The sequence below is a fragment of the Streptomyces sp. NPDC007929 genome, assembly GCF_042959065.1.
In the GTDB taxonomy this organism is placed as follows: domain Bacteria; phylum Actinomycetota; class Actinomycetes; order Streptomycetales; family Streptomycetaceae; genus Streptomyces.
This window is the reverse complement of sequence record NZ_JBIBKD010000001.1, coordinates 468,292-563,071: the sequence shown is the minus strand read 5'-3', so window position 1 is coordinate 563,071 and position 94,780 is coordinate 468,292. Positions and strand designations below refer to the sequence as shown.

Below are 94,780 nucleotides of genomic sequence, written 5' to 3'. Positions count from 1 at the left end.
GCCTCGCGCCAGCACGAGGGCAGGGCACGAGCAGGGCGGCTTTCAGACGCGGCCTGGCAGGTGCCTCGCGCCAGCGCGCCCAGCCCGGCTTGGCGGCCCGCCGCGCGGCGGGCCGCGACGAGCGCCTCGGCGCGGCCCGGCAAATGCCACGAGCCCGGTCGGGCCGCCGGGCCTGGCCCTCGCCGCGCGGCGGGCTCGCGGCGAGCACGCGACACGGTGCCCGGCATGGGCCTTGACCTGCATTCGGGCGCGGCACGGCAAGCGTCACCCGTCCAGCAGGGCGACGGGGTCGGCAGGCGCCGCGCGGCGGGCTCGCGGTGAGGGCAGTGGCACGGTGGCCGGATTGGGCCACGAGCCGGATCACGTGGCACCCCACCCCGGGGCCGCCCCAAGGGCGCGCGGGGCGGCCTGCCGGGCGCAGTCGGCCGGTGCCATGGGACCGGCCGCAAGCCCCGGCCTTGGCGCGCCGCGCTCTGGTGGCCTGCGAGCGCCGCGGCACGGACCGACGTGAGTCATGAGACTGGTCGGTCGCGGTGGGGCCTCAGGCCGCGCCCGCGCGTGGTGGTGCCGTCGAGGCTCGGAGGATGAGGGTGATCGGGGGGTCGGGGGGTGGGGGGAGGGGCTTGTCCGGGGTTTCGATCGCCTGGATCAGGAGGCGGAGTCCGTCGCGGGCCACGGCGTCGAAGGGCTGTCGGACGGTGGTCAGGGGTGGCGTGACGTACGCGGCGACGGGGATGTCGTCGAAGCCGACCACGCTGACGTCGTCCGGCACGCTCAGCCCGGCCTCCGTCAGGGCGCGGACGACGCCGATGGCCATGTCGTCGTTGGCGGCGAACACGGCGGTGCAGTCGCGGCGGGCGGCGAGTTCGCGGCCCGCCGCGTATCCGGACGCGGCCGACCAGTCGCCCTGCAGCACGGCCGGCTCCTCGATGCCGCGTTCGGCCAGGGCCCCGCGCCAGCCCGCCAGCCGGTCCCGGGCGGCGAACCACCGCTGCGGGCCCGCGAGATGGTGGACCGTCGGATGGCCGAGATCCAGCAGATGCCCGGTGGCGGCCCGGGCGAGGAGCTCGGCGCCGACGCCCGCGGCGATGGTGCGGGCGCCGCCGAACGCCGCCGGCGCGCCCAGCACGAGGACCGGAACGTCGACGCTGAGGGAGACCGGCCCCTCGTCGATCGGCTCGGAGACGACGATGCCGTCCACGCCCTGTTCCAGCAGCGACTCCACGGCACCGGCCAGCCCTCCCGGGTCGCCCTCCAGGGTGTTGACGACGCGGAGCGCGTAACCGGCGTCGCGCGCGGCCCGCTCGACGCCGATCAGCAGCGACGCGGGGCCGTAGAGGGCGGTCCCCAGGGTGACGACGCCGATGGAGCGGGTCCGCCCGGAGGCGAGGGCCCGGGCCGCGCTGTTCAGCCGGTAGCCCAGTTCCCCGGCCGCCGCGAGGACCCGTCGGCGTACGTCGTCGGAGACGTACCGCTCCCCGTTGAGGACGCGCGAGACCGTCTTCTGCGAGACGCCGGCCAGCCGGGCCACGTCCACACCGCGCGGCGCGCCGCCTGATCGCCCTCCCGTTCGCGTCATTGCTCTCCCCCGTGTCCGGCGGCCCGTCGTGGCCGATCACGCCCAGCGTTCCACACCCCCCAACGCACCGGACCCGCGCTCAGTGCCCGCTCCGGTACGTCACCTCGTCGAAGTCCGCGTGGTGCCCGCCCCCGGTGAGGTCCCAGGCCCACAGGCCGGCGAACGCCCCCGTGAAGCCGAGCGAGCGGATCCGGCCGTCCTCGATGTGCTCGGCGTGCTCGTCGGACAGGACCGTGGCGTCCAGGACGGGCCCGAAGGGCTCCCAGCCGCCGCCGGTGTCGTGGCGGAAACGCAGCTCGGCGCCGTCGACGTCCAGGCCAAGGCGCAGCCGCGTCGCGCCCCCGAGCCGTGCCTGACCCGCCTCGTCGACGCCCAGCCGGCCACGGTCGCAGCTCGCGATGCGCAGCACGGGCTCCCCCGCGTCGTCCGCGGTGACGTACAGGAAGTACCAGTTGCCGGTGTTGTAGTACGCGGTGATCCCGGCGAGATGCTGGAACGTCCCCGGCCGGTACTCCATCGTCGCCTCGAACGCGCAGCGCGCCACCGTCAGCCGGCGGGCCACGAGGCTGGGCCCGATCAGGCTCTGTGGGGACCGGCCGCCGTGCAGCCGCAGATGGGAGGGGCGTTCGGTGAGGGAGAGCCAGTCGGGGGACGCGGGGCGGCGCAGGGTCGACCAGTGAGGGCCGAGGACGGGGCCGTCGAACCCGTCGGTGCCGTCCGCGAGAACCCCGGGGTCCGCGAAGTCCCCGAGGTCCATGGCACCGGGCCCCGGGGGCAGGCCGGGCGCCGGCACCTCCAGGGCGGGCAGGCCCGTCCCGGTGCGGGGCCAGCCTTCGGCGGTCCAGGTGACGGGCGCCAGGGCCGTCTCCCGGCCCAGGACGCACGGCCCGCGCCGCCCGTGCGGCCGGGCCACGAGGTAGGCCAGGTACCACCGCCCGTCCCCGGTCTCCACCAGGCTGCCGTGCCCGGCCTTCTGCAGGGGCAGGTCGGGGTGGTCCCGGGCGGTGAGGAGCGGGCCGTTCGGGTCGCGTTCGTAGGGGCCCGTCAGGGTGCGGGAGCGGGAGACGGTGACCTGGTGGTCGTAGCCGGTGCCGCCGTCCGCGGTGAGCAGGTAGTACCAGGGGCCGCGGCGGTAGAGGTTCGGGCCCTCGATCCAGCCCGCCTGCGGCGGCAGCGCGATGGGGACCGCGTCACCGGTCAGGTGGCGCCCGGCCCGGTCGTAGCGCCGCGCCTCGAGACCGGCCGAACCTCCGTGGCCCGGACGCCAGTCGTGCACCAGGTTGAGCAGCCAGCTGTCCGCCCCGTCGTGGAACAGCGAGGTGTCGAAGCCGCGGGCGTGCAGCAGGACCGGTTCCGACCAGGGGCCCTCGATGGAAGGGGCGGTGGTCAGGAAGTTGGGGCAGTCGGTGAAGCCGCCGGTGTACGTGGAGACGTTGCTGTGGACGAGGTGGAACAGGCCGTCGGCGTGGCTGAGGCTGGGCGCCCAGACGCCACCGGAGTCCGGGCAGCCGGTCAGGTCGAGCTGCCTGGTGCCGGTCAGGGCGCCGCCGAGGGGGCGCCAGTGCGCCAGGTCCGTGGAGTGGTGCAGGCGTACGCCCGGATACCACTCGAACGTCGACGTCGCGAGGTAGAAGTCCGATCCCACGCGCAGGATCGACGGGTCCGGGTGCGAACCGGGCAGGACCGGGTTGCGGATGAGGCCCGTGGGCCGGTTGTGCATGGAGGGTCCCCTCGTGATGCCCGCTCCGGCGTGCGCCGGGTGATCACCGCAGGACCGTAATGTCGAATACGTTCGCGAGCAACGGCCGATCGGAATCACACGCAGCGTCCGCGTATCCGTTCGGCCGGAAGCGGTCCGGGACCGCGAAACGCCGCCGTGGTCCTTCACCGCCCTCCCCCGACGGGCGACCATGCGATGTCATGGACATCTTGCTCGTCGCCAGCGCGTTCAACAGCCTGTCCCAGCGTGTGTTCGCCGAACTCTCGGACGAGGGGCACCATGTGGAGGTCGTGCTCGCCTCGCACGGTCCCGACGCCGTCCGGGCCGCCGTACGCGAGGTGGGTCCGGAGCTGATCGTCGCCCCGATGCTCAAGTCGGCCGTGCCGGAGGACGTGTGGCGCGAGCACACCTGCCTGATCGTGCATCCGGGGCCGCCCGGGGACCGGGGCCCGTCGTCGCTGGACTGGGCCATCGCCGAGGAGGCGTCCGAGTGGGGCGTGACGGTGCTTCAGGCCGAGGCGGCCATGGACGCGGGCGACGTATGGGCCGACCACACCTTCACGGTGCCCCCGGTGGGCAAGAGCGACATGTACCGCAACGAGGTGGCGGATGCCGCCACGGCCGCCGTACTGCTGGCGGTGCGCCGCTACGCCGAGGGGTCGTACAAGCCGCGCCCGCAGAACGAGCCCGGCACCCACGTGGTGTGGCGGGACCACTTCCGTCAGGAGCAGCGGCGGATCGACTGGGAGCACGACAGCACGGCGACCGTGCTGCGCAAACTGCGGGGGGCCGATTCGCAACCCGGCGTCCGCGACGAGATCTGCGGCCAGGAGGTGTTCCTGCACGGCGGGCACCCCGAGGACCGGCTGCGCGGGGAGCCCGGGGAACTGCTCGCCACCCGGGCCGGCGCGCTCTGCCGGGCCACCCGGGACGGCGCGGTGTGGATCCCGGAGCTGCGTCCGCGCAAGAGTTCCGGTGACCCGGCGCCGTTCCGCCGCCCGGCGGCCTCGGTGCTCGCCGGCTTTCCCGCCCCGCCCGGCAGCGGCCCGGGCATGCCGGGTGCGTACGACCGCCCGTACTGGCTGCCCGAGATCGCCGTCCCGCTCGAACTGCCCCCGGAGCGCACCACCTGGACCGACATCCGCTACCGGCAGAGTGGTCCCGTCGGCTTCCTGGCCTTCTCGTTCCCCGGCGGGGCCATGAGCACCACCCACTGCCGCCGGCTGCTCGCCGCCTGGCGGTACGCCCTGACCCGGCCCACCTCGGTACTGGTGCTCGGCGGCGCCCGCGACTTCTTCTCCAACGGCATCCACCTCAACGTCATCGAAGCGGCGAGCGACCCGGCGGGCGAGTCCTGGTCCAATCTGAACGCCCTGGACGACCTGGTCGAGGCGGTGCTGCGCACCACCGACCGGCTGGTGGTGTCGGCCCTCGGCGGCAACGCGGCGGCCGGCGGTGTCATGCTCGCCCTGGCCGCCGACGAGGTCTGGTGCCGCACCGGCAGCGTCCTCAACCCGCACTACCGGAACATGGGCCTGTACGGATCGGAGTACTGGACGTACTCGCTGCCCCGCCGGGTGGGCGCCGAGACCGCCGAGCGGCTGACGACCGAGGCGTTGCCGGTGAGCTCCGCCACGGCCGGGCGCATCGGGCTGGTGGACCGTCTGGTGCCGGTCGAGGCCCAGGAGTTCGCCCCGGAGATCCAGCGCCTGGCCGCCGAACTGGCCGCCGACCCGGACCTTCCCCGCCGGATCACCGCCAAGGCCACGGCCCGTCACGCCGACGAGCTCGCGCGGCCCCTCGCCGAGTACCGCAGGGCCGAACTCGCCCGGATGCGCGCCACGTTCTTCGACCCGCGGGCTCCCTACCACGCGCTGCGGTCCGCCTTCGTCCGCAAGCTCCCCAGCGGCTCCGCCCGGCCGCTGGTCACCGGGGACGCGTCATGAGCGCGCGGCTCCTGGTGGCGGGGGTCGGCAACATCTTCCTCGCCGACGACGCCTTCGGCCCCGAGGTGATCCGGGCCCTGGACCGGGACCCGCTGCCGCCCGGGGTGCGGGTGCGGGACTTCGGCATCCGCGGCATGGACCTCGCCTACGAGCTGCTCGACGGCTACGACACGGCCGTCCTGGTCGACGCGGCGGTGCGCGGGCACGAGCCGGGCACGCTGTCGCTGATCGAGCCGGAGCCGCCCGACGGCGCCACGGCGGGCGCCCCGCCCGAGGCGCACGGCATGGACCCGGCGAAGGTCCTCGCCCTGGCCGCCCACCTGGGCGACGAGCCGCTCCCCCGCGTCCTGGTGCTGGCCTGCGAGCCCGAGCTGCGGGCCCCGGCCGACGAGGACATCGCCCCGGGCATCAGCGCGACGGTGCGCGAGGCGGTAGGGCGGGCGGTGGCGGCGCTGCACACCCTGGTGCCGGTGCTGCTCGCCGACCCCGCGGCGACGCCCGCGTTGACCCGCCCGGACGAATCCGCCGCCCTGTCCCCGGCCGGGCTGCCGGGCATGGTGCGCGGCGGCACTCAGGATCGGTAGCGGAACGATTTCCCTACCGACCCGCGAGGAGCGGCACCCATGTGCGATTCCGTGGACGAGGTCACCCAGGCCGTCCTGGCCAAGAACGACGGTCTGGCCGCGGGCCTGCGCGAGGAGCTGGCCCGGCGCGGGGTGAGCGTGGTGAACCTGCTGTCCAGCCCGGGCAGCGGCAAGACGGAACTGCTCGGGCGGGTGCTGGCCAGGGCGGTGCGGCGGAGCCTTCCGGTGGCCGCGCTCACCGCCGACCTGGCGACCGAGAACGACGCCGAGCGGCTCGCCCGGTCGGGGGCTCCGGTGAAGCAGCTGCTCACCGACGGGCTGTGCCATCTGGAGGCGAGGCAGCTGCGCGGGCACGTGGAGGGCTGGCTGCCCGCGGGCACGTCGCTGCTGTTCGTGGAGAACGTGGGCAATCTGGTCTGCCCCGCCTCCTACGACCTCGGCGAGAGCCTGCGGATCGTGCTCATGGCGGTCACCGAGGGCGAGGACAAGCCGCTGAAGTACCCCACGGCCTTCGGCTCCGCCCAGCTGGTGGTGCTGACGAAGACCGATCTGGCCGGGCCGGCCGGGTTCGACGAGACGGCGTTCGAGACGAACGTCCAGCGGGTCAACCCCGGGGTGGAGGTGGTGCGCTCCTGTGCCCGCACCGGCACCGGCGTGGACGTTCTCCTGGAGCGTGTGCTGGCCGTCCGGGACGGGGGCCCCGTCCACCGGCCACCCCTGGCACCCCGCCCGCACACCCACACCCACACGCACGAGGGCGCCGAAGCCGGCCTCGTCCCGTGACGGCGCCCGCCACCCGGGCGGTGCGCCGGCGCGTCACCGTGCGCGGCACGGTGCAGGGCGTGGGCTTCCGCCCGTTCGTGCACCGCCTCGCCGGTGACCTGGCGCTCGCCGGCTTCGTGAGCAACACGGCGAGCGGCGTCCTCATCGAGGTGGAGGGGCCGCCGGACGGCGTCGCCGCCTTCTGCGCCCGGCTGGCCGAGGAACCCCCGCCGCTGGCCACCGTCACCGGCGTCGGCTTCGAGGACCTGCCCGCCACCGGTGCCGACGGCACCTTCGGCATCCGCTCCACCGACCGCTCCCCCGGCAGCACCCACCTCCCGCCCGACACGGCGACCTGCCCGGACTGCCTGCGGGAGCTGCGCGACCCGGCCGACCGGCGGCACCGGCACCCGTTCATCACCTGCACGCACTGCGGCCCCCGCTTCACCATCGCCACGGGCATGCCGTACGACCGGGCGGTCACGACCATGGCCGGTTTCCCGCTGTGCGCCGCGTGCGCCCGCGAGTACGGCGATCCCCTCGACCGCCGCTTCCACGCCCAGCCGGTGGCCTGCCCCGACTGCGGCCCCCGGCTGCGTCTGGTGCCGGCGGCCGGGAGCGCGGTCCGTCCGGCCCGGGACGGCGAGGCCCTGGCGTCGGCACGGGCGTTGCTGGCCGCCGGGCGGATCGTCGCCGTCAAGGGCCTCGGGGGCTATCACCTGGCCTGCGACGCCACCGACGCCCGGGCCGTCGACACCCTGCGCGCCCGCAAGGCCCGTGGTGGCAAGCCGTTCGCGGTGATGTGCGCGGACCTCGACGACGTACGGCGGATCGCGGACCTCTCCGCGCCCGAACGGGCCGCCCTCACCGGCGCCCGGTGCCCCATCGTGCTGCTGCGCCGGCGCACGGAGGCGAACGGGCTCGCCCCCGGCGTCTGCCCCGGCAGCCCGCACCTCGGCGTGATGCTGCCCTACACGCCCGTGCACACCCTGCTGTTCGGCCTGCCCGGTGACCCGCCCGGCCCGCGCGTCCTGGTCATGACGAGCGGCAACCGCTCCGGGGAGCCGATCGTCACGGACGACGACGAGGCATTCACCCGCCTCGCCGGGCTGGCCGACGCCTGGCTCGCCCACGACCGGCCCATCGCGTCGCCCTGCGACGACTCCCTGCTGCGGGTGCGGCCCGACGGCACCGAGCAGGTGCTGCGCCGGTCCCGGGGGTATGTGCCCCGGCCGCTGCGGCTGCCGGTCCCGGTGCGACCCGCCCTCGCCGTGGGCGGCGACCTGAAGAACGCCCTGTGCCTCGGTGCGGACGACCAGGCCTGGTTCGGCCCGCACATCGGCGACATGGGCGATCTGACGACGCTGGAGGCGGCCCGGCGGGCGGACCTGCACCTGCGGGGCCTGACCGGGGTGCGCCCGGAGCTGGTCGCCGCCGACCGGCACCCCGGGTACCACTCGACGCGCTGGGCCGCCCGGACGGCCGGGCGCGCCCCGGTGCTGGTCCAGCACCACCACGCGCACATCGCCTCCGCGATGGCCGAACACGGCCTGGACGGCACCACCCCCGTGATCGGCGTCGCTTTCGACGGCACGGGCTACGGCGACGACGGCACCGTCTGGGGCGGCGAGATCCTCCTCGCCGACTACACCGGCTTCCGGCGCTACGCCCGCCTCTCCCCCGCCCCGCTGCCCGGCGGCGACGCGGGCGTGGCCAACCCGTGCCGTCTGGCCCTGGCCCGGCTGTGGGCGGCGGGACTGCCGTGGGACGCGGACCTGCCGTGCGTCACCGCCTGCCTGCCCGAGGAACTCACCATGCTGCGGCGGCAGTTGACCGGCGGCCTGGCCTGTGTACCGACGTCCAGCATGGGCCGGCTCTTCGACGCCGTGTCGTCGCTCGTGGGCGTGTGCCAGCGCGCCGGGTACGAGGCGCAGGCCGCGCTGGAGCTGGAGGCGGCGGCCGTGCCGGCGTGGGGCGCCGACCGGTCCGCGTACGCCTTCGCCGACGGGTTCGACCCGGCGCCCGTGCTGCGTGCGCTGGTCGCCGATCTGCGGCGCGGCACCCCCGCCGCCGTGCTCGCGGCCCGTTTCCACCGTGCCGTCGCGCGGGCGGTGGCGGACATCTGCCGGGGCGCGCGTCAGGACACCGGACTGGCCTGCGTCGCGCTCAGCGGCGGGGTGTTCGCCAACGCGCTGCTGGAGGAGGAGTGCGCTCGGCTGCTGACCGAGGACGGCTTCGCGGTGCTCCGGCACGGCGAAGTCCCGCCGAACGACGGCGGGCTGGCCCTCGGCCAGCTGGTGGTCGCGGCACACCTACGACAAGAGGAGTGACCCATGTGTTTGGCAGTGCCCGGCAAGGTCGTCGCCATCGACGACGGTGCCGAACCGCTCACCGGGCTGATCGACTTCGGCGGTGTGCAGAAGCAGGCGTGTCTGGAGTACGTGTCCGACGTGAAGGTGGGTGAGTACGTCATCGTGCACGTCGGCTTCGCGCTCCAGCGTCTGGACGAGGAGTCGGCCCTGGCGTCCCTGAAGCTGTTCGAGGAACTGGGGCTGCTGGAGGAGGAGTTCGGGGACGCCTGGGAGCAGGCGGCCAAGGAGGCGGGCGACACCCTCGCGACGGAGCGTGCGGCGGCGGAGCGCCTGGACAGCGGGAGTGAGGCCCGGTGAAGTACATCGACGAGTTCAACGACCCCCAGCTCGCGCGGCGGCTGCTGGACGAGATCCGGGCCACCGCCACCCGGCCCTGGGCCCTGATGGAGGTGTGCGGCGGGCAGACCCACTCGATCATCCGGCACGGCATCGACCAACTGCTGCCCGAGCAGGTCGAGTTGATCCATGGACCCGGTTGTCCGGTCTGTGTGACGCCGCTGGAGGTCATCGACAAGGCGCTGGAGATCGCCGCGCGGCCCGGGGTGATCTTCTGCTCCTTCGGCGACATGCTCCGGGTACCGGGCACCGACCGCGACCTGTTCCGGGTCAAGGGCGAGGGCGGCGACGTCCGGGTGGTGTACTCGCCACTCGACGCCCTGGAGCTGGCCCGGAGCAACCCGGACCGGGAGGTGGTGTTCTTCGCGATCGGCTTCGAGACCACCGCCCCGGCCAACGCGATGGCCGTGCACCAGGCGCGCCGGCTGGGCCTGTCCAACTTCAGCCTGCTGGTGTCGCACGTACGGGTCCCCCCGGCGGTCGAGGCGATCATGACGGCGCCCGAGTGCCGGGTGCAGGGGTTCCTGGCCGCGGGGCACGTGTGCAGTGTGATGGGGATGGCCGAGTACCCGGAGCTGGCCGAGCGGTTCAAGGTGCCGATGGTGGTGACCGGCTTCGAGCCGCTGGACATCCTGGAGGGCATCCGCCGGGCGGTGCGCCAGCTGGAGCGTGGTGAGCACCGGGTGGAGAACGCCTACCCGCGTGCCGTGCGCGAGGAGGGCAACCCGGCCGCGGTGCGCATGATCGAGGAGGTCTTCGAGGTCACCGACCGGTCCTGGCGCGGCATCGGGCGGATCCCGGCCAGCGGCTGGCGGCTGACCGACGCCTTCCGCGCGTTCGACGCGGAGCACCGTTTCGACGTGAGCGGGATCCGCACCGAGGAGCCCGCCGCGTGCCGGGCCGGTGAGGTGCTCCAGGGCCTGATCAAGCCGACCGAGTGTGCCGCGTTCGGCACCACCTGCACACCGCGCACCCCGCTGGGCGCCACCATGGTCTCCAGTGAGGGCGCGTGCGCGGCCTACTACCTCTACCGCCGGATGAACGCCCCGGCACCGCAGGCCGCCGGGGCCGCTCCGCAGGAGGAGGTGACTCCCGTTGCCTGAGCACGTCACCGAGGTGGTCGACCCGGCCAACTGGAGCTGTCCCGCCCCGCTGCGCGACCAGGGGGTGGTGGTCATGGGGCACGGCGGCGGGGGCGCGCTGTCGGCGGAGCTGATGGAGCAGATCTTCGCCCCGGCCTACGGCAACGCCACCCTGGCCGCTCTCGCCGACTCCGCCGTCCTCGAACTGGGCGGCGCGCGGCTGGCGTTCTCCACCGACTCCTACGTGGTCCGGCCGCTGTTCTTCCCCGGGGGCTGTCTGGGCGACCTCGCGGTCAACGGCACGGTCAACGACCTCGCGATGAGTGGCGCGCACCCCGCGTATCTGTCGGCCGCCTTCGTCCTGGAGGAGGGCGTGGAGCTGACGGTCGTGGAACGGATCGCCCGCTCGATGGGGTCGGCCGCCGAGGCCGCCGGGGTCACGATCGCCACGGGGGACACCAAGGTGGTGGAGTCCGGGCACGGCGACGGGGTGTACGTCACCACCGCCGGGGTGGGGCTGGTGCCCGCCGGGGTGGACATCCGGCCCCAGCGTGCCCGGCCCGGGGACGCGGTCCTCGTCAGCGGCCCGATCGGACTGCACGGCGTGGCCGTCATGAGTGTGCGGGAGGGGCTGGAGTTCGGGGTGGAGGTCGCCAGTGACACCGCGCCGCTGGCCGGTCTGGTGGCGGCGATGCTGGCGGTCACCGAGGACGTCCATGTGCTGCGCGACCCGACCCGGGGTGGCCTGGGCGCGTCGCTGAACGAGATCGCCCGTGCCTCCGGGACCGGTGTCCGGCTTCAGGAGCGGGCGATTCCGGTGCCGGACCCGGTGGCGAACGCCTGTGGCTTCCTCGGGCTCGATCCGCTGTACGTCGCCAACGAGGGGCGGCTGGTCGCCTTCGTACCGCCGTCGCAGGCGGAGGAGGTGCTGGCGGCGATGCGGGCCCATCCGCAGGGTGCCGGGGCGGCGCTGATCGGCGAGTGCGTCGCCGAGCATCCGGGGATGGTGGTGGTCTCCACCGGGCTCGGCGGGACGCGGGTGGTGGATCTGCCGCTCGGGGAGCAGTTGCCGCGCATCTGCTGACCACCGGACAGGACGAAGGGCCCCGCCGGCGGATCAGCGGGGCCCTTCGTCCGTCTATGCCGGTATCGGCTCGATCCCGGCGATCTCCAGCTCACGCCCGCTGCGCAGGTCGCTGGAGGGCTGGTCGCAGCGCGGGCACCAGAAGAACGGGGGCATGCCCACCGCGAACTCCTCGGCGCACGGGCCGCACCAGGCCTGCGCGGGGATCTGCTCGACGACGAGGTCGGCGCCCGCGAGGGCGGTGCCGTCACGGGCCACCTCGAAGGCGAAACCGAGGGCGTCGGGGACCACGCCCGCCAGCTCGCCGACCCGGACGGTCACCTTCGAGACGGCGTCCGTCCCGTCCGCCCGGGCCAGCTCGTCGGCCCGCTCGATGATCGCGGTCGCGATCGACAGTTCGTGCACGGCCGGCTCACGGATAGCGGCGGCCGGCGCGGAATCCGCCGGACATCCGCCAGATCCGCATCTCCCGCCGCAGGCTGGGCCACTCCCAGGCGAGCAGGGCCAGGACGGCACCGCCCACCAGGACGGCCTCGGCCATCAGCACCCGCTGCCCGCTCGTACCGCCACGCCTGCGCGCGCCGGGTCTGCATGCTCGTTTCATCGCGGTGACTCCCTGCTCGTCCTCTTCACGGTTCATCCCGGCGAAATGTTCGGCATGGTGTCCGCGAGGGTGTCATGCCGCTTCCAGTGGATCCCGGTGGAGCGGCGCGCGTCGGCGGTGCCGTCCTCGTGGTGGCCCTTCTGCCGTTCGCGCGGTCCCTTGTTGCCCTGGTGCAGGCCGGCGACGTGTCCGGGCGTGTCGGGCCTGGCCTGGGGCCGGCCCACTCTGATGTTGCCCATGGGGTGCTCTCCTTCCTCGCCTCCGACCTGCGGAGTGCGTGGCTATGGCCGCTCGGTGAGGTCCTCGAAGAACTGCTGGACGGCCGGCCAGATCCGGCCGCCGCCGGACATGCCGCGCCACTCCCTGCGTACGACGGCGATCATCCGGTAGCAGTCGTCGATCGGCACGATCCAGTGCTCGTCGAGGCCGTGGACGGTGTTGACCAAGAGCGCCTCCACGTCGGGTTCCACGGTTGCGAGCCGCGGACACGTCCCGGCCAGCTGCTGCCAGGCCGCCGTGTCCACCTCCCAGCACATGGCTCCCGCGGGACTCGGGCCCTCGGCTGTGACGGTGCCGTCCGCCCGGGGCACGAAGAAGACCAGGCCGACGGGGACGCCCAGGACGGCTGTGTCGACCTTGGGCAGCCGGATGCGGCGCCGGGGCACCAGCCGGTACTGGCCGTCCCCCGCCGTCGCGTCGGCGAACAGCACCGAGCAGGGGCCGCAGGCGCAGCGCACCTCCTCCTGGCCGGTGTCGTACAGGTGGGCGTGCTCGTCGGCGACCGGTGCGGCGCACAGGTCGCACACCTCCCGCTCGGCCGCCGCCGTGCGGTCGGCCGAGGAGCGGATGAGGCGGGCCAGGGCGCCGTCGGCGGTCGCGGTGCGCTCGGGCCGGTCCAGGGCCCCGTCGGTGGTCACGGCGCGCTCCGGCGCGTCAGCGTGGTCAGCGGGACGAAGGCGGGGGCCGTCTCGGTCAGGGGCTCCACCGCCGACAGCTCGGGCGCCGCGGCGAGCACCGCCGCGCGGACCGCGTCGGTGACCTCGTCGCCTCCGCCGCCGCAGCCCGAACCGCATCCGCCGCCGCCCGTGGTCAGCCGCACCCGGGCGACCTGCCCCTCCACCCCGGCCCACTCCACGTCGCCGCCGCGTTCCCGTACGGCGGGTCGCAGCCGTTCGACCGCGCGGGCCGCCCGGCGTTCGGCCGGCTCGGGGTGGATGTCGTGCAGGACCAGCAGGTGCCCGACGAGCTCGTCCTCGGCCAGGCGCTCGGCCAGCTCCTCGTCCGCCCGGTCCAGGACGCGGGCCAGGGCCTCGCCGTAGACCTCGGTCAGCAGGGCCACCGCCTCGGTCGCGGTGCGGGTCGTGGGGCCGGGCGCGGACTCCAGGGTGTCCAGCGCCCGGTCGAGCCGGACGAGCCGGGCCTCGACGTCCGGGTCCGCCAGCCGTGCCGTGGCGGCCTCAGCCATGGTTCGCCCCGTAGGTCGGCGAGTGCAGGGTGGTCAGCGTCTTGCCCTTGCCGACGTACATGTGCACCCCGCACGGCAGACAGGGGTCGAAGCTGCGGACCGTGCGCATGATGTCGACGCCCTTGAAGTCGTCCGGCCCGTTCTCCTCGAAGATGGGCTGGCCCTGGACGGCGTCCTCGTACGGGCCGGGGGTGCCGAACTTGTCGCGGGGGCTGGCGTTCCACGGGGTGGGCGGGTACGGGTGGTAGTTGGCGATCTTCTTGTCCTTGATCACCAGGTGGTGGGAGAGGACGCCGCGCACCGCTTCGTGGAAGCCGCAGCCGATCGCCTCGTCGGGCACCTCGTAGTTCTCGAACACCTTGGTCTCACCGGCGCGCACCATGCCCATGGCCTCTTCGAGGAACTGCAGGGCCATGGCGGCCGCGTAGGCCACGAAGTACGGGCGGGCGCGGTCGCGTTCGATGGTGTTGCTCCACTGCGGGATGCGCCACTCCAGGGTGGTCTCCGGCAGCGACTCGCCCTTGGGCAGGGAGATGCGCACGCTGTGGCCGGTGGCCTTGATGTACGGGGTGTCGACCAGGCCGCTCAGGGCCGTCGACCACAGGCGGGCGAGGGGGCCGCCGCCGGTGTCGAGGGCGAGGTGGTCGCCGGTGCGCTGGTCGAACCAGCGCGGGCTCATCACCCAGCTGTACTTGTCGTCGAAGTCGCGCTTCTGCGGCACCGGGACGGTGGTCTGGTTCCACGGGTGGCGCATGTCGACGGGGTTGCCGAGCGGGTCGTGGGTGACGAACGGCTGCTCGCCCACCCAGTCCTCGTAGTAGGAGCTGCCGAGCATGATGCGCAGGCCGAGGTTGATGTCGACGAGGTTGTTGGTGACCAGTTCGCCGTCGACGATGATGCCCGGGGTGACGTACATCGCCTTGCCCCAGGTGTTCATCGTCTCGTAGCGGTAGTCGACGACCTTGGGGTCCTGGAAGGCGCCCCAGCAGCCGAGCAGGGTGCGGCGGCGGCCGACCTCCTCGTAGCCGGGCAGGGCCTCGTAGAAGAAGTCGAAGACGTCGTCGTTCATGGCGACGGCCTTCTTCACGAAGTCGATGACCCGCATCAGGCGCGCGAGGTAGTCGGTGAAGACGGTGGGCTGGGGCATCGTGCCGACGCCGCCCGGGTACAGCGTGGAGGGGTGGACGTGCCGGCCCTCCATCAGGCAGAACATCTCGCGGGTGACCCGGCTGACCTTCAGGGCCTCCTTGTAGACCTCGCCCTCGAAGGGGTTGAAGGCCTTCATGATGTCGGCGATGGTCCGGTAGCCGTGGATCTCGCCGCGGGGCGCCTCGGTGCGTTCGGCGCGGGCCAGGACCCCGGGGTTGGTGGCCTTGACCATCGCCTCGCAGAAGTCCACGAAGACCAGGTTGTCCTGGAAGATCGTGTGGTCGAACATGTACTCGGCGGCTTCGCCGAGGTTGACGATGTGCTCGGCCAGGGGGGGCGGCTTGACGCCGTAGGCCATCTGCTGGGCGTAGTCGGAGCAGGTGGTGTGGTTGTCGCCGCAGATGCCGCAGATCCGGGACGTGATGAAGCCCGCGTCGCGCGGGTCCTTGCCCTTCATGAACACCGAGTAGCCGCGGAACAGCGACGAGGTGCTGTGGCATTCGACGACTTCCCGGTTGGCGAAGTCGATCTTCGTGTAGATGCCCAGGTTCCCGATGATCCGGGTGATCGGGTCCCAGGACATGTCCACGAGCTCTGGTGGTTTGCGGTCCGTGGGACGGGCCTCGGTGGTGGTCATCTGCGGTACTGCCCCTCGCTGTCGGTGGTGTGGGGGGTGGGGGGTGTGCCCGGCTTCCGTCAGGCGCGCCAGTGCGGGTCGTAACCGCTGGTCAGCTTGCGCTTGTTGTGGCGCCACCTCGGCTCGTGGTTGACCAGTTCGTTGGTCACGCCGCGCAGCCTGCGGATGACGGCGCCGTACGGCTTGATGGCAAGGGAGGACAGGGTGCCGCCGGGGGGTTCGTCCATGAACGGCATGAACGCGTCGGGGAAGCCGGGCATCGTGCAGCCGATGCAGATGCCGCCGACGTTGGGGCAGCCGCCGATGCCGGCCATCCAGCCGCGCTTGGGCACGTTGCAGTTGACGACCGGGCCCCAGCAGCCCGTCTTGACCAGGCACTTGGGCGAGTTGTAGTCCTTGGCGAAGCTGGCCTGCTCGTAGTACGAGCCGCGGTCGCAGCCCTCGTGGACGGTCTTCCCGAACAGCCACTGCGGGCGCAGCATGTGGTCCAGCGGCGGCGGGGGTGCGGAGCCGGCGGCGTGGTAGAGGACCCAGACCAGGGTCTCCATGAAGTTCTCGGGCTGGATCGGGCAGCCGGGCACGTTGACGATCGGCAGTCCGGCCTGGGAGGTGTAGTCCCAGCCCAGGTAGTCGGCCAGGCCCATGCAGCCCGTGGGGTTGCCGGACATGGCGTGGATGCCGCCGAAGGTGGCGCAGGTGCCGGCGGCGACGACCGCCCAGGCCTTGGGGGCCAGTTGGTCGATCCACCAGTTGAGAGTCTGCGGCTCGCCGGTCTCCGGGTCGTTGCCGAAGGACGTCCAGTAGCCGTCGCCCTCGATGATGTTCTGGTTGGGGATCGAGCCCTCGATGACGAGGATGAACGGGCCCAGTTCGCCGCGTACGGCCGCCCGGTAGGGCGCGAGGAAGTCCTCGCCGCCCAGGCTGGGCGAGAGCACCTTGTTGACCAGGTTCACCTTGGGCAGGCCCGGGATCAGGCCGAGCACCAGGTCCTCGATGGAGGGCTGGTCGGCTGCGGTGAGCGAGACGGTGTCGCCGTCGCAGCTCATGCCCTCGGAGATCCAGAGGATGGTGATCTCGTCTATGCCCTGGCGGTCCTCGGACCGTTCGGGTTCCTTGCTGACTTCGGTGGTGCTGCTGTGGGTGGTCATGTCACTCGGCCTCCGCTGCGGGGGTCTCGGAGTCGGTCGTGTGCCGCGCGGGAGCTGCGGCGGGAGCCGGTGCCGACGGCTCGTCCGGGGATGCGGCGGGCTCGAGGGGTTCGAGCTCGTCGGGCCGGAAGTAGTGGAAGCGGCCGTACCAGTTGTTCAGTTCGGCGGCGGGGTCGTCGTCGAGGGTGACGGCGAGGTGCACGCTGCCGTCCACGTCGTGGAAGACGGCGGCGACCTCGGCGGTCCGCCCGGCCAGGAACATGTCCTGGGCATCGGCGCCCCGTCGTCGGGGCCGCAGCCGCACCCGGCTGCCACCGCCGAGCGGGACGCCGTCGACGAGCACGGTGTCGGTGGTCGGGGACAACCCGTCGTCGCCGCCCTCCTGCCACCAGGCGGGCCGGTCGGCGGACGCCGAGGCGAAGGCGAGCGGGTCCGGGGAGCCGAGAGCGCCGGGCAGGCGGTCGGCGGGCGCCGAGGCGAGGCCGGCCGGTGCGGGCGAGCCGGCAGCGCCCGGCAGCCTGCCGGCTCGCGTCGTCCGTGTGGACGGCGTCAGCGAGCGGACGGCGCCGTGGAGGCGTTCGAAGACCTCCTGGGGCATGGTGTCGACGCGGTCGAGGATCGCCGCCGCACGCGGGTCCGTGGCCCGTGCCTCGCGCTTCTCCTCGTCGGTCAGCAGCATCGTGCGCAGGGTGAGGATCTCGTCGATCTCCCCGGCGTCATGCAGGTCACCCGGGCTCTCGGGGGCGATCCGGGGGTGGTCGGGGAGGATGATCGGCGCGGACAGCAGCACGGGGGCGGTGTCGCCGGACTCGCCGCCGAGCACGGGGAAGGTGAACTCGTTGCGGCAGGCGCGTACGGGTGCTCGCAGATCCTCCGGCGGGTCGATGAGCGAGACGAACTCCACGCCGTCCCCGCCGATCAGGGTGTGGGTGGCGATGAGGGCCCGGCGCAGCGCCTCGTCCCGGGGGGTGTTCGGTTCCGGGGCGGGCGCGGTGTTCGTGGTCGTCACGCGGATCCGGCAGAGGCCGTCGGAGAGCCGCTCGGCGGTGACGGTGGTCTCGGCGCGGATCTCCTCGCGGCTGCGCACCACCCGCCCGATGTCGCCGGGCAGCGGTTCGACGTCCTCGCCTGCCGCGGCGCTCACCGTGACGGTACGACCGCCCCGGAGGAGTTCGCCGAGCGGGGCCTCGGCCTCGCACTCGCGCGGCAGGGCCTCGTCGAAGGTCAGATGCATGGTGCCGTCGTCGCAGCGCAGCGACGCGACGGGCCGGCCCGCTTCCTCCACCTGCTTGCGCTGCATCTGGAGGTAGCGGACCCGTACGCGCACGCGGGCGTTGTCCGGCTGCCGGACCCGCAGCAGGCACTCGGTCCGCTGGTACCAGGAGTCGGCGGAGCCGGAGACACCGGGGCTGACGGGGCCGTCGGCCTCCACCCAGTCCCGGGGGAACAGCACGCCGAACTGCCAGCGGACCCGGTTCTTGGTGGAGGAACGGCGGTAGGGGTAGAGGAGGTAGCCCTCGTAGAGGACGGCGTCGGCGACGGCGCCGAGCTGCTCGAAGACGCCCGGGGACGGATCCGCGCCGCCCCTCGTGGCAGCGCTCTTCGTGCCGCCTTCGGCCAGTGCCTCCGCCATCGCGCCTCCTCGTCACCGTGTGCACGCGCAGTCCTTCCACCACCGTCACACCGGTCATGCACGCTCGCCTCCTCCGGCGCGGCGCGATTGGGCCGTTCGTGTCGGACGGCGACGGGCCCGTCGGCGCCGGAGCGCGACGGGCCCGTGTCGGTGGCGGGGAGGCCGGGAGCCGTTCAGCGCCGCACGTGGGAGAGCCTGCGCGCCAGCAGCGGGACGATGACCGCGGCGGCCACCACATGGGACACGGCGAGGACGATCCGGGTGGAGCCGGCGGTGTGCGGGGCGACGGCCGGCCCGGCGAGGGACAGCGCGGTGAGCACGACGGTCGTCACCGTGAAGGTGCGGGCGGGCTGCTTCGCCCAGCGGGCGAGGACGACCGCGAGGACGATTCCGGCGACCGACCAGAACAGCACCCCGCCGAAGAAGCCGCCGACCGGGATCTCCGCGGCCTCCGTGGCGCCGGGACCCGCCGCCTCCATCGGGACCCCGGCGGCCCGCGCGACGAGCGCGAACCCCTCCGTCACCACCGCTCCGGCGAGGGTGGCCAGAATGCCGACCAGCCACACGGGGCGTGCGGTGAGCAGGCCGGACTCGTTCCGCTGTACCTGGCTCTGAGGTGTCGTCACACTCATGTCTCTGTCTCCTGAACGGCGTTGGGGCGCGGTGGGTCGTACGGAGGGGCAGACCGGGCGGCGGCGCGGAACTCATCGGTGCCCGGGGGACGTACTGTCGTGGGACACGACCGTCGACCCCGGAGGCATCGGTTTCATGGACCAGCAGCGGCCCCTGCCCGACGACGCGCTGAACGCGGCGGCGGACGCCTTCGAGCGGCTGCGTCCGCGGCTGTTCGGCATCGCCTACCGCGTGCTGGGCAGTGTGTCGGAGGCCGAGGACGTGGTGCAGGACGTGTGGCTGCGCTGGCAGGGGGCGGACCGCGGCGGCGTACTGGACGAGGGCGCGTTCCTGGCGCGGATCACCACCCGGCTGGCGATCAACGTGGCGCAGTCGGCGCGCGTCCGGCGCGAGGCCTATGTGGGGCCGTGGCTGCCGGAGCCCGTGGACACCGGCGTGGATCCGCAGGTCGGCGCCGAGCGCGAGGAGGCGCTGGAGCTGGCCGTGCTGCTGGTCCTGGAGCGGCTGAGCCCGGTGGAGCGGGCGGCGTATGTGCTGCGCGAGGCGTTCGGCTACGCGTACGACGAGATCGCGGGGATCCTGGAGCTCAGCCAGGCCAATACGCGGCAGATCGTCAGCCGGGCGCGCAAGCGGCTGTCCGCCGAGCGCCGGGAGCCGGTGGACACGGCTCAGCACCGGCGGCTGCTCGACGCCTTCGTCGCCGCCGCGCGGGAGGGCGACGTCGCCGCGCTGGAGAGCGTCCTGTCGGCCGACGTCGTCGCCTACGCCGACGGCAACGGCATGCGCGGCGTGGCCCGGCTGGAACTCGTCGGGCCCGGCCGCGTGGCCAGGGTCACCGCGTTCACGCACAGGTTCTTCCCCGGCGCCGAGTACCGCGTGGTCGAGGCCAACGGGCAGCCGAGCCTGCTGCTCGTGCGGGACGGTGCGGCCGTGGCGCTGGTGAGCGCCACCGTGGGCCCCGACGGCATCGACGGGCTCTACTGGGTGCTGGCGCCGGAGAAGCTGAGGGCGTACGAGCGGTCGGCCCGCCGGGTGACCGGCCGCCCGTAGCCCGACGGATCAGTCGCGCTTGAGCCACTCCTCGTACCGGGTGGTCGCGAGGTGGGCACTGTCGTCGCCGGTGAGCACGTCGGGCATGCCCGCGAACAGGCCGGCCTTCTCGTCGGTGACGACGGTACGGCCGTCCGGCTTCGCCGCGAGGGTGATCTCACCGAGCCGGTCGAGACCGTGCACCTCGGGGCCCGCGATGTGGCGGACGCCGTTGGACGGCTCGCCCTGCGCGGCCTCCGCGACGGCCGCGGCGACGTCGGCGGAGGCGATCGGGCGCAGCCGCGTGGACGGCAGCCGCACCTCGGTCCCCTCGGTGGACATGTTCATCACGGGCGCCACGAACTCGAAGAACTGGGTGGCGCGCACGATGCTGTACGGCACGCCGCTGCCGCGCACGGCGTTCTCCTGGGCGACCTTGGCCTCGTAGTACCCGTAGCCGGGGACCTGGTCGACGCCGACGATCGACAGCGCCACGTGATGGCGGACGCCTGCCTCCTTCTCGGCGGCGAACAGGTTCCGGGCCGAGCGGGTGAAGAAGTCCAGGGCGGGTTCGGTGTCGAAGGACGGCGAGTTCGACACGTCCACGACCACGTCCGCGCCCTTGAGGGCGGCTGCCAGTCCTTCGCCGGTGAGGGTGTCGACGCCCGTGGAGGGGGCGGCCCGCACGACCTCGTGACCGCCCTCGCGCAGGAGGGCGGACACCTGGGAGCCGATCAGGCCCGTACCGCCGACGACCACGATCTTCATCACTGTCTCCATTCGCTGAGGTGCTGACTCACCAGAGAGACAGGGCGGGGCCCGGATCTGTGACAGCCGGGCCGGGAACTCACTCCGTCGGCACAGCCTCGGGCAGTCCCAGGGCGGTCGACACCTGGCGCCAGATGGCGGTGAGCGCCGCGTCGAGGGTGACCGTCGGGTCGCGCAGCATCAGGCGGATGCCGTAGCCGTCGCTCAGGGACAGCACGAGGGTGCTGAGCTCGTCGACGTCGGTCGGGGTGAACTCGCCGGAGTCGATGCCGCGCCGTACCGCGTCCGCCACCCAGGCGTGCAGTTGCGCGTAGAGGTCGACGGCGAAGACGCGGGTGGTCTCGTCGCGCAGGGCCCGCACCCACAGTTCCTGCCAGAGCCGCCAGTCCTGGTGGAGCTGGGGGTCGGTCGGCAGCAGGTTGCGCACGATGCGGGCCAGGATGACCGCCGCCGGGGCCGTCCCCGCGTCGCGTTCGACGTCCACGGCGGTGTTGGCGAAGGAGTGGGTCATCGCCTCCGTGAACAGCTTCTCGCGGGTGTCGAAGTGGTAGTGCAGCAGCGCCGTCGACACCCCGGCCCGCTCGGCGACCATCCGCATCCGGATCTTCTCGAAGCCGATGTCGGCGATGACCTCGCACGCCGCGGTCAGGATGCGCTCGCGCGTGTCTGCCGTGCGCACCTTGGTGCTCACCCTGCGGCTCCCCTCGTTCGACGGTCGTACGCGAGGACCATCTTCCCTCACGGCCGCGCCGCCGGTGCCGGTGCCCCGGCCCGGGGCTCCTCGTCGTAGGCGTGGAAGCCCCTGCCGGACTTGCGTCCGAGCAGCCCGGCCTCGACCATCCGGGACAGCAGCGGGGGCGGCGAGTACTGCGGTTCGCGGAACTCGGCGTACAGCGACTCGGCGATGGCCCGGGTGGTGTCCAGGCCGATCAGGTCCGTGAGGGCCAGCGGGCCGAGCGGATGGGCGCAGCCGAGGACCATGCCCCGGTCGACGTCCTCGACGGTCGCGCTGCCCGACTCCACCATGCGGACGGCGGCCAGGAGGTACGGCACGAGCAGGGCGTTGACGACGAACCCGGCCTTGTCCCGGGTGCGGACCACCTCCTTGCCGAGGGTGCCGGTGACGAACTCCTCGGCCCGCTGCGCCGTGCCGGGCGAGGTGAGCAGCGACGGCACGAGTTCGACGAGCCGCAGCACCGGCACGGGGTTGAAGAAGTGCACCCCGACGACCCGGTCGGGCCGGGTCGTCGCGGCGGCGAGCCTGATGACGGGGATGGAGGAGGTGTTGGTCGCGAGGATGGTGTGCTCGTCGGTGACGACGCAGTCGAGGCGGGTGAACACGTCGACCTTGAGTGCCTCGTCCTCGGCGACCGCCTCGATGACCAGGTCGTGGTCGTGCAGGGCGTCGAGTTCGTCGACGACGGTGACCAGGCCCGCGGCGCTGTCGCGCCGTTCGGCGTCGATCCTGCCGCTCGCGGCGGCCCGGTCGAGCGAGCGGGTGACGCGGAGGCGGCCCGCGCGGGCCGCCTCCGCGTCGCGCTCCACGACGGTGACCGGCATGTCGGCCCGTGCGCAGACCTCGGCGATGCCGGCGCCCATCAGCCCGCAGCCCACCACCCCCACGCGCTTGATGCCGGTCATCGGCCGACGCCCCCGACGGGCAGGTCCAGAACCCCCGAACCACGCTTGATCAGCTCGTTGGCGATGATCAGCCGCTGGATCTCGGAGGTGCCCTCCCAGATCCGGTCCACGCGCAGCTCGCGGTAGAGCCGCTCGACGGCGTAGGCGCGGTCGTAGCCCCGGCCGCCGTGGATCTGCAGACAGCGGTCGACGACCCGGCCGGAGGCCTCGCTCGCGGCGAGCTTGGCGATGGCCGCCTTGGCGTGCAGCGTCTTGCGCTCCTCGGGGCCGGCGTGGTCGACCTCCCAGGCGACCTGGTGGGTGTAGGCCCGGTTGACGGCGATGTCCACGGCGCAGTCGGCGAGCATGCCCTGGACCAGCTGGTACGAGGAGATCGGCGCGCCGAACTGCTCGCGCTGAACGGCCCAGTCCCGGGACAGCTCCAGTGCGCGCTCGGCGGCGCCGGTGGTACGGGCGGCGATCATCAGGCGTTCCTCGGTGAACCAGGAGCGGGTGATGTCGTATCCCTCGCCGATGCCGCCGAGGACGGCGTCCTCGCCGACCTGGACGTCGGTGAAGGTGAACTCGGGGTGCTCGTAGACGAACGTGTGCATGAAGCGCGGGACCCGGGTCATCTCGATGCCGGGGGTGTCCTTGTCGACGAGGAAGAGGGTGGGGGCGCGCTCCGGGCCCGCCGCCGCGAGGACGATCATGAAGTCGGCGTGGTCGCCGACGGTCACGAACCACTTCTCGCCGTTGAGCACCCAGCCCTGGTCGTTCTTCGTCGCCGTGGTGGAGAGGTTCTGCGGGTCGGAGCCGGCGTTGCGCTCGGTGACGGCGTAGCAGTCGCGCCGCTCGCCGTTGATCACCGGGATCAGGAACCGCTCGCGCTGCTCGGGGGTGCAGAACCGCAGCGCGTTGGCGGGCCGCCACACCATGTCCCACAGGGCGCCGGTGAGGCGTCCCAGCTCTTCCTGGACGGTGGCCTGCTCGGCGATGGTGAGTCCGGCGCCGCCCCACTCGGCCGGCATGTTCACGGCCTGGAGCCCGGCGTCGAGGACGGCGTCGCGGATCTTGGCGTGCGCGTCGGCGGGCAGGCCGTTCTCCTCCTCGCACTGGTCCTCGTACGTGGCGATGAAGTCGGTGAGGGCGCGTGCGTCGGCCTTGAGCCGGACCTGGCGCGGGGTGAGGCGGAAGTCCATGGGAGTCCTCGCTGGTGAAGGGGTGTCAGTGCGTGGGCAGGGCAAGGGCGCGGGTGCCGCGCTTGATGAGCTCGTTGGCGATGATCAGCCGCTGGATCTCGGAGGTGCCCTCCCAGATCCGGTCGACGCGCAGCTCGCGGTACATGCGCTCGACGGGGTAGGTGCGGTCGTAGCCGCGGCCGCCGAAGATCTGCAGACAGCGGTCGGCGACCCGCCCGGCGGCCTCGCTGGCGGCGAGCTTGGCGGTGGAGGCCTTGGCGTGCAGGGTCTTGCGGTCGGTGCCCGGCTGGTCGGCCTCCCAGGCGACCTGGTGGGTGTAGGCGCGGTTGACGGCGATGTCGACGGCGCAGTCGGCGAGCATGCCCTGGATCAGCTGGTAGGAGGCGATGGGCGCCCCGAACTGCTCGCGCTGCACGGCCCAGTCGCGGGCGAGCCGCAGGGCCCGCTCGGCGGCGCCGACCGTGCGGGCGGCGATCATCAGGCGCTCGTCGGTGAACCACTCCTTGGTCAGTTCGTAGCCGTTGCCGACCCCGCCGAGCACGTCCTCGTCGGCGACGAAGACGTCGGTGAAGGTGAACTCGGGGTGCCCGTTGACGGCGGAGTGCATGAAGTGCGGGACGCGGGTCATCTCGACGCCGGGCGCGGCCTTGTCCACGAAGAACAGGGTGGGCTGCCGCTCGGGGCCGGCGTCGGCCTGCACCAGCAGGAAGTCGGCGATGTCGCCGCAGGTGACGAACCACTTCTCGCCGTTGAGCAGCCAGCCGCCGTCGGTGCGGGTGGCCGTGGAGGTGCCGGAGGACGGGTCCGAGCCCGCGCCGGGCTCGGTGACGGCGAACGCGTCGAACTTCTCGGCGCGGATCACCGGCAGCAGGTACTTCTCGCGCTGCCGTTCGTCGCCGTACGCGAGGACGTTGGCGGGCCGCCAGGGGATGTCCCACAGGCAGTTGGTGACCTTGCCGAACTCCTCCTCCACGATGACCTGGTCGAGCAGGCCGAGTCCGGCGCCGCCCCACTCGGCGGGCATGTTGATGGCGTAGACGCCGGCGTCCATGGCGGCCCGGGTCAGCTCGGTGACGAGCTCCTGGGGCAGGGGTCCCCCGGCCTGCTCGGACTGGTCCTCGTACCGCATGAGCAGCCGCGCGTAGTCGGCGGCGCGCCGCTTCAGATCGGCCTGCTCGGGGGTGTAGCGCATGTCCATGGGGACCTCTTCCGGTGGGTCAGGCGAGTACGGCGCGGGAGTCGAGGGCGAGCACCCCGCCGGGGTGCACGAGGAGGGGGTTGACCTCCAGCTCGGCGATCTCGGGGTGGGCGGCGGCGAAGGCGGTGATCGTCTCGACGGCCTTGGCGGCGGCGTCGATGTCGACGGGCGGCTTGCCCCGCACCCCGTCGAGGAGGGTGGCGGTCCGCAGTCCGCGCAGCAGGGCCGCGGCCCGGTCCGCGGTGACGGGCGCGAGGGTGAAGGCGACGTCGCGCAGGGCCTCGGCGAGGATGCCGCCCAGGCCGACCATGGCGACCGGGCCGAAGCGCGGGTCCTGGTTGACGCCGACGATCAGTTCGATGCCGTCGGTCAGGTCGGCCATGGCCTCCACGGAGTAGGAGGGGGCGCCGAGCCGGGCGTGCATCTCCCGGAAGGCGGCGAGCAGTTCGGCCTCTCCGGCCAGGCCCAGGGCCACTCCGCCCGCGTCGGACTTGTGCAGCACATGGAGTGCCTTGAGCACGTACGGGCCGTCGAACTCGGCGGTCGCTGCCAGCAGTTCGGCCTCGTCGCGGATCTCGCGGGCTTGCGGGAAGACGAGTCCGGCCTCTTCGAGGGCGCTGCGGGTCTTCAGGTAACCGGTCTCGGTCAGCGGGGGCGCGGGGCTGGGCAGGGGGGTCACTCCGGTGTCCGGTGCGCCGGGTGCTGTGGCGGCGAGGGCGCGGGCGGCGTCCTCGGTGGCGGCGAAGACCGGGATGCCGGCGGCGGCGAGGGTGCGGCAGCTGGGTGAATCGGGGTACATCGACTGCACCACGAGGGGTTTGGCGGTGGCGCGGTGCCGTTCGGCGATGAGGCGCGCGGCCTCCTGCTCTCCGGTCGCGAGCACCGCGCCGCCACCGCCGAGTCCGCCCTCGGCGGCCGCGTAGCCGCCGAAGTAGCCGGTCATCAGGACGGCGTCGGTCTCCTCGGCGGCCAGCAGCGCGGCGACGGTCCCGGCGTAGGAGCCGGGGTCCTGCTCGCCCATCCCGGCGAGGTCCACCGGGTTGGCGACGGCGGACTGCTCCCACAGCGCCTCCCGGAGCCGCTGCCGCGTCGGCTCGTGGAGTTCGGGGACGCTCAGCCCGGCCGCCTCGACGGCGTCGGCGGCGACGACGCCGTGTCCGCCGCCGTCCGTGAGGACGGCGACCCGGCGTCCGGCCGCACGGCGCCCGCCGATCGCCGCGGCCACCGCGACGGTCAGTTCGCGGGGCGTGGCGACCAGTTCCACGCCGGCGTCCCGGCAGGCCGCGGTCACCACGTCGGCCGAGGTGGTCAGCGCGCCGGTGTGCGACTGCGCGCTGCGCGCGGAGGCGTCCCCGCGTCCGGCGGTGAGCAGCACGACGGGTTTCCCGGCGTCGGCGGCGGCCTCGGCGAAGGCCCGTCCGTCGCCGAAGTCCTCGGCGTAGACGGCGATGGCGCGGGTGCCCTCGTGCCGGGCACAGTCGGCGAGGAGGTCGACGAGGGTGACGTCGGCCTGGTTGCCGAGCGAGACGAACCGGGAGAAGCCGAGGTGGTGCGGGCGGAAGCGGAGCTGGAGTTCCAGGGCGAGATTGCCGCTCTGGCTGAGGAGCGCGATGCCGCCGGGGGTGAAGGTGTCGGAGGCGAGGAAGAGGTCGGTGGTGTTGTCGGCGATCCCCAGGCAGTTGGGCCCGACCATGACGGCACCGGCGGCGCGGACGCGTTCGGCCACGGCCTGCTGCCTCAGACGTCCCGTGTCGCCCGTCTCGGCGAAACCGGCGGTGATGGCGACGATGGCCCGGGCCCCGCAGCGCAGGGCCTCGTCGACGGCGTCCTCGAACCCGGCGGCGGGCACGGAGATCACCGCGAGGTCGACTCGCTCGCCGAGCGCGCTCAGGCTGGGGGCGGCGGTGCGGCCGAGCACGGTGCCGCCGCGCCGGTTGACCAGGTGGACGGGGCGCCGGCCGTCGGCGCGGACGGCCTGGGCGGCTATGGCGTGGCCGTACTTGGCCGGGTCGTCGCTGGCTCCGACGACGGCCACGGAGACGGGGTCGAAGAGGGCCGACAGGTCGCGTCCCATGTCACTTCACCAGCCTCAGCGCGGAGTTGGGGCAGGCGGCGACGGCGGCCTCGGCGGCGGCTTCGGCTCCGTCCGGCACGTCGGAGGGGCGGGGCCGCGCGTATCCCCATTCGTCGAGTTCGATCAGCTCGGGCGCGGGTTCCTGACAGAGGCCGTAGCCGTGGCAGCGGGTGGAGTCCAGCAGGAGTTTCATGGCGGGTCCTTTCGGCGGCATGGCGGAACGGGGGTGGGGAGGGGGCGGGCTGTGGCTCAGGGCACGGGGACGGTGAAGCGGCGCCCGTCCTCGGGCACGTCGCCGTCGCAGTCGGGGCAGTCGGTGCGGCGGTGGGCGTCGAGCAGGTCGGGGAAGTGGGTGAGGAGGGTGCCGACCGTGCGGGCAGCGGCGTCGAGCAGTCCGCAGGCGCCCCGGCCGGGCAGCTGACGCGACCAGCGGTGCAGCTTCTCGACGGCTTCCTGATCCGCTTCGCCGCAGCCGGCGGCTTGCAGGGTTCCGGCCAGTGCGCGGGTGCCGGAGACGCACACCCCGCACTGGCGGGCGCTCTGCGCGGCCAGGTAGCCGACGGCTTCGGTGGCCACGGCGACCGGGCAGTCCCGGGCACTCAGGAAGTGCAGGGCTCCGCAGCCGAGCGCTCCGCCGGCCGCGATCAGCCGGTCGTGGTCCAGCGGCAGGTCCGTCCAGCCCCCGCCGTACAGGCCTCCGAAGAGTCCGCCCAGCAGGACGGCGGTGGCCGTGCCGTGGCCGCACAGGTCCGCCAGGACCTTCAAATGCGTACCGGCGGGTGCCTCGACCAGTGCCGAGGTGCCGTCGGCGCCCCCGGACAGCGTCACCAGACGTGCCCCGGCGACGGCGGCCGCGGCGTCGGGGCGGGTGTGGATCAGGGCGATACGGGCCAGGGTCTCCACGTTGGCGACGAGGGTGGGCGCGCCCCCGACGCCGCGCTCGAAGGGGCGCGGTGGTTTCGCCGTGGGCAGGGCCGGGCCGCCGTCGATGCGCCGGACGACCGCGGTCTCCTCCCCCGCGACGTAGGTGTGCTCGGTGCGCAGGACGTCCACGCGCAGGTCGTGGGGCCACTCGGCGAGTGCGCGGCGGACGGCCTGTTCGGCCGGGCCGTCGGAGAGGTAGACCCAGCCGCGTGCGGCGCCGGTGACGGCGGCGGTGAGCCGCAGTCCGTCCAGGACCGCGTGCGGCCGGTGGCGCAGCAGCCAGCGGTCCTTCACCGAGCCCGGCTCGCCCTCCTCGCCGTTGGCGACGACCACGGGCTCGCCGGGCGCGTCACGCACGGAGCGGAGCTTGACGGCTGCCGGGAATCCGGCGCCGCCCCGGCCGCGCAGCCCCGCGGCGTCGATCAGGCCGAGCAGCCGGTCGGGGGCGGGCAGGGGGCCGTAGCCACCCGCGGCCAGGTACCGGGAGAGGTCCTCGGCCCCGGCTGCGGCCCCGGTCAGCAGGCCGTCGGGGAGGAGGGGGTGCACGCCGGTCATACGGTGCTCCTGGAATCGGAGGGGGTGTGTGATCGCAGGCGGGTGAGCGCCCGTTCCAGATCACGGCGTTGGGCGGCGGTGCGCGCGTAGCCGGTGCCGGGCAGGCCGATCAGCATGCGGTGGTGGTCGAGGACGACCTCACCGGCGAGCAGGGCCGCCTGTGGATCGGCGGTCGTGGAGCCGGTCGCGGCCCGGACGACCAGGTCGGTGACCTCGCCCAGGTAGCGCAGCCAGCCGCGCTGTGTGCCGCGCAGCACGAGCCGCTCGACGCGGTGCCGCTCGGCGGCGACGAGGGCGGCCGGCGAGCGACCGTCCGCCGGGACCCGCAGGGCGGCCACCGCGGTGGGCAGTTCCTGTTCGGGCTCCGGCGTGAGGCCGAGCCATACCAGACTTCGGCGAGCGCTCATGCGTGCCTCCGGGGTCACACCGTGTCCGGACGGGCCGGAGACGGCAGTGGCGCGGCGATGACGAGGGAGGGGGGTGCTCCGGCGCCGGACGCGCGGAGCGCGTGGGGCGGGGAGATTGCGAAGGGGGAGCTGAGAGGGGGGAAGTCCGGATCCGGCCTTCCGACTGACCCGAGACTAACTAACTAATTAGTCAGCCCACAAGTCTTGACTTGTGTCCGCGCCAGGCCCACTCTGACTAACCAATTAGTCAGCCGTTCCGAGCAGGTCCGGGCAGTGCACCACGCCCCGCCCGCCGCTCGCACCGGCCACCGCCTCACCGCCCATCGCCGCCCCGGCGGCGCGGAGGAGGACCCCGATGAACCCCTCGACCACCCGGGCAGACACCGTCGCCGCTCCCCCGCCGGAGCCGCCCCCCGGCCATCCCGGGGAGGCGCTGCCCGCGCACTACTACACCGATCCGGCGGTCGCCGAGGCCGAGACCGAGGCGATCTTCGCCAAGTCCTGGCAGCTCGTCTGCCACGAATCCGACCTGCCCGGCCCCGGCGCCCGGCTGACCGGCACCGTCGCCGGACGGGAGGTGCTGGTCGTCCGCACCGAGGACGGCAGCCTCGCCGCCCACCTCAACGTGTGCCGGCACCGCGGAACCCGCCTCGTCAGCGCCCCCGAGCCGGAGGGCAAGGCGATCCGCTGCCCGTACCACGGCTGGACCTACAAGCTGGACGGACGCCTGGTCGGCGCCCCCGAGGCCCGCCGGATCCCCTGTCTGGACAAGCCCCGGCTGGGCCTGTTCCCCGTCAACGTGGAGTCGTTCCTCGGCTTCGTCTTCGTCAATCTGGACCTGGAGGCCACGCCGCTGGCCGAGACCTGCGCCGGGCTCGCCGAGGCCGTCGGCCACTACGCCGGGCCCGGTCTCGTCCCCGTCGGCAAGCACCGCATCCACGACCTCGCGGACGGCGAGGAGCAGAACGCCAACTGGAAGGTGATCGTCGACAACTACCTGGAGGGCTACCACGTCCCCGTCGCCCACCCGGCGCTCATGCGGCTGCTCGACTACGGGGCGTACACCGTGGACGTCCAGGAGAACTACGTCCTGTTCGAGTCCCCGCTGCGCGACAAGCCCTCCTCGAACTGGACCGAGCGGCTCTACCAGCGGCTCGCCACCCCCATGCCGGGGCTGACCGAGGCCGACCGGCGGGTATGGCGGTACGCCGTGATCTATCCGAACACGCTCATCGACTTCTACCCTGACCACGTGCTCGCGTGGACCGCCCTGCCGACCGCCCAGGACCGGGCGGCGATCCCCGGCGGCTTCTACACCCGCACCGGGGAGAGCCTGCGCACCCGGCTGGCCCGGCGGATCAACATCCGCATCGGCTGGGAGACCAACGACGAGGACGCCGAGCTGGTGGAGCGCGTCCAGGCCGGGATGCGCACCCCCGGCTTCGAGCCGGGCCCGCTGTCGCAGCGCGAGGTCGCCGTCGGCTGGTTCGCCCGCCGGGTCCGGGACGACCTGGAGGGGGACACCCGGTGACCCCGTCCGGCCCCGGGCACCCGCACGCCGCCGTACGCCGCCCCTCGGCGTTACCGCGCGCCCTCTGACACGCGCACGCACCTCCCCAGACCGGTCATCACTGCGGATTCAGGGCCTGAAGTGAGCCGACCAGCCGGTCCCGCCCTGGAGTTGTGCCGTTCCTCGACGGAGAGGACGCCTCATATGTCCCCCGAGGCAATACCGCCGACCCGACGCGCCGTGCTGCGGGCGGGCGCCTGCGGCCTGCTGGGCGCAGCGGCCGGCGGCTGCGGGTTCATGCCCGCGAAGAAACCCGACGCCGACCGGCTCGCCCCGGTCAGCGCACGCGTCGACGGCGATCTCGTGTACTTCAACTGGGCCGACTTCGTCGACCCGTCCGTGTTCAAGGGGTTCGAGAACGAGTACGGCGTCAAGGTCGTCCAGTCGAACTTCGACTCGATGGAGGGCATGGTCGCCAAGCTCAACGCCGGCAACCGCTACGACATCATCTTCCCCACCGCCAAATGGGCCCAGCGCCTGGTGCGCGGCGGCCGGCTGCGCCGTATCGACCGCTCCCAGCTCGGCAACGCGCAGGCCGTGTTCGGCTCCTACGACTACTTCGCCGACCCGTGGTACGACCCCGGGTCCGCGCACACCGTGCCCTTCACGGCGTACAAGACCGGCATCGGCTGGCGGCGCGACCGGATCGGTGACCTCACCGACTCCTGGCGGGACCTGTGGAACGACCGGGCCAGGGGCAAGGTCTTCCTGCTGGACGACCGTGACGAGGTCCTCGGCATGGGCGCCCTCGCGCTCGGTCTCGACGTCAGCACCGGCGACTCCGGCGACCTCGGCCGGATCACCTCCCTGCTGGGCACCCTGCGGCCCCGGCTGCGCGGCTTCTCCAGCGACAGCTACAACAACCTCCTCAACGGCAACGCGCTGATCCAGCAGGCGTGGAGCGGCGACATGGCCGCCATGCTCAACCAGGCGAAGGACCCCGACGTGTTCGGCTTCCAGGCGCCCAAGGAGGGCACGGCGATCAACTCCGACTGCTACGCCATCCCCTGGAACGCCCCGCACCCCGGCACCGCGATGCTCTTCATCGACTACATGCTGCGTCCCGAGAACGTGAAGAAGAACATCGAGTACATCGGCTACCCGATGCCGGTCGCGGGCTCCGAGAAGATCTACGCCGACCTGGTCGAGCCGTTCCCCGAGTGCCTCGTCACCGAGGCCGACCTCAAGGCGGACCTGTTCTTCCGCAACGGCGGCCGTGCGGCGGAGGAAGCCCGCGACGCCGCCTGGACCCATGTGAAGGCGGGCTGATCCATGGCACTGCCCCGCCCCTCCTCCCGCGCACGCCGCCGGGACACCTCCGGCAACCGGATGTGGGTCTGGCTCATGCTGCCCGGCACGCTCTGGATGACCGGCTTCCTGATCGCCTCACTGGCCCTGGTCGCCGTCCTCGCGGTCGGCACCACCGACGAGCTCGGCAATCCGCGCTTCGGCTTCGACCTGGCCGGCGTCCGCGCCCTCGCGGATCCCGCCTACACCGAGGTCATGGCCCGCTCCCTCGGCTACGCCCTGCTGACCTGCCTGATCTGCCTGCTGATCGCCTACCCGGTGGCGTACACCATCGCCCTGCACGGCGGGCGCTACAAGCACGCGCTGATCGCGGCGATCGTGGTGCCGTTCTTCGCCAACTACCTGGTCCGCATGTACGGCTGGTCGGTGGTCCTGTCCGACGACGGGCCCGTACTGCGCACCCTGCGCGCGGCCGGTCTGGCCGACAGCGGCACGAAGATCCTCAACAGCGGCCTCGGTGTGGTCGCGGGACTCGTCTACGGGTTCGTCGTCTTCATGATCATCCCGCTGTACGCGGCCCTGGAACGCCTCGACGTGTCGCTCATCGAGGCCGGGCGCGACCTCTACGGCGGGCCGGTCCGCACCTTCTTCTTCGTCACCCTGCCCGCCACCCGGCAGGGCGCGGCGGCCGGGCTCGTCCTGGTCTTCCTGCCCGCCATGGGCGACTTCGTCAGCGCACAGCTCATGGGAGGCCCGGACCAGATCATGATCGGCAATCTCATCCAGGACAAGTTCTTCCAGGGCCAGAACTGGCCGCTGGGCTCCGCGCTCACCATGCTGCTGATGCTGGTCCTGCTGATCGGGATGCTCGGCTATCTGCGGCGCACCCGCAAGGACGAGGCGGAGGCCCGCGGATGACTCTGCTGCGTGCCCCCTCCCCCGCCGTCCCGGACCGCACCGCGGCCAGGGCCCGCCCGCGCCGCGGCCGGGCCGGGCGCAGGCCCCGCGTCCTCATCGCGGTCACCGCGCTCTTCTTCGCGCTGCTCTACCTGCCCATCGCCGTGGTGGGACTGTTCTCCTTCAACTCTCAGAAGTCGCTGACGGTGTTCGACGGGTTCAGCCTGCGCTGGTACCGCGCCTTCGCTCACGACGACGTCCTGCTGTCCTCGCTCGGCACCAGCCTGCGCATCTCGCTGGTGGCGATGGCCGGCTCGGTGGTCCTCGGGGTGGCACTCGCCCTGGGCCTCGTCCGCTGCCGCACCCGGCTCGGCTCGCTGGCCGGTCTGATCATGCTGGTGCCGCTGATCACGCCGGAGATCGTCACCGGTGTGGCCTCGATGCTGCTGTTCAAGGGGCTGGGCGTGCCCCTGTCCACCGGCACGGTGATGCTCGCCGAGATCACCTTCTCCATCTCCTACGTCACGGTCATCCTGCGCTCCCGGGTCGCCGCGCTGAACCCGGAGGTGGAGGAGGCCGCGATGGACCTCGGCGCCACCCGCTGGCAGGCGGTCCGGCTGGTGACCCTGCCGGCGCTGCTGCCCGCCGTGCTGGCGAGCGCCGTACTGATCTTCGCGCTCGTCTTCGACGACTTCGTCCTCGCCTACTTCACCACCGGCGTCGACCCCCAGCCGCTGTCGGTGCGGATCTACTCGGCGATCCGCTTCGGCGTGCAGCCCACCATCAACGCGGTCGGCACGCTGATGCTCGCCGGATCCATCGCCCTGATCGCCCTGGCCCTGTTCATCCCGCGCCTCTTCGGCCGCCGCGGCGGCCTCGACCTCCTCTCCGGGAAGTGATCCATGGACGCGACCCCCGCCGTCCGGCTCGACGGCGTCTCCAAGCAGTACGGCGACTCCTACGCCGTCCACCGTCTCGACCTCGACATCGAGGCCGGCCACTTCTTCTCCCTGCTGGGCCCGTCCGGCTGCGGCAAGACCACCACGCTCCGCATGATCGGCGGGTTCAGCGACCCGACCGACGGGTCGGTGCTGCTCGGCGGCGACGACGTGACCGCCCTGCCGCCGAACAAGCGCAACGTCAACACCGTCTTCCAGAGCTACGCGCTCTTCGACCATCTGAGCATCGCCGACAACGTGGGCTTCGGCCTCAAGCGCAAGGGCGTCGCCAGGGCCGAGATCCGGCAGCGGGTCGGCGAGATGCTGGATCTGATCCAGCTGGCCGGGCTCGCCGACCGCAAGCCGGCCACGCTCTCCGGTGGCCAGCGCCAGCGCGTCGCCCTCGCCCGTGCGCTGGTCAACCGTCCTGCCGTGCTGCTGCTCGACGAGCCGCTCGCCGCGCTCGACCTGAAACTGCGCCGGCAGATGCAGGTCGAGCTGAAGCAGATCCAGCGCGAGGTCGGCATCACCTTCGTCTTCGTCACCCACGACCAGGACGAGGCACTGACCATGTCGGACCGGATCGCCGTGATGAACGAGGGCCACATCGAGCAGTGCGGCACCCCCGAGGACATCTACGAGCACCCCGCGAGCCGCTTCGTGGCGTCCTTCATGGGGACGTCCAACCTGATGACGGGCACCTACCGGGCAGGTGCGGTGACCTTGGAGAAGGGGCCCGCGCTGCCGGTCGGCCCCCGGTCCGAGATCGCCGACGGGACGGCCGTCAGCGTGTCCGTGCGCCCCGAGAAGATCTGGCTCTCGGACTTCGAACCGGGCATGCAGATGATGAGCGGCGTGATCCGCGAGACCGTCTACAGCGGCCCGACCACGACCTACCTGATCGACCTCGCCCCGGGCGTCACCCTCTCCGTGCTGGAGCAGAACACGGCCCGGGCCCGTATGGAGGACCGCTGGTCCGGCGGCGAGACGGTGGAGTTCGGATGGCGGCCGGAGCACTGCCTGGTCCTGGCCTGAGAACCCCTCCCCGCACGACGAAAGCGAAGCTGATGCATCACGACGTGATCGTGCTCGGCGCCGGTCTCGCCGGGCTGAGCGCCGCCCGCGACCTGGCCGCCGCCGGCACCGACGTACTCGTCCTGGAGGCCCGGGACCGCGTCGGCGGCCGGGTCGAGCAGACCCGAACCCCCGACGGCCGCACCGTACAGCTCGGCGGTGAGGTCGTCGGCCAGGGGCACACCTCCTATCGGGCACTCGCCGAGGAACTGGGCCTGGAGCTGGTGCCCAGCTACGTCGCCGAACCCGGCCGAATGACCCGGGCCACCCCGGAGGGCCGCTCGGCCGGTGAACCGCCGCACTGGTTCGGGCCCGGTGACGCGGCCCTGCACGAACGGCTCGGCGCGCGGTACGCGGCGCTGGCCGCCACCGTCGACCCGGACGACCCCTGGTCGCATCCCGAGGCGGACGCGCTGGACCGGCTGTCCGTGGGCGACTGGCTGCGTTCCCAGCAGGCGACGCCCGCCGTGCTGCGTCTGTGGGAGATCGGCCAACTCGCCCTGGCCGGCGGGTCCTACGAGCGGATCTCCCTGCTGGCCGCGCTCCGCAAGAGCGCGGCGGTCCCCGGCTCGGGCAGCGGCGACTACGACTACGAGGACTGGGAGGGACTGCGCCTGGCGGACGGCTCGGCGACGCTCGCCGAGGTCATGGGCGAGGAGCTGGGCCCGCGCGTCCGGCTGGGCTCCCCCGTCGCCGCGCTGGACATCCGCCCCGCCGGTTGCGCCGTGCGCCTGGTCACCGGCGAGACCCTCACCGCTGCGGCCGTGGTGAGCGCCCTGCCCGTGGGTCCGCTGCGGTCCGTCGCGGTCAGCGGTGTCAGCGAGGCCCGGCTCGCCTCCCTGCACCGCCAACGCCACGCGACGGCAGCGAAGTTCGCCGCCGTCTACGACCGTCCCTTCTGGCGGGACGCCGATCTGAACGGTCTGTCCGAAGCCGAAGGCGTGCTGGGCAGCACCTGGCCGCAGAACGAGGGCGTCCTGTCCGCCCTGATCCCGCCCGAGCGCTACGGCGTCCTGCTGGGCACCCCGCCCCAGTTGCGCACCCCCGAACTGCTCGCCGAGATGGCCGGCCTGTTCGGCGACGAGGCCCTGCGGCCCAGCTCCTGCCATCTGCGGCTGTGGGGCACCGACCCGTGGACCCAGGGCTACGTCACGCAGTGGCCGCCCGGCGAGGTCATGGCCGTCGGTCCGTCGCACGGCACCCATGAACCGCCGTTCTACGTCTGCGGCTCCGACCAGTGGGTCGCCGGATACATGGAGGGCGCCGTCCGCACCGGCCGCGCCGCCGCCGAGGAGGCACTGCGCCGTGGCTGACGACGAACGCCTCAACCACATCGACGGCAAGGACCTGCCGGCCGCGTCCGGCGCCACCCTGCGCCTGGTCGACCCGGCCACCGGCCTCACCCACGGCACGGCCCCGCTCTCCGGCCCCGAGGACGTGGACCTGGCCTGCCGGGCCGCCGAAGAGGCCGGTCCCGGCTGGTCGCTGACGACCCCGGCCCAGCGGCAGACCGCACTGCTGCACATCGCCGACGCCCTGGAGAAGGAGGCCGACGCGGTCACGACCGCCGAGGTGGCCGACACCGGCAAGCCACGCGCCCTGTTCCAGGCGGACGAACTCCCGGCGACCGTGGACGTGTTGCGGTACTTCGCCGGAGCCGCCCGGAACCTGCCGGGCGCCGCGGCCGCCGAGTACACGCCCGGCCGCACCTCCGTCCTGCGGCGCGAACCGGTCGGCGTGTGCGCGCAGATCACCCCGTGGAACTACCCGCTGATGATGGCCGTGTGGAAGATCGCGCCCGCGCTCGCCGCGGGCAACACGGTCGTCCTGAAACCGTCCGACACCACACCGTCGTCGGCCACGCTGCTGGCCCGGCTGGCCGCCGGGCACCTGCCGCCCGGGGTGCTGAACGTGGTGTGCGGGGACCGGGACACCGGGCGGTGTCTGGTCGCCCATCCGCTGGTCCGGCTGGTGGCCGTCACCGGCAGTGTCCGCGCGGGGCGGCAGATCGCCACCGCGGCGGCCGCCGACCTCAAGCGGCTCCACCTGGAACTCGGCGGCAACGCCCCGGTGCTGATCCACGCGGACGCCGATCTGGACGACGCCGTCGAGCAGTTGGCGTCACTGGCCTTCTACAACGCGGGGCAGGACTGCACGGCCCCGACGAGGCTGCTCGTGGACCGGCGGATCCACGACGACTTCCTGACCCGGTTCGCGCAGCGGGCCGCAGGGCAGCGGCCCGGCGCCCCGGACGAGGAGGACACCGACTTCGGACCGCTGGCCAACGCCGGTCAGCTCGCCACCGTGAGCGGGCTGCTGGAGCGGCTGCCGGACCACGCCGAGATCGTGGCCGGAGGGGCGTCCCTGCCCCGACCGGGCTACTTCCACCAGGCCACGGTGGTCGCCGGGGTGCGGCAGGAGGACGAGATCGTGCGGAGAGAGGTGTTCGGGCCGGTCGTCACCGTCCAGCCGTTCACCGACGAGGCCGATGCGCTGCGCCTGGCCAACGGGGTTCCCCAGGGGCTGGCCGCGAGCGTGTGGACGCGGGATCACGACCGGGCCATGCGCGCGAGCCGGGCTCTGCGGGCCGGGATCGTGTGGGTGAACACCCATGGCACGACGGTGTCGGAGATGCCGCACGGCGGCGTCGGCCACTCCGGCTACGGCAGCGACCTCTCCCTCACCGGCCTGCTCGACTACACGCAGGTCAAGCACGTCATGCTGTGACGGTCACCGTCACCCGACCCTGATGCCCACGAGGCACGTGTCGTCGTCGGTGTCCGACTTGCTGTAGGTCAGCAGGCGGTCCAGCTGCTGGTCGAGCGTGCTCGGTGCCGAACGGGCGGTGGTCAGCAGGTGGGTGAGGGACTCCTCCACGGGCCGGTCACGGCGCTCGACCAGGCCGTCCGTGTACATCAACAGGGTGTCCCCGGCAGTCAGTTGCAGCTCCGTCTCCTCGTACACGGCCTCGGGGACGGCGCCCAGCAGCAGGCCCTTGACCAGAGGCAGCGGGGCCGCTTCGGTGTCCCGGACCAGGACGGGCGGCAGGTGCCCCGCCCGGGCCCAGCGCAGCGTCCCGGTGGCCGGGTCGTACAGCCCGCACACCGCGGTCGCGGTGACGGCGCCGGTCAGATGGTGCGCCACGATGTTGAGCCAGGACAGCAGCTGGCCCGGCCCGGCGCCCGTCACGGCGAGGCCCCGCAGCGCGTTGCGCAGGACGACCATGCTGGTGGCGGCCTCGATGCCGTGCCCGGCCACGTCCCCGACGCACAACAGCACCTTGCGGGACGGCAGGACGACGGCGTCGTACCAGTCGCCGCCCACCAGCTGCTCGGTCTCCGCGGGCCGGTAGCGGACGGCGACCTGGAGCCCGGAGACCTGCAACGGCGCCTGGGTGGGGGGCATGATGGCGTGCTGCAACTGCAGGGTCAGCCGGTTGCGTTCGGTGGCCTGCTGCTCGGTGTGCGCCAGCTGGTCGCGGGTGGCGGCGAGCGCCACCTCGGTCCAGTGCTGGGCCGAGATGTCCTGGCAGGCGCCGCGGACCAGCAGCAGCCGGTCGTCGGTGTCCAGCACCGGTTCGGCGACGATCCGGATGTGCCGGGTCACCCCGTCCGGCCGCTGGAGCCGGAACGCGGCGGCGGCCGGCCGCTGGTGGTGCAGCAGCGTGCGCAGGAAGCGGCGCATGGAGACGCCGTCGTCCGGGTGGGCGTGGGCCGGCAGCTCCTCCAGGGGTACCGGGGTGCTCGTCTGCGGGCGTCCGTAGAGGTCGAAGAGCTGCCCGTTCCAAGTGATCTCGCCGGTGAGCACGTTCTCCTCGAACCCGCCGATGCGGCCGAGCCGTTGGGCGTGCTGGAGCAGGCTGGCCAGGCGCGCCGTCTCGTCCTCGATACGCCAGATAAGCAGGACGGACATGCCGTGGCGGCTGATGCTGATGTCCGCCACGGCCGAGAGGGGCACCTGGTCGACGAGGGCGGTGAGGTTCATCCGGCGGGCCCGGAAGGGCTCCCCGGTGGCGTAGACCCGCTCGACGCGCTGGAACAACTCGCTGTCCCCCGCGGCCATGGGGTAGGCCTCCAGGAGCAGGGCGCCGTTCACGACCGCCCGCGGCCTGCCCGCCGGGTCCAGGAAGCGGCTGTTCACGTGCTGGATGCGGAAGTCGACCAGGTGCCCGTCGCCGTCGAGGTGCGGCACCAGGACGAGGGCGGGGTCGTACAGTCCGTCGGCCAGGTCCATCAGCTCGGCGGCGTCCGGCAGGACCCGGGGCTCCTGGACCGTTCCCAGGAGCGGGGTGTGCATCTCCAGCGTGTGGGCGCACAGTTCGGCCAGCGCCTCCGCCTGACGGACGATCTGCGGGGGCTGCGGGGCGAGCGGCTCCGGCCAGGCGATCTCCAGCACGCCGTGGATACGGCCGCCGGTCCCGGCGGGCAGGGCGGCCCGGCCGCCGTCCGGATGGTGGTGCAGCCCGATGGTGGGCAGGCCGGTCGCGCCGAGGGTGGTGATCCACTGCCCCTCGCGCTCGATGAGGCCCCGCCGTGCCACCGTCACCACGTCCGGCGGGACGTAACGCCAGCGCGCGGCCTCGGCCGGTGAGAAGCCGGCGCTGCCCGCCAGGGTGAGCGAACCGTCGGCGCCCGCCGCCCATATGGCCACGGCCACCGCGCCGAGAGGCCGCAGCGCCTGCTCCAGCAGGGCGTCGGCGACGGCCTGGGCGTCGTCCGCGGCCAGGACGCCGCTCTCCGCCGCGCGCAGCCGTACGGCGGCCGACTCGGTCTCGGTCTCGTCGGCGGCCCGGGTGGCGGCGAGGAAGGCGTCCGTGACCTCGGACATCCGGTCCCGGGCGGCCTGGTTGATGACGTCGACGGCGAGTTCCAGGGGGGTGACCTGGGCCTGCTCGGCCAGTTGCGCGAGCTGCCGGGCGGCCTGGGCGGGTCCGCACTTCAGCCGCTCGACCAGGACGCCCTTGGCGAGTTCGATCAGTGCACGCCCCTCGGCTTCCGCCTGGGCGGCCCGCACCTCCCGGCTGAGCCGTTCCACGGTGGCGGCGAGCCGTCCCACCGGGGACGCGGTGGAGAGGTTCTCGAGGTCGGCGGGCGGGTCGTCCGGGGACTGCGACGGCTCCCCTGGGGCGCGCTGATCCTCGTCGGAGGGCTTCGCTTTGCCCGGTTCGCGTGGCTGCTCGGACATGCTCACGATGGAAAGGCTCCTCGGCTGGGGTGCCCTGGGGCGCGGAACGACGGGCGCTGCGGGGTGCCCGGCCCACCGGTGCGGGGGCCGGGCGCCGGAGCGCTCATGCGGGCAGCCAACGGCGGACGCAGGCCATGAGGTCGCGCGTGTCGACGGGCTTGGTGACGTAGTCGCTGGCGCCCGAGGCGAGGCTCTTGTCCCGGTCGCCCGGCATCGCCTTCGCCGTGACGGCGATGATGGGCAGGTCGGCGTACTGCGGCATCCGGCGGATCTCGGCCGTCGCGGTGTAGCCGTCCATCTCGGGCATCATCACGTCCATCAGCACGATGGCGACGTCCGGGTTGTTCACCAGGGTCTCGATGCCCCGGCGGCCGTTCTCCGCGTGCAGGACACGGAAGCCGTGCATCTCCAGGATGCCGCTCAGCGCGAAGAGGTTGCGCGCGTCGTCGTCGACGACGAGGACCGTACGGCCCGGTGCCGCGTCGTCGAGGGAGGGCGGCGTCAGGTGCTGCGGCCCTTCGGTCCGCACGAGGGAGAGCACGTCTCCGGGTTCCTCGGCGGACAGGTGCAGGGCGATGCGCTCGCGCAGTTCGTCGAGGCTGGACAGCAACTCCAGTGCGCCGCCCGCCGACCGGGAGCGCAGCGTCTCGTCCAGGGCCACGTCCCCGGGGTGGCTGCTGTGCACCAGCACCGGCACGCTCGTCAGCGCCGAGTCGCCTTCCAGGGCCTGGAGGAAGCGGGACGCCTCGCCGTCGCGCATGCCCAGTTCCAGGACGACGCAGTGGCACGGCTCGGAGGCCAGGGCGCCGGCCGCCTCCTGCGCGCCGACGGCGGTGATGATGTCGACCGCGGGCCGCTGGGCACCGTCGGCGCGGCCGTGCGTCAGGTCCGCGACGACGCTTTCCGCTACGAGGGTCAGCAGACCGCGTGAGCGCTCCTCCACGACGAGCAGGCGCCGGGGCCGGGGGCCGGGCCCGATCTGGGGCACCGGCACCGAACCGGCCAGTCCCTCCGGCGCGGGTTCGGCCGAGGCCCGTTCGACGGGCCTGCCGTGGCCGAGCAGTTCCTCGAAGTCGGGGCGGGCCACGGGCAGGTAGAGCGTGAACGTGCTGCCCTGGCCCGGTGTGCTGTGCACCGACACGGCGCCGCCGAGCAGCTGGGCGATCTCGCGGGTGATGGACAGGCCCAGGCCGGTTCCGCCGTACTTGCGGCTGGTCGTGCCGTCGGCCTGCTGGAACGCGCCGAAGATCGTCTCCAGGTGCTGCTCGGGGATCCCGATGCCGGTGTCCTTGACGCGGAAGGCCACCACGGCGGCGCCCCGGACCACGTTTCCGGGCACCTCGTCGTCCGCCGCGGGTTCGATGCTCAGCTCCACGCCGCCCTGCTCGGTGAACTTCACGGCGTTCGACAGGAGGTTGCGCAGCACCTGGCGCAGCCGGGAGTCGTCCGTGAGCACGTCAGCGGGCGCGCCGGGGGCGGTGGTCACCGTGAAGTCCAGGCTCTTCTGCGTCGTCATGGGCCGGAAGGTGGCCTCGACGTACTCGATGAGCTGGCGCAGGGTCACCCGCTCGGGTGTGACGTCCATCTTTCCGGCCTCGACCTTCGACAGGTCGAGGATGTCGTTGATCAGCTGGAGCAGATCGGAGCCGGCGGAGTGGATGATCTGCGCGTACTCGACCTGCTTGGGCGTGAGGTTGCGGGAGGGGTTCTGCGCGAGCAACTGGGCGAGGATGAGCAGGCTGTTGAGCGGGGTGCGCAGTTCGTGGCTCATGTTGGCCAGGAACTCCGACTTGTACTTCGAGGCCAGTGACAGCTGCTGGGCGCGGGTCTCCAGCTCCTGGCGGGCCTGCTCGATCTGGAGGTTCTTCGCCTCGATGTCCCGGTTCTGGGCCACCAGCAGCGAGGCCTTCTCCTCCAGTTCCGCGTTGGAGCGCTGCAGTTCCTCCTGCTGCACCTGCAACTCGGTGGAACGGGCCTGGAGTTCGACGGTGAGCCGCTGGGACTCGACCAGCAGCTCGTCGGTGCGGGCGTTGGCCACGATGGTGTTGACGTTGACGCCGATGGTCTCCATCAGCTGCGCGAGGAAGTCCCGGTGGATCTGGGTGAAGGGCGTGACCGAGGCCAGCTCGATGACGCCGAGGACCTGGCCCTCGACGACGATGGGCAGCAGCACCAGCGCGGTCGGCACCACCTGGCCGAGGCCGGAGGAGATGGTCACGTAGCCGTCCGGCAGCTCGTCCACCATGATGGTGCGCCGGCTGCGCGCGGCCTGGCCGACCAGGGTGCGGCCGAAGGCGATACGGGAGGGGCGGCTGCTCTCCTCGGGGTAGCCGTAGGAGCCGACGAGGCGCAGCTCGGGCCCGTCGTCGCCGTCCTCGGCGAGGTAGAAGGCCCCGTACTGGGCCGACACCAGCGGGACCAGCTCGTCCATGATCAGCTCGGCGACCACGGGCAGGTCGCGGTGGCCCTGCATCAGGCTCGAGATCCGGGCGAGGTTCGTCTTGAGCCAGTCCTGCTCCTGGTTGGCCCGGGTGGTCTCGCGCAGGGACTCCACCATCGAGTTGATGTTGTCCTTGAGCTCGGCGACCTCGCCGGACGCCTCCACGTTGATCGACCGGGTCAGGTCGCCCTCGGCGACGGCGCTGGTGACCTCGGCGATGGCCCGCACCTGCCGGGTCAGGTTGCCCGCCAGTTCGTTGACGTTCTCCGTCAGGCGCTTCCAGGTGCCGGAGACGCCCTCGACCTCGGCCTGGCCGCCGAGGCGCCCCTCGGTGCCGACCTCGCGGGCCACACGCGTCACCTCGTCGGCGAACGCCGAGAGCTGGTCGACCATCGTGTTGATCGTCGTCTTGAGTTCGAGGATTTCGCCGCGGGCGTCCACGTCGATCTTCTTCGACAGATCGCCCCTGGCCACCGCGGTCGTCACCAGCGCGATGTTGCGCACCTGGCCGGTGAGGTTGTTGGCCATCGAGTTGACGTTGTCGGTGAGGTCCTTCCAGGTCCCGGCGACGTTCGGCACGTGTGCCTGGCCGCCGAGGCGCCCCTCGGTGCCGACCTCGCGGGCCACGCGCGTGACCTCGTCGGCGAACGCCGAGAGGGTGTCGACCATCGTGTTGATGACCTCGGCCAGTGCGGCGACCTCGCCGGCGGCCTCGACGGTGATCCGCTGCGACAGGTCGCCGCGCGCCACGGCGGTGGCGACCTGGGCGATGGAGCGGACCTGGCCGGTGAGGTTGGACGCCATCACGTTGACGTTGTCGGTGAGGTCCTTCCAGGTGCCGGACACCCCGCGCACCTGGGCCTGGCCTCCGAGGCGCCCCTCGGTGCCGACCTCGCGGGCCACGCGCGTGACCTCGTCGGCGAACGCCGAGAGCTGGTCGACCATCGTGTTGATGGTGCTCTTCAGCTCCAGGATCTCGCCCCGCGCGTCCACGGTGATCTTCTGCGACAGATCGCCCTTGGCGACGGCGGTGGCCACCAGCGCGATGTTGCGGACCTGGCCGGTGAGGTTGCCGGCCATGAAGTTCACGGAGTCGGTGAGGTCGCGCCAGGTGCCCTTGACGCCCTTGACGTCCGCCTGGCCGCCGAGGCGTCCTTCGGTGCCGACCTCGCGGGCGACCCGGGTGACCTCGTCGGCGAACGCGGACAGCTGGTCGACCATCGTGTTGATGGTGCTCTTCAGCTCCAGGATCTCCCCGCGCGCGTCCACGGTGATCTTCTGCGACAGATCGCCCTCCGCGACCGCCGTGGTCACCTGGGCGATGGAGCGGACCTGGCTGGTGAGGTTGCCCGCCATGTGGTTCACGGAGTCCGTGAGATCGCGCCAGACCCCGGCCACGCCCGGCACCTGTGCCTGGCCGCCGAGCCGTCCCTCGCTGCCGACCTCGCGGGCCACCCTGGTGACCTCGTCGGCGAACGCGGACAGCTGGTCGACCATCGTGTTGACGGTCTCCTTCAGCTGGAGGATCTCGCCGCGGGCGGGCACGTCGATCTTCTGCGAGAGGTCGCCCTTGGCCACCGCCGTGGCGACCTGGGCGATGTCGCGGACCTGTGTGGTGAGGTTGCCCGCCATGGCGTTGACCGAGTCGGTCAGGTCGGCCCAGGTGCCCGAGACGCCCGGCACCTCCGCCTGCCCGCCGAGCGTGCCCTCGGTGCCGACCTCGCGGGCCACCCGGGTGACTTCGGAGGTGAACACGGACAGCTGGTCGACCATGCCGTTGAAGACCGTGGCGATGTCGCCCATGAGGCCGTCGGCGTCGTCCGGCAGCCGGGTGCCGAAGTCCCCGTCGCGTACGGCGGTCAGGCCGGCCAGCAGCCGCCGCAACTCCTGGTCGCCCGGCACCGCGTCGACGGCTCCCGTGCTGTCGCTGGTCATCGCACCCTCGTTCCGCTCCCCAAGAGCCCTCGCGCACCGAGGACTCGGAACCCCCCGGGCCGAGGTGCGGCCCGGTTGTCGTGCATGTGTTTCCACACTCACAGATGTGTATGTGGTGTGGAAATACGCCGCAGATTAACCCACGTTTCAAGCCCTGAACAAAGCAGGAGCCGCCATCCTCGGCCGACCAGCGGGCACCGCGTCACCAGCCGTTTCCCGCGGGCCGCGACCTCATTGCGCCCTCGACGGAGCCGTCTCTTCCGGTTCCGTCGGGGGCGGTTCAGGACGCGGCGGCGTCGTCCACCGAAGTCCGTGTCTCCAGGATGCCGTCGACGCCGGTGATCTCGCAGAGCCGCCGGAGCTGAGGTGACGGCGCGACCACGCGCAGGGTGCCCGCCTGGTGGGTGAGGATCAGCAGGTTGAGCAGCGTCGAGTCCGCGAAGGTGATGCCGGAGGCGTCCAGGATCACCTTCGGGTGCGTGCGGACCGCGCTCCCCAGGGCCTCCGACAATGGCGCGATCGAGTCCATGTCGTAGGAGCCGCGGGCGACGACGACCCAGGCCCCGAGCCATGCGTACTGCAGCACCGCGGGCCCTTCGGGGGCGTGCGGGGCGGTCTGCTCCGGCAGCGGCTCAGCGCGGGCCTCACGCGTCAGCGCCGATCCACCGACCTCGTCCCAGGGCACCTTCGGGCTCCTTCTGTGCCTCTCCCCGACGGGAGTACGTCATCAGTTGCATGAAAAGTATGTCACGTATCTACGTTCCGGCAATGGTGGCCCCTAAAATGCTCGGCATGGTAGGAGTGCCCGAGACACACAGCGGATGGACGTTCATCACCAGCCACGCGCGCGTACTGGCCGCCATCGCCGACAATCCGAACACCCGCATCCGCGACATCGCCGCCCGTTGCCGGCTGACGGAGCGCGCCGTCTCGCGGATCATCTCCGATCTGGAGCGGGACGGTTATCTGTCCCACACCCGGGACGGGCGCTCGAACATCTACCGCATCGAGCCGGAGAAGGTGCTGCGCCACCCGGCCGAGGCCGGCCTCTCCGTGGCGTCCCTCCTCTCCCTGCTCGTCCAGGACGAGACCGACCGCGTCCGGAAGCCCGTCGCCCCGTAGCGGGAGGGGGCGGCGTGATCGCACCGATGGCCTCTCCCGGTCTCGTGCGCGCGCAGCTGGGCCACTGTCACCGTCGGTTCACGTCCGTGCGCCTCAGCACCAGGGCCGCGATGTCGTCGTCGCGTCTGCCGCCGCTGTGGCGCAGCAGATCCTGGTGCAGCCGGTCGAGCAGTTCGCGTGGCTGCTCCACGCCCTGCCGCTGCATCCAGTCCGGCAGCGGGAAGAACCGGCCGGTGTGGTCGCGGGCCTCCGATACGCCGTCCGTGTAGAGGAGCAGCCGGTCGCCCCGGGCGTAGGTGACGGTGTCGACCCAGTAGCGGCCGCCGATGAGCGACGCGAGATTGAGGGGCGGGGAGGGGACGGTGGGATCCAGCACCCGGACCTTCCCGCGATGCGCGATCAGTGGCGGTGGATGTCCGCAGTTGAGGATGCGCAGGCTGTCACCGTCGGATGGGATCTCGGCGAGCAGGGCGGTGGCGAAGTGCTCGGGCTGGTCCTGGGTGGGGAACACGGCGCTGTGGCGCGTCACGGTGGTCTCCAGGCGGTGGACGATGCCCTGGAGGTCGGGCTCGTCGTAGGCCGCCTCCCTGAAGCAGCTGATCACCGCCGAGGCCACCCCCACCGCGGACAGGCCCTTGCCCCGCACGTCGCCGATGAGCAGCCGGACCCCGTGCGGTGTGCCGAGCGCCTCGTAGAAGTCGCCGCCGATCCGCGCCTGTTCCTGGGCGGCGAGGTACAGCGACTCGATCTCGAGGTCGCCGATGCGGCGCGGCAGCGGGCGCAGCAGGACCTTCTGGGCCGCGTCGGCGACGAGCCGGAGCTGGAAGAGGATCTCCTCTCGCTGATGCCGTACGTGACTCCCGTACGCGGCCGCGAGGGTGACGGCGACGATGGCGGCGGACGTGTACTGCGTCCCCAGGTCCGTGTAGAAGAGGCTGAGGACCGTCATCAGCAGCAGGCAGAACGCCCCCAGCAGCACCGTGGGAAGCACCGGCCACATCGCCGCGGCGAGGGCCGGCGCGGCGGGCAGCAGACGGCTGAAGGCGATCTCCCGGGGCGTGGAGAACGCCAGGGCGGCGATGAGGGCGGTCAGGACCATGGGTGACAGCCGGGCGGCATCCCATCGGCCGCTGTAGGCGGGGCGACGGTGCCTCGGCCGTGCAGACATGATCACAAATGCATGATATCTACCCAAACCGGCATTGGGCGCGGAGAGAATGCGGAGAGAATCATGCACCGCGCTCCTCGGCGGACGGCCCCTGTCCGCCGAGGCCCGGGGCCCGTACCACGCACGCCGGGCCCCCGCAGCCGCCCGAGGCCGACCGGGCAAGGATCAGACGGAGCCTGGCCGCTCGGGATCACCAGTGTTAGAAAGGTCGCATGGCGAATCGCTTCGCCCGCCCTCGACACCTCTCGGTCAAGCGCGTGATCGGCAAGAGCACGCGGAGCGTGGCCGGGCAGGTGTTGATCTTCCAGGTGGCTCTCGTGGTACTGCTGGTGGCCTGCGGCGTCTTCGCTCTCATCCTGCAGTCGGAGCGGGACTCCGCCGCCGAGGCCAAGCGTCGCTCCACGGCCGTGGCCCAGACCTTCGCGCACTCGCCCGGCGTGCTGGCGGCCTTGCGGACCCCGGATCCGAGCAAGATCCTCCAGCCGCTCACGGAAGAGGCGCGCCGGACCGCCGGTGTCGACTTCATCGTGGTCATGGACACCAAGGGCATCCGGTACACGCACCCGCTGCCGGACCGCATCGGCAAGCGGTTCGTGGGTGAGATCGCGCCGTCGCTGGCGGGCAAGGTCTTCGTGGAGAGCGTCGACGGCCCGCTCGGCCGCGAAGTACAGGCCACGGCCCCCATCGAGAACGCCCGCGACCAGGTCGTGGGCCTCGTCTCGGCGGGCATGAAGGTCAAGAACGTCGAGAGTCAGCTGAACCGGCAGCTGCCGATCATCCTGGGCGCCGGGGCCGGAGCGCTCGTGCTGTCCACCGGTGTCACGGCACTGGTGGGCAGGCGGCTGCGGCGGCAGACGCACAGCCTGGCCGCGGACGAGATGACCCTGATGTACGAGCACCACGACACGGTGCTCCACTCCGTCCGGGAAGGCGTCCTGATCGTGGCCGCCGACGGGCGGCTGATGCTGGCCAACGACGAGGCCAGACGACTGCTGGAGCTGCCCCCGGACGTGGAGGGACGGCACGTCTCGGGACTGCCGGGCCTCGATCCCGAGACCCGGGCGCTGCTCGCCTCCGGCCGCGAGGCCACCGACGAGGTGCATCTCGCGGGTGAGCGGCTGCTCGCGATCAACCAGCGGCCCACGGAGCACAGGGGAGGCCCCACGGGCACCGTCGTGACGCTGCGCGACTCCACCGAGCTCCAAGCGGTGACCGGCAGGGCCGAGGTGGCACGGGAACGGCTCAGGCTGCTCTACGACGCCGGGCTCCACATCGGCACCACCCTGGACGTCCTGCGCACCGCCGACGAGCTGGCGCGGGTGCCCATCCCCCGCTTCGCGGACTTCGTCACGGTGGACCTGGCCGACAGCGTCCTGCACGGCGACGAGCCGGCGCCCACGGCGACGGACATGCGGCGCGCGGCCGTGTGCGGCATCCGGGAGGACCACCCGCTCTCCGCCCAGGGCCGGCTCTTCGACTACGCCCCCTCCACCCCGCAGGCGCGCGGCTACGGCAGCGGCCACTCGCAGCTGGTGAGCGATCTGCCGACCGCCACGGGCTGGCGGCTGCAGGACCCGGAGCGTGCCCAGGCGATCATCGACTACGGCATCCATTCCCTCATCACCGCGCCGATCCAGGCCCGGGGCGTCGTGCTGGGCATGGCCAGCTTCTGGCGCGGGCGGCAGCACGAGCCGTTCAACGAGGAGGACCTGTCGCTGGCGGAGGAGCTGGTGGCCCGTGCCGCGATCAGCATCGACAACGCCCGCCGCTACACCCGCGAGCACGCCCTGGCCGTCACCCTCCAGCAGAGCCTGCTGCCACAGGCGGTGCCCGAGCAGAACGCCCTCGACATCGCCTACCGCTACCTGCCCGCCCAGGCGGGGGTGGGCGGGGACTGGTTCGACGTGATTCCCATGCCGGGGAGCCGGGTGGCACTGGCCGTCGGCGACGTGGTCGGCCACGGCCTGCACGCCGCCGCCACGATGGGACGGCTGCGCACCGCGGTCCACAACTTCTCGGCGCTGGATCTTCCGCCCGACGAGCTGCTGAGCCATCTGGACGACCTGGTCGGGAAGATCGACCAGAACGAGACGGCGGAGACCGCGGCAGGCGTCGTGGGCGCCACCTGCCTGTACGGGATCTACGACCCGGTGACCCGTCGCTACGTCGTGGCGCGTGCGGGGCATCTGGTGCCCGCGCTGGTCCACCCCGACGGGTCCGTCACCTTCCCGGACGTCCCGGCCGGTCCGCCCCTGGGTCTCGGCGGCATGCCGTTCCAGACCGCGGAACTGTGCCTCGACGAGGGGACACAGCTCGTCCTGTACACCGACGGCCTCATCGAGGACCGCCGGCGCGACCTGGACGTGGGGATGGAGCTGCTGCGCGACGCGCTGACGGGTCACCCCGGCCGGCCGCCCGAGGAGACCTGCCAGGACGTGCTGGACACCCTCCTGCCTGGGCGGCCCAAGGACGACGTCGCCCTGCTCGTGGCCCGCACCCGGGAACTGCCGTCCGACCGGATCGCCGACTGGGAGGTACCCCCGGAACCGGCCGCCGTCTCCGGCATGCGCGAGGCCGTGTCGCGACAGCTGGAGGACTGGGGCCTGGAGGAGTTCGGCTTCGCCATGGAACTCATCCTCAGCGAGCTGATCACCAACGCCATCCGCTACGGCGCCGGGCCGATCCACGTCCGGCTGATCCGCGACCGCACGCTGATCTGCGAGGTGGCCGACGGCAGCAGCACCTCTCCGCATCTGCGGTACGCCGCGACGACCGACGAAGGCGGCCGGGGTCTGTTCCTGGTGTCGCAGATGGCCGAGCGCTGGGGCACCCGGTACACCCCGCAGGGCAAGGTGATCTGGGCCGAACAGGCCCTGCCCGAGGCCATGCAGCCGCCCGCCCCCGGCGCGGCCGACGCGCGGACGTGAGCCGCGTCGCATCGCCATGGGTGGGACTTGCTATGCAACGAGTTGCATAGCACGATCACCGTCATGGCGCTCGAGCACGCGATCCTGGTGTCGCTCCTGGAGAAGCCGGGCTCCGGCTATGAGCTGGCCCGGCGTTTCGAACGGTCCATCGGCTACTTCTGGACCGCGACCCACCAGCAGATCTATCGCGTGCTGAAGCGCATGGAGAACGACGGCTGGGTCGACGCCCGGGACATCCCGCAGCAGGGGCGCCCGGACAAGAGGGAGTACCGCGTCGCCGACCTCGGCCGGGCCGCGCTGTCCTCGTGGTTGCACGATCCCATCGAGCCGGAGAGCGTCCGCCACGACCTGGCGGTGAAGATCCGGGGCGCGGCCTTCGACGACCCGGCCGCCCTGATCCGCGAGGTGGAGCGGCACCGGCAGGCACACCGGGACCGGCTGGCGCACTATCTGGCGGGCGAGGAGCGGGACTTCACCGGGCCCGAAGCAGCCGCTGAGCCGGCGCCGCCGGACGCGGAGCGGGAGCTCCAGCACGTCGTCCTGCGCGGCGGCATCGCCTATGAGCGGATGATGATCGGCTGGCTTGACGACGTGCTCGCCACGCTGGCCCGCTTCGGCCCGGGCCACTGACCGCGCTTCCCCGCACCGTCCGTCACCACCCTGGCCCCTCCGGCCGCCGCACCCCCATACCTGCGATTCCCATCCGTCCACCAGCCGAAAGAGGTCATCCATGGCTGACCAGCTGCTCTTCAACCCGCGCACGTACGACCCCGCGCACTTCGACCCCGAGACACGCCGTCTGCTGCGTGCCACCGTCGACTGGTTCGAGGAGCGCGGGAAGCGGCAGCTGATCGAGGACTACCGGACCCGGGCGTGGCTCGGTGACTTCCTCGCCTTCGCCGCGAAGGAGGGCCTTTTCGCCACCTTCCTGACGCCGTCGTCCAGCGCGGGTGAAGGAGAGCCGGACAAGCGGTGGGACACCGCCCGCATCGCCGCGCTCAACGAGATCCTCGGCTTCTACGGCCTGGACTACTGGTACGCCTGGCAGGTCACCATCCTCGGACTCGGCCCGGTCTGGCAGAGCGGCAACGACGCCGCCCGCGCACGTGCCGCCGAACTCCTCGCACAGGGAGAGGTGTTCGCGTTCGGCCTGTCCGAGAAGGCCCACGGCGCCGACATCTACTCCACCGACATGCTGCTCGAGCCCGACGGGGACGGCGGCTTCCGTGCCACCGGCTCCAAGTACTACATCGGCAACGGCAACGCCGCCGGACTCGTCTCCGTCTTCGGCCGCCGGACCGACGTCGAGGGCCCCGACGGCTATGTGTTCTTCGCCGCCGACAGCCGTCACCCGGCCTACCACCTCGTCAAGAACGTCGTCGACTCGTCCAAGTTCGTCAGCGAGTTCCGCCTGGAGGACTACCCCGTCACGGCCGAGGACGTGCTGCACACCGGCCGCGCCGCCTTCGACGCCGCCCTCAACACCGTCAACGTCGGCAAGTTCAACCTGTGCACCGCCTCCATCGGCATCTGCGAGCACGCCATGTACGAGGCGGTCACCCACGCCCACAACCGCATCCTCTACGGCCGGCCCGTCACCGCCTTCCCGCACGTGCGGCGCGAACTGACCGACGCCTACGTCAGGCTCGTCGGCATGAAGCTGTTCAGCGACCGGGCCGTGGACTACTTCCGCTCCGCCGGCCCGGACGACCGCCGCTACCTGCTCTTCAATCCGATGACGAAGATGAAGGTGACCACGGAGGGCGAGAAGGTCATCGACCTGATGTGGGACGTCGTCGCCGCCAAGGGCTTCGAGAAGGACAACTACTTCAGCCAGGCTGCCGTGGAGATCCGCGGACTGCCCAAGCTGGAGGGCACGGTCCACGTCAACCTCGCGCTGATCCTGAAGTTCATGCGCAACCACCTCCTCGACCCTGCCGCGTACCCGAATGTGCCGACCCGGCTCGACGCGGCCGACGACACCTTCCTGTTCCGGCAGGGCCCGGCCCGGGGCCTGGGCTCGGTGCGCTTCCACGACTGGCGTCCGGCCTTCGAGGCGTACGCGCATCTGCCCAACGTCGCCCGCCTGCGCGAACAGGCCGACGCGCTCTGCGCGTTCGTCGCCACGGCCGCCCCGGACGCGGAGCAGAGCCGCGACCTCGACCTCGTCCTGTCGATAGGCCAGCTCTTCGCGCTCGTCGTGCACGGGCAGCTCGTCCTGGAGCAGGCCGCGCTGACCGGACTCGACGAGGACGTACTCGACGAGCTCTTCGCCGTTCTCGTACGGGACTTCTCCGGCCACGCCGTCGAACTGCACGGCAAGGACTCGGCGACCGGGCAGCAGCAGGAGTGGGCGCTGGCGTCGGTGCGCCGGCCGGTCGTCGACGCGGCGCGCACGGAGCGCGTCTGGCAGCGGGTCGAGGCACTGTCCGGCACGTACGAGATGGCCCGGTAGGCCCGCCGGAGGGACCAGGGGATCACCGGTGCCCCGGTGGCCGGCGGCGGAGTGGCGTCTCCATGATCGGGACCGCAGCCGTTCAGCGGGATGCCGGCGCGCGACCGCCTGGGCTCCTCGGGTGTAGGCCCAGGAGCCCGGGCGGTCGGTGGGCAGATGTTGATCAGAGCCGGTCGAGGATCTCCTCGAACCTGTCGACCTCGGCGGACTGGCCCTTCACGACGTCGGCGGCGAGCTTCTTGGCCGTGGTGTTACGGCCGTTCTTCCGCTCGTCCTCCGCCATGGTGATCGCACCCTCGTGGTGCTCGATCATCATCTGCGCGAACATCCGGTCGAACGCGGTGCCCTTGGCGGCCTGCAGCTTCTTCATGTCCGCGTCGGACATCATCCCGGACATGCCGGAGCCGTGGTCCATGCCACCGGAGCCGTGGTCCATGCCCGGCATGCCCTTCTCGGCGGACTCCGGCTCGTCCCAGGCCTTCAGCCAGGACTTCATCGTGCGGATCTCGGGGTCCTGAGCCTTCTCGATGTCCGCGACCAGGGCCTTGACCTCCGCGTCGGCGGCACGGCCGTCCGCGAGCCCGGACATCTCCAGGGCCTGCTCGTGGTGGGGGATCATCATCTGCGCGAACATGACGTCCGTGTCGTTGAAGGCGCCGGGCGCCGGGTTGTCACCCGTCGTGGGCGTGGAGGTGACGGAGGTGGAGTTGCCGCTCCCGTGGTCCATGCCCTCCGTGTCGTCTCCGCCGCACGCGGCGAGCAACAGCCCGCCGGCAGCGACGGTGCTCACGATCGCCAGACGGCGACGGAGGAGACGGAGGCGACGGTTCGGGGCAGGGGTGTGTGCGGTCATGTGTGTCGGACCTCGCTCGGTCGGTTCTGCGGTGAATGGGGTGAACAGGCGGTACACGCGGTGTGCGCGGGCATGCGAAGCCCGCGCCGCGGGTGCGGCCTATATCCGCAGAACCGACAGCTGAGCGAGAAGAGGTCTGGGTGGTGGCGGGAGCGGGGGCAGCACAGCCATCGCCCGGGCGAGCAGGGCCGTCAGCCGCTCCTTACGGCGAGCCGCCGCGCACAGGAACACCCACAGCAGCCAGCCGGTGAGCACCGCCACGCATACGGACAGCACATCCATGCCCGCCAAGGGCCCGTCCGCGCTCGGTTCGCTCGGTTCGCTCGGGGCGACCGAACCGTGGTCCGTCATGGCCACGAGCTGTGTGGCCGTACGGGCTTCGGCGGTCTCCTGGTCCATGACGCCCTGGTGCGTGCCGGCGACCGCATGAGATGCGCCACCTGTGCCTGGGCCGGACGAGTGCTCGGGATGCCCCATCGTGTGCATGGCGAACACGCCGAACGTGAGCACGGCTACCAGCAGGAGGTACCCGAGGGCACCTCCCACACGCAACCGACTGCTCACACGCGACATGCGGAACATGCTACTGAGCCGATCACGCGACGGCCCGTCCGGCACCACCCAACCTCCCGTCACACCCTTCACTCAGTGCACATGCGGGCGACGGGCAGATACGCGATCAGCAGGGCCGTGGCGACCAGCGCCGTCGCGCAGCGCACACATGGGCGCAGCACGCACACACCGACCACGAACTATGTACTCCCACCACATGTGCCCCTGACCTGCGCCTTCCTACGGTGTGCCCACACGTACCCGTCCCCACCGCACACGAGGAAGTGGCGCCCATGGCCTCCGCAGCAACCGCTCCCCCACCCCAGGGCAACCTCAAGCGCATCGTCGCCGCCAGCCTCATCGGCACCACCATCGAGTGGTACGACTTCTTCCTCTACGGCTCCGCCGCCGCGCTCGTGTTCAACAAGCTGTTCTTCCCGGGCTCCGATCCGCTCGTCGGCACCCTGCTGTCGTTCCTGACGTACGCGGTCGGGTTCGCCGCCCGGCCGCTGGGCGCGCTGGTGTTCGGGCACTACGGCGACCGGCTCGGGCGCAAGAAGCTGCTGGTGCTGAGCCTGCTGCTGATGGGCGGGGCCACCTTCGCCATCGGGCTGCTGCCCACCCACGCGTCCATCGGGACGGCCGCGCCGGTACTGCTCACCGTGCTCCGGCTGGTCCAGGGGTTCGCGCTCGGCGGTGAGTGGGGCGGTGCCGTGCTGCTGGTGTCGGAGCACGGGGACGCCCGGCGGCGCGGGTTCTGGGCGTCGTGGCCGCAGACCGGCGCTCCGGCGGGACAGCTCCTCGCCACCGGTGTGCTGTCGCTGCTCACGGCCCTGCTGTCGGACGCCGCGTTCGGCAGCTGGGGCTGGCGGATCCCGTTCCTGCTGTCCGGCGTGCTGGTGATCGTCGGTTTGTGGATTCGTCTGTCTGTCGATGAATCGCCGGTCTTCAAGCAGGCGTTGGCGCAGGCCGAGGCCCGTAAGACGGATGCCGCGGCGGAAGCAGAGAAGCTGCCGCTCGTCTCCGTGCTGCGGCACCACTGGCGTGACGTGCTGGTCGCCATGGGCGCGCGCATGGCGGAGAACATCAGCTACTACGTCATCACCGCGTTCATCCTCGTCTACGCCACCACCTCGGCCGGCGTCTCCAAGCAGACCGCACTCAACTCGGTGCTGATCGCCTCGGCCGTGCACTTCGCGGTGATCCCCGCATGGGGCGCGCTGTCCGACCGGATCGGGCGCCGGCCGGTGTATCTGGTCGGTGCGGTCGGCGTCGGGCTGTGGATGTTCCCGTTCTTCTCGCTCATCGACACCGGCGGCTTCGGCAACCTGATCCTCGCGGTGACGGTCGGACTGGTCCTGCACGGGGCGATGTACGCGCCACAGGCCGCGTTCTTCTCCGAGATGTTCGCGACGCGCATGCGCTACTCCGGTGCCTCGATCGGCGCGCAGTTCGCCTCCGTCGCGGCGGGCGCGCCCGCGCCGCTGATCGCCACCGCGCTGCTGTCCGACTACGGCAGCTCCACTCCTATTGCCCTCTACGTCATCGCCTCCGTCGTGCTCACCGTCGTCGCGGTCGCGGCGGCCAAGGAGACGCGCAACCGGGACCTGGCCGATGTCGCGCTCCCCACCGATCAGGTCACGGACCGCGAGGCCGCCGCCCCGGAGGACGCCCGCACCCTCTGACGCGCCAGCATCTGGTGCGCCCCGGCCCCCGTACGCAGGCGCGTGCGGGGGTCAGTGCTGGGCCGGGGCCGACAACCGGTGCAGGCGCAGCGCGAGCTGGATCTCCAGGGCCCGGGCCGGGCTCTGCCAGTCGTCTCCGAGGAGGCGGCCGACGCGCTCCAGGCGCTGGGCGACCGTGTTCACATGGACGTGCAGTTCGTCCTTGGTGCGGGCGGGGCTCATGCCGCGGGCGAAGTACGCGTCGAGGGTGCGCAGCAGTTCGGTGCCGCGTCGCCGGTCGTAGGCGACGACCTGGCCGATGGTGCGGTCGACGAAGCCCGGGATGTCGCGGTCGCCGGCCAGGAGCAGGCCCAGGAAGCCGAAGTCCTCGGCGGCTGCCCCGTCCCCGGCACGGCCGAGGACGCGCAGGGCTTCGAGGCAGCGGCGGGCCTCGGCGTAGGCGGTCGCCACCGTTTCGGGGCGGGTGGCGAGGTCGTCGGCGGGTGCGGACGCGCCGACGGTGACCGGTGCGTGGACCGCCGTGCCCAGATGCCGGGCGGCGCGCCGGGCCAGGCAGGTGGCCGTGTCGCCGGGGCCGAGCGGGAGCAGCACAACGGTGCCGCCGTCGCGCGCGGCGGCCAGACCGTGCCCCGTCGCGGCCAGGTGGGACGCCGCCGCCGCCAGGCGTCTGCGGGCGTCCGCCTCCTGGTCGGCGTCGGCCGCTACGCCCTCCAGTCGCGCGGCCAGCACCACATGGCGCGCGTCCAGGTCGGCGTGGAGCCTGTCGGCGCGTTCCCGTAGCAGGCGCGGGTCGCGGTCGCGGGCGTCCAGCAGGTCGTCCAGCAGCTCACCGCGCACCCGCTGTTCGGCCTCGGCGGCGGATCTGCGGGCCAGGAGCAGCAGGGAGGTGACCATGGCGGCGCGCTCCAGGGTGCGCTGGTCGACGGGGTCGAGCCCCGGGTGCCCGCGCAGGACCAGGGCGCCGAGCAGTTCGCCGCCGGCCGCGACGGCGGCGACCCAGTCGCCCTGGTGCAGCACCGCGTGGCCCTCCGCACCGGACTTCTCCAGGGCGCCCGCGGGCGCGGCCGCGGCCTCGGCGAACTCCACCGTGCCGTCGAGGATCTCGGAGACGGCGGCGGCCACGTCGTGCACGCCGCCGCCGCGCAGGACGAGTTCGGCGAGCCGGTCGTGCACCTCGGAGGCGCGTTCGATGACGCCGCTGCGATCGCGGATGATCTCGTTCGCCCGTTCCAGACCGGCAAGGGCCGACCGGGTCTCGGCGAGCAGGTTGGCGGTGTCGATGGCGGCCGCGGCGAGGGCGGCGAAGGAGCCGAGCAGGGCGATCTGCTCCCGTTCGAAGACCCGGGCCCTGCGGTCCGCGGCGAACAGCACGCCGATGACGTGGTGCCCGAGCGTCAGCGGCACACCGAGGATGGCCACCAGTCCCTCGTCGCGCACCCCCGCGTCGATGGTGAGGGTGTGCTGGAAACGGTCGTCCTTGAAGTAGTCGTCGGTGACATAAGGGCGCGCGGTCTGGGCAACCAGGCCGCCGAGCCCCTCCCCCATGCCGAGCCGCAGTTGCTGGAACCGGGCGGCGACCGAGCCCTCGGTGACGCGCATGTAGGTGTCGCCGCGCTCGGTGTCGTTGAGGCTGAGGTAGGCGACGTCGGTGCCCAGCAGCGAGCGGGCGCGCTGCACGATCGCCTGGAGCACGGCGTCGAGGTCGCGGAGTCCGGCGAGGTCGTGGGCGGTCTCGAACAGGGCGGACAGCTCGGCCTCGCGCCGGCGCCGCCCCTCCAGCTCGGCGCGCACGCGCAGGGCGAGCGGCTTGGCCTGCCGGAGCGCGGCGATCCACTCCGCCGGGCGCCCTTCGGCACGCGCGAGCAACTCCGGCTGCTCATAGGCGTCGGCCGACGCGCCCCGGGCCAGGAGCTCGAGGAACGGCGTTTCGGCGGACTGCACGTGATCGCTGGACATGCTCACAGGATTCACCATGACCGGCCGGTCCCGTCAGCCCTGTGGACAACTCTCCCGGGCGGACGGAAACGGCTGCTCAGTGGGCGGTCCAGCCGCCGTCGAGCACCAGCGAGGTGCCGGTCACGAAGGAGGCCTGGGGGCCGCACAGGTACGCCACCGCCTCGGCGACCTCCTCCGGCTCGATCAGCCGTTTGACGGCACTGTCCTGGAGCAGCACCTCGGACAGCACCCGCTCCTGCGGGATGCCGTGCGCCTGTGCCTGATCGGCGAGTTGCCGCTCGACCAGTGGGGTGCGCACATAGGCGGGGTTCACACAGTTCGAGGTGACACCGTGGGGCGCGCCTTCGAGGGCGGTGGTCTTGGAGAGCCCTTCCAGCCCGTGTTTGGCGGCCACATAGGCCGACTTGTAGGCCGAGGCGCGCAGCCCGTGGACCGACGACACGTTCACGACGCGTCCCCACCCCTGCCCGTACATGTGGGGCAGAGCGCCGCGGATGAGCCGGAAGGGTGCCTCCAGCATCACGGTGAGCACCGTGTGGAACACCTCGGGCGGGAACTCCTCGATGGGGCGCACCAGTTGGAGTCCGGCGTTGTTGACGAGGACGTCGGTGCCCGCGGCGGCGAGTTCGGCGGCGTCCAGGTCGGTGAGGTCGAGGACGTGCGGCTCGACCGTGCCGGCGAGCCCGCGCCCCTGCTCGGCCAGCGCCGCAAGGCCCGTGGCGTCCCGGTCGACGGCTCTCACCTTGGCCCCGGCGGCCGCGAGCCGCAGCGCACAGGCTCGTCCGATGCCGCCGGCGGCTCCGGTGACGAGCGCGGTGCGGCCGCCCAGGTCGAGCGGGGAGGCGTGGGGGGCCGGGAGGGCACGGGGCGCGGTCATGGTTCGACCCTAGGCAGCGCCCCTGCCGCACCCCATGTGGTCACGCCCCATAGTTCAGCTGGGGACAGTGGGGTCGAACCATGTGGGGTCGTCCGACACGGCCTGCTTGATCCGCAGCAGGTCACCCTCGTCGAGCTCGGGCAGCGCGTCGACGTCGAACCAGGCCACGTCCAGCGACTCGTCGTCGTTGACCTTCGCCTCACCGCCGACGGCCCGGCAGCGGAAGGTGATGTCCATGTACTGGCAGGTGTCGCCGTTCTCGTAGGTGACGGGCCGCAGGGCCTGGACGAGGACGACCCGTTCGGCGACGCACCGTACGGCCGTCTCCTCGTAGACCTCCCGGACCGCGCAGGCCGCGGGCTGCTCGCCCGGGTCCGGGATGCCGCCGAGCACGGACCACATACGGGTGTCGGCGCGGCGGTTGAGCAGCACTCTGCCCTCGTCGTCGAAGACGAGGGCGGTGACCCCGGGAAGCCAGAGCAGCTGATGGCCGGCCGAGGCGCGGAGGGTGCGGATGAAGTCGGGGGTAGCCATGCCGTCGACCCTAATGGGCGCTTCTTCTCGCACCCTGGCGGGATTCATGCTGCGCGCGAACGGCAGACGGCAGACGGCAGACGGACGGACGGACGGCTACGCGTCACCGGCGCGTCGCCCGCGCAGCCCCGCGCCGACGGCCCAGCCCAGTCCCCCGGCCGCGACCAGCACGAGGGCGATCTCCGGCAGGATGCCGAGCCGGGTGGCGGGGGTCTGCGAGGACCGCAGCGGCACCTTCTGCACCAGTGAGTCGGCCACGAACATGTCGGTCTTCTGGGTGATCCTGCCGTCCGGCATGATGATCGCGCTGACTCCGCTGGTCACCGGCACCGTCACGGTCCGGCTGTGCTCCACCGCCCGCACCCGGGACATGGCGAGCTGCTGGTAGGTCATCTCGCTGCGGTCGAAGGTGGCGTTGTTGCTGGGCACGGAGATCAGCTGGGCGCCGTCGGTGACCTCGGAGCGCACGGTCCAGTCGAAGGCGGCCTCGTAGCAGGTGACGAGGCCGACCTTGGCTCCGTCCATGGTGAACACGCCCGGACTGGTACCCCGGCTGAAGTCCTGGCGGACCATCGCCGTCCAGTTCGCGTTGATCGCGCCGATGAGCGAGCGCAGCGGCAGGTACTCACCGAAGGGCTGGATCTGGCGCTTGTCGTAGGTGTCGACGGGGCCCTTCGCCGGATCCCACAGGATCTGCTCGTTGTACAGCTTGCCGTCCCGTTCGACGACGCCGCCGACCGAGATGGGCGCGCCGATGGACTTGGCGGCCGTGTCGATGACGGCGCGGGCGTCGGGGTTGGCGAAGGGGTCGATGTCGGAGGAGTTCTCCGGCCACAGCACGAAGTCGGGCCGCGCGACCTTGCCGGCCTTGACCTCGGCGGCCAGACGCTCGGTCTCGCGCGCGTGGTAGTCGAGTACGGCCCGCCGCTGGGAGTTGAAGTCGAGACCGGCGCGCGGCACGTTGCCCTGGATCACCGCGACGGTGGTACTGCCGTCCTCGGCGGTGTCGCTGACCAGCGGCCGGGCCGCGACGGCGGCCACGACCGGGACCGCCAGGCTCACGAGGCCGATGGCCGCCGCGGCCCGCCGTACCTCACCGGTCCGCCGCCATCGCACGGCGAGCCGCACGACCTCGTAGAGCCCGAAGCCGCACAGGACGACGGCGAAGCCGAGCACCGGGGTGCCGCCGACCGCGGCGAGCGGCAGGAACACCCCGTCCGCCTGGCCGAAGGCGATCTTGCCCCAGGGGAAGCCGTTGAACGGCGCACGCGCGCGTGCCGCCTCGCCGGCGATCCACACGGCCGCCGCCCACAGCGGCCAGCCAGGCAGCCTCGACACGGCAGCGACCCCGGCGCCGACCACGGCGATGAAGAGAGCCTCGATCGCCACCAGGGCGAGCCAGGGCCCCGGCCCCACCTCCACTCCGGTCCACACCAGCAGCGGCAGCAGGAAGCCGAGGCCGAAGAGGTAGCCCAGCCCGAGCGCCGCCTTCCAGCCGCGGCCGCGCAGCACCCAGCCGAAGACGGCGAAGGCCGGCAGGGCCAGCCACCACAGCGTGCGGGGCGGGAAGGAGACATAGAGGAGCAGGCCGGAGAGCGCGGCTGCGGCGGCCGGGACGAGACGGACGAGCCGCCGGGCCCACGTCCGCGCCCCGGGCGCGATCCGCGGCTCCAGCTGGTCCGATTCGCCGACGGAGGTTGCGGTGACGGTCACTCCCGGAGTCTAAGGCGCGTGTCCTGGGGGCCGACAGCGCGGTGGGCGTGACGGACGTCCTGTTCATTGCGTCACGACACATCCTCAAACCGACCACAAGCCGTTACGGTGTGCCCAGCCTCAGTCGTACGGCCCGTGGCGGCCAGGTGCGGCCGGGGTCTTCACAGTCGGGGGCTTTGGGTGCGCCGGGGGGCGGGCGGGGTGGGTTCCAGCGGGGTGACGTCCGTGTCCGGGCCGGACGCGGACGGCGAGAGACGAATCGTTTCTGACGCGGCGGGGGTCGTGGTGCTGGGCGCTTGCGCCGCCTGGTCCCTGATCACGGCGGCCGTGCACGACGGCAGGCCGGAGGGGGTACTTCTCGCGGTGCTGGCGGTGGCCGCCGGGTACGCCGCGGGGCGGATCGGCGGGGCGCTCCTGCCGGTCGGCGCGCCCCTGGCCGGGGCGCTGGCCGGCGTCGCGCTGACGGTGGCCGTTCCGCACCTGGCTCCGGGTCCGCAGATCGTCGCGCCCCTCGGGCATGCCGGGGCCACCGCCGCCGTACTGACGCTGTCGGCCGGGGCCGCGTGCTGCGCGGCCTGGGCCGCGCCGAGTCCGGCCGTTCGGCTCGTGCTGCGCCTGCTGGCCGCGGGGATCGCGGTGCTGGCCGTCCTGCTCGGCTCGACCAGCGGCTTCGTGTCGTGTCTCGTGGTGCTGGTGTGTTCGCTGGTCGCCGGCCGCACGCGTCACCGCGGCGCCGCCCTGGCCGTCCTGGCCGCGGTCGCCGCCCTGGTGACCGGACTGGTCTGGGCGATCGCCGCGCGGGCCGTCCCGGGCGGGTTGGTGGCGGCTCTGGAGGGGCGGCTGACGCCGCACCGGGTGGGGTTGTGGCACGACGCCTGGCGGGTGCTCGGCGACGACACCGCGCTGGGGGCGGGCCCGGGCCGCTTCGGGGAGCTGAGCGCGACGTCCGCCCAGTCGCTGCTGTCCGACGGCAAGCCGCACTCCGCGCCCCTGCAACAGGCGGCGGAACAGGGGGTCGTCGGGGTGGCCCTGCTCGCGGCGGCGTTCGGCTGGGTGCTGTACGCACTGTGGCGCGGTCCGCGCCCGACGCCGGTGGCGCTCACCGCGGGCGCGGCCCTGACCGCGCTCGCCGCCATCTCCGCGATCGGCAACGCGCTGAGTTTCACGGCGGTGTCGGTGGGGGCGGGCCTGCTGGCGGGCATGGCCACGGCACGCCCCCTCGCCGATGACCCGGCGGCCCGTACCGCGGAAGGGCGGGCCCCCGGCGCGGGACGCAACACGGCGCGATGACCGGTCGGCCGCCCGCTTCTCCGTACTGCACCGCCGGCCACCCGCTGCTCCGTACTGCACCGTCGGCCACCCGCTGCTCCGTGCCACCCCCGCCGGCCACCCGCTTCCCCGCGCTGCACCCCTCGGCCGCCGGCTTCGCGTCCAGGGCCGCGGACAACCCGGTGATCACATTCCGTGATCACTCTCGCCGGTCACCGGCTGTGACGGACGTGCGGTGATTCAGTGCGCGGGAGCGCCCGGCTTGGAGGGCCGCAGCCGTGCCTCGATCACCCGTACGGCCGCCTCCGCGTCGTCCACGGTGATCGTGAAGGTGTGCCCGTCCCACAGCTCCAGCTCGACGCCCTCACCGCGTCGCACCACCACCGCGGTGCCCTTCTCGGGCCGCCAGCGGTAGCCCCAGCCACCCCAGTGGCGGGGGGTGACGTGGGAGATGTACGTGGCGCCGGCCACGCTGGAGAGCGGGATACGGCGACGGGGGACGCCGATGTGGCCGCAGCGCACTTCGAGGTGCTCCTCGTCGACCCGCAGGGCGACGTGCACGAACGCGAGGGTTCCGAAGAGGACCAGCAGTCCGGCGGCGATGCACCCGACGACGGCCATGACCAGCGGGGCGATGCCGGACGTCCAGGCGGAGTCGACGGCCAGCTCGATGCCGAGTGCCATGCAGGCGGCGCCCACGAGCGCCAGCAGCCACTGCACCCGGTTGGTGGCACGGCCGGTCCACACGTCCGTGTGCGGGTGGGGGGCGTTCTCGCCGTGGCGGTGGTCCCTCATGCCTTGAGGGTACTCAGGATTCGCTCCGCTGGTACCCCGTGGCGGAGCGTGACTGCGCCGGGCGGGCGTCACGCCGACCCGGCGCGAGGGTGACCGTCGGTCACGGGGCGCGGTCAGCGCGCGGGCGTGACCGACCGCAGCAGCCGCCCTTCGGCGTAGGTCAGGGCGGCGGTGGGCAGCGTGCCCTCGCGTCCGCTGAGCAGCACGGTGAGGGTGCCGTGCGGGGTGGCTCCCGGGGCGGGCTGCTCGCCGAGCCGGCGCAGGGCCTGGGCGGCCACCGCTCCGGCGGAGCCGTGCAGCACGAGCGGCGGGCGGCCGGGGCGCTGGACGGCGGTCCGGATGCGCTCGGCGACCAGTTCGTAGTGGGTGCAGCCGAGGACGACGGTGGTCACGTCGTCCGGGGTGAGGGCGGCGGCCGCGGACACCGCGGCGTCGATCGCCGCCTCGTCCGCGTGCTCCACGGCCTCGGCGAGACCCCAGCACGGCACCTCGGTGACGGGCACACCGCCGGCGAAGTCCCGGATCAGACCCTGCTGGTAGGGGCTGCCGGTGGTGGCGGGGGTGGCCCAGATGGCGAGGTGCCCGCCGCCGGCCGCGGCCGGCTTGATCGCGGGGACGGTTCCGACGACCGGGATACCCGGTTCGAGGCGGGTGCGCAGGGCGGTGAGGGCGTGCACCGTCGCGGTGTTGCAGCCGACGATCAGGGCGTCCGGGCGGCGGGCCGCGGCGGCTTCGGCGACGGCCAGGGCGCGCTCGGTGAGGTCCTGCGGGGTGCGCGGGCCCCAGGGCATGCCGTCCGGGTCGAGGGAGAGCACGAGATCGGCGTCGGGGCGCAGCCGCCGAACCGCGGCGGTGGCCGCCAGCAGACCGATTCCGGAGTCCATGAGCGCGATCTTCACCCGATCACGATAGACGATGAGCCGTTGCGGGCCGCCCGGGTGGTGCAGACTGCGCGCGTGAGCGCCGTTGTGTGGACTGCCGCTGGATCACTGCTCGCCTGGCTGTGGCTGCTGCTCTGTCAGGGCTTCTTCTGGCGCACCGATGTGCGGCTTCCCGCGCGCGCGGATCCCGGGGCGTGGCCGTCCGTGTGCGTCGTGGTGCCCGCCCGTGACGAGGCGCCCGTGCTGCCCGCCGCGCTGCCGTCGCTGCTCGCGCAGGACTATCCGGGGCGGGCGGAGGTCTTCCTCGTCGACGACGGCAGTGCGGACGGCACCGGCGACCTCGCGCGTGAGCTGGCGCGGCGGCACGGCGGACTGCCGCTGACCGTGGATTCGCCGGGCGAGCCCCCTGCGGGCTGGACCGGCAAGCTGTGGGCGGTGCGGCACGGCATCACGCTGGCACGCGCGCGTGAGCCCGAGTACCTCCTCCTCACGGACGCCGATATCGCGCACGCGCCGGACAGTCTGCGCGAGCTGGTGGCGGCGGCCCGCTCCGGCGGGTTCGACGTGGTCTCCCAGATGGCCCGACTGCGGGTGGAGAGCGTCTGGGAACGGCTCGTCGTGCCCGCGTTCGTCTACTTCTTCGCGCAGCTCTACCCCTTCCGCCGGATCGCCGGGCCGGGGCGGACGGCGGCCGCGGCCGGGGGCTGTGTCCTGCTGCGGACGGAGGCCGCCGAGCGGGCGCGGATCCCGGAGGCGATCCGGCACGCCGTGATCGACGACGTGGCGCTCGCGCGGGCCGTCAAGCGCGGCGGCGGCCGGGTCTGGCTGGGGCTCGCCGAGCGGGTGGACAGCGTGCGGCCGTATCCGCGGCTGCACGACCTGTGGCGCATGGTGTCGCGCAGTGCCTACGCCCAGCTGCGGCACAACCCCCTGCTGCTGGCCGGTACGGTCGCCGGGCTGGCGCTGGTGTATCTGGTCCCGCCGGTGGCGGTCCTGGCGGGCCTCGCCGCCGGCCGTGCGTCCGCGGCGGCGCTCGGGGGTCTCGCGTGGCTGGTCATGGCGGGTACGTACGTCCCGATGCTGCGCTACTACCGGCAGCCGCTGTGGCTCGCCCCCGTGCTGCCGTTCACCGCGTTCCTCTATCTCCTGATGACGGTGGATTCCGCGGTGCAGCACTACCGGGGGCGGGGTGCGGCCTGGAAGGGTCGCACCTACGCGCGTCCGGACGCCGTGCCCGACGAGGGCTGATGCCCGAAGCCAGGGGGGTCACTTCCTGCCGGGGGTCCAGTTCATGCCCCAGCCATAGGCGTGGTCCACGGTCCGTTGCGGGCTCACTCCGCGGTCGGGCACCAGGTAGCGGGCCTCGCGCTGGACGATCAGGTCGCCGCCGGTGTTGGTGATCAGGGCGAGCGCGCACACGAGGGAGGGGACGGTGCACTCGTCGAGGGAGAACTCGATCGGCGCGCCGTGCTGCGGCCGGAGCGTGACCGAGGCGTGCAGATCGGCGAAGGAGCGGGCGCCCTCGTAGATGGTGACGAAGACGAGGATGCGCCGGAAGGCGTTCTTGTGGTCGAGGTTGACGGTGAGGTTCTCCCCCGTCGACACGGCTCCGGTGCGGTCGTCGCCGTCGAGGTGGATGAACGGAGGCTGGTGCAGCGCCCCGAAGCTGTTGCCGAGGGCCTGGACGACGCCCTTGCTGCCGTCGCTGAGTTCGTACAGCGCGCACAGGTCGAGGTCGAGGTCGGAGTGCATCGCCGTCGGGCGACCGAATTTGCTGCTCCATCCGGAGAACTGCTTGCGCACCTCCCAGTTGAGGTTCACGTGCAGGGCGCCGGAGGTGCCGCCCTGCTTGGTGAGGGAGACGGAGGGCGATGCCTTGGTGAGCGTCACCTTGGTGAGGCGGACGGGCGTGGGCGGCGCGGCGGGCGGGGGCGGCGGGGCGGACTGCGGCATCGGCGGGGGCGTGTACGGGGCGGACGGCGGGGTGCCGGGAGGCGCCGGAGCCGCGACCGGCGCCGGTGCCGGTGCCGCCTGCTGGGGCTCGTCCACCGTGATGCCGTAGTCGGTGGCCAGTCCTTCGAGTCCGCTGCTGTAGCCCTGGCCGACGGCGCGGAACTTCCAGGCGCCCTGGCGGCGGTAGAACTCGCCCAGCACGAAAGCGGTTTCGGTGGTGGCGCCGGGGTTCTCGAATCGTGCCACCGGCGTGCCCTGGGCCGCGTCCTGGACCTCGATGTAGAGATCCGGGACCTTGCCGAACGCACCGCCGTCGGAGGAGGCGGCGAGGACCAGCGTCTCGATCTCGGGCTCCACGCGCGCGAGGTCGACGAGGAGCGTGTCGGTCACCCGGCCGCCGGTGTCGCGCTTGCCCTCGTGCCGGACGGCACCGGAGGAGTGCGCGGGCTGGTTGTAGAAGACGAAGTCCGCGTCGGAACGGACCTTGCCGCTCACCAACAGCAAGGCGGAGGCGTCGGCGTCGGGCACTCCGGGTCCGGTGCGCCATCCCAATTCCACCCGCAGAGCCGCGGTGGGCACCGGAGTGTTTGAACCTTTCAGCATGTGCATGTCCGCCCCCATTGCGTGTCACCGTGCCAGGCCCGTCCCGGCGGTTCATCGAGTTCCGTGCGCACAACCTATTCGCTGCGGCGGCGAAGGCCCATGCACGACCACGCGGAAGACCGCGCCCAACCGCTGGTAACCCGCCCGGAACTCGGCCTTTACACGATCAGATCCGTGTTCGGCGCCCCTTTTTGCCGAGTTCGCTCGCATTGGGGATCCCGGGTCACTGCGGACACGGAAAACAACCCTCTTATCGGTCTCCCCAACCAGCACATCGTGGGCTTAACTTATGTGCCATGACCTCCCCCCGCTCCACCTATGGCGGCGGCTACTACTCCGCCTCCTTCCCGGACACCCCGATCTACGACAGGCTCGTCGCCGAGCGGGGCACCCCGCAGATCGCCCCGATCCGGGTCCCCGCTCAGTACGACATGCCGGGCAGCCACCTGCCCGCGCTGCCCTCGGCCCTGCCCGCCCTTCCGGCAGCGCCCTCCCAGCCCGCCTACGGCTATCCGCAGGCGCAGCAGCCCGCACCGCTGCAGCAGGCACCCGCGGCGTACATCCCGCAGCAGGCCACCGCTCCGCGCGGTTACCCCGGCCCGCAGCAGCCGCGCCCGGCGGCCCCCGCGGGCTACGAGGCGATGCGCCCCGCGGCTCCCCGGCCGGCCCCGGCTCCCTATCAGGACCCGTACAACAACCAGCAGTACCGCGGGTACTGAGCCGACCTCCGGGGGCTGTCGGTGCCGGCTGGCACGATGGCCCCATGGGGAACGCTCACCTGCACTCGATCCATGTTCATCCGGTCAAGGCGGTCCGGGGCGTCGCGCTCCGGGAGGTCGCCGTGGAGCCCTGGGGGCCGACCGGAGACCGGCGCTGGGTACTGATCGACGACGGGGGAAAGGTCGTCACACAACGGCTGCTGCCGCGCCTCGCGCTGGTCGCCGCCGAGCCCAGTCCCGGTGGCGGCGTCCGGCTGTCCGCGCCCGGCGTGCCGCCGCTGACCGTGTCCGTCCCCCGGTCGTCGTCCGCCACCGTGCCGGTGGAGATCTTCCGCGACAAGGTCGAGGCGGTCCTGGCCGAGGACCAGGCCGCGCACGCCTGGGTCAGCTCCTGCCTCGGCGTCGCCGTGCGGCTGGCGTACATGGACGATCCGGCCACGCGCAGGCCCGTCACCCCGGAGTACGCGCGCCCCGGTGAGACCGTCTCGTTCGCCGACGGCTTTCCGCTGCTGCTCACCACGACGGCCTCGCTCGACGCCCTCAACTCCCTGATCGCGCAGGGAGAGTACGCCGGCGAGGGCCCCCTGCCCATGAACCGCTTCCGGCCGAACGTGGTCGTGTCGGGCACCCCGGCCTGGGCCGAGGACGGCTGGTCGCGCCTCGCCATCGGCGATGTGACCTTCCGCGTGGCCAAGCCCTGCGGCCGCTGCGTCGTGACCACCACCGACCAGGGCACCGGCGAGCGCGGCCGCGAGCCCCTGCACAGCCTCGGACGGCACCGCCGTGTCGACGGCAAGCTGGTCTTCGGGCAGAACCTGGTGCCGCTGTCCCGGGGCACGATCCGGGTCGGGGACCCGGTCAGCATTCTCGAACAGGCCGGAGATCCGGACGGGAACCGTGCCGCCGGGCAGGGCGTTGGTTTTGTGTGAGAAATTCGTGACAGGCCCCGGGGAGGGGTGATGTGGCTCTCTCTTCGACGGGTCCGTGCGTGGACGGCCCCGACAGGGAGTATCACGGAGCGGGAAGGGGGTGCGGGCGGTGCGGGCGATCAGGGGGCTCTGGCGCTGGCGGCGCAATCCGCTGTGCCGCGCGACCGACCTGGCCGAGGCCTGGGTGGCCCTGGCGGCCCTGCTGCTGATCCTGCTGGCCGCCCCGGTGACCGGTTCGCTCGTCGGCCAGGCCGCGCAGGACGCCCTCCAGCGCTCCGTCCGGGCCCAGCACGAGGCGCGGCATCTGGTGACGGCCACGGTGGTGCGCAAGCTGGACCGCTCCCCCCTGGACTCCGATCCCGAGACATCGTCGGGCAGGGACCTGCGCACCCGCGTCCTCGCCGACTGGACCGCGCCGGACGGCACCCCGCACCAGGGCCCGGTGCTGGCGAGCCTGAAGAACCCGCGGCAGGGCGACACGTTCCGGATATGGACCGACCGGCACGGCCGGATGGTGGCCCGCCCCCTCGACTCCGCGACCGCCTCGACGCACGCGGTCCTGGCCGGTTTCGGCGCCGCACTGGCGGCGGGCGGTCTCGTCGAGGGCGGCAGACGGCTGATCGTCTGGCGCATGGTCCGCCGCCGGTACGCCCGTTGGGACCAGGCCTGGGACAAGGCGGGCCCGGACTGGGGCAGGACGGGCACCGGCAGCTGACCGCCTTCCGGCTCTGGTCAACCCACCACGCGCGCGCACGCTACGGTGGTCCGGCCGAACCGTTCGGCACAACCCGCGCGCGAGTGAGCCTCAGGGACGCGCCGGTGTCGATGCCGCGTGCGCGCCCAGGCCCGGGAGGGGCGGGCTCGGCCGCGGTCGCGACCCCGGGGTGGAGCGCCCCGACGGCGGACGAGCCATCAGTACGACCGAGGTGGGGGCACAGCTACACCATGGCACAGGGCACGGTCCAGGTGACGCACACCGGCACGTCGCGGTGGCGGCGCCGCACGGGTGAGTACGCATCGCTCGCCGCCGCCCTGGAGGCCGCGGCCGACGGGGACGTCCTCACCGTCGCGCCCGGCACCTACCGGGAGAACCTCGTGCTGCAGCGCGCGGTGACCCTGCGCGGTCCCGAGGGTTCCCCCGGCTCGGTGCGCATCGCGCCCGTGGACGGTGTGCCGCTGACCGTGCGCGCCTCGGCGGTGGTGCAGGACCTGCACGTGGAGGGCCAGGACGCGGCCGCCCCCGCCGTCCTGGTGGAGGAGGGCACCCCGGAGCTGCGGGACGTACGGGTCGTGACGCGGTCGGCGGCCGGCATCGAGGTGCGCGGCAGCGCCCGGCCCACGGTGCGGCGCTGCGCGGTCGACAACCCCGCGGGCATCGGCATCGCCGTACTGGACGGCGCGGGCGGGGTGTTCGAGGAGTGCGAGGTCGTCGCGGCCGGGCAGGCTGGCGTCGCGGTGCGTGGCGGGGCCCATCCCCGCCTGGAGCGCTGCCGGGTGCACCACACCTCGGGCTCGGGCCTGTCGGCGACCGGGGAGAACTCCGCGCTGGAGGCGGTGGGCTGCGAGATCTACGAAGTCCGGGGCAGCGGTGTGCAGATCACCGGCCGGGCCACCGCGCACCTCACCGACTGCGACGTGCACCGCACGACGGCCGACGGGGTCACGCTCGACACGGACGCCGTGCTCACCCTCGCCGACTGCCGCATCCACGACATCCCGGAGAACGCGGTCGACCTGCGGTCCCGTTCCGTCCTGACGCTGACACGCACCACGGTGCGGCAGTTCGGGCGCAACGGCCTGTCGGTGTGGGACCCGGGCACCCGGGTGGACGCCAACCAGTGCGAGATCTTCGACAGCACCGGCGACTACCCGGCGGTGTGGGTCAGTGACGGCGCCACCGCGGTGCTGGACTCCTGCCGGGTGCACGACGTGCCGGACGCGCTGTTCGTGCTCGACCGCGGCTCGCGCGCCGACGTCGTCGACACCGACCTGTCGCAGGTGCGCAACACGGCCGTGTCGGTGAGCGACGGCGCGACCGCGCAGCTCGACGACTGCCGGATCCGGGACGCTGCGACCGGCGCCTGGTTCCGCGACCACGGCAGCGGCGGCACGCTGAGCAACTGCACGGTGGACGGCACCCAGACCGGCGTGATCGTCACCAAGGGCGCCGACCCCACGGTGGAGCGCTGCACCATCGACTCCCCCGCGGAGGCCGGTGTCTATGTCTCGGCCGGCGGCCGGGGCAGCTTCCTGAACTGCCGGGTCACGGGCAGCGGCGGCTACGGCTTCCATGTGATCGACGGCAGCCGTACGACGCTGCGGAAGTGCCGCACGGAGCGGTGTGCGCGCGGGGGTTACGAGTTCGCGGACAGCGGCGCGGACGCGGCGTCCGGGGCGAGCCCGCTGATGGAGGACTGCACGAGCGACGAGAGCGCGGGGCTGCGCGCGCCCGCCGTGCCGGAGACGGCCGTGCAGACGGTGAGCCACTCCCCCGGCCTGCTGGGTGCGCTCCCCGGGCAGCGCACCGAACCGGAGCCCCCGGTACCGGCCGCCGAGCCCGAGCAGCCTGCCCGCTCCTCCAAGGACGTCCTCGGTGAACTGGACGCGCTGGTGGGCCTGGAGAGCGTCAAGCGCGAGGTGCGCGCCCTCACGGACATGATCGAGGTCGGCCGGCGCCGGCAGCGGGCCGGTCTGAAGGCGGCCTCGGTCAAGCGGCACCTGGTCTTCACCGGCTCCCCCGGCACCGGCAAGACCACGGTCGCGCGGCTCTACGGCGAGATCCTCGCCTCCCTCGGTGTGCTGGAGAAGGGCCACCTGGTGGAGGTGTCCCGGGTCGACCTGGTCGGCGAGCACATCGGCTCGACGGCGATCCGCACCCAGGAGGCCTTCGAGAAGGCGCGCGGCGGTGTGCTGTTCATCGACGAGGCGTACGCGCTGTCCCCGGAGGACGCGGGCCGCGACTTCGGCAAGGAGGCCATCGACACGCTGGTGAAGCTGATGGAGGATCACCGGGACGCGGTCGTGGTGATCGTCGCGGGCTACACGGTCGAGATGGAGCGCTTCCTGTCCGTCAACCCGGGTGTGGCGTCCCGTTTCTCGCGGACCATCACCTTCAGCGACTACGGCCCCGAGGACCTGCTGCGGATCGTGGAGCAGCAGGCCGAGGAGCACGAGTATCGGCTGGCGCCGGGCGCGGCGGAGGGGCTGCGGAAGTACTTCACGGTGCTCCCCAAGGGCCCGGCGTTCGGCAACGGCCGTACCGCGCGGCAGACCTTCGAGGCCATGGTCGAGCGGCACGCGAGCCGGGTCGCCCAGCTTCCGGAGCCGAGCACGGACGACCTGACGCTGCTCTACGCCGAGGACCTGCCCGAGGTGCTCTGAGGAGGCGCGCCCGCCTATGCGGCGGGCGGCTCGGGCTCGGCCCCGTGCCGGGGCGATGGCACGTCCGGCGCCTGCGGTGCCTCCTCGGCGGGGTCGGCCGGTCCCTGCGGGGCCGTCGGCCGCAGGCGGGCCAGCAGGGCGCGGCGTTCCTCGGCGAAGACCGGGTCGGCCTGGTAGTCGGAGTGGCCGAGGATCGGCGCGGGCAGCGGCAGGAGCGCGGTGCGGCCGTAGGCGAGGGGATCCATCAGGGGGGCGTGGTCGACCTGTGCGCCGGGCAGCCGCATCGGGCCGCCGATGGGGTCGGTGAGCCGGTAGAGGTTGCGCCAGCAGTCGACGTCCCGGTGCAGGGACTCCAGCGCGGCCGGTCCGAAGTGCGCCGGGAACCAGCGGCCGTAGAGGCGTTCCAGTGGGGAGCCGTAGGTCAGCAGGGCGACGCGTTTGCGGGCGGACGGGGCGAGTTGCCAGGCCGCCGCGGCGGCGAGCACGCTGCCCTGGGAGTGCCCGGAGATGACCAGCCGCCCGCCGGTGGCACGGGTCCAGGTCGCCATCCGCCAGGTCAGGTCGGGCACCGCGCGCTCGGCGTAGCAGGGCGGGGCGAAGGGGTGGGAGGCGCGGGGCCAGAAGGTGCCGACGTCCCACAGGATGCCGATGGTGCGGCGGGCGGCGGGGTCCTTGTAGGCGCGCCGGCCCCAGGTGACGAAGAGTATGAAGCCGAGGCCGATCAGCCAGGAGCCGAGGGCCTGCGCGGTCTCGGCGGCGCCGTGGAGGACGGGGTAGGTGCCCTGCGCTGCCTCGCCGGGGGTCTCGTCGGTGGCCAGGGCGCCGACCAGGGCTCCGGCGCCGAGCAGCAGGGTGACGCCGGAGGTGACGGCGACGACGCGCGGGCCCCGGTCGGTGAGGGAGGCCATCGCGCGGGTGTAGGCGATACGCCGGGTGCGGGCGCGGTCCTGGGTCTCGTCCGGGTAGTCGAGTGCCACCGCGACGCGCTCGGCGCGGGCGAGCTGCCAGGCACGGTGGGCCAGCCAGCCGAACAGCCCCAGCAACACGACGAGCAGCGGCGGGATCACGGACGCCTGCCAGGTCAGCAGCACCGGCGGGCCGTCGATCGACGCCCCGGTGCCGTCCAGCCAGTCGGACACCCGCTGGGACACCCCGCCGGACATCACACCGCCCAGGGCGCAGGCCAGCATCGCCACGGCGGGTCCGCCCAGCCCCCGCAGCACCGCCCGCCGGTCGGGGTCGGTGCGGTGCAGGGTGTACGCCACCACGCCGAGGACGATCACCAACAGGCCCTGCACCAGGGCGATCGCGCCGAAGGTCGTGTCACCGGGCAGCCGCCCCCGTGACGTCCAGCCCGGGCGCTCCCACCCGGCGTACAGCAGGGCGAGGGCGAGCAGGACGAGCGCGACGAGCGGCAGACGCCGTACGAAACGCTCGTCGAGGGTGCGGTCCAGGCGTCTTTCGCTGCGGCCTCGGCGGCACACCACCCACACCACGGCGACGGCGCAGACGGCAAGGGCCGCTTCGAGCGCCCACCCGAGCGTGTCGAGTACGGGCGGGCCTCCGGGGCCCCGGTCATGACGGGCGGCGGCGCTGCCGACCGCGGCGGCGACCGTGATCAGGCCGGCCGCGGTGTGCGCGGCACGCAGCCGGGCCACCAGCCGGCGCCCGTACCAGAAGCCGGGCCGGCCGAGCGCGGTCGGGCCGCCCTCCGCTTCGGGCTCGGGGGCACGCTCGATGGGCTGCTGCGACTCGTAGTCGCTCCATGTGCGCCGGGACAGGTACCAGAGCAGGACGGTCAGGGCGGTGGGCACGACGGCGGCGAGGGCGAGCCTGCGGCCGGGGGCGCTCCACCAGCCGCCGTCCGAGACGGTGGGTGAGAGGAAGCCCAGCCAGGAGTGCTGGTCCGCGCACGTCACGGTGCCCGCGCACTGCCAGGCCGCCAGGTCGAGCGCGACCTCGCAGGCCGCGGCGACGAGCAGCACCGTCAGTGTGAGCCCCGCGAGCCGTACCAGGAGCCCGTACAGGCGCACGGTGCGGCGGCGGCCGTGTGCGGAGGGGCGCATCCAGTGGGCGAGGTTGACGACCATGAACGGCAGGAGCAGCAGCCACAGGGCGCGGGTGCCGTTGCCGGAGGTGAGGTTGCACCAGACGTAGGCCTCGGGCACCGGTCCGTCGCGTCGGCGGTCGTCCGGGCTGTGCTCGGCGTCGACGTCGTCGGCGCGCCGGAAGACGGCCGCGGTGTGGTCGCCGGTGATCCGCACCGTCCGCGGGTCGTTCAGCATCTCCTGCGGCGTGGTGCCGCCCACGCCGTGGACCAGGAGTTCCAGGGCGGTCCCTGGCTCCCCGGGTCGCGCCGCCCGGCCGTCCCCTCCGCTTGGTGTGGCCTGTTCCTGTGTAGGTTCCACTGATGCGCACTTCCCCCGTGACACGCCGTCTGCTCCGTCCGTGCGGGCACAAGGATCTCCACTTCCGCGGCGTCCCACACCTCCTGTCACGGAATCTCCCCGATCCGTGATGAAGCGGAGCGCAGGGACGGGACGGCAGTGGCATGTGCGCGACGAGTGGGCGCGGTGACGCTCTCCGGGCCGCGACATGCGAGGATGGGACATCCTCGCACCGGAGCCAGGAAGAATGTCCTGGTCGGAGCCGGTGCGGGGTGTGTCGGACGGCAATGAGGCGAAAGGACCGGAGCGTACGTGAGTGAGAATCAGAACCTCCTCGCGGAGCAGCGGCGATCCCTGATCCTCGACGAGGTCCGCCGCCGGGGCGGTGTCCGGGTCAACGAGCTGACCCGCAAGCTCGGCGTGTCGGACATGACCGTCCGCCGCGACCTCGACGCGCTCGCCCGCCAGGGCGTGCTGGAGAAGGTGCACGGCGGCGCGGTCCCGGTGGTCGAGGCCAGTACGCACGAACCGGGCTTCGAGGCCAAGTCCGGTCTGGAGCTGTCCGCCAAGGAGGACATCGCACGTGCCGCGGCCAAGCTGGTCGCGCCGGGCGCGGCGATCGCCCTGTCCGGCGGTACGACGACCTTCGCGCTGGCGCACCAGCTGCTGGACGTCCCGGACCTGACGGTGGTCACCAACTCGGTGCGGGTCGCCGACGTGTTCCACGCGGCGCAGCGCACCTCGGGCCCGCGCCAGGGCGCGGCCACGGTCGTGCTGACGGGCGGGGTGCGCACGCCCTCCGACTCGCTGGTGGGACCGGTGGCCGACCAGGCGATCGCGGCGCTCCACTTCGACCTGCTGTTCCTCGGGGTGCACGGCATATCGGTCGAGGCCGGTCTGTCGACGCCGAACCTCGCGGAGGCCGAGACGAACCGGCGGCTGGTGCAGTCGGCCCGTCGCGTGGTCGTGGTCGCCGACCACACCAAGTGGGGCAAGGTGGGGCTGAGTTCGTTCGCCTCGCTGGAGCGGGTCGACACGCTCGTGACGGACGCCGGGCTGCCGGACGACGCGCGCGGGGTGGTCACGGAGCATCTGCGGCGGCTGGTGGTGGCCGGGGAGCCCGAGGAGGGCGCAGACATCTGACGGGGGCTCAGCACCCTCCTAGGGTGGCCCGTCCGGTTCTTCACCCGCTCCCGTCCAGGAGGGCTGTGCCCATGCCTCGTCGACTGCGCCCGGTGGGGCTCGACTTCGTCGCGACGGCTCCCGTTCGGCATGTCTTCGAGCGGGACATGGCCGCCGGGGTGGACGCGGTCTACGGCGCCCTGGCGGACGCGTCCGGCTGGGCCGGGTGGTTCGCCCAGGTGTCGGCCGCCCGACCGGTCGACGCCGGCGCGGGGCGCGACATCACGCTCACCGGTGGCATCCGGTTCCGCGAGACCGTCATCGCGGCGAGGGAACCGGAGGTGTACGCCTACCGCGTGGACGTCACCAATCTGCCAGGCGTGCGGGCGATAGCCGAGGAGTGGCGGCTCATCCCGGCGGGCGGCGGCACCCGGGTGCGGTGGACCTTCGCCACGGACGGGACGGCCCCGTACCGGCTGGCCGTGAAGGTGGCGCGGGCGGGTCAGGCGCGCGCGTTCCGGGACGCGTTGAGGGCGCTGGACCGGCGGCTGGGCAGCTGACGGCCCGGGCTCAGTCGGGCCAGACGCCGGTCTCCAGCAGCGAGTCGATCGCGTCCGTGTACGGCTGGATGTCCAGCCCCTGGGCGGCCAGCCAGGCGTCCGAGTAGTACTTGTCGAGATACCGGTCGCCCGGGTCGCACAGCAGGGTCACGACGCTGCCCTGCCGGCCCTCGGACACCATCTCGGCGACGATCTTCAGCGCGCTCCACAGCCCGGTGCCGGTCGAGCCGCCGGCCTTGCGGCCGATGGCGCGCTCCAGGGCCCGGACGGCGGCGATGCCGGCCGCGTCGGGCACCTTCATCATCCGGTCGATCGCGCCGGGCACGAAGCTCGGTTCCATACGGGGCCGGCCGATGCCCTCGATGCGGGAGCCGCCGTCGCAGGTGACGTCCGGATCGCCGGTGGTCCAGCCCTCGAAGAAGCACGAGTTCTCGGGGTCGGCCACGCAGACGCGGGTGTCGTACTGCATGTAGTGGATGTAGCGCGCGAGGGTCGCCGAGGTGCCGCCGGTGCCCGCCGTGGCGACGATCCACGCCGGCTCGGGGAACCGCTCCATGCGCAGCTGCCGGAAGGTGGACTCGGCGATGTTGTTGTTCCCGCGCCAGTCCGTGGCCCGTTCGGCGTAGGTGAACTGGTCCATGTAGTGGCCGCCGGTCTCGGCCGCGAGGCGGGCGGACTCCTCGTACATCGTGCGCGAGTCGTCCACGAAGTGGCAGCGGCCGGAGTGGAACTCGATGAGGCGGATCTTCTCGGCGCTCGTCGTGCGCGGCATGACGGCGATGAAGGGCACGCCGATCAGCTTCGCGAAGTACGCCTCGGAGACGGCGGTCGAGCCGCTGGAGGCCTCGATGACGGGCCGGTCCGGCCGGATCCAGCCATTGCAGAGGCCGTAGAGGAAGAGGGAACGGGCGAGGCGGTGCTTGAGGCTGCCGGTGGGGTGGGTGGACTCGTCCTTGAGGTAGAGGTCGATGCCCCAGCGCTCCGGCAGGGGGAACTGCAGCAGGTGGGTGTCGGCCGAGCGGTTGGCGTCCGCCTGGACTCTGCGGACGGCTTCTTTGAGCCAGGACCGGTAGCCGGGGTCGCTGTGGTCGACGTCGAGGGTCACGCCGGTCCGGGTCTGCTGGGGAGTGCTCACGAGGGCTCCTATCGCTGCGCGCCGACGACGCGTCACGCGGCCGACACCTCCGATCATAGACACCCGGCGCACGCTTCTCACCTGCATAAACGCATCTTTGAGCCCCCCAAAGCGCCCCCAGGGGCAGGACCCGGTGCAAGGGGGCGCGCACTCTCGGGGGCGCATCCGCGAGTGTGCTGCGGGCGCCCCCGGGCAGGGGGCTCGCGGACCCTGGTGCTCGGCGCCGGGCGCGGGCAGACTGCACGGCGGGACCAAGGCCCCGGACGGGGTGAGCGCAGGGCACGACCCGCCTCCCGGAGCGGACTTCCGGGCACCGGCACCGCATCCCCTCCGGGGGCACACCGCACCACCGGGCCGGGCGGGGCGCACCACCCGGAGGGGACGACGCGCCCGGACGGGGCACACTGGATCAGGACACGAGCCCGTACCGGGCACCCGCGCCGAGCGGGCCGGTACGCCGACACGCACAGGGGGCGGGTGGCATGGGAGAGCCGGAGTTCAGGGCCACGGGCGTGCGCATCGGGAAACGGCTGCGGTCGCTCACCCGGGCCGGGCAGGTCCGGATCAACGACGGCCGGCTCGAGCTGCTGACCAGTTACGGCAGTGAGATCGACAGCGCGCCGGTGCAGGCCGTGCGCGCCTCCAAGCCCTGGTTCGGCCCCGAGGACCGGGCCACGGCGGATCTCAACGGCAACCGGTACCTGCTCACCCTGGGCGATCACGACCCCGCACCGGGGGAGCCGGGCCCGCCGGCCGCGCGGCGTTTCATCGAGGCCGTGCGCCGGGCAGCGGGGCGTGGCGACTGAGATGTCCGCGAGTTGCGGTACCTCATCCCCTGCGTCACTCTGGTCTCACGTCACTCTGGGTTTACCGGCGATAACGCTGCGAACCAGCCCGCCGGCCACGACAGCAGGCGGCAGTGTCACGCAGGCGCCCTGCTGGATCCGAATCCCGTGTTCTTCCGGACCTCACGTCGGGGAGTCGCAGCCGTGATCAGCTACCCAAGCAGGCACTGCACGGTGGAGCTCCAAGCCCTGCCGTCGCGGATCGGCCAGGTCCGCAGAATCGTATCTGCGCAGTTGCGCTACTGGCATCTCGACCCCCTGATCGACCGGGCCTCGCTCGGCGTGACGGAGCTGTTGTCCAACGTCCACCGGCATGCCCAGCCGGACAAGACGTGCACCGTGGAGATAGAGCTGCTGCTCGACCGGCTCATGGTCTCGGTGCGCGACGGGGATCCGCGGATGCCCGTGATCGACGAGGCGGAGCCGCTGGCGACGTGCGGGCGTGGGCTCGCGATGGTGGCCGCCATGAGCGAGAGCTGGGGCGTCCGGCCGGACGGCGAGTCCGGCAAGGTCGTGTGGTTCACCCTGCCGACGTCCGCCCCCGTGGTGACGTCGCCCTCGATCCGCTCGCGGCGCACGGTCCAGGAGAAGCCGGCGCGCCGGTTCGCCGAGGTCGGCGCCGCCACCGACGGGCTCCGGCCCGACCATGCTCCCGCCCGGTCCGCCGTTGCCGGTTGACCGGGCGGTGACCACCGTCCCCTCGGGGGCATCGGGGGCGCACGCCGCCGGGTTGTGCGCCCGGGGCGTGCGTCACTCCGCGGCGACGGCGCGCAGTACGTCCAGGCGTGCCGCGCGCCGGGCCGGGCGCAGCCCCGCGAGGGCGCCGGCGGCGAGTCCCACGACGGCCACGACGGCCAGTTGGGCGGGCGGCATCGCGAAGGCGAAGGCGCTGTCGCTCGCGCCGTCCGAGGCCCTGACGAGGACCCAGCCGAGGAAGGCGCCGAGGGCGAGCCCGCCGGCCGTGCCGAAGGCGGCGACCAGGACCGACTCCCAGCGGACCATGGCCCGCAGTTGGGCACGGGTCTGGCCGACGGCCCTGAGCAGGCCCAGTTCGCGGGTGCGTTCGTGGACCGCCAGGGTCAGTGTGTTGGCGATGCCCAGGAGCGCGATCAGCACCGCGAGGGCGAGCAGCGCGTAGACGAGGGTGAGCATCATGTCGATGCCGCCCGCCGAGGACCGCGCGTACGCGTCGCGGGTCTGGACCTCCGGGTTGCCGTACGGCGCGGCGGCCTGCTCCACCGCCGCGGTGCCGGCGTCGGTGCTCACACCGTCCGCGAGGGTGACGGCGACGAGGGTGTCGGAGTCCTGGGTGCGGTGCGGGGCCCAGGCCGCGCGGGTGATGACGTAGTCCCCGGCGAGTTCGGAGCGGCCGTAGACCGCGCGCACGGTGAAGGTCTCCTTCGTGCCGTCGGTGAAGGTGAGTTGTGCCGTGTCGCCGGTGGTGAGGTGCTGCCTGGCGGCCTCCTGTTCGGTGACGGCGATGCCGTCGGTGCCGAGTTCGCGCAGCGAGCCGTCGACCGTGCCGAGGTCGAAGGTGCGTGCCAGGGCGGCCGGGTCGGTGACCGTCAGGGCGCGGCCCTCGCCGTCGACCTCGGCGACGCCCCGGCCGAGTCCGACGGCGGTGTCCACCTCGGGCAGCTTCTGGATCGCCCCGGCCAGCTTCGGGCTGAGTCCGCTGCCGCCCGCGCCGAACGAGGGGGCGCTGACGGCGACGTCGCCCGCGAAGGACCGGGACACGGTCTGGTCCATGGTCGCCTTCAGCGAGGCGCCGAACACCGTGAACAGCGACACGACGGCCACGCCGATCATGAGGGCGCTCGCGGTGGCGGCCGTGCGCTTGGGGCTGCGCAGGGCGTTGCGCCGGGCGAGGGCGCCGGTGACGCCGCGCCACCGGGCGAGCGGGCCGCCGAGGAAGCGCACTGCGGTGGAGGAGGCGACCGGGCCGAGCACCACGAACGCGACCAGGGCCAGGGTCGCGCCGGTTCCGGCCAACCAGACCGACGGGGTCACGAGGACGCCGGCGAGCGTGAGGGCGAGGGCCAGGGCTGCCAGCGCGGTGCCGGCGATCGCGCGCGGGCGGGAGGCGCCCGAGGTGTCCACGGCCGTCTCGCGCAGGGCGGCCAGGGGCGCGGTGCGGCCGGCGCGGACGGCGGGCAGCAGGGCGGAGCCCAGGCAGACCAGGATCCCGACGGCCAGGGGCAGCGCCATCGACAGGCCGGTGACCACCAGATCGCCCTCGGGGAACGGGAAGCCGATCGCCGGGAACAGCGCCTGGAGCCCCGCCGCGATAGCGATGCCGCCCGCGAGACCCGCCAGTGATGCGGTCACGGCCACGGCACCGGCTTCCACCAGGGCGGCGCCGGTGACCTGCCCGCGCGAGGCGCCCAGCACCCGCAACAGGGCGTTCTCGCGGGTGCGTTGGGCCACGACGATCGCGAAGGTGTTGTGGATGGAGAAGGTCGCGACCAGCAGGGCGACGCCGGAGAACACCAGCAGGAAGAGTGTGAAGACGCTCAGGAACTGACCGGAGATCATCTCGTTGTTCTCCTCGGCCGACTCCTGGCCGGTGATGGCCTCGACGTCGTGCGGCAGGACGGGCGTCAGCCGGTCGACGAGCTCGCGCTGGGTCACACCGGGCCCGGCCCGCACCTGGATGCTCGCGGCCTCACCCGGCCGGGCGGTGAGGTGCTTCTGCGCGTCGGCCATGGTCATCCCGGTGAAGGTCACCTGGGCCATGCCGTCCTCGCCGCCGAACGTGGCGAGTCCGACGATCGTCACCCGGACCGGGTCCGGGGTGCGCAGGGTCGTGGTGTCGCCGATACTCAGGCCGCCCTTCTCGGCGGCGCCCCGGTTGACGACGACCTCGCCGGACCGCCGCGGCGCACGCCCTTCGGCGAGCCGGTAGGGGTTGAGCTCCGGGTCGGTGATCCAGTTGCCGGCGAGGGTGGGCGGGCCCTGGCCGCCGATCGCCTCGCCGTTCGCGCCGACGAGCTGGCCGGCGCCCTGGACGTCGGGCACGGCGGCGGCGACGCCGGGAACCTTCTCGACGGTGCCGACCAGGTCGGTGGCGACCGGCTGCCGTACGCCCTGGCTCTCGCCGGGGGTGGTGATGGCGTCGGCGCTGCGGACGACGGCGTCCGTGCCGCGGGCCGCGTCGCCGAACATCGAGTCGAAGCTCGCGCGCAGGGTGTCGCCCATGACGAGCGTCCCGGCCAGGAAGGCCACGCCGAGGAACACGGCGAGGAACGTCCCGGCGAAGCGCCGCCGGTGGGCGCGCAGGGAGGACGCACTGAGGCGTACGGAGGCGTTCATGAGGGCACCTCGAAGGCTTTCATCCGGTCCAGGACGCGGTCGGCGGTCGGGGACTCCATGCGGTCGACCAGGCGCCCGTCGGCGAGGAAGACGACCTCGTCGGCGTGGGCGGCGGCGACCGGGTCGTGGGTGACCATGACGACCGTGCGGGCGGTCTGCCGCACCGCGCGTCCGAGCAGCCCCAGTACCTCGGCGCCGGAGCGGGAGTCGAGGTTGCCGGTCGGTTCGTCGGCGAAGACGACGTCCGGCCGCCCCGCGAACGCCCGGGCCACGGCGACGCGTTGCTGCTGTCCGCCGGAGAGTTCGGCGGGCCGGTGGTGGAGCCGGGCGCGCAGTCCGACGGCGTCGATCAGCGCGTCGATCCACTCCGGGTCGCCCCGCCCGCCCGCCAGATCCAGGGGCAGGGTGATGTTCTCCAGGACGGTGAGCGTGGGTACCAGGTTGTACGCCTGGAACACAAAACCCACGCGGTCGCGGCGCAGCAGGGTGAGCCGGCGGTCGTCGAGGCCGCCGAGGTCGGTGTCGCCGATCCGGGCGGTGCCGGAGGTGAGGGTGTCCAGGCCCGCCGCGCAGTGCATCAGGGTGGACTTGCCGGAGCCCGAGGGGCCCATGATCGCGGTGAAGCGGCCGGCCGGGAAGGTCACGGTCACGCCGTCGAGGGCGCGTACGGCGGTGTCGCCACCGCCGTACACCTTCACCGCGTCGACGACCCGGGCGGCGGGCAGCGTGGTCGTCGTGGCGGTCGTCGTGGTCATACCGCGCCTCCCTTGCGGCCGAACTCCTCGTTCAGCACGGACAGCCGCCGCCAGTACTCGTCCTCGTCGATCTCGCCGGAGGCGAAGCGGCGGCCGAGTACGGCGAGGGGTGAGTCGCCCTCGACGGTGGGCCGCTGCCAGGGGCCGCCACGGCGTCCGCGCCACACCGTGCGGCGCAGCAGCACGATGCCGCCGCCGATCACCAGCGCCCAGATCACCGGGAAGAGCAGGATCCACGGGCCGGGTCCGCCGCCGTCGCCGAAGTGCGCCAGGGTCTGCATGTCGTCCAACTCCTCGATCGCTCGATGTGCGGTGTCGCTTTCGAGAGTCGTCCGGTGAGGGTGCTCCGGTCGTCGTACGGCCGGCGGCACTGTGCGTACGCCGCGGGGAGCAGGCGCGCGGGACCGCTCTGCTCCTCGCGGCGCTCGACGTCTGTAACTACTGGTATGTACAGTGACCGTATGAGCACCCCGGAACGGCTGATCGAGTCCACCCGAGAGCTGCTGTGGGAGCGCGGCTACACGGGCACCAGCCCCAAGGCGATCCTGGAGCGCGCGGACGCCGGGCAGGGCAGCATGTACCACCACTTCAAGGGCAAGCCCGATCTCGCCCTGGCCGCGATCCGGCGGACCGCCGAGGAGATGCGCGCTACCGCCGCGGGAGTACTCGACGGGCCGGGCACGCCCTACGAGCGCGTCGAGGCGTATCTGCGGCGCGAGCGCGATGTGCTGCGGGGCTGCCCGGTCGGCCGGCTGACGATGGACCCGGACGTCATCGCGAGCCCCGAGCTGCGCGCACCGGTCGAAGAGACGCTCGACTGGCTGCGCGGGCGGATCGCCGGGATCGTCGAAGAGGGCAAGGCGCAGGGGCAGTTCGCGCCCGGTCTGGACGCCGGGGAGATCGCGGCGGCGGTCGTCGCGACCGTCCAGGGCGGTTACGTCCTCGCCCGCGCCTCCGGTTCCCCCGCCGTGTTCGACGCCGGGGTCCGGGGGCTGCTCGCCCTGCTGGCACCCCGGACCTCTTGAGGAGACCCGCATGCACGCGCTGCAGTACGAGATCACCCTGCCCGCCGGGTACGACATGGGCATCGTCCGCGACCGTGTCGCCCGCCGGGGACATCTGCTCGACGACTGGGACGGGCTCGGCCTCAAGGCCTATCTGATCCGCGAGCGCGGCCAGCGCGGCTCGCCGGTCAACCAGTACGCCCCCTTCTACCTCTGGAACACGGTCGACGGAATGAACTCCTTCCTGTGGGGCGGCGCCTTCCAGGGAGTCGCTGACGACTTCGGACGGCCGTCGGCGCGGCAGTGGACGGGCCTCGCGTACGAGGAAGGCGACGGCGCGCAGGCTCGGTTCGCGGTACGCCATCGCCAACCCGTCCCGGACGGCGCGCTGTTGGCCGAGACCGTGGCGGACGCGGTGGGTGAGGTCCGGCGGCTGGCGGCGCAGGACGGGGCCCTGTGCGCCGCCGCGGCCGTCGACACGAGCCGCTGGGAACTGGTGCACTTCTCCCTCTGGGAAAGTGGGGCGCAGGACACACCCAGGGCAGACGGCGAGGTGTTCGAGGTGCTGCACCTGTCCGCGCCGGGGCGGGACCGGTTGCCCCGGGGACGCCAGTGGTGAGCTCGGTCCGCACGGTGCTGGGGGACGTGCCTCCCGCCGATCTGGGCGTGTGCGACGCTCACGACCATCTGTTCTTCGGCAGTCCCCGGTTGCCCGGCCAGGAGCTGCGCAGCATGCCGGCGGCACGGGCGGAGCTGGTCGCGTTCCGGGAGCAGGGCGGCGGGGCCGTCGTGCAGTGGACGCCGTACGGGCTCGGGCGGCGGGCCGCCGATCTGCCGCCGCTGTCCCGAGAGACGGGCGTGCACGTGGTGGCCGCGACCGGTCTGCACCAGGCCGTGCACTACGACGGGGACACGCTCGCCGGGCTGCGGAGCCGGCTCGCGGAGGTCTTCGTCTCCGAACTCACCGTGGGCATCGGGACGTCGGGGGTGCGGGCGGGGCTGGTCAAGGTCGCGGGCGGTTTCCACGCGCTGGACGCGCACGCCCGCTGGACCATGACGGCGGCGGCCGAGGCGCATCACGCCACGGGTGCGGCGATCGCCGTGCACCTGGAGCTGGGCACCGGCGCGCTGGACGTACTGGACCTGCTGTGCGGGGAGTTGGGGGTGCCGCCGCACCGTGTGGTGCTCGGGCACCTCAACCGCTCCCCCGACCTCGTGGTACACCGTCAGGCGGCCGGGTCCGGCTGCTATCTGGCCTTCGACGGGCCGTCCCTCGCCCACCACGCCACGGACTGGCGGATGCCGGAGGCCGTACGGGCCCTCGCCGACGCCGGGTTCGGCGACCGGGTGCTGCTGGGCGCGGACACCACCACGGCCGCCGCCCGCTCGGTGGACGGCGGCCCCGGGATGCCCTACCTGCTGCGCCGGGTGCGGCCCCGGCTCGTGCACGCCGTGGGCGAGGAACTGGTCGGGCGCATCCTCACGGAGAACCCGGGCCGGGCCTTCGGGGCGGAGTGGCGCTGACCTGCCGCGCCACCGGGGGGTCAGCCGCCGGCCTGGTCGCTGTCCTTCAGCGAGCCCCAGCCGTGCCAGCGGTCGACCTCGATCAAGGCGCTGACCCGGCGCCGGTCACGGTCCGGGTAGGGCTTGCCGGTGTAGTGCCGGGCGAGGAGGTCGATGTCGGCCAGGTCCTCGTCGTCGTACGTCTCGGTGACGCGGCCGATGAGGGTGACGTGGGTGTACCAGTCGTCGCCGGCGAGGACGGTGAGGGTGACGCGCGGGTCGCGGCGCAGGTGCTTCAGCCGTACCCGGCCCTCGTCGAGGTTGATCAGGACACGGCCGTCCCGCCAGGCGTACCAGGTGGCGGTGGAGACCGGTGCGCCGTCGGAGCGCAGGGTGGCCATGACGCACGGGTTGGGCCGGCTCAGCAGGTCGACGGCCTCGGGCGGCAGCGGCGGTTTGGACATGGGGGGAACCTCCTAGGAGTCGGTCTTGTCGTCGAAGCTGGCGAAGTAGGCCGCGACCATGTCCTCGTCGGCGTGCCCCTGGCGCGCGGCACGCTCCATGCGGGCGGCGGCCGCTTCGGCGACGTCCAGGCGGACACCGTGCGCGGTACCGGCCTCGACGATCAGCCGGGCGTCCTTGACGGCGGTGCCCACGGCGAACTGGGGCGGGGTGAGCCGGTTCTCCAGGACGAGTTCGGACTTGGCGCGCAGATAGCCCATGTCGAGCGGGCCACCGGCGACGAGGTCGAGGAAGCCGCGGGGGTCGACACCGAGGGCCTCGGACAGGGCGAGGGCCTCCCCGGCCGCGGCCGTGACGGCGAGGACCCAGCTGTTGGCGACGAGCTTCAGCCGGGTGGCACCACCCCGCGCTCCGTCCTCGCCGCTCCACACGGTCCGGGCACCGACGGCGTCGAAGACCGGCGTCACCTTCTCACGGCCCTCGGTGGGGCCGGCCGCGAGCACCGTCAGCTTCCCGGCCTCGGCCGGCTGGCGGGTGCCCAGGACGGGGGCGTCGTAGAAGTGCAGGCCGTGCTCGTGGGCGAAGGAGGCCAGTTCGGCCACGCCCTCGATGCCGGCGGTGGTGGACTGCATCCAGGCGGTGCCGGGGCGCAGGGCGGGGGCGGCCTCGCGCATGGTCTCCAGGGCGGCGGGACCGTCGTAGAGGATGGTCAGGACGACATCGGCGTCCTGAACGGCCTGCGCGGGGGTGCCGGCGATCCGGACGCCGTCGGCGGCCAGCGGCTCCGCCTTGGCCCGAGTGCGGTTCCAGGCGTGGACGGTGTGTCCGGCCCGGGCGAGGTTGCGGGCCATCGCGGCGCCCATGATGCCGGTGCCCAGGACGCTCACGGTGAGCTTGTCGGTCATTGCGTCAACTTCCTCGCTGGTGCGGGTGCGCGGGCGGACTGTCTGCGGCCCAGCCTGCCCGCTCAGCCGCGCGCCTTCCCGGAAGCGGCGCGGACAAGCCTGTCACCGGTGCAACCGGATTCGCCCGGTCACGCGGTCATCCCTGGGGGACCAGCGCCCCCAGCGGGTCGTCCAGGACCGGCTGCCAGGCCAGTTCCGCCGCGCCGACCAGGCTGTTGTGGTCGAGGGTGCAGGGCAGGATGGGGACTCCGCCGCTCTGGCCCCACAGACTGCGGTCGGCCACGACCGCCCGCAGCCGGCCGGGGTCGGCGTCGAGGAGAGTGCGGTGCAGGCCGCCGAGGATGATGCGGTCCGGGTTGAGGATGTTGACCAGGCCCGCGAGGCCCAGGCCGAGGCGGTCGACGACGCTCTCCGCGGCGGTGCGCACGGCCGGGTCGTCGTAGTGGTGGCGGATCAGGTCGATGGACTGCTGGAGCAGCGACACCTCGGGGCCCGGTTCGCGTCCGGCCTCCGTGAGGAACGCCAGCGGGTCGGTCTCCACGTCGAGGCAGCCGCGGCTGCCGCAGTGGCAGGGGCGGCCCTCGGGGTGCACGGTGAGGTGCCCGACCTCCAGCGCGAGGCCCGAACTGCCCCGGTGCAGACGGCCGTCGAGGACGAGCGCGCCGCCCACACCGCGGTGGCCGGTGGCCACGCACAGCAGGTCGCGGGAGCCGCGCCCGGCGCCGTGCCGGTGCTCGGCGAGCGCGGCGAGGTTGACGTCGTTGGCCGCGAACGCGGGTCCGTCGAGGCCGGCCGCGCGCACCTGCTCGGCGAAGATGTCCCGCACGGGCGCGCCCGCCGGCCAGGCCAGGTGGAGCGGGTTCAGGGCCAGCCCCTCGGGTTCGGCGACGGCGGAGGGCACCGCGAGGCCCGCGCCCACGCACCGCCGTCCGGTCTCGCGCAGCAACTCGGCACCGGCCGCGACGACGGAGGCGAGCACCTTGGCCGGGTCGGCGTCGACGACCTCGCAGCCGGGCGCGGTCGCGACGATCCGACCGCCCAGTCCGACCAGCGCCGCCCGGAACCCGTCGGCGTGCACCTGCGCGGCGAGCGCGACGGGCCCGTCGTCGGCGACGGCCAGCCGATGGGAGGGCCTGCCCTGGGAGCCGGCCGCCGCGCCGGGCCGGGCGTCGATCCGGATCAGCCCGAGCGCCTCCAGTTCGGCGGCGACCGCCCCGGCCGTCGCCCGTGTCACCCCGAGCTCGGCGGTGAGCACGGCCCGGGTCGGCGCGCGGCCGGTGTGCACGAGTTCCAGTGCGGGTCCCAGTGCTCCGCGCCCCCGGTCCAGCCGCGCTCTCGAAGTGCTCCCGTTCCCCGCCTGCCGGGGGCCCGCCTTCCCGCTCATGAGGGCGAGTCTCCCATGATCCGCCGGGATGGTGACCGCACCGGCCGGGCGGGCGGCGGGGAGCGGCGGCGACGCGTACGGCCGGGCATCACAGGCCACTGACCCGGAGGGTGACGTTGAGCCGGCCCGTCAGGCCGAGTCCGGGCGGGGCCGTGCCCGGGTGGACGCGTGGGACCCCGTGGTAGGCCAGGCGGGACGGGCCGCCGAAGACGAACAGGTCGCCGCTGCGCAGCTCGACGTCGGTGTGGGGCCGGGTGCGCGCGGCGGTGTTGCCGAAGCGGAAGACGCAGGTGTCGCCGAGGCTCAGTGAGACCACCGGCGCGTCGGACTTCTCGTCGCTGTCGCGGTGCATGCCCATGCGGGCGTCGGCGTCATAGAAGTTGATCAACGCGATGTCGTAGTCCGGCGCGGGCCCGCCGAGGGTGTCGCGGACGGCCCGGCGGCCCAGTTCGCCGAGCCACCGCGGGAACGGCTTGACCGGGGCGCCGTCCCCGTCGGCGACCGTGCGGGCGTAGGCGTACGGGTACCAGTGCCAGCCGAGGCAGACCTGGCGGGCGGTCATGGTGCCGCCGCCGGGGGTGCGGACCGTGCGCAGTCCCGCGGGCGGGCGGGCCCAGTCGCGGCAGGCCTCCAGCAGTGTGCGCTGACGTTCGGCGTCCAGCCAGTCGGGCAGGTGCACGGCGCCGGGCGCGACCTGCGTACGGGCCCTGGGGAACAGCTCGGCGTCCATGCCTTCCATGGTGCCTTGCGTTCCCTGGTCGCTTCCCTGGTGGCCTTTCTGGCGCCGTCTCTGCTGACCGGCACGCCCTGAGCTGGGGCTCGGCTAGCCTGGTCGCACGATGAACGACCGTATGACGACGCCGTGGGGCGAGCCGGCGCTGACCCGTTTCCCGGAGGACCCGCGCGACAGGCTGCGCGCCTGGGACGCCTCGGACGAGTATCTGCTGCGGCACCTGGCCGAGGAGCGGGTGCCACTGGACGGGACGGTCGTGGTGGTCGGGGACCGGTGGGGCGCCCTGGTCACGGCGCTCGCCGCGCACGGGCCGGCGCAGATCACCGACTCCCACCTCGCGCAGGAGGCGACCCGGGCCAATCTCGCGCGGGCCGGCGTCGCGCCGGGTGCGGTACGGCTGCTCACCACACAGGATCCGCCGCCGGAGCGGATCGACGTGCTGCTGGTGCGGGTGCCCAAGAGCCTGGCGCTGCTGGAGGACCAGCTGCTGCGCCTGGCTCCGGCCGTGCACGCGGGGACGGTCGTCGTGGGCACCGGCATGGTGAAGGAGATCCACACCTCGACACTGACGTTGTTCGAGCGGATCCTCGGCCCGACCCGCACCTCGCTCGCCGAGAAGAAGGCCCGGCTGATCCTCTGCACGCCGGATCCCGCGCGGGAGCGGCCCGGCAATCCGTGGCCGTACGTCTACACGCTGCCGGACGGCATCGGTCCCGCCGCGGGAGGCACCGTCGTCAATCACGCGGGGGTCTTCTGCGCCGACCGGCTCGACATCGGGACGCGGTTCTTCCTGCGGCAGCTGCCCGAGGGGCGGGGCCGCCGGGTGGTGGACCTGGGGTGCGGCAACGGCGTGGTGGGCACCTCGGTGGCGCTGGGCGACCCGGACGCCGAGGTGCTGTTCGTGGACGAGTCCTTCCAGGCCGTGGCCTCGGCGGAGGCGACGTACAAGGCGAACGGCGCGCCCGGGCATGCGGAGTTCCGGGTCGGTGACGGGCTGGCGGGCGTGCCGTCGGGCAGTGTCGATCTGGTGCTGAACAACCCGCCGTTCCACTCCCATCAGGCGACGACGGACGCCACGGCCTGGCGGATGTTCACCGGGGCGCGGCGTGCGCTGCGGCCGGGCGGGGAGCTGTGGGTGATCGGCAACCGGCACCTGGGCTACCACGTCAAGCTGCGCAAGCTCTTCGGCAACAGCCGGGTCGTCGCGAGCGACCCGAAGTTCGTGGTGCTGAAGGCCGTCAAGCGGTAGCGGCGCCGAGGGTCCGGAGGGTCCTCGCCACCGTCCGGGTCATCGCCTCCCGTGCGAGGGTGAGGTAGCCGCGCGGGTCGACCGCCTCGGGGTGCTCGGCGACGAAGTCCCGGATCGCGCCGGTCAGCGCGATGTTCAGGGCCGTTCCGATGTTGACCTTGGTGATGCCGCCCGCGATCGCCGCGGTGAGTTCGTCGTCCGGGACGCCGGAGGAGCCGTGCAGGACGAGCGGGACGTCCAGCGCGGCCGACAGGCGTTTGAGCAGGGCGTGGTCGAGGGCCGCCGTGCGGGTGGTCATGGCGTGGGTGCTGCCGATGGCGACGGCCAGGGCGTCCACGCCCGAGTCGGCGACGAAGACGCGTGCCTCGTCGGGGTCGGTGCGGGCGCCGGGGGCGTGCGCGTCCAGCGGGGGTCTGCCGTTCTTGCCGCCGATCTGGCCCAGCTCGGCCTCGATCCAGAGCCCTTGGGCGTGCGCCCGGTCCACCGCCGCCCGGGTCGCGTCGAGGTTCTCCGTGTAGGGCAGCCGGGCCGCGTCGTACATCACGGAGCTGAAGCCGGCGTCCGCGGCCCGGTGCAGCAGGGTGTCGCTCTGCACGTGGTCGAGGTGCAACGCGACGGGTACGGCGGCCTGTTCGGCGGCGGCGACGGCCGCGCGGGCGAGTGGGAGGAGGTCTCCGCCACGGAACTTGACCGCGTTCTCGCTGACCTGGAGGACGACGGGCGCGCGCACCGACTCGGCGCCCGCGATGACGGCCTCGACGTGCTCCAGGGTGATGACGTTGAAGGAGGCGACGGCCGAGCGGGCGGCCGCGGCGGCGGTGACGAGGTCGCCGGTGGTGGTGAGGGGCACGGGGTCTCCAGGGTCAGGGTTCGAGGATCACCGAGCGCGTCAGGTGGCGCGGGGTGTCGGGGTCAAGACCGCGGGAGGCGGCGACGGCGACGGCGAGCCGGTGGACGCGGACGAGCTCGGCGAGCGGGTCCAGGGCGCCCGCGATCCACAACGCACCGGTGCCGCGGACCTGTTCGGCGAGTCCGTCCGGGGCGTCGCCCAGCATCCAGGTGGCCGTGCCCGTGGTGCTGACGCTGATGGGGCCGTGCCGGTACTCCATCGCGGGGTAGGCCTCCGTCCAGGCCAGGGCGGCCTCGCGCATCTTCAGCCCGGCCTCGTTGGCCAGTCCGACGGTCCAGCCGCGGCCCAGGAAGGTGAACTGCCCGCACTCCACAACGCCTTCGGGCAGCGGCTCGGCGAGGGCGGTGCGCGCGTCGGTGACGGCGGTGTCCTGGTGGAGGCCGAAGTGGGCGCGGAGCAGGGTGAGGGCGGTGGTCGCGAACCGGGTCTGGACGACGGAGCGTTCGTCCGCGAAGTCCAGCACGGCGAGGGCGTCGGCGGCCGTCCTGACGGGTGTGTCCGGGTCGGCGGTGATCGCGGTGGTGGGGGTGGCGGTGGTGGGGGTGGCGCCCTTCAAGTGTCGCAGCAGGTCGAGGACTTCGGTCGTGGTGCCGGAGCGGGTGAGGGCGACGACCCGGTCGTAGCGGCGGCCGTGGGGGAACTCCGAGGCGGCGAAGGCGTCGGTCTCACCCTGGCCCGCGCCCTCGCGCAGTGCGGCGGCGGCCTGCGCCATGAAGTACGAGGTGCCGCAGCCGACGATCGCGACCCGCTCCCCCGGCGCCGGCAGCACCCGTGCCCACCGGGGCGCCTGTGCCGCGGCGCGCGCCCAGCACTCGGGCTGGCTGGTCAGCTCGTCCTCGACATGCGTCATACCGCACCCTCCACTCTGCTTGTTCCTGCAAGATAGCTCTAACTTTCGAGCAACATCAAGCATTCGGGCCGGATCGGGTGCGCTAAGGTCGCCGGAGATCGATACAGGGAGGTGCGGATGTCGCGCGACGCCCGCTGGAAGGCGCTGCTGGAACTGCTCGTGGAGCGCGACCGGCTGGACGTCGAGGAGGCGGCGACCGAGCTCGGGGTGTCGGCGGCGACGATCCGCCGTGACTTCGACGGGCTCGCCGAGCAGCAGATGCTCGTGCGCACCCGGGGCGGGGCGGTCGTGCACGGTGTGTCGTACGAGCTGCCGCTGCGCTACAAGACGGCCCGCCGTGCCTCCGAGAAGCAGCGCATCGCCAAGGCGGTGGCGGATCTGGTCGCGCCGGGCGAGGCGGTCGGGCTGACCGGCGGGACCACCACGACCGAGGTGGCCCGGGCCCTGGCCGTACGCGGGGATCTGGCGTCCGGGTCGCCCGCGCTGACCGTGGTGACCAACGCGCTGAACATCGCGGGTGAGCTGGTCGTGCGGCCCCAGTTCAAGATCGTGCTGACCGGCGGAGTGGCCCGGCCCCAGTCGTACGAGCTGGTGGGGCCGCTCGCGGACGGGGTGCTCGGGCAGATCACGGTCGATGTGGCGGTGCTCGGCGTGGTCGCCTTCGACGTGACGCACGGCGCCGCGGCACACGACGAGGCGGAGGCCGCGATCAATCGGCTGCTGTGCGAGCGTGCGGAGCGGGTGGTGGTGGCCGCGGACTCCAGCAAGCTGGGACAGCGGGCGTTCGCCCGGATCTGCGCGACCGGGGCGGTGGACACACTGGTCACCGACACGGCGGCCGACGCGGAGGCGGTGCGGAGATTCGAGGAAGCCGGGCTGCGGGTCATCACGGTCTGACAGCGGCGGAACCGGGGCCCGGCCGGGGCGGCCCGACGGAGACGGGCCAGCGGGGGCGATTCGGCCGGGGGCGGGCCCGACGGACACGGGCCAGCGGGGACGGCTCGGCCGGGGCGGCCCAACGGAGACGGGCCAGCGGGAGCGGCTCGGCCGGGGCGGCCCGACGGACACGGGCCAGCGGGGACGGCTCGGCCGGGGCGGCCCAACGGACACGGGCCAGCGGGAGCGGCTCGGCCGGGGCGGCCCAACGGACACGGGCCAGCGGGAGCGGCTCGGCCGGGGCGGCCCAACGGAGACGGGCCAGCGGGAGCGGCTCGGCCGGGGGGGCGGGACGGCCGGTGGTGACTATCCGGCAGTGACGGCCCGGCGGTGGCCATCCGGCGGGAACGGCCCGGCAGCGGCCCGCGGGGCGGCCCCGCGATGGCGGTCCGCGGGGGCCCGCGGGGCGTCCGCGGGGGCGGTCTGCAGGGGTGGTCTGCAGGGGTGGTCCGGATCGCCGGGGGGGGTGAGACGGCTGGCGCCAGCCGTCCGGTGGTGACCACCCGACAGCGACAGCCCGGCCGGTGGCCCTCCGGCGGGAACGGCCCAGCAGCGGCCCGCGGCGCGACCCCGCGATGGCGGTCCGCGGGAGCGGTCTGCGGGGGGTCCGCGGGGGCGGTGCGCCGGGGGGTGGGACGGCCGACGCCAGCCGTCCGGTGGTGACCACCCGACAGCGACAGCCCGGCCGGTGGCCATCCGGCGGGAACGGCCCAGCAGCGGCCCGCGGCACGGCCCCGCGAGGGCAACCCGCGCGGCGGTCCGCGGGAGCGGTCTGCGGGGGGTCCGCGGGGGCGGCCCGCGGGGGGGCGGCGGGGGTGGTCCGCATCGCCGGGGGGTGGAACGGCTGGCGCCAGCCGTCCGGTGGTGACCACCCGACAGCGACAGCCCGGCCGGTGGCCATCCGGCGGGAACGGCCCAGCAGCGGCCCGCGGCGCGACCCGCGAGGGCGATCCGCCGGAACGGCCCAGCGAGGGCAGTCCGCAGGAACAGCCCCGCGATGGCGGTCCGCGGGGCGGCGGCCCGGCGGCGGTGGCCTGGCGGCGACCGTCCGGCGGCGGGGCCTGACAGCGTCGGTTTCATGGCGGCGGGGCGGAGGCGGTCCGGGGCGGGCCTCCGGGGGGCGCCGCCCGACGGCGGCGGGCCGTCGGCGGTTCTAGGCTGGGGCTGAGGCGCCTACCGGGCAGGGAGGCCGTCATGGGCGGAGCCGCACAGGACCGGGGCATGCCGGGTGCCCGGCGCTATGTGCCGATCGCCGAGCACGGGCTGATCGGCGATCTGCGCAGTGTGGCCCTGGTCGGGACCGACGGCACCATCGACTGGTACTGCTGCCCGGCCTTCGACGCGCCGAGCGTGTTCGCCTCGATCCTGGACGCGGAGCGCGGCGGCTGTTTCGAACTGGCGGCGTCGGTGCCGGCCCGGACCAAGCAGTTCTACTTCCCCGACACCAATGTGCTGATCACGCGGTTCTTCACCGAGGACGGGGTCGGTGAGGTGCAGGACTTCATGCCGCTCGGCGACGGGCCGGCCGAGGCCGAGCGGCACCGGCTGATCCGCCGGGTGGTGTGCGTACGCGGCGCGATCCCGTTCCGTACGCGCGTGGCGCCCCGGTTCGACTACGGCTCCCTGCCGCACACCGTGCGGCTGACCGGCGACGCCGCGGTGTTCGAGGCGACGGGGCTGGCGCTGGCGCTGACCGCGACCGTGCCGCTGGAGGCCGACGGCCTCGATGTGCGCGGCGACTTCAAGCTCTCCGAGGGCGAGACGGCGGTCTTCGCGCTGGACAAGGTCGGCGGCGATGTGACGCCCCGCCGGTGTGCGCACACGGAGGCCGAGGAGCAGTTCGCGGCGACGGTGGCGTACTGGCGTCGCTGGCTGTCGGCGTCCCGGTACAAGGGCCGCTGGCGGGAGATGGTGCACCGCTCGGCCCTGACGCTCAAGCTGCTCACCTACGCACCGACCGGGGCGATCGTCGCCGCGCCGACGACGAGTCTGCCCGAGGAGCTCGGCGGCGAGCGCAACTGGGACTACCGGTACGTGTGGGTGCGCGACGCGGCGTTCTGCGTCTACGCCCTGCTGCGGCTGGGCTTCACCGGCGAGGCCGAGGCGTTCATGGACTTCGTGACCCGGCACATCAGCCCGGGCGACGGCAAGCCCTCCGGCCCACTGCAGATCATGTACGGCATCGACGGCCGCACCGAGCTGCCCGAGCGCGCCCTCGACCATCTGGAGGGCCACCACGGCTCGGCGCCGGTACGGGTCGGCAACGCGGCGGCCGACCAGCTCCAGCTCGACATCTACGGCGCGCTGATCGACTCCATCTACCTCTACGACAAGTGGGCCAAGCCCATCTCCAGCGGCCACTGGGACGACGTGTGCGCCCTGGTGGACTGGGTGTGCGCGCACTGGAACCAGCCCGACGAGGGGATCTGGGAGACGCGGGGCGGGCGACGGAACTTCCTGTACTCGCGGCTGATGTGCTGGGTGGCGATCGAGCGGGCCATCCGGATGGCCAACCGGCGCGGCCTGCCCGCCGACCTGCCCCGCTGGCGGGAGTGCCGCGACACGATCTACCGGCGGATCATGAGCCGGGGCTGGTCCGAGGAGCGCGGGGCCTTCGTCCAGCACGAGGACGGCGACGTACTGGACGCGGCGGTGCTGATGATGCCGCTGTCGAAGTTCATCGCCCCGACCGATCCGAAGTGGCTGTCGACGCTGGACGTGCTCACCGAGGAGCTGGTGTCCGACTCGCTGGTCTACCGCTACGACCCCCGCTCCAGCCCCGACGGGTTGCGCGGCGACGAGGGCACGTTCTCCATCTGCTCGTTCTGGTACGTCGAGGCGATGGTGCACGCGGGGCGAATCGACGAGGCGCGGCTGGCCTTCGAGAAGATGCTGACGTACGCCAACCACCTCGGTCTGTACGCCGAGGAGATCAGTCACACCGGGGAGCAGCAGGGCAACTTCCCGCAGGCGTTCACGCATCTCGCGCTGATCAGCGCGGCGTTCAACCTGGACCGGGCGCTCGGCTGACGCTCGGCTCAGTGCCCGTGGCTGTCCTCGACATGCCCCTCAGGGGTACCTGAACGGTCTTCCGCATGCCCCTCGGGGGTACCCGAGTCGACCGCTGCTCCCCCGGCGCGGACGGTGAACGCCGCCGTGTGCACCTTGCCGTCGTGCTTGAAGTCGAGGAACAGGCGGTAGGCGCCGGAGCTGGGCGCGGTGGCCGTGAAGGAGACCTCCGGGCCGGGCCTGGTGCTGCCGTCGCCGGGTTCGCCGTTGGGGTGGACGTGCAGGTAGGCGAGGTCGCCGGAGCGCAGCGCGACCAGGTGGCCGTAGGCGCCGAGGTAGGGCTGGAGGTCGGTGACGGGCCTGCCGTCGCGGGAGACCTTCAGTTTCAGCTCGCTCGCCTTGCCCGGTTGCGGGGCGCCGGAGAGCTTCACCTCGTAGCCGTCGACCCGGGCCGTGGTCTTCGCGGGCGGCAGGGGCCGGGCCTCGTACGGGCCGGAGGCGGCGAGGTCCGCGCCGAGGGTGAGGTTCTCGGCGTTCTTCCCGGCCGGGGTGAAGTCGGCGAAGACGCGGTAGCCGCCCGCGCGGGGCAGCTCCACGGGGGTGCTCCAGGTGCCGTCGGCGGCGCGGGTGGGGTGCAGGTGGCGGTAGGTGCCCAGGTCGCGTGAGGCCACGATGAGGTGCAGTTCCTTGTCGTGTTCGCGCTGGTAGGCCGTGACCGCCCGGCCCCCACCGTCCCGGACGGTGAAGCGCAGGTCGGCCTTCTTCCCAGCGGTGACGCGCGGGGTGTCGAGGTCGAGCGTGTAGCCGCCCTCGGAGATCTGCAGCCCGCCGGCGGGGAGTGCGTCGTGCCCGCCGTGACCGTCGCCCTTCGCCTGCTCCGGTGTGGTCCCGGCGTGTTCGTCCTCGTGCTTCGGGGGGCTGTCGGCGACGACGGGGTCGATGCCCTGGCCGACGCCGTAGGCCGCGCCGAAGGTCGCTGCCAGTGCGGCGGCGAAGGTGGTGATCCTGAGTCCGGTGTTCATGGCCGTCGGCTCCTTCAGATACCGGTCCCCCGCTCGGCAGCGGGGCTGCTCCATACAGCTCACCATACCCCTGGGGGGTATCGAGTCAAGTGGTTTCGGCACTTGCATCGTATACCCCTCAGGGGTATACCTGAAGTCGGCGAGGACATACCCCCGCCCCGTATCAACCGCAGCTGTTGAACCGTCTGAGGAGGCACCCGATGCCCGCCACCACCTACGCCGTCTCCGGAATGTCCTGCGGCCACTGCAAGGCCACGCTGACCGAGGCCATCGGCGAGCTGACCGGCGTCAGCGGTGTCGAGGTCGATCTCGGCAGCGGCCATGTCACCGTCACCAGTGCCGCCGAGCCCGACGACGACGCGATCGCGGAGGTCGTCGACGAGGCCGGTTACGAGCTGACCGGGAGGGTCTGAGGATGAGCACCGGTACATCGACGGCCGCCGGCGCCGAGGTGGAGCTCGCCATCGGCGGCATGACCTGCGCCTCCTGCGCCGCGCGCATCGAGAAGAAGCTCAACCGCATGGACGG

Annotated in this window: 83 protein-coding genes (1 of these 83 cut by a window edge); 38 read left to right on the top strand and 45 right to left on the bottom strand. The window is 73.0% G+C overall.

Annotated features, from left to right (window positions below; all coding sequences use genetic code 11):
- Positions 1–541 precede the first annotated feature (541 nt).
- Both ACFZDE_RS02535 and ACFZDE_RS02530 read right to left on the bottom strand, forming a co-directional pair.
- Positions 542–1,579 (bottom strand): substrate-binding domain-containing protein, encoded by a 1,038-nt coding sequence (locus ACFZDE_RS02535; protein ID WP_391196702.1) that lies wholly within the window; start codon positions 1,577–1,579, stop codon positions 542–544.
- Between the two features lie 79 nt (positions 1,580–1,658).
- Positions 1,659–3,299, bottom strand: coding sequence for a family 43 glycosylhydrolase (locus tag ACFZDE_RS02530; RefSeq protein ID WP_391196699.1), 1,641 nt, complete (start codon positions 3,297–3,299; stop codon positions 1,659–1,661).
- Between the two features lie 200 nt (positions 3,300–3,499).
- On the opposite strand from ACFZDE_RS02530, the gene ACFZDE_RS02525 reads away from it, so the two are divergent.
- The 7 genes from ACFZDE_RS02525 (at position 3,500) to hypE (ending at position 11,465) form a co-directional block, all read left to right on the top strand.
- On the top strand, positions 3,500–5,245 hold the full coding sequence (locus ACFZDE_RS02525; protein ID WP_391196696.1) for an enoyl-CoA hydratase-related protein: 1,746 nt from the start codon (positions 3,500–3,502) through the stop codon (positions 5,243–5,245).
- A complete protein-coding gene (locus ACFZDE_RS02520; protein WP_391196693.1) occupies positions 5,242–5,829 on the top strand; it encodes a hydrogenase maturation protease in 588 nt (195 codons plus the stop codon). The genes ACFZDE_RS02525 and ACFZDE_RS02520 overlap by 4 nt, the downstream gene beginning before the upstream one ends.
- A gap of 39 nt (positions 5,830–5,868) precedes the next feature.
- Positions 5,869–6,612, top strand: a complete 744-nt coding sequence (gene hypB, locus ACFZDE_RS02515) for a hydrogenase nickel incorporation protein HypB (RefSeq protein ID WP_390990908.1) — start codon at positions 5,869–5,871, stop codon at positions 6,610–6,612.
- A complete protein-coding gene (hypF, locus tag ACFZDE_RS02510) occupies positions 6,609–8,921 on the top strand; it encodes a carbamoyltransferase HypF (RefSeq protein ID WP_391196691.1) in 2,313 nt (770 codons plus the stop codon). The genes hypB and hypF overlap by 4 nt, the downstream gene beginning before the upstream one ends.
- A 3-nt stretch (positions 8,922–8,924) precedes the next feature.
- Positions 8,925–9,260, top strand: a complete 336-nt coding sequence (locus ACFZDE_RS02505) for a HypC/HybG/HupF family hydrogenase formation chaperone (protein ID WP_391196689.1) — start codon at positions 8,925–8,927, stop codon at positions 9,258–9,260.
- The gene (gene hypD, locus ACFZDE_RS02500) at positions 9,257–10,402 is read left to right on the top strand and encodes a hydrogenase formation protein HypD (RefSeq protein WP_391196687.1); all 1,146 of its coding nucleotides are present in this window, start codon (positions 9,257–9,259) and stop codon (positions 10,400–10,402) included. Before ACFZDE_RS02505 ends, hypD begins: the two co-directional genes overlap by 4 nt.
- Before the next feature lie 73 nt (positions 10,403–10,475).
- Entirely contained in the window at positions 10,476–11,465 is a 990-nt protein-coding gene (gene hypE, locus ACFZDE_RS02495) for a hydrogenase expression/formation protein HypE (protein ID WP_390992304.1), read from the top strand.
- Positions 11,466–11,519: 54 nt separating this feature from the next.
- Here hypE and hypA read toward each other — a convergent pair whose 3' ends face one another.
- The 9 genes from hypA to ACFZDE_RS02450 all read right to left on the bottom strand — a co-directional run bounded on the left by hypA (position 11,520) and on the right by ACFZDE_RS02450 (position 18,733).
- Positions 11,520–11,870: a hydrogenase maturation nickel metallochaperone HypA gene (hypA, locus tag ACFZDE_RS02490; protein ID WP_390990919.1), complete on the bottom strand. Its 351-nt coding sequence runs from the start codon at positions 11,868–11,870 to the stop codon at positions 11,520–11,522.
- Between the two features lie 7 nt (positions 11,871–11,877).
- Positions 11,878–12,105 (bottom strand): hypothetical protein, encoded by a 228-nt coding sequence (locus tag ACFZDE_RS02485; RefSeq protein WP_391196684.1) that lies wholly within the window; start codon positions 12,103–12,105, stop codon positions 11,878–11,880.
- Entirely contained in the window at positions 12,102–12,308 is a 207-nt protein-coding gene (locus ACFZDE_RS02480; RefSeq protein WP_390990925.1) for a hypothetical protein, read from the bottom strand. Before ACFZDE_RS02480 ends, ACFZDE_RS02485 begins: the two co-directional genes overlap by 4 nt.
- Before the next feature lie 42 nt (positions 12,309–12,350).
- The gene (locus tag ACFZDE_RS02475) at positions 12,351–12,986 is read right to left on the bottom strand and encodes a DUF5947 family protein (protein WP_391196681.1); all 636 of its coding nucleotides are present in this window, start codon (positions 12,984–12,986) and stop codon (positions 12,351–12,353) included.
- Entirely contained in the window at positions 12,983–13,534 is a 552-nt protein-coding gene (locus ACFZDE_RS02470; protein ID WP_391196679.1) for a NifU family protein, read from the bottom strand. Before ACFZDE_RS02470 ends, ACFZDE_RS02475 begins: the two co-directional genes overlap by 4 nt.
- Positions 13,527–15,320, bottom strand: a complete 1,794-nt coding sequence (locus tag ACFZDE_RS02465; protein ID WP_390990932.1) for a nickel-dependent hydrogenase large subunit — start codon at positions 15,318–15,320, stop codon at positions 13,527–13,529. Before ACFZDE_RS02465 ends, ACFZDE_RS02470 begins: the two co-directional genes overlap by 8 nt.
- Before the next feature lie 59 nt (positions 15,321–15,379).
- Positions 15,380–16,468 carry a hydrogenase expression protein HypE gene (locus ACFZDE_RS02460; protein ID WP_390990935.1) on the bottom strand — a complete coding sequence of 363 codons (1,089 nt, stop codon included), beginning with the start codon at positions 16,466–16,468 and terminating at the stop codon, positions 15,380–15,382.
- A 1-nt stretch (position 16,469) separates the two neighbouring features.
- Positions 16,470–18,101 (bottom strand): hypothetical protein, encoded by a 1,632-nt coding sequence (locus ACFZDE_RS02455; RefSeq protein ID WP_391196676.1) that lies wholly within the window; start codon positions 18,099–18,101, stop codon positions 16,470–16,472.
- A gap of 173 nt (positions 18,102–18,274) precedes the next feature.
- Positions 18,275–18,733 carry a DUF6069 family protein gene (locus tag ACFZDE_RS02450; protein WP_391196674.1) on the bottom strand — a complete coding sequence of 153 codons (459 nt, stop codon included), beginning with the start codon at positions 18,731–18,733 and terminating at the stop codon, positions 18,275–18,277.
- Positions 18,734–18,869: 136 nt separating this feature from the next.
- On the opposite strand from ACFZDE_RS02450, the gene sigJ reads away from it, so the two are divergent.
- Complete coding sequence (sigJ, locus tag ACFZDE_RS02445; RefSeq protein ID WP_391196671.1) at positions 18,870–19,784, top strand: RNA polymerase sigma factor SigJ; 915 nt, start codon at positions 18,870–18,872, stop codon at positions 19,782–19,784.
- 9 nt (positions 19,785–19,793) lie between these two features.
- Here the strand turns inward: sigJ and ACFZDE_RS02440 are convergent, their stop codons facing one another.
- The 9 genes from ACFZDE_RS02440 to ACFZDE_RS02400 all read right to left on the bottom strand — a co-directional run bounded on the left by ACFZDE_RS02440 (position 19,794) and on the right by ACFZDE_RS02400 (position 28,511).
- Complete coding sequence (locus ACFZDE_RS02440; RefSeq protein ID WP_391196668.1) at positions 19,794–20,531, bottom strand: NAD(P)H-binding protein; 738 nt, start codon at positions 20,529–20,531, stop codon at positions 19,794–19,796.
- 79 nt (positions 20,532–20,610) lie between these two features.
- A complete protein-coding gene (locus ACFZDE_RS02435) occupies positions 20,611–21,222 on the bottom strand; it encodes a TetR family transcriptional regulator C-terminal domain-containing protein (protein WP_391196666.1) in 612 nt (203 codons plus the stop codon).
- A gap of 47 nt (positions 21,223–21,269) precedes the next feature.
- Positions 21,270–22,172 carry a 3-hydroxybutyryl-CoA dehydrogenase gene (locus ACFZDE_RS02430; protein WP_391196664.1) on the bottom strand — a complete coding sequence of 301 codons (903 nt, stop codon included), beginning with the start codon at positions 22,170–22,172 and terminating at the stop codon, positions 21,270–21,272.
- Positions 22,169–23,353 carry an acyl-CoA dehydrogenase family protein gene (locus ACFZDE_RS02425; RefSeq protein ID WP_391196662.1) on the bottom strand — a complete coding sequence of 395 codons (1,185 nt, stop codon included), beginning with the start codon at positions 23,351–23,353 and terminating at the stop codon, positions 22,169–22,171. The genes ACFZDE_RS02430 and ACFZDE_RS02425 overlap by 4 nt, the downstream gene beginning before the upstream one ends.
- A 25-nt stretch (positions 23,354–23,378) precedes the next feature.
- Entirely contained in the window at positions 23,379–24,551 is a 1,173-nt protein-coding gene (locus tag ACFZDE_RS02420) for an acyl-CoA dehydrogenase family protein (protein WP_390990958.1), read from the bottom strand.
- 19 nt (positions 24,552–24,570) lie between these two features.
- Positions 24,571–26,625, bottom strand: a complete 2,055-nt coding sequence (locus ACFZDE_RS02415; RefSeq protein WP_391196660.1) for an acetate--CoA ligase family protein — start codon at positions 26,623–26,625, stop codon at positions 24,571–24,573.
- Between the two features lies 1 nt (position 26,626).
- The gene (locus ACFZDE_RS02410; RefSeq protein ID WP_390990964.1) at positions 26,627–26,818 is read right to left on the bottom strand and encodes a ferredoxin; all 192 of its coding nucleotides are present in this window, start codon (positions 26,816–26,818) and stop codon (positions 26,627–26,629) included.
- Between the two features lie 56 nt (positions 26,819–26,874).
- Positions 26,875–28,104, bottom strand: coding sequence for an NADH-ubiquinone oxidoreductase-F iron-sulfur binding region domain-containing protein (locus ACFZDE_RS02405; protein ID WP_391196657.1), 1,230 nt, complete (start codon positions 28,102–28,104; stop codon positions 26,875–26,877).
- Complete coding sequence (locus ACFZDE_RS02400) at positions 28,101–28,511, bottom strand: hypothetical protein (protein WP_391196654.1); 411 nt, start codon at positions 28,509–28,511, stop codon at positions 28,101–28,103. Before ACFZDE_RS02400 ends, ACFZDE_RS02405 begins: the two co-directional genes overlap by 4 nt.
- Before the next feature lie 355 nt (positions 28,512–28,866).
- On the opposite strand from ACFZDE_RS02400, the gene ACFZDE_RS02395 reads away from it, so the two are divergent.
- The 7 genes from ACFZDE_RS02395 to ACFZDE_RS02365 all read left to right on the top strand — a co-directional run bounded on the left by ACFZDE_RS02395 (position 28,867) and on the right by ACFZDE_RS02365 (position 36,965).
- A complete protein-coding gene (locus ACFZDE_RS02395) occupies positions 28,867–30,042 on the top strand; it encodes an SRPBCC family protein (protein ID WP_391196652.1) in 1,176 nt (391 codons plus the stop codon).
- Positions 30,043–30,225: 183 nt separating this feature from the next.
- Positions 30,226–31,350: an extracellular solute-binding protein gene (locus ACFZDE_RS02390; RefSeq protein ID WP_391196649.1), complete on the top strand. Its 1,125-nt coding sequence runs from the start codon at positions 30,226–30,228 to the stop codon at positions 31,348–31,350.
- 3 nt (positions 31,351–31,353) lie between these two features.
- Positions 31,354–32,247 carry an ABC transporter permease subunit gene (locus ACFZDE_RS02385; RefSeq protein WP_391196646.1) on the top strand — a complete coding sequence of 298 codons (894 nt, stop codon included), beginning with the start codon at positions 31,354–31,356 and terminating at the stop codon, positions 32,245–32,247.
- Complete coding sequence (locus tag ACFZDE_RS02380; RefSeq protein WP_391196645.1) at positions 32,244–33,125, top strand: ABC transporter permease subunit; 882 nt, start codon at positions 32,244–32,246, stop codon at positions 33,123–33,125. Before ACFZDE_RS02385 ends, ACFZDE_RS02380 begins: the two co-directional genes overlap by 4 nt.
- 3 nt (positions 33,126–33,128) lie before the next feature.
- A complete protein-coding gene (locus tag ACFZDE_RS02375) occupies positions 33,129–34,199 on the top strand; it encodes a polyamine ABC transporter ATP-binding protein (protein WP_391196642.1) in 1,071 nt (356 codons plus the stop codon).
- Positions 34,200–34,231: 32 nt separating this feature from the next.
- A complete protein-coding gene (locus ACFZDE_RS02370) occupies positions 34,232–35,551 on the top strand; it encodes an FAD-dependent oxidoreductase (RefSeq protein WP_391196640.1) in 1,320 nt (439 codons plus the stop codon).
- Positions 35,544–36,965 (top strand): aminobutyraldehyde dehydrogenase, encoded by a 1,422-nt coding sequence (locus ACFZDE_RS02365; RefSeq protein WP_391196638.1) that lies wholly within the window; start codon positions 35,544–35,546, stop codon positions 36,963–36,965. Before ACFZDE_RS02370 ends, ACFZDE_RS02365 begins: the two co-directional genes overlap by 8 nt.
- Before the next feature lie 9 nt (positions 36,966–36,974).
- Here the strand turns inward: ACFZDE_RS02365 and ACFZDE_RS02360 are convergent, their stop codons facing one another.
- The 3 genes from ACFZDE_RS02360 to ACFZDE_RS02350 form a co-directional block, all read right to left on the bottom strand.
- Positions 36,975–39,428, bottom strand: coding sequence for a SpoIIE family protein phosphatase (locus ACFZDE_RS02360; RefSeq protein ID WP_391196635.1), 2,454 nt, complete (start codon positions 39,426–39,428; stop codon positions 36,975–36,977).
- Positions 39,429–39,525: 97 nt separating this feature from the next.
- Positions 39,526–43,797, bottom strand: coding sequence for a HAMP domain-containing protein (locus ACFZDE_RS02355; protein WP_390990992.1), 4,272 nt, complete (start codon positions 43,795–43,797; stop codon positions 39,526–39,528).
- A gap of 280 nt (positions 43,798–44,077) precedes the next feature.
- Positions 44,078–44,482 carry an STAS domain-containing protein gene (locus tag ACFZDE_RS02350; RefSeq protein WP_390990995.1) on the bottom strand — a complete coding sequence of 135 codons (405 nt, stop codon included), beginning with the start codon at positions 44,480–44,482 and terminating at the stop codon, positions 44,078–44,080.
- 107 nt (positions 44,483–44,589) lie between these two features.
- Here ACFZDE_RS02350 and ACFZDE_RS02345 point away from each other — a divergent pair, with 107 nt between their 5' ends.
- A complete protein-coding gene (locus ACFZDE_RS02345; RefSeq protein WP_391196633.1) occupies positions 44,590–44,919 on the top strand; it encodes a MarR family transcriptional regulator in 330 nt (109 codons plus the stop codon).
- A gap of 67 nt (positions 44,920–44,986) precedes the next feature.
- Here the strand turns inward: ACFZDE_RS02345 and ACFZDE_RS02340 are convergent, their stop codons facing one another.
- The gene (locus tag ACFZDE_RS02340) at positions 44,987–46,018 is read right to left on the bottom strand and encodes a SpoIIE family protein phosphatase (RefSeq protein ID WP_391196630.1); all 1,032 of its coding nucleotides are present in this window, start codon (positions 46,016–46,018) and stop codon (positions 44,987–44,989) included.
- 281 nt (positions 46,019–46,299) lie between these two features.
- On the opposite strand from ACFZDE_RS02340, the gene ACFZDE_RS02335 reads away from it, so the two are divergent.
- The 3 genes from ACFZDE_RS02335 (at position 46,300) to ACFZDE_RS02325 (ending at position 51,469) form a co-directional block, all read left to right on the top strand.
- Positions 46,300–49,014 carry a SpoIIE family protein phosphatase gene (locus ACFZDE_RS02335; RefSeq protein ID WP_391196627.1) on the top strand — a complete coding sequence of 905 codons (2,715 nt, stop codon included), beginning with the start codon at positions 46,300–46,302 and terminating at the stop codon, positions 49,012–49,014.
- A gap of 63 nt (positions 49,015–49,077) precedes the next feature.
- Positions 49,078–49,644, top strand: a complete 567-nt coding sequence (locus tag ACFZDE_RS02330) for a helix-turn-helix transcriptional regulator (RefSeq protein ID WP_390991007.1) — start codon at positions 49,078–49,080, stop codon at positions 49,642–49,644.
- A gap of 100 nt (positions 49,645–49,744) precedes the next feature.
- Positions 49,745–51,469, top strand: coding sequence for an acyl-CoA dehydrogenase family protein (locus ACFZDE_RS02325; protein ID WP_391196626.1), 1,725 nt, complete (start codon positions 49,745–49,747; stop codon positions 51,467–51,469).
- Between the two features lie 163 nt (positions 51,470–51,632).
- Here ACFZDE_RS02325 and ACFZDE_RS02320 read toward each other — a convergent pair whose 3' ends face one another.
- Together ACFZDE_RS02320 and ACFZDE_RS02315 are read right to left on the bottom strand one after the other, a co-directional pair.
- Positions 51,633–52,322 (bottom strand): DUF305 domain-containing protein, encoded by a 690-nt coding sequence (locus ACFZDE_RS02320; RefSeq protein WP_391196623.1) that lies wholly within the window; start codon positions 52,320–52,322, stop codon positions 51,633–51,635.
- Positions 52,323–52,421: 99 nt separating this feature from the next.
- The gene (locus ACFZDE_RS02315) at positions 52,422–52,721 is read right to left on the bottom strand and encodes a hypothetical protein (RefSeq protein WP_390991016.1); all 300 of its coding nucleotides are present in this window, start codon (positions 52,719–52,721) and stop codon (positions 52,422–52,424) included.
- A 446-nt stretch (positions 52,722–53,167) separates the two neighbouring features.
- On the opposite strand from ACFZDE_RS02315, the gene ACFZDE_RS02310 reads away from it, so the two are divergent.
- Positions 53,168–54,559: an MFS transporter gene (locus tag ACFZDE_RS02310; RefSeq protein WP_391196621.1), complete on the top strand. Its 1,392-nt coding sequence runs from the start codon at positions 53,168–53,170 to the stop codon at positions 54,557–54,559.
- Between the two features lie 51 nt (positions 54,560–54,610).
- Here ACFZDE_RS02310 and ACFZDE_RS02305 read toward each other — a convergent pair whose 3' ends face one another.
- The 4 genes from ACFZDE_RS02305 to lnt all read right to left on the bottom strand — a co-directional run bounded on the left by ACFZDE_RS02305 (position 54,611) and on the right by lnt (position 59,639).
- Positions 54,611–56,515: a GAF domain-containing protein gene (locus ACFZDE_RS02305; protein ID WP_391196619.1), complete on the bottom strand. Its 1,905-nt coding sequence runs from the start codon at positions 56,513–56,515 to the stop codon at positions 54,611–54,613.
- A 76-nt stretch (positions 56,516–56,591) separates the two neighbouring features.
- Positions 56,592–57,392 carry a 3-hydroxybutyrate dehydrogenase gene (locus ACFZDE_RS02300; RefSeq protein WP_391196617.1) on the bottom strand — a complete coding sequence of 267 codons (801 nt, stop codon included), beginning with the start codon at positions 57,390–57,392 and terminating at the stop codon, positions 56,592–56,594.
- A gap of 54 nt (positions 57,393–57,446) precedes the next feature.
- Positions 57,447–57,926 (bottom strand): NUDIX domain-containing protein, encoded by a 480-nt coding sequence (locus tag ACFZDE_RS02295; protein WP_391196614.1) that lies wholly within the window; start codon positions 57,924–57,926, stop codon positions 57,447–57,449.
- Between the two features lie 96 nt (positions 57,927–58,022).
- On the bottom strand, positions 58,023–59,639 hold the full coding sequence (gene lnt / locus ACFZDE_RS02290) for an apolipoprotein N-acyltransferase (protein WP_391196612.1): 1,617 nt from the start codon (positions 59,637–59,639) through the stop codon (positions 58,023–58,025).
- A gap of 225 nt (positions 59,640–59,864) precedes the next feature.
- Between lnt and ACFZDE_RS02285 the strand changes: the two genes are divergently transcribed.
- Positions 59,865–60,929 carry an O-antigen ligase family protein gene (locus ACFZDE_RS02285; protein ID WP_391196610.1) on the top strand — a complete coding sequence of 355 codons (1,065 nt, stop codon included), beginning with the start codon at positions 59,865–59,867 and terminating at the stop codon, positions 60,927–60,929.
- Between the two features lie 219 nt (positions 60,930–61,148).
- On the opposite strand, the gene ACFZDE_RS02280 is transcribed toward ACFZDE_RS02285, so the two are convergent.
- Entirely contained in the window at positions 61,149–61,703 is a 555-nt protein-coding gene (locus ACFZDE_RS02280; RefSeq protein WP_390991034.1) for a hypothetical protein, read from the bottom strand.
- A 113-nt stretch (positions 61,704–61,816) separates the two neighbouring features.
- A complete protein-coding gene (locus ACFZDE_RS02275; RefSeq protein WP_391196607.1) occupies positions 61,817–62,602 on the bottom strand; it encodes an aspartate/glutamate racemase family protein in 786 nt (261 codons plus the stop codon).
- A 39-nt stretch (positions 62,603–62,641) separates the two neighbouring features.
- On the opposite strand from ACFZDE_RS02275, the gene ACFZDE_RS02270 reads away from it, so the two are divergent.
- Positions 62,642–63,832, top strand: coding sequence for a glycosyltransferase (locus tag ACFZDE_RS02270; protein WP_391197428.1), 1,191 nt, complete (start codon positions 62,642–62,644; stop codon positions 63,830–63,832).
- Positions 63,833–63,850: 18 nt separating this feature from the next.
- On the opposite strand, the gene ACFZDE_RS02265 is transcribed toward ACFZDE_RS02270, so the two are convergent.
- Entirely contained in the window at positions 63,851–65,140 is a 1,290-nt protein-coding gene (locus ACFZDE_RS02265) for a TerD family protein (protein ID WP_391196606.1), read from the bottom strand.
- Between the two features lie 296 nt (positions 65,141–65,436).
- On the opposite strand from ACFZDE_RS02265, the gene ACFZDE_RS02260 reads away from it, so the two are divergent.
- The 4 genes from ACFZDE_RS02260 (at position 65,437) to ACFZDE_RS02245 (ending at position 70,169) form a co-directional block, all read left to right on the top strand.
- Positions 65,437–65,859, top strand: coding sequence for a DUF6643 family protein (locus ACFZDE_RS02260; RefSeq protein ID WP_031111223.1), 423 nt, complete (start codon positions 65,437–65,439; stop codon positions 65,857–65,859).
- 44 nt (positions 65,860–65,903) lie between these two features.
- Positions 65,904–66,788 (top strand): MOSC N-terminal beta barrel domain-containing protein, encoded by an 885-nt coding sequence (locus tag ACFZDE_RS02255; RefSeq protein ID WP_391196604.1) that lies wholly within the window; start codon positions 65,904–65,906, stop codon positions 66,786–66,788.
- A 109-nt stretch (positions 66,789–66,897) separates the two neighbouring features.
- Positions 66,898–67,503, top strand: a complete 606-nt coding sequence (locus tag ACFZDE_RS02250; RefSeq protein ID WP_390991042.1) for a hypothetical protein — start codon at positions 66,898–66,900, stop codon at positions 67,501–67,503.
- A 230-nt stretch (positions 67,504–67,733) separates the two neighbouring features.
- On the top strand, positions 67,734–70,169 hold the full coding sequence (locus ACFZDE_RS02245) for a right-handed parallel beta-helix repeat-containing protein (RefSeq protein ID WP_391196601.1): 2,436 nt from the start codon (positions 67,734–67,736) through the stop codon (positions 70,167–70,169).
- Positions 70,170–70,183: 14 nt separating this feature from the next.
- On the opposite strand, the gene ACFZDE_RS02240 is transcribed toward ACFZDE_RS02245, so the two are convergent.
- The gene (locus tag ACFZDE_RS02240; RefSeq protein WP_391196599.1) at positions 70,184–72,577 is read right to left on the bottom strand and encodes a hypothetical protein; all 2,394 of its coding nucleotides are present in this window, start codon (positions 72,575–72,577) and stop codon (positions 70,184–70,186) included.
- A gap of 291 nt (positions 72,578–72,868) precedes the next feature.
- Between ACFZDE_RS02240 and ACFZDE_RS02235 the strand changes: the two genes are divergently transcribed.
- Together ACFZDE_RS02235 and ACFZDE_RS02230 are read left to right on the top strand one after the other, a co-directional pair.
- On the top strand, positions 72,869–73,699 hold the full coding sequence (locus ACFZDE_RS02235) for a DeoR family transcriptional regulator (protein ID WP_391196598.1): 831 nt from the start codon (positions 72,869–72,871) through the stop codon (positions 73,697–73,699).
- 71 nt (positions 73,700–73,770) lie between these two features.
- Entirely contained in the window at positions 73,771–74,238 is a 468-nt protein-coding gene (locus ACFZDE_RS02230; protein ID WP_390991053.1) for an SRPBCC family protein, read from the top strand.
- Positions 74,239–74,248: 10 nt separating this feature from the next.
- Here the strand turns inward: ACFZDE_RS02230 and ACFZDE_RS02225 are convergent, their stop codons facing one another.
- Positions 74,249–75,373 carry a pyridoxal-phosphate dependent enzyme gene (locus tag ACFZDE_RS02225; RefSeq protein ID WP_390991056.1) on the bottom strand — a complete coding sequence of 375 codons (1,125 nt, stop codon included), beginning with the start codon at positions 75,371–75,373 and terminating at the stop codon, positions 74,249–74,251.
- A 482-nt stretch (positions 75,374–75,855) separates the two neighbouring features.
- On the opposite strand from ACFZDE_RS02225, the gene ACFZDE_RS02220 reads away from it, so the two are divergent.
- Together ACFZDE_RS02220 and ACFZDE_RS02215 are read left to right on the top strand one after the other, a co-directional pair.
- Positions 75,856–76,179 carry a hypothetical protein gene (locus ACFZDE_RS02220; RefSeq protein ID WP_391196596.1) on the top strand — a complete coding sequence of 108 codons (324 nt, stop codon included), beginning with the start codon at positions 75,856–75,858 and terminating at the stop codon, positions 76,177–76,179.
- A 183-nt stretch (positions 76,180–76,362) separates the two neighbouring features.
- Positions 76,363–76,896, top strand: coding sequence for an ATP-binding protein (locus tag ACFZDE_RS02215; protein WP_390991061.1), 534 nt, complete (start codon positions 76,363–76,365; stop codon positions 76,894–76,896).
- A 72-nt stretch (positions 76,897–76,968) separates the two neighbouring features.
- On the opposite strand, the gene ACFZDE_RS02210 is transcribed toward ACFZDE_RS02215, so the two are convergent.
- From ACFZDE_RS02210 to ACFZDE_RS02200, 3 genes are read right to left on the bottom strand one after another with little or no spacing between them, the layout of a single operon-like run.
- Positions 76,969–79,530: an FtsX-like permease family protein gene (locus tag ACFZDE_RS02210; protein ID WP_391196593.1), complete on the bottom strand. Its 2,562-nt coding sequence runs from the start codon at positions 79,528–79,530 to the stop codon at positions 76,969–76,971.
- Positions 79,527–80,285 carry an ATP-binding cassette domain-containing protein gene (locus tag ACFZDE_RS02205; protein ID WP_391196591.1) on the bottom strand — a complete coding sequence of 253 codons (759 nt, stop codon included), beginning with the start codon at positions 80,283–80,285 and terminating at the stop codon, positions 79,527–79,529. Before ACFZDE_RS02205 ends, ACFZDE_RS02210 begins: the two co-directional genes overlap by 4 nt.
- Positions 80,282–80,566 carry an SHOCT domain-containing protein gene (locus ACFZDE_RS02200; RefSeq protein ID WP_390991069.1) on the bottom strand — a complete coding sequence of 95 codons (285 nt, stop codon included), beginning with the start codon at positions 80,564–80,566 and terminating at the stop codon, positions 80,282–80,284. Before ACFZDE_RS02200 ends, ACFZDE_RS02205 begins: the two co-directional genes overlap by 4 nt.
- A 165-nt stretch (positions 80,567–80,731) precedes the next feature.
- On the opposite strand from ACFZDE_RS02200, the gene ACFZDE_RS02195 reads away from it, so the two are divergent.
- Genes ACFZDE_RS02195 through ACFZDE_RS02185 form a run of 3 tightly spaced genes read left to right on the top strand, consistent with a single transcriptional unit; the run spans position 80,732 to position 82,813 of the window.
- Positions 80,732–81,310, top strand: coding sequence for a TetR family transcriptional regulator C-terminal domain-containing protein (locus ACFZDE_RS02195; RefSeq protein WP_391196589.1), 579 nt, complete (start codon positions 80,732–80,734; stop codon positions 81,308–81,310).
- 10 nt (positions 81,311–81,320) lie between these two features.
- Positions 81,321–81,908: a DUF4865 family protein gene (locus ACFZDE_RS02190; protein ID WP_391196587.1), complete on the top strand. Its 588-nt coding sequence runs from the start codon at positions 81,321–81,323 to the stop codon at positions 81,906–81,908.
- Complete coding sequence (locus ACFZDE_RS02185; protein ID WP_391196584.1) at positions 81,905–82,813, top strand: phosphotriesterase; 909 nt, start codon at positions 81,905–81,907, stop codon at positions 82,811–82,813. Before ACFZDE_RS02190 ends, ACFZDE_RS02185 begins: the two co-directional genes overlap by 4 nt.
- Before the next feature lie 20 nt (positions 82,814–82,833).
- Here the strand turns inward: ACFZDE_RS02185 and ACFZDE_RS02180 are convergent, their stop codons facing one another.
- The 4 genes from ACFZDE_RS02180 to ACFZDE_RS02165 all read right to left on the bottom strand — a co-directional run bounded on the left by ACFZDE_RS02180 (position 82,834) and on the right by ACFZDE_RS02165 (position 86,273).
- Complete coding sequence (locus ACFZDE_RS02180; protein WP_390991079.1) at positions 82,834–83,256, bottom strand: TIGR03618 family F420-dependent PPOX class oxidoreductase; 423 nt, start codon at positions 83,254–83,256, stop codon at positions 82,834–82,836.
- A 12-nt stretch (positions 83,257–83,268) separates the two neighbouring features.
- Positions 83,269–84,159, bottom strand: coding sequence for an NAD(P)-binding domain-containing protein (locus ACFZDE_RS02175; RefSeq protein ID WP_391196583.1), 891 nt, complete (start codon positions 84,157–84,159; stop codon positions 83,269–83,271).
- Positions 84,160–84,295: 136 nt separating this feature from the next.
- Complete coding sequence (locus tag ACFZDE_RS02170) at positions 84,296–85,543, bottom strand: ROK family protein (RefSeq protein WP_391196582.1); 1,248 nt, start codon at positions 85,541–85,543, stop codon at positions 84,296–84,298.
- An 88-nt stretch (positions 85,544–85,631) separates the two neighbouring features.
- The gene (locus tag ACFZDE_RS02165) at positions 85,632–86,273 is read right to left on the bottom strand and encodes an alpha-ketoglutarate-dependent dioxygenase AlkB (protein ID WP_391196581.1); all 642 of its coding nucleotides are present in this window, start codon (positions 86,271–86,273) and stop codon (positions 85,632–85,634) included.
- Between the two features lie 121 nt (positions 86,274–86,394).
- Here ACFZDE_RS02165 and ACFZDE_RS02160 point away from each other — a divergent pair, with 121 nt between their 5' ends.
- The gene (locus ACFZDE_RS02160) at positions 86,395–87,525 is read left to right on the top strand and encodes a methyltransferase (protein WP_390992311.1); all 1,131 of its coding nucleotides are present in this window, start codon (positions 86,395–86,397) and stop codon (positions 87,523–87,525) included.
- Here ACFZDE_RS02160 and ACFZDE_RS02155 read toward each other — a convergent pair.
- Positions 87,515–88,375, bottom strand: coding sequence for a ketose-bisphosphate aldolase (locus tag ACFZDE_RS02155; RefSeq protein WP_391196579.1), 861 nt, complete (start codon positions 88,373–88,375; stop codon positions 87,515–87,517). The genes ACFZDE_RS02160 and ACFZDE_RS02155 overlap by 11 nt on opposite strands.
- 13 nt (positions 88,376–88,388) lie before the next feature.
- Positions 88,389–89,285 (bottom strand): SIS domain-containing protein, encoded by an 897-nt coding sequence (locus ACFZDE_RS02150; RefSeq protein ID WP_391196577.1) that lies wholly within the window; start codon positions 89,283–89,285, stop codon positions 88,389–88,391.
- A gap of 117 nt (positions 89,286–89,402) precedes the next feature.
- Between ACFZDE_RS02150 and ACFZDE_RS02145 the strand changes: the two genes are divergently transcribed.
- Both ACFZDE_RS02145 and ACFZDE_RS02140 read left to right on the top strand, forming a co-directional pair.
- Positions 89,403–90,182 carry a DeoR family transcriptional regulator gene (locus tag ACFZDE_RS02145; RefSeq protein ID WP_391196574.1) on the top strand — a complete coding sequence of 260 codons (780 nt, stop codon included), beginning with the start codon at positions 89,403–89,405 and terminating at the stop codon, positions 90,180–90,182.
- A gap of 1,233 nt (positions 90,183–91,415) precedes the next feature.
- Positions 91,416–93,251: a glycoside hydrolase family 15 protein gene (locus tag ACFZDE_RS02140; protein WP_390991095.1), complete on the top strand. Its 1,836-nt coding sequence runs from the start codon at positions 91,416–91,418 to the stop codon at positions 93,249–93,251.
- An 8-nt stretch (positions 93,252–93,259) separates the two neighbouring features.
- Here ACFZDE_RS02140 and ACFZDE_RS02135 read toward each other — a convergent pair whose 3' ends face one another.
- Positions 93,260–94,252: a hypothetical protein gene (locus ACFZDE_RS02135; protein ID WP_391196571.1), complete on the bottom strand. Its 993-nt coding sequence runs from the start codon at positions 94,250–94,252 to the stop codon at positions 93,260–93,262.
- A gap of 200 nt (positions 94,253–94,452) precedes the next feature.
- Here ACFZDE_RS02135 and ACFZDE_RS02130 point away from each other — a divergent pair, with 200 nt between their 5' ends.
- The gene (locus tag ACFZDE_RS02130; protein ID WP_390991101.1) at positions 94,453–94,665 is read left to right on the top strand and encodes a cation transporter; all 213 of its coding nucleotides are present in this window, start codon (positions 94,453–94,455) and stop codon (positions 94,663–94,665) included.
- A gap of 2 nt (positions 94,666–94,667) precedes the next feature.
- Positions 94,668–94,780, top strand: partial view of a heavy metal translocating P-type ATPase gene (locus tag ACFZDE_RS02125; RefSeq protein ID WP_391196569.1) — the beginning only. The gene runs 2,137 nt beyond the window's last position; 113 of the gene's 2,250 nt are visible here — the first part of the coding sequence; its start codon is at positions 94,668–94,670; its stop codon lies off the right edge, out of view.

What these genes read in the sequence shown, in the direction of transcription:
- ACFZDE_RS02535 (WP_391196702.1), bottom strand. Translation starts at nt 1,579, where the DNA reads ATGACGCGAACGGGAGGGCGATCAGGCGGCGCGCCGCGCGGTGTGGAC.
- ACFZDE_RS02530 (WP_391196699.1), bottom strand. Translation starts at nt 3,299, where the DNA reads ATGCACAACCGGCCCACGGGCCTCATCCGCAACCCGGTCCTGCCCGGT.
- ACFZDE_RS02525 (WP_391196696.1), top strand. Translation starts at nt 3,500, where the DNA reads ATGGACATCTTGCTCGTCGCCAGCGCGTTCAACAGCCTGTCCCAGCGT.
- ACFZDE_RS02520 (WP_391196693.1), top strand. Translation starts at nt 5,242, where the DNA reads ATGAGCGCGCGGCTCCTGGTGGCGGGGGTCGGCAACATCTTCCTCGCC.
- hypB (WP_390990908.1), top strand. Translation starts at nt 5,869, where the DNA reads ATGTGCGATTCCGTGGACGAGGTCACCCAGGCCGTCCTGGCCAAGAAC.
- ACFZDE_RS02505 (WP_391196689.1), top strand. Translation starts at nt 8,925, where the DNA reads ATGTGTTTGGCAGTGCCCGGCAAGGTCGTCGCCATCGACGACGGTGCC.
- hypE (WP_390992304.1), top strand. Translation starts at nt 10,476, where the DNA reads ATGGGGCACGGCGGCGGGGGCGCGCTGTCGGCGGAGCTGATGGAGCAG.
- ACFZDE_RS02485 (WP_391196684.1), bottom strand. Translation starts at nt 12,105, where the DNA reads ATGAACCGTGAAGAGGACGAGCAGGGAGTCACCGCGATGAAACGAGCA.
- ACFZDE_RS02480 (WP_390990925.1), bottom strand. Translation starts at nt 12,308, where the DNA reads ATGGGCAACATCAGAGTGGGCCGGCCCCAGGCCAGGCCCGACACGCCC.
- ACFZDE_RS02470 (WP_391196679.1), bottom strand. Translation starts at nt 13,534, where the DNA reads ATGGCTGAGGCCGCCACGGCACGGCTGGCGGACCCGGACGTCGAGGCC.
- ACFZDE_RS02465 (WP_390990932.1), bottom strand. Translation starts at nt 15,320, where the DNA reads ATGACCACCACCGAGGCCCGTCCCACGGACCGCAAACCACCAGAGCTC.
- ACFZDE_RS02460 (WP_390990935.1), bottom strand. Translation starts at nt 16,468, where the DNA reads ATGACCACCCACAGCAGCACCACCGAAGTCAGCAAGGAACCCGAACGG.
- ACFZDE_RS02455 (WP_391196676.1), bottom strand. Translation starts at nt 18,101, where the DNA reads ATGGCGGAGGCACTGGCCGAAGGCGGCACGAAGAGCGCTGCCACGAGG.
- ACFZDE_RS02450 (WP_391196674.1), bottom strand. Translation starts at nt 18,733, where the DNA reads ATGAGTGTGACGACACCTCAGAGCCAGGTACAGCGGAACGAGTCCGGC.
- sigJ (WP_391196671.1), top strand. Translation starts at nt 18,870, where the DNA reads ATGGACCAGCAGCGGCCCCTGCCCGACGACGCGCTGAACGCGGCGGCG.
- ACFZDE_RS02440 (WP_391196668.1), bottom strand. Translation starts at nt 20,531, where the DNA reads ATGAAGATCGTGGTCGTCGGCGGTACGGGCCTGATCGGCTCCCAGGTG.
- ACFZDE_RS02430 (WP_391196664.1), bottom strand. Translation starts at nt 22,172, where the DNA reads ATGACCGGCATCAAGCGCGTGGGGGTGGTGGGCTGCGGGCTGATGGGC.
- ACFZDE_RS02425 (WP_391196662.1), bottom strand. Translation starts at nt 23,353, where the DNA reads ATGGACTTCCGCCTCACCCCGCGCCAGGTCCGGCTCAAGGCCGACGCA.
- ACFZDE_RS02420 (WP_390990958.1), bottom strand. Translation starts at nt 24,551, where the DNA reads ATGGACATGCGCTACACCCCCGAGCAGGCCGATCTGAAGCGGCGCGCC.
- ACFZDE_RS02415 (WP_391196660.1), bottom strand. Translation starts at nt 26,625, where the DNA reads ATGGGACGCGACCTGTCGGCCCTCTTCGACCCCGTCTCCGTGGCCGTC.
- ACFZDE_RS02410 (WP_390990964.1), bottom strand. Translation starts at nt 26,818, where the DNA reads ATGAAACTCCTGCTGGACTCCACCCGCTGCCACGGCTACGGCCTCTGT.
- ACFZDE_RS02405 (WP_391196657.1), bottom strand. Translation starts at nt 28,104, where the DNA reads ATGACCGGCGTGCACCCCCTCCTCCCCGACGGCCTGCTGACCGGGGCC.
- ACFZDE_RS02400 (WP_391196654.1), bottom strand. Translation starts at nt 28,511, where the DNA reads ATGAGCGCTCGCCGAAGTCTGGTATGGCTCGGCCTCACGCCGGAGCCC.
- ACFZDE_RS02395 (WP_391196652.1), top strand. Translation starts at nt 28,867, where the DNA reads ATGAACCCCTCGACCACCCGGGCAGACACCGTCGCCGCTCCCCCGCCG.
- ACFZDE_RS02390 (WP_391196649.1), top strand. Translation starts at nt 30,226, where the DNA reads ATGTCCCCCGAGGCAATACCGCCGACCCGACGCGCCGTGCTGCGGGCG.
- ACFZDE_RS02385 (WP_391196646.1), top strand. Translation starts at nt 31,354, where the DNA reads ATGGCACTGCCCCGCCCCTCCTCCCGCGCACGCCGCCGGGACACCTCC.
- ACFZDE_RS02380 (WP_391196645.1), top strand. Translation starts at nt 32,244, where the DNA reads ATGACTCTGCTGCGTGCCCCCTCCCCCGCCGTCCCGGACCGCACCGCG.
- ACFZDE_RS02375 (WP_391196642.1), top strand. Translation starts at nt 33,129, where the DNA reads ATGGACGCGACCCCCGCCGTCCGGCTCGACGGCGTCTCCAAGCAGTAC.
- ACFZDE_RS02370 (WP_391196640.1), top strand. Translation starts at nt 34,232, where the DNA reads ATGCATCACGACGTGATCGTGCTCGGCGCCGGTCTCGCCGGGCTGAGC.
- ACFZDE_RS02355 (WP_390990992.1), bottom strand. Translation starts at nt 43,797, where the DNA reads ATGACCAGCGACAGCACGGGAGCCGTCGACGCGGTGCCGGGCGACCAG.
- ACFZDE_RS02345 (WP_391196633.1), top strand. Translation starts at nt 44,590, where the DNA reads ATGGTAGGAGTGCCCGAGACACACAGCGGATGGACGTTCATCACCAGC.
- ACFZDE_RS02340 (WP_391196630.1), bottom strand. Translation starts at nt 46,018, where the DNA reads ATGGTCCTGACCGCCCTCATCGCCGCCCTGGCGTTCTCCACGCCCCGG.
- ACFZDE_RS02335 (WP_391196627.1), top strand. Translation starts at nt 46,300, where the DNA reads ATGGCGAATCGCTTCGCCCGCCCTCGACACCTCTCGGTCAAGCGCGTG.
- ACFZDE_RS02330 (WP_390991007.1), top strand. Translation starts at nt 49,078, where the DNA reads ATGGCGCTCGAGCACGCGATCCTGGTGTCGCTCCTGGAGAAGCCGGGC.
- ACFZDE_RS02325 (WP_391196626.1), top strand. Translation starts at nt 49,745, where the DNA reads ATGGCTGACCAGCTGCTCTTCAACCCGCGCACGTACGACCCCGCGCAC.
- ACFZDE_RS02320 (WP_391196623.1), bottom strand. Translation starts at nt 52,322, where the DNA reads ATGACCGCACACACCCCTGCCCCGAACCGTCGCCTCCGTCTCCTCCGT.
- ACFZDE_RS02315 (WP_390991016.1), bottom strand. Translation starts at nt 52,721, where the DNA reads ATGGACCAGGAGACCGCCGAAGCCCGTACGGCCACACAGCTCGTGGCC.
- ACFZDE_RS02310 (WP_391196621.1), top strand. Translation starts at nt 53,168, where the DNA reads ATGGCCTCCGCAGCAACCGCTCCCCCACCCCAGGGCAACCTCAAGCGC.
- ACFZDE_RS02305 (WP_391196619.1), bottom strand. Translation starts at nt 56,515, where the DNA reads ATGTCCAGCGATCACGTGCAGTCCGCCGAAACGCCGTTCCTCGAGCTC.
- ACFZDE_RS02300 (WP_391196617.1), bottom strand. Translation starts at nt 57,392, where the DNA reads ATGACCGCGCCCCGTGCCCTCCCGGCCCCCCACGCCTCCCCGCTCGAC.
- ACFZDE_RS02295 (WP_391196614.1), bottom strand. Translation starts at nt 57,926, where the DNA reads ATGGCTACCCCCGACTTCATCCGCACCCTCCGCGCCTCGGCCGGCCAT.
- ACFZDE_RS02280 (WP_390991034.1), bottom strand. Translation starts at nt 61,703, where the DNA reads ATGAGGGACCACCGCCACGGCGAGAACGCCCCCCACCCGCACACGGAC.
- ACFZDE_RS02265 (WP_391196606.1), bottom strand. Translation starts at nt 65,140, where the DNA reads ATGCTGAAAGGTTCAAACACTCCGGTGCCCACCGCGGCTCTGCGGGTG.
- ACFZDE_RS02260 (WP_031111223.1), top strand. Translation starts at nt 65,437, where the DNA reads ATGACCTCCCCCCGCTCCACCTATGGCGGCGGCTACTACTCCGCCTCC.
- ACFZDE_RS02255 (WP_391196604.1), top strand. Translation starts at nt 65,904, where the DNA reads ATGGGGAACGCTCACCTGCACTCGATCCATGTTCATCCGGTCAAGGCG.
- ACFZDE_RS02245 (WP_391196601.1), top strand. Translation starts at nt 67,734, where the DNA reads ATGGCACAGGGCACGGTCCAGGTGACGCACACCGGCACGTCGCGGTGG.
- ACFZDE_RS02230 (WP_390991053.1), top strand. Translation starts at nt 73,771, where the DNA reads ATGCCTCGTCGACTGCGCCCGGTGGGGCTCGACTTCGTCGCGACGGCT.
- ACFZDE_RS02220 (WP_391196596.1), top strand. Translation starts at nt 75,856, where the DNA reads ATGGGAGAGCCGGAGTTCAGGGCCACGGGCGTGCGCATCGGGAAACGG.
- ACFZDE_RS02210 (WP_391196593.1), bottom strand. Translation starts at nt 79,530, where the DNA reads ATGAACGCCTCCGTACGCCTCAGTGCGTCCTCCCTGCGCGCCCACCGG.
- ACFZDE_RS02205 (WP_391196591.1), bottom strand. Translation starts at nt 80,285, where the DNA reads ATGACCACGACGACCGCCACGACGACCACGCTGCCCGCCGCCCGGGTC.
- ACFZDE_RS02200 (WP_390991069.1), bottom strand. Translation starts at nt 80,566, where the DNA reads ATGCAGACCCTGGCGCACTTCGGCGACGGCGGCGGACCCGGCCCGTGG.
- ACFZDE_RS02195 (WP_391196589.1), top strand. Translation starts at nt 80,732, where the DNA reads ATGTACAGTGACCGTATGAGCACCCCGGAACGGCTGATCGAGTCCACC.
- ACFZDE_RS02190 (WP_391196587.1), top strand. Translation starts at nt 81,321, where the DNA reads ATGCACGCGCTGCAGTACGAGATCACCCTGCCCGCCGGGTACGACATG.
- ACFZDE_RS02180 (WP_390991079.1), bottom strand. Translation starts at nt 83,256, where the DNA reads ATGTCCAAACCGCCGCTGCCGCCCGAGGCCGTCGACCTGCTGAGCCGG.
- ACFZDE_RS02175 (WP_391196583.1), bottom strand. Translation starts at nt 84,159, where the DNA reads ATGACCGACAAGCTCACCGTGAGCGTCCTGGGCACCGGCATCATGGGC.
- ACFZDE_RS02170 (WP_391196582.1), bottom strand. Translation starts at nt 85,543, where the DNA reads ATGAGCGGGAAGGCGGGCCCCCGGCAGGCGGGGAACGGGAGCACTTCG.
- ACFZDE_RS02165 (WP_391196581.1), bottom strand. Translation starts at nt 86,273, where the DNA reads ATGGACGCCGAGCTGTTCCCCAGGGCCCGTACGCAGGTCGCGCCCGGC.
- ACFZDE_RS02160 (WP_390992311.1), top strand. Translation starts at nt 86,395, where the DNA reads ATGACGACGCCGTGGGGCGAGCCGGCGCTGACCCGTTTCCCGGAGGAC.
- ACFZDE_RS02150 (WP_391196577.1), bottom strand. Translation starts at nt 89,285, where the DNA reads ATGACGCATGTCGAGGACGAGCTGACCAGCCAGCCCGAGTGCTGGGCG.
- ACFZDE_RS02145 (WP_391196574.1), top strand. Translation starts at nt 89,403, where the DNA reads ATGTCGCGCGACGCCCGCTGGAAGGCGCTGCTGGAACTGCTCGTGGAG.
- ACFZDE_RS02140 (WP_390991095.1), top strand. Translation starts at nt 91,416, where the DNA reads ATGGGCGGAGCCGCACAGGACCGGGGCATGCCGGGTGCCCGGCGCTAT.
- ACFZDE_RS02135 (WP_391196571.1), bottom strand. Translation starts at nt 94,252, where the DNA reads ATGAACACCGGACTCAGGATCACCACCTTCGCCGCCGCACTGGCAGCG.
- ACFZDE_RS02130 (WP_390991101.1), top strand. Translation starts at nt 94,453, where the DNA reads ATGCCCGCCACCACCTACGCCGTCTCCGGAATGTCCTGCGGCCACTGC.